Annotated in this window: 80 protein-coding genes and 1 pseudogene (1 of these 81 only partly in view); 23 read left to right on the forward strand and 58 right to left on the reverse strand. The window is 48.1% G+C overall.

Features of this window, described 5'->3' with window-relative positions:
* The 3 genes from BP71_RS14790 to BP71_RS14800 all read right to left on the reverse strand — a co-directional run.
* Nucleotides 1-358: the 5' portion of a class I SAM-dependent methyltransferase gene (locus BP71_RS14790; protein ID WP_496380430.1), read on the reverse strand. 287 nt of this gene lie to the left of the window's left edge; the window shows 358 of its 645 coding nt (coding positions 1-358); the start codon lies at nt 356-358; the stop codon falls past the left edge of the window.
* A 79-nt stretch (nt 359-437) separates the two neighbouring features.
* Nucleotides 438-1,031 (reverse strand): HAD-IB family hydrolase, encoded by a 594-nt coding sequence (locus BP71_RS14795; protein ID WP_496380432.1) that lies wholly within the window; start codon nt 1,029-1,031, stop codon nt 438-440.
* Entirely contained in the window at nt 1,009-2,148 is a 1,140-nt protein-coding gene (locus BP71_RS14800; protein ID WP_496380434.1) for a hypothetical protein, read from the reverse strand. The genes BP71_RS14795 and BP71_RS14800 overlap by 23 nt, the downstream gene beginning before the upstream one ends.
* 412 nt (nt 2,149-2,560) lie before the next feature.
* Between BP71_RS14800 and BP71_RS14805 the strand changes: the two genes are divergently transcribed.
* From BP71_RS14805 to BP71_RS14830, 6 genes are all read left to right on the forward strand, one after another.
* Complete coding sequence (locus BP71_RS14805; RefSeq protein ID WP_496380436.1) at nt 2,561-5,692, forward strand: SusC/RagA family TonB-linked outer membrane protein; 3,132 nt, start codon at nt 2,561-2,563, stop codon at nt 5,690-5,692.
* A gap of 27 nt (nt 5,693-5,719) precedes the next feature.
* Complete coding sequence (locus BP71_RS14810) at nt 5,720-7,231, forward strand: RagB/SusD family nutrient uptake outer membrane protein (RefSeq protein ID WP_496380438.1); 1,512 nt, start codon at nt 5,720-5,722, stop codon at nt 7,229-7,231.
* 623 nt (nt 7,232-7,854) lie between these two features.
* Nucleotides 7,855-11,085 (forward strand): SusC/RagA family TonB-linked outer membrane protein, encoded by a 3,231-nt coding sequence (locus BP71_RS14815; RefSeq protein ID WP_496380440.1) that lies wholly within the window; start codon nt 7,855-7,857, stop codon nt 11,083-11,085.
* A gap of 38 nt (nt 11,086-11,123) precedes the next feature.
* Nucleotides 11,124-12,695 carry a RagB/SusD family nutrient uptake outer membrane protein gene (locus BP71_RS14820; RefSeq protein WP_496380442.1) on the forward strand — a complete coding sequence of 524 codons (1,572 nt, stop codon included), beginning with the start codon at nt 11,124-11,126 and terminating at the stop codon, nt 12,693-12,695.
* A gap of 132 nt (nt 12,696-12,827) precedes the next feature.
* Nucleotides 12,828-14,864 (forward strand): T9SS type A sorting domain-containing protein, encoded by a 2,037-nt coding sequence (locus tag BP71_RS14825; protein WP_496380444.1) that lies wholly within the window; start codon nt 12,828-12,830, stop codon nt 14,862-14,864.
* Nucleotides 14,865-14,962: 98 nt separating this feature from the next.
* Complete coding sequence (locus tag BP71_RS14830; RefSeq protein WP_496380446.1) at nt 14,963-15,964, forward strand: ligand-binding sensor domain-containing protein; 1,002 nt, start codon at nt 14,963-14,965, stop codon at nt 15,962-15,964.
* A 53-nt stretch (nt 15,965-16,017) separates the two neighbouring features.
* Here BP71_RS14830 and BP71_RS14835 read toward each other — a convergent pair whose 3' ends face one another.
* The 9 genes from BP71_RS14835 to BP71_RS14875 form a co-directional block, all read right to left on the reverse strand.
* The gene (locus BP71_RS14835; RefSeq protein ID WP_496380448.1) at nt 16,018-16,797 is read right to left on the reverse strand and encodes a TIGR00266 family protein; all 780 of its coding nucleotides are present in this window, start codon (nt 16,795-16,797) and stop codon (nt 16,018-16,020) included.
* Between the two features lie 52 nt (nt 16,798-16,849).
* Nucleotides 16,850-17,107 carry a hypothetical protein gene (locus BP71_RS14840; RefSeq protein WP_496380450.1) on the reverse strand — a complete coding sequence of 86 codons (258 nt, stop codon included), beginning with the start codon at nt 17,105-17,107 and terminating at the stop codon, nt 16,850-16,852.
* 107 nt (nt 17,108-17,214) lie between these two features.
* A complete protein-coding gene (gltX, locus tag BP71_RS14845; RefSeq protein WP_496380451.1) occupies nt 17,215-18,765 on the reverse strand; it encodes a glutamate--tRNA ligase in 1,551 nt (516 codons plus the stop codon).
* A 143-nt stretch (nt 18,766-18,908) separates the two neighbouring features.
* The gene (locus tag BP71_RS14850; RefSeq protein ID WP_496380453.1) at nt 18,909-19,277 is read right to left on the reverse strand and encodes a Rid family detoxifying hydrolase; all 369 of its coding nucleotides are present in this window, start codon (nt 19,275-19,277) and stop codon (nt 18,909-18,911) included.
* Between the two features lie 54 nt (nt 19,278-19,331).
* Nucleotides 19,332-19,850 carry an acyl-CoA thioesterase gene (locus tag BP71_RS14855; RefSeq protein WP_496380455.1) on the reverse strand — a complete coding sequence of 173 codons (519 nt, stop codon included), beginning with the start codon at nt 19,848-19,850 and terminating at the stop codon, nt 19,332-19,334.
* Between the two features lie 18 nt (nt 19,851-19,868).
* On the reverse strand, nt 19,869-20,714 hold the full coding sequence (locus BP71_RS14860) for an outer membrane beta-barrel protein (RefSeq protein ID WP_496380457.1): 846 nt from the start codon (nt 20,712-20,714) through the stop codon (nt 19,869-19,871).
* Nucleotides 20,715-21,401: 687 nt separating this feature from the next.
* Complete coding sequence (locus BP71_RS14865) at nt 21,402-22,097, reverse strand: GIN domain-containing protein (protein WP_496380459.1); 696 nt, start codon at nt 22,095-22,097, stop codon at nt 21,402-21,404.
* Between the two features lie 64 nt (nt 22,098-22,161).
* Complete coding sequence (locus BP71_RS14870) at nt 22,162-24,705, reverse strand: PspC domain-containing protein (protein ID WP_496380461.1); 2,544 nt, start codon at nt 24,703-24,705, stop codon at nt 22,162-22,164.
* A 29-nt stretch (nt 24,706-24,734) separates the two neighbouring features.
* Complete coding sequence (locus BP71_RS14875; protein WP_295929087.1) at nt 24,735-25,109, reverse strand: PadR family transcriptional regulator; 375 nt, start codon at nt 25,107-25,109, stop codon at nt 24,735-24,737.
* 180 nt (nt 25,110-25,289) lie between these two features.
* Between BP71_RS14875 and BP71_RS14880 the strand changes: the two genes are divergently transcribed.
* The 4 genes from BP71_RS14880 to murA are packed head-to-tail and all read left to right on the forward strand — an operon-like array spanning nt 25,290 to nt 31,367.
* Nucleotides 25,290-25,850, forward strand: a complete 561-nt coding sequence (locus tag BP71_RS14880) for a dihydrofolate reductase (RefSeq protein WP_496380463.1) — start codon at nt 25,290-25,292, stop codon at nt 25,848-25,850.
* Between the two features lie 32 nt (nt 25,851-25,882).
* A complete protein-coding gene (gene porU2, locus BP71_RS14885) occupies nt 25,883-29,173 on the forward strand; it encodes a putative type IX secretion system sortase PorU2 (RefSeq protein WP_496380465.1) in 3,291 nt (1,096 codons plus the stop codon).
* Between the two features lie 31 nt (nt 29,174-29,204).
* On the forward strand, nt 29,205-30,014 hold the full coding sequence (locus BP71_RS14890; RefSeq protein WP_496380467.1) for a DUF4290 domain-containing protein: 810 nt from the start codon (nt 29,205-29,207) through the stop codon (nt 30,012-30,014).
* Between the two features lie 45 nt (nt 30,015-30,059).
* Nucleotides 30,060-31,367 (forward strand): UDP-N-acetylglucosamine 1-carboxyvinyltransferase, encoded by a 1,308-nt coding sequence (gene murA, locus BP71_RS14895; protein ID WP_496380469.1) that lies wholly within the window; start codon nt 30,060-30,062, stop codon nt 31,365-31,367.
* Between the two features lie 120 nt (nt 31,368-31,487).
* Here the strand turns inward: murA and BP71_RS14900 are convergent, their stop codons facing one another.
* On the reverse strand, nt 31,488-32,345 hold the full coding sequence (locus tag BP71_RS14900; protein ID WP_496380471.1) for a 3-keto-disaccharide hydrolase: 858 nt from the start codon (nt 32,343-32,345) through the stop codon (nt 31,488-31,490).
* A gap of 218 nt (nt 32,346-32,563) precedes the next feature.
* Here BP71_RS14900 and BP71_RS14905 point away from each other — a divergent pair, with 218 nt between their 5' ends.
* Nucleotides 32,564-33,892 (forward strand): cryptochrome/photolyase family protein, encoded by a 1,329-nt coding sequence (locus BP71_RS14905; protein WP_496380473.1) that lies wholly within the window; start codon nt 32,564-32,566, stop codon nt 33,890-33,892.
* On the opposite strand, the gene BP71_RS14910 is transcribed toward BP71_RS14905, so the two are convergent.
* The 13 genes from BP71_RS14910 to hisH form a co-directional block, all read right to left on the reverse strand.
* Complete coding sequence (locus BP71_RS14910; RefSeq protein ID WP_496380475.1) at nt 33,893-35,173, reverse strand: M16 family metallopeptidase; 1,281 nt, start codon at nt 35,171-35,173, stop codon at nt 33,893-33,895.
* Nucleotides 35,174-35,251: 78 nt separating this feature from the next.
* Nucleotides 35,252-36,409 carry a type IX secretion system outer membrane channel protein PorV gene (gene porV, locus BP71_RS14915; protein ID WP_496380477.1) on the reverse strand — a complete coding sequence of 386 codons (1,158 nt, stop codon included), beginning with the start codon at nt 36,407-36,409 and terminating at the stop codon, nt 35,252-35,254.
* Between the two features lie 104 nt (nt 36,410-36,513).
* The gene (porU, locus tag BP71_RS14920; RefSeq protein ID WP_496380479.1) at nt 36,514-39,837 is read right to left on the reverse strand and encodes a type IX secretion system sortase PorU; all 3,324 of its coding nucleotides are present in this window, start codon (nt 39,835-39,837) and stop codon (nt 36,514-36,516) included.
* 43 nt (nt 39,838-39,880) lie between these two features.
* Nucleotides 39,881-40,528, reverse strand: coding sequence for a hypothetical protein (locus tag BP71_RS14925; protein WP_496380481.1), 648 nt, complete (start codon nt 40,526-40,528; stop codon nt 39,881-39,883).
* 34 nt (nt 40,529-40,562) lie between these two features.
* A complete protein-coding gene (locus tag BP71_RS14930) occupies nt 40,563-40,748 on the reverse strand; it encodes a hypothetical protein (RefSeq protein WP_295929076.1) in 186 nt (61 codons plus the stop codon).
* A gap of 149 nt (nt 40,749-40,897) precedes the next feature.
* A complete protein-coding gene (locus BP71_RS14935) occupies nt 40,898-41,671 on the reverse strand; it encodes a phosphoglycerol geranylgeranyltransferase (protein WP_496380483.1) in 774 nt (257 codons plus the stop codon).
* Nucleotides 41,668-42,072, reverse strand: coding sequence for a hypothetical protein (locus tag BP71_RS14940; protein WP_496380485.1), 405 nt, complete (start codon nt 42,070-42,072; stop codon nt 41,668-41,670). Before BP71_RS14940 ends, BP71_RS14935 begins: the two co-directional genes overlap by 4 nt.
* Nucleotides 42,073-42,170: 98 nt before the next feature.
* Complete coding sequence (locus BP71_RS14945; protein ID WP_496380487.1) at nt 42,171-42,509, reverse strand: phage holin family protein; 339 nt, start codon at nt 42,507-42,509, stop codon at nt 42,171-42,173.
* Nucleotides 42,510-42,571: 62 nt separating this feature from the next.
* Nucleotides 42,572-42,907, reverse strand: a complete 336-nt coding sequence (locus BP71_RS14950) for a phage holin family protein (protein WP_496380489.1) — start codon at nt 42,905-42,907, stop codon at nt 42,572-42,574.
* Between the two features lie 13 nt (nt 42,908-42,920).
* Entirely contained in the window at nt 42,921-43,562 is a 642-nt protein-coding gene (gene hisIE, locus BP71_RS14955) for a bifunctional phosphoribosyl-AMP cyclohydrolase/phosphoribosyl-ATP diphosphatase HisIE (protein ID WP_496380491.1), read from the reverse strand.
* A 78-nt stretch (nt 43,563-43,640) separates the two neighbouring features.
* A complete protein-coding gene (gene hisF, locus BP71_RS14960; protein WP_496380493.1) occupies nt 43,641-44,414 on the reverse strand; it encodes an imidazole glycerol phosphate synthase subunit HisF in 774 nt (257 codons plus the stop codon).
* Nucleotides 44,415-44,417: 3 nt separating this feature from the next.
* The gene (hisA, locus tag BP71_RS14965; protein ID WP_496380495.1) at nt 44,418-45,140 is read right to left on the reverse strand and encodes a 1-(5-phosphoribosyl)-5-[(5-phosphoribosylamino)methylideneamino]imidazole-4-carboxamide isomerase; all 723 of its coding nucleotides are present in this window, start codon (nt 45,138-45,140) and stop codon (nt 44,418-44,420) included.
* 17 nt (nt 45,141-45,157) lie between these two features.
* Entirely contained in the window at nt 45,158-45,748 is a 591-nt protein-coding gene (gene hisH, locus BP71_RS14970) for an imidazole glycerol phosphate synthase subunit HisH (protein ID WP_496380497.1), read from the reverse strand.
* Between the two features lie 278 nt (nt 45,749-46,026).
* Here hisH and BP71_RS14975 point away from each other — a divergent pair, with 278 nt between their 5' ends.
* From BP71_RS14975 to BP71_RS14995, 5 genes are all read left to right on the forward strand, one after another.
* Complete coding sequence (locus tag BP71_RS14975; RefSeq protein ID WP_496380499.1) at nt 46,027-47,520, forward strand: M14 family zinc carboxypeptidase; 1,494 nt, start codon at nt 46,027-46,029, stop codon at nt 47,518-47,520.
* 205 nt (nt 47,521-47,725) lie between these two features.
* A complete protein-coding gene (locus tag BP71_RS14980; protein ID WP_496380501.1) occupies nt 47,726-48,349 on the forward strand; it encodes a HupE/UreJ family protein in 624 nt (207 codons plus the stop codon).
* A gap of 28 nt (nt 48,350-48,377) precedes the next feature.
* Nucleotides 48,378-50,753 (forward strand): M1 family metallopeptidase, encoded by a 2,376-nt coding sequence (locus BP71_RS14985; protein ID WP_496380503.1) that lies wholly within the window; start codon nt 48,378-48,380, stop codon nt 50,751-50,753.
* Nucleotides 50,754-51,079: 326 nt separating this feature from the next.
* Nucleotides 51,080-52,027 carry a D-2-hydroxyacid dehydrogenase gene (locus BP71_RS14990; protein WP_496380505.1) on the forward strand — a complete coding sequence of 316 codons (948 nt, stop codon included), beginning with the start codon at nt 51,080-51,082 and terminating at the stop codon, nt 52,025-52,027.
* Nucleotides 52,028-52,169: 142 nt separating this feature from the next.
* On the forward strand, nt 52,170-54,338 hold the full coding sequence (locus tag BP71_RS14995; protein ID WP_496380507.1) for an ArnT family glycosyltransferase: 2,169 nt from the start codon (nt 52,170-52,172) through the stop codon (nt 54,336-54,338).
* Nucleotides 54,339-54,350: 12 nt separating this feature from the next.
* Here the strand turns inward: BP71_RS14995 and BP71_RS15000 are convergent, their stop codons facing one another.
* The 24 genes from BP71_RS15000 to BP71_RS15115 all read right to left on the reverse strand — a co-directional run bounded on the left by BP71_RS15000 (nt 54,351) and on the right by BP71_RS15115 (nt 88,811).
* Entirely contained in the window at nt 54,351-54,734 is a 384-nt protein-coding gene (locus tag BP71_RS15000) for a hypothetical protein (RefSeq protein WP_496380509.1), read from the reverse strand.
* A gap of 91 nt (nt 54,735-54,825) precedes the next feature.
* Nucleotides 54,826-56,154: a beta-helix domain-containing protein gene (locus BP71_RS15005; protein ID WP_496380511.1), complete on the reverse strand. Its 1,329-nt coding sequence runs from the start codon at nt 56,152-56,154 to the stop codon at nt 54,826-54,828.
* A 40-nt stretch (nt 56,155-56,194) separates the two neighbouring features.
* On the reverse strand, nt 56,195-58,990 hold the full coding sequence (locus BP71_RS15010; RefSeq protein WP_496380513.1) for a TonB-dependent receptor: 2,796 nt from the start codon (nt 58,988-58,990) through the stop codon (nt 56,195-56,197).
* An 88-nt stretch (nt 58,991-59,078) separates the two neighbouring features.
* Nucleotides 59,079-59,843: a hypothetical protein gene (locus BP71_RS15015; protein ID WP_496380515.1), complete on the reverse strand. Its 765-nt coding sequence runs from the start codon at nt 59,841-59,843 to the stop codon at nt 59,079-59,081.
* Between the two features lie 178 nt (nt 59,844-60,021).
* Complete coding sequence (locus tag BP71_RS15020; RefSeq protein ID WP_496380517.1) at nt 60,022-61,161, reverse strand: type II secretion system F family protein; 1,140 nt, start codon at nt 61,159-61,161, stop codon at nt 60,022-60,024.
* Nucleotides 61,148-61,651, reverse strand: coding sequence for a prepilin-type N-terminal cleavage/methylation domain-containing protein (locus tag BP71_RS15025; protein WP_496380519.1), 504 nt, complete (start codon nt 61,649-61,651; stop codon nt 61,148-61,150). Before BP71_RS15025 ends, BP71_RS15020 begins: the two co-directional genes overlap by 14 nt.
* Nucleotides 61,644-62,000: a hypothetical protein gene (locus BP71_RS15030; protein WP_496380521.1), complete on the reverse strand. Its 357-nt coding sequence runs from the start codon at nt 61,998-62,000 to the stop codon at nt 61,644-61,646. Before BP71_RS15030 ends, BP71_RS15025 begins: the two co-directional genes overlap by 8 nt.
* Nucleotides 61,997-63,271, reverse strand: a complete 1,275-nt coding sequence (locus tag BP71_RS15035; RefSeq protein WP_496380523.1) for a bactofilin family protein — start codon at nt 63,269-63,271, stop codon at nt 61,997-61,999. Before BP71_RS15035 ends, BP71_RS15030 begins: the two co-directional genes overlap by 4 nt.
* Nucleotides 63,268-63,957 (reverse strand): toxin-antitoxin system YwqK family antitoxin, encoded by a 690-nt coding sequence (locus tag BP71_RS15040; protein ID WP_496380525.1) that lies wholly within the window; start codon nt 63,955-63,957, stop codon nt 63,268-63,270. Before BP71_RS15040 ends, BP71_RS15035 begins: the two co-directional genes overlap by 4 nt.
* Nucleotides 63,936-64,445 (reverse strand): hypothetical protein, encoded by a 510-nt coding sequence (locus tag BP71_RS15045; RefSeq protein ID WP_496380527.1) that lies wholly within the window; start codon nt 64,443-64,445, stop codon nt 63,936-63,938. Before BP71_RS15045 ends, BP71_RS15040 begins: the two co-directional genes overlap by 22 nt.
* Nucleotides 64,442-64,897 carry a hypothetical protein gene (locus tag BP71_RS15050; RefSeq protein WP_496380529.1) on the reverse strand — a complete coding sequence of 152 codons (456 nt, stop codon included), beginning with the start codon at nt 64,895-64,897 and terminating at the stop codon, nt 64,442-64,444. Before BP71_RS15050 ends, BP71_RS15045 begins: the two co-directional genes overlap by 4 nt.
* Entirely contained in the window at nt 64,894-65,409 is a 516-nt protein-coding gene (locus BP71_RS15055; protein ID WP_496380531.1) for a hypothetical protein, read from the reverse strand. The genes BP71_RS15050 and BP71_RS15055 overlap by 4 nt, the downstream gene beginning before the upstream one ends.
* A 1-nt stretch (nt 65,410) precedes the next feature.
* Nucleotides 65,411-66,649: a hypothetical protein gene (locus BP71_RS15060; RefSeq protein ID WP_496380533.1), complete on the reverse strand. Its 1,239-nt coding sequence runs from the start codon at nt 66,647-66,649 to the stop codon at nt 65,411-65,413.
* A 2-nt stretch (nt 66,650-66,651) separates the two neighbouring features.
* Nucleotides 66,652-68,619, reverse strand: coding sequence for a type II secretion system protein GspD (locus BP71_RS15065; RefSeq protein ID WP_496380535.1), 1,968 nt, complete (start codon nt 68,617-68,619; stop codon nt 66,652-66,654).
* A 6-nt stretch (nt 68,620-68,625) separates the two neighbouring features.
* Nucleotides 68,626-70,038: a GspE/PulE family protein gene (locus BP71_RS15070; protein WP_496380537.1), complete on the reverse strand. Its 1,413-nt coding sequence runs from the start codon at nt 70,036-70,038 to the stop codon at nt 68,626-68,628.
* Nucleotides 70,035-70,565: a hypothetical protein gene (locus tag BP71_RS15075; RefSeq protein ID WP_496380538.1), complete on the reverse strand. Its 531-nt coding sequence runs from the start codon at nt 70,563-70,565 to the stop codon at nt 70,035-70,037. Before BP71_RS15075 ends, BP71_RS15070 begins: the two co-directional genes overlap by 4 nt.
* A 2-nt stretch (nt 70,566-70,567) precedes the next feature.
* The gene (locus BP71_RS15080; protein WP_496380540.1) at nt 70,568-70,999 is read right to left on the reverse strand and encodes a type IV pilin protein; all 432 of its coding nucleotides are present in this window, start codon (nt 70,997-70,999) and stop codon (nt 70,568-70,570) included.
* A 156-nt stretch (nt 71,000-71,155) separates the two neighbouring features.
* Nucleotides 71,156-78,244: an RHS repeat domain-containing protein gene (locus tag BP71_RS15085; protein ID WP_496380542.1), complete on the reverse strand. Its 7,089-nt coding sequence runs from the start codon at nt 78,242-78,244 to the stop codon at nt 71,156-71,158.
* Nucleotides 78,241-79,011 carry a hypothetical protein gene (locus BP71_RS15090; protein WP_496380544.1) on the reverse strand — a complete coding sequence of 257 codons (771 nt, stop codon included), beginning with the start codon at nt 79,009-79,011 and terminating at the stop codon, nt 78,241-78,243. Before BP71_RS15090 ends, BP71_RS15085 begins: the two co-directional genes overlap by 4 nt.
* A gap of 79 nt (nt 79,012-79,090) precedes the next feature.
* Nucleotides 79,091-85,282, reverse strand: a complete 6,192-nt coding sequence (locus BP71_RS15095; RefSeq protein WP_496380546.1) for a hypothetical protein — start codon at nt 85,280-85,282, stop codon at nt 79,091-79,093.
* A gap of 149 nt (nt 85,283-85,431) precedes the next feature.
* On the reverse strand, nt 85,432-86,058 hold the full coding sequence (locus BP71_RS15100) for a hypothetical protein (protein WP_496380548.1): 627 nt from the start codon (nt 86,056-86,058) through the stop codon (nt 85,432-85,434).
* The gene (locus tag BP71_RS15105) at nt 86,048-86,668 is read right to left on the reverse strand and encodes an OmpH/Skp family outer membrane protein (RefSeq protein WP_496380550.1); all 621 of its coding nucleotides are present in this window, start codon (nt 86,666-86,668) and stop codon (nt 86,048-86,050) included. The genes BP71_RS15100 and BP71_RS15105 overlap by 11 nt, the downstream gene beginning before the upstream one ends.
* A gap of 146 nt (nt 86,669-86,814) precedes the next feature.
* On the reverse strand, nt 86,815-87,531 hold the full coding sequence (locus BP71_RS15110) for a LytR/AlgR family response regulator transcription factor (protein ID WP_496380552.1): 717 nt from the start codon (nt 87,529-87,531) through the stop codon (nt 86,815-86,817).
* A gap of 251 nt (nt 87,532-87,782) precedes the next feature.
* On the reverse strand, nt 87,783-88,811 hold the full coding sequence (locus BP71_RS15115) for a Kelch repeat-containing protein (protein ID WP_496380554.1): 1,029 nt from the start codon (nt 88,809-88,811) through the stop codon (nt 87,783-87,785).
* A 394-nt stretch (nt 88,812-89,205) separates the two neighbouring features.
* Here BP71_RS15115 and BP71_RS15120 point away from each other — a divergent pair, with 394 nt between their 5' ends.
* Nucleotides 89,206-91,557: an ABC transporter permease gene (locus BP71_RS15120; RefSeq protein WP_496380556.1), complete on the forward strand. Its 2,352-nt coding sequence runs from the start codon at nt 89,206-89,208 to the stop codon at nt 91,555-91,557.
* Between the two features lie 265 nt (nt 91,558-91,822).
* On the opposite strand, the gene BP71_RS15125 is transcribed toward BP71_RS15120, so the two are convergent.
* Nucleotides 91,823-92,014 carry a cold-shock protein gene (locus BP71_RS15125; protein WP_496380558.1) on the reverse strand — a complete coding sequence of 64 codons (192 nt, stop codon included), beginning with the start codon at nt 92,012-92,014 and terminating at the stop codon, nt 91,823-91,825.
* 454 nt (nt 92,015-92,468) lie between these two features.
* Here BP71_RS15125 and BP71_RS15130 point away from each other — a divergent pair, with 454 nt between their 5' ends.
* Nucleotides 92,469-92,921: a cold shock domain-containing protein gene (locus BP71_RS15130; RefSeq protein ID WP_496380560.1), complete on the forward strand. Its 453-nt coding sequence runs from the start codon at nt 92,469-92,471 to the stop codon at nt 92,919-92,921.
* Nucleotides 92,922-92,939: 18 nt separating this feature from the next.
* On the opposite strand, the gene BP71_RS15135 is transcribed toward BP71_RS15130, so the two are convergent.
* The gene (locus BP71_RS15135; protein WP_496380562.1) at nt 92,940-93,362 is read right to left on the reverse strand and encodes a response regulator; all 423 of its coding nucleotides are present in this window, start codon (nt 93,360-93,362) and stop codon (nt 92,940-92,942) included.
* A 151-nt stretch (nt 93,363-93,513) separates the two neighbouring features.
* Here BP71_RS15135 and BP71_RS15140 point away from each other — a divergent pair, with 151 nt between their 5' ends.
* On the forward strand, nt 93,514-94,083 hold the full coding sequence (locus BP71_RS15140) for a cysteine hydrolase family protein (RefSeq protein WP_496380564.1): 570 nt from the start codon (nt 93,514-93,516) through the stop codon (nt 94,081-94,083).
* A gap of 258 nt (nt 94,084-94,341) precedes the next feature.
* Nucleotides 94,342-94,776 (forward strand): hypothetical protein, encoded by a 435-nt coding sequence (locus tag BP71_RS15145; protein WP_496380566.1) that lies wholly within the window; start codon nt 94,342-94,344, stop codon nt 94,774-94,776.
* Between the two features lie 42 nt (nt 94,777-94,818).
* Here the strand turns inward: BP71_RS15145 and BP71_RS15150 are convergent, their stop codons facing one another.
* Together BP71_RS15150 and BP71_RS15155 are read right to left on the reverse strand one after the other, a co-directional pair.
* Nucleotides 94,819-96,135: a hypothetical protein gene (locus BP71_RS15150; RefSeq protein WP_496380568.1), complete on the reverse strand. Its 1,317-nt coding sequence runs from the start codon at nt 96,133-96,135 to the stop codon at nt 94,819-94,821.
* A 620-nt stretch (nt 96,136-96,755) separates the two neighbouring features.
* A pseudogene (locus tag BP71_RS15155) lies at nt 96,756-96,972 on the reverse strand (GMC oxidoreductase); the annotation flags it as partial.
* A gap of 766 nt (nt 96,973-97,738) precedes the next feature.
* On the opposite strand from BP71_RS15155, the gene BP71_RS15160 reads away from it, so the two are divergent.
* On the forward strand, nt 97,739-98,455 hold the full coding sequence (locus tag BP71_RS15160; RefSeq protein WP_496380570.1) for a hypothetical protein: 717 nt from the start codon (nt 97,739-97,741) through the stop codon (nt 98,453-98,455).
* A 43-nt stretch (nt 98,456-98,498) separates the two neighbouring features.
* On the forward strand, nt 98,499-98,798 hold the full coding sequence (locus BP71_RS15165; RefSeq protein ID WP_496380572.1) for a T9SS type A sorting domain-containing protein: 300 nt from the start codon (nt 98,499-98,501) through the stop codon (nt 98,796-98,798).
* A gap of 28 nt (nt 98,799-98,826) precedes the next feature.
* On the opposite strand, the gene BP71_RS15170 is transcribed toward BP71_RS15165, so the two are convergent.
* The 3 genes from BP71_RS15170 to BP71_RS15180 form a co-directional block, all read right to left on the reverse strand.
* Nucleotides 98,827-100,542, reverse strand: a complete 1,716-nt coding sequence (locus BP71_RS15170) for a GMC oxidoreductase (protein ID WP_496380574.1) — start codon at nt 100,540-100,542, stop codon at nt 98,827-98,829.
* Nucleotides 100,543-100,556: 14 nt separating this feature from the next.
* Nucleotides 100,557-101,165 carry a gluconate 2-dehydrogenase subunit 3 family protein gene (locus BP71_RS15175; RefSeq protein WP_496380576.1) on the reverse strand — a complete coding sequence of 203 codons (609 nt, stop codon included), beginning with the start codon at nt 101,163-101,165 and terminating at the stop codon, nt 100,557-100,559.
* Between the two features lie 113 nt (nt 101,166-101,278).
* Entirely contained in the window at nt 101,279-101,686 is a 408-nt protein-coding gene (locus BP71_RS15180; RefSeq protein WP_496380578.1) for an EthD family reductase, read from the reverse strand.
* A gap of 122 nt (nt 101,687-101,808) precedes the next feature.
* Here BP71_RS15180 and BP71_RS15185 point away from each other — a divergent pair, with 122 nt between their 5' ends.
* A complete protein-coding gene (locus BP71_RS15185; RefSeq protein WP_496380580.1) occupies nt 101,809-102,675 on the forward strand; it encodes a LysR family transcriptional regulator in 867 nt (288 codons plus the stop codon).
* A 160-nt stretch (nt 102,676-102,835) separates the two neighbouring features.
* Here the strand turns inward: BP71_RS15185 and BP71_RS15190 are convergent.
* The coding region (locus BP71_RS15190) for an ISAon1 family transposase N-terminal region protein (protein WP_496380600.1) at nt 102,836-102,994 on the reverse strand (159 nt) is incomplete at its 5' end.

A 102,994-nucleotide genomic window follows, 5' to 3' on the forward strand; every position in this document is an offset into this window, starting at 1 on the left:
CGATCATGGTTACCACATCATACTCCCCTATCTCCTCAGGAATATTGGTCCCGTCATATTTATTGATATCCACCGGCACTTTCGCCGTCGACAGCAAAAGCCGGGCGTTGTCTACCAGGACCTGGCTGATCTCGATGCCGCCCAGCCGTACCGGTTGCCGGAAATGATTAATGAGCGACAAAAGCGAGCCCGAGCCACAACCCAGATCAAAAACGCTCTTGCCCACCGGTATCGACTCTAAAATCTGATCAAATGGGCAGATAACAGGTCGGTAAACGGTTTTCAGGCGATTAAGTCCTTTCAGGTTCTTTCCCTCACCTGTCTTCAGAAAACCTATTAATTCATTTGAAGTTATCATTTGCCTTTTTTTAGGATTGCAGGCCGGTAAGGCCCGCCAATAGTATACACCAAGCTGATACACTCACTGGTATCGGAACCTAGCCAAAAATTTTCTTGTCGTGATGCGGCCTGTTCGATATCTTCATCATTTCCAGATCGCCGGCCGAGTCGCCATATGCGTAGATATCCTCATAATCAGACAAATTCAAATAAGATTTGATCCTTTCGACCTTCTCGCCTCCATAGCAATTACGTCCATTAAAAGTTCCGGTGATCAACCCGTTCTCAACACCGACGCAGGTAGCCAGGAGTTCAACCTGTTCCTGCCTGCACCAATGTGTGAGGATCAGATCAAAACCTGCCGAAACTACGATCACTCTATCTCCCTGTTGCTGATGCTTCCTGATGCATTCCAGTGCCTTGGGCTTGATGAACGAATTGATTTCCGAAAGATATGCATCCGACCATTGTTCGAACAGGCTCAATGGCACACCCCGGTAAAAGGCGCTGAAGAGCTTTTGCTTGGCCACTTCGTTGGAGATGAAGCCTAGCAAATATCCCGCCAGGTCCGGTGCCACCGACACCAAGTTGTATGCGATGCGGGGGAAACTGTGTGTATAGCGCAAAAAGTAGAGGAATGAATCCTTCGAACTTATCGTGCCGTCGAAATCAAATAGTGCGAGTCTTTTCATTCAGGTTTGAGGTTTCTACTCCCCAGAGTGTAACCGGAATAATCCCCAATGCAAAAGGCACCAGGAAATACCGCGATTCCAAAACAGGAAAGGACCAATAGTGAATACCAAACCAAACCGGGATGATCGTAATCCAGATTGTCCTCAAAATAATAGGGGAGGAACGGAGAAAAAACAGGCTTAAAAACGGCAGTATCAGCATAATGGCAAACTGTCCGCTCATGATCGAATAATTCGTAAAATTCTCGACCACACGGAACCACCCTGACTCTAATACATAGGGCTCGTAGCCATAATACCACCGTAGCCCAACAAATCCTGCGAGGCCAATGCCGCCCAGGATCGCCGAATGGATGAAATTCCAAATTTTGACCCTGTATCCGTCCCGAACAAAACCGACCGTTGCAAAGAGGGCCGGAATGAGCAGCGAAGTTTCCCTGTTCAGAATCCCGATCACCATTACCGGAAGCAGCCAGAGCGGAGAATAGTTCTTTACAATAACAATGGCGCTCAGGATAAAAAGCAGGAGATCAATATAAGTGTCAAACCCGAAAGCAGTGTCCCTGAATGCGTTATTTATCCCGTTGTCCAAAAATACAACGCCCATCAGGACCATCCAGCAATTCGCGATAAAGAGCTTATAGAACCGATATGCAAAGAACAGTATCGCCAGATTGATCGCAAATCTGAGGATCATGAAAACGATGAAATAGCGATGGTATTCTTTGAACACCTCCCATTCATCCTGGCCTGCATTATACTTTTTAAAGAAATATTGAGGACGTGACACTTCATACCCGTTGTGGCTGAATCTGTTTAAATCAGCCGTAATTGCGAACCTTTCGTTGCTCACCGGGCTGATATACTGAATGAGGCCGTCAACCGGCACCAGTTTATCAATCGTATGTGTGTAAAGCTGGTAGCTCCCTTCGACCAGCCACACTGAAAATACGCGGTACTTCCAAGGGTTCGGGAACCAGAAATCTCCTGCCAGCGCTGCCTTATGGGCCGCAAGCTGGTGCAATCCCAGCCCCGTGTCTATGGTTCGCACAACAGGCATTCCCGCCATTAGAAAAATCATGATAAACCACAGTAACTTCTTAAATGCCTTTCTCAAAATAATCTTATTAAAACAAAAACGATAATGTATTAGCCGGCTTTTACAACATTCATTTCCATTCAGGAGTCAGCCAGAGGTACATTTCCGGTTAAAGTCTTCTTGCGAAGCTTCAATGAACAGACAAGCCGGGCCAGGTCTTCCGCTGCATATAGTTCGATAGATCCGCTGCCTGCACTCTTTCATTCAGATCAAAAAACGCGCCAAATAAATAGATTAAAATCAGATTTCAAGCACGAATAAATTCGGGTATAAATTTGTCGTCTTTAACTTATTGCATTATACACAGACTTTCTTTAAAGATTTCAACAAACCTAACCCATATCCTGCCTATGCAACATCCCTGCAGCTAATCGCGCAGCCGCGCCAGCCAGTACTTCTTATTTTCATTACTACTCCAAAAACCTAACAAATGAAAAAGAACACTACCCCATTGCGCATAGCGCCGACCGGTGCTATGCCCCATTCCTTTTTGCCTCTCACCGCTCTTTTGCTCCTGTTTTTATCGATAACGTACGGCATAGCCGGTGCTTCCGGCCCCCTGGAAAAAACAGTCAAAGGCCGCATCAGCGATTCTGAGAACGGCTCGTCATTGCCCGGTGTCAACATCATCGTGAAAGGTACCAGCCAGGGAACGTCTTCGAACTCGGACGGAGATTATGAAATCAAAGTGAATGACAATAGCGCTGTGCTGGTATTCAGCTTCGTAGGGTATGAGAAACTGGAAGTGCCCGTCGGCGATCGCACGCAGGTCAATGTCACCATGAAAGTGGATAGCAAGAGCATGGATGAAGTAGTCGTGATCGGGTACGGAACGGTGCGAAAAAGCGATCTGACCGGCTCTGTGGGAGCTATTAAAGGCGAAAAGCTGCTCGACCGGCAGGCTACCAACGTGGCACAGTCGTTACAGGGCCGTATACCGGGCGTGGACGTGGCCGTCAACTCTTCGGCACCCGGTTACCAGCCCCGCATACGGATACGCGGGGTGGGTTCTATCAACTCCAGTCTGGAACCGTTGTACGTGATCGACGGGATCGTAGGGGTCAGTAACCCGAACTTACTCAATCCGAACGATATAGAATCGCTGGAAGTGTTGAAGGACGCGTCGGCAACCGCCATCTATGGAGCGCGGGGTGCCAATGGAGTTATTATCATTACTACCAAACGCGGAAAGTCCGGTGCGACGCAAATCTCTTACGATGTATGGGGTTCCTACATTACCCCGGCAAGCAGGCTCGGGACACTGACGTCCGAAGAGTTTATGAAAGTTTACAATACTGCATTCGACAATGCAGCCAAATTCGACGAACAGGGCTTCAAGGATGGCAAATATGTTCGTAACCTGCCTGCCAATTTCCCTAATCTTTTCGATGCCAACGGCAAACCGAAATACAACACCGATTGGGAGAAGGAAATATACAAACCAACCTGGGCTCAAAACCATGAACTGGCAGTTCGCGGGGGCAGCGAGAAAAGTGCTTACAGCATTTCAGTTGGGTATACCGACCAGGGCGGCTTAATGCGCCACTCTAATCTGACCCGCTATTCCGCCAAACTAACCCTGGACAATGACGCCACCAAATGGCTGAAAGTAGGCGGAAGCATCTTTATCAACAAGGCACTCATCAAGGAGGTTGATGGGGGTTCCGGCGGATTGAATGTCCCGAGGATGGTGTTCGAAGCTGTTCCCATTTTACCCATCAAATATCCCGATGGCAGCTGGGGGCGCAACAAGGATTGGCCGGGAATGGAAGGCGGCGAGAACCCCGTCCGCATCGCAGACCAGCGTACCCAAACCAACCCGCGCACCGAAATACTCGGGCAGCTTTACTCTAATATCAAGTTTACACCCGATCTGACCCTGCGCACCAATTACAGCTACGAGTTCCGGTTCGATAAAAACAACTTTTACTCGGGCAGGGATCTCAATGCATTGTCGGCAGACCAGAAAGGATCGGCCAGCATTTCGGCCAATAACGAATTCTACTGGCAGTTTGAGAATTACTTCAATTACAACAAAGCCATCGGTACCGATCATAATATAACGGCCCTTGCCGGATTGTCATGGCAAAAACGTTCGTGGGAAAATTTTGGCGTCACGGCACAAAACTTCATCGACGATTTCTGGGGCTGGCATAATCTCAATGTTGGAAATACATTGGTCAAGCCTAATTCCAGCGACCAGGAATGGTCATTGAATTCATATTTCGGCCGATTGAATTATAGCTTCCGCGACCGCTATCTCTTCACCTTTACCGGACGTTATGACGGTGCTTCAAAATTCGGGGTCAACAACAAATATGCTTTCTTTCCCTCCGCAGCTGTTGCCTGGAATGTGAGCCAGGAGGATTTCCTGAAAGCGAATACAGTGATCACAAACCTCAAACTCCGTGCAAGCTATGGCAAAACCGGGAACCAGGAGATTGGTCAGTATGCCTCCCAGCAATTCCTGAGCACCGGTGATGTGCTGCTGGGCGGGGCGAGACAAACCGGTATCTGGCGTGGCTCATTCGGGAATTCCGACCTTCGCTGGGAATTTACCAACCAGCTCGACATCGGAGTGGATATGGGCCTGTTCAACAACCGAATCGACCTGACCGTAGATTATTACCACAAAATCACCAAAGACCTGCTGCTGAATGCCCCTATCCCATGGTCGACAGGGTTAAGTTCTGTCACGCAAAACATTGGATCTGTCGAGAACCGCGGGATCGAAATCGGGCTGAATACCCGCAACATTGCCCGCGAAAACTTCAACTGGAGTACCAATTTTGCATTCTCCGCCAACAAGAACAAAGTGCTCAAACTCGGTAAAAACGGAGATGACATATTTCCTGGCCCCAATTTTCTCGGCAACACCAATATTCTGCGGATTGGCCAGCCGATCGGTACGTTATGGGGATATCGCAGGCTTGGTACCTGGGGAAGCGACGAGGCCGGCAAAGCTGCCGAATATGGCCGGCTGCCGGGCGATCTGAAATGGGAGGACATCAACAACGACGGAAAAATTGACGGGAAGGACGAAACGATCATCGGTCGGTCCTACCCTAAATGGAACCTGAACATCGCCAACACATTCCAGCTCGGCAAATTCGATTTATCCTTCGATATCCGCATCGTCATGGGTGTAAATACAGTGAACGCCACCAAGCATTCGGTAGAAGACCGCCAGGCGATCGCGAGCAGTTCCCGTACGGTGCTCGATGCCTGGACGCCGGAAAACCAGAACACCCACATCGCACAGATCCGCCATTATAATGCAGGTTATGACACGCACATGGACGACTGGTGGGTCGAAGACGGTTCGTTCATCCGTGGACAGAACATTGTGCTGGGCTATTCGCTGCCAACAAAATTCGGGAAGGTGAATTTTCAACGTCTGCGCATCTACGCCAGCGCACAAAACTTCTTCCTGATCGACGATTACTCGGGTTATGACCCCGAAGCCTTGACCGGATTTGGGGGCCAGTTGAACGCCAATATGGAGTTCTTTCAGTATCCGCGCCCCAGGACCTACAACCTTGGTTTGAACATTGTGTTTTAAGGTACTACCCACAAACTGACTACGACAATGAAAAAACATATTCTGTATACCTGTCTTACGCTGGGCCTGATTTCCTGCGATGACTTCCTGACCGAGAACCCGACCGGCCAGCTTACCACTTCTTCGACTGTTTCCAGCCCGGAAATCGCACGTGCTTTCGTAGACGGCGCTTATTCTCAGATCGGCACCTTCAACAACGGTGGCGGCGGATGGGGCGGCAACAATGCATCCCTTACGGAGTTTATGACTGGTAAATCCGATGGAAACTCTCAGACCGAAGCATTCAAGTTTTTTAATCTCGAATACGACGCGAGGGCTTTTTACATTGATAACTGGTGGGCCGGGATGTATTCTGGTATTGCCCGGGCTAATCTGGCTATTCAAAAGATCGGTGAAATCACTACGCTGCCTGCCGCCACCAAGACCAATATGATCGCAGAGGCCAAAACCATGCGCGCATTGTATTACTTTCAGCTGGTAAGAATGTTCGGAGACCTGCCCAAGATTACCACGCTGATCACCTCGCTCGACGAAGTGCAGACGCCACGGTCCGCCGCCAGGGAAATTTATGACGAGATCATCATTCCGGATCTGCTGGAAGCCGAAAAGTCGACATTGCCATGGCGGGATACCAACGGCCGGGTTTCGAAAGGGGCTATCAAATCATTGCTTGCGCATGTATACCTAACCTATGCGGGTTTCCCGGTTCAAGGCGGGGCCGCTGCTTACGCAGAATCGGCGAAGCGTTCGAAAGAACTCATTGACAGCGGTACATTTTCACTTTTCCCGGAATACACCGATATGATCGTTCCCGCCAATCGCAACCAGGTGGAGTTTATATTCCAGGTACAGCATGAAAAAGACATCCGTAACAACGGCCTTACACCCGTCACGCTGCCGGCATTCAGTGGCATAGCGGCCTATTCCGACGAATATGGCGGACTCATCCCGCGGAAGGAATTTGTGGAAAGCTATGAGAAAGGCGACAAACGCGCCAGAGAAAAACAATTCTTTTACACCTATTACAAAGGACATCCGAGCGACTATCCGGCCGGCGATCCGAGACGCGACAGCCTGAACCTGGGCGGATACTACATCTATAAATACTTTGACAAGCAGGCGATCGACAATGACTCAAAGGCCAATATCAACTATACGATCTACCGGTATGCGGATCTCCTGCTCATGTACGCCGAGGCTTCCAACCGTGCCGAGGGAAAACCGAATGAGCAGGCACTAAAGGCCTTGAATGATGTGCGTAAACGGGCACAATTACCAGCTGTCGCTACTACCAACGTTGATGAGTTCGAAAAGGCTGTGTGGGCGGAGCGATACTTCGAACTCTGCTATGAGGGCAAGATGTGGTTTGATATGCTCCGCACCAGAAAGGTCCGTAACGATATCACGAAACAATGGGACAATTTTGTGGGCCACAAGACGGTCTATGGCAAAACCTTCACCGAGAAGAACCTGCTCTTACCTATCCCGCAGCGGGAAACAGATAATAACAAATCGCTGGTTCAAAATGTAGGATTTTAACTAAATATCAGCACTATAATAACCTAAAATTATAGGATTTTGACAAAGAGCCGCCGGACGGGATATTGCCCTAACGGCGGCTCTTTGTGTATTGTCGACTTCGTAACTAGTTGATTATTTGACAGAAAAGTAATTTTCAGCACACAAATTATGCAAACGTTTGCACAAATATTTATGTTTTTTAACGCTCGTTATTCGAAAACTATTGTAAAATATCATAATATTGCAATGCGTTTTTTTAAAGACTTTTATTAATGCCCACTGACGCCACTCACTTTTGAAGCATTTTACCGGCAGATTACCGGCTTATGCCCGGGCTTAATCTCCTAATTCCATCCTCCGCCAGCGAAGACGCAGCGTTACCATTGCCTTCTTTGAAACAGTGTTGCCAGACCAAGTGATCAAGATTTGATTTCAAAAATCCAGGCGATGGAAAACTATGGCCTTAATGGAATGTAATTAATTGAATACCAAGTATAATTTTTTACCCATAAACGAACATTGTTAACTGTAAACCGAGAACTATGATTAAAAAAGAAAAGCAACCGCCTAACAATCTGCTGAAAACTACTACGATTCGCGATTTCCAACACTGCATGAGAAACGTTTAACAAGCCTACTAGATGAAAAATACCGATACCTATCAATGGTTGCTCCGAGTGAGGGGCATCCGAAATTCCCTATTGCTCCTGCCCGCGCTCGCAAGCCCAATGCTGGCGACCGCAAACCACGCCAACTCCGGAATTGCTTCCATTATCCGCGCCGATAAAACACTCAAAGGAAAGGTAACTGATCAGGAAACCGGTGACGGTCTCCCTGGCGTGAACGTCGTGCTCAAAGGAACCAGCACGGGTACCACCACAGACGGAGAAGGTAATTACACGCTCTCCATCCCCGACAACGCGACCCTCGTTTTCAGCTTTGTAGGCTATATAAGCCAGGAAGTTGTTGTAGGTAACCGCACGTCGCTCGACCTTGCACTTCAGTCCGACTCCAAGGCATTGAGTGAAGTAGTCGTGATCGGGTACGGTACCGCAAAGAAATCCGACCTTACCGGTTCCGTTGGTTCCGTCAAAGAAGAGCAATTGAAAGAACGCCCCGCCCCGTCCCTGAACCAGGCATTGCAGGGTAAGATCTCCGGGGTACAGGTGAACGTGAACTCGGGTCGCCCGGGTGGTCGCGCCAACGTACGTATACGCGGGTTCAGCTCCATCAACTCGTCCAACAACCCATTGTATGTGGTGGATGGCGTAATGTTGCCGCAAGCGAATCAGAACCAGCAGAGCCAGGCTATCGACTTTATCAACCCGAACGACATCGTGTCTGTGGAAGTACTGAAAGACGCTTCATCCACGGCGATCTACGGGGCCAGAGGTGCCAATGGGGTGATTATGATCACCACCAAAAGAGGCAAATCCGGCGAGGGCGTTGTTACCTATGGCCTTGATTTGAGCGTACCAACAGCTGGTCCCAAAAGAGCAAAAGTCCTGAACGCCAAGCAATACATGCAGGTGGAAGACCTTGCCTACAAGAATATGGAGAAATACGATCCGGATGGCTGGAAATCCGGAAAATATAAGTCGCATGATCCTCAGGTACGTCGCGCACAATTGCAAGCTGCTCACCCTGATATTTTTACAGTCCAGCCGGATGGTTCATTCAGCCCCAACTACGATACCGACTGGTTCAGAGAAGCAACACAGAACAGGGTTTCTCAAAACCATCAGCTGGGTTTCAGCGGTGGTAACAACAAAACCACTTATTCATTGTCGCTCAACTACCGCGACGACCAGGGTTTGATCAAAACATCGTATCTGAAGCGTTATGCTACCCGTTTCAGCATCGATGACCAGGTCAAAAAATGGTTACGTATCGGTGGAACCCTGAGCTATAACAACCAGGCTGAAAACCTTGTCGACATCAGCGATGCTGTTCCCCGCCAGATGGTGGAAGATTTTCCTTTTCTTCCTGTGAAGTATCCCGATGGAACCTATGCCAACAACCGAGATTATCCGGGTGCAGAGGGTTCGTTCAGTTCGGTACACAGGTTATACGGACGGAAGTTTCACCTCAATACACAAACAACGCTTGGTAGTCTTTACGGAAACGTAACCCTTGCCAAAGGCCTGGAATTCCGTTCTGTATTGGGTGTCAATATCATTACCCAGGAAGCGAACCAGTCACAAACCCGCACGCTAACCCCCAATGAACTGGGTACGGCGAGAAAGGAAAACAGAAAGGAGACCTTCTGGTCATGGGAAAACTTGCTGACCTATAACAAAACCTTCGGCGTTCACTCATTTAATGTACTTGCCGGTATTTCATGGCAGGAAACGAATGTCGCTACCACCGGTGTGGGTGCACAAAATTTCTCGACCGACTATTTCGGTTATGATAACCTTGGTGCGGGAGCGACCTTACCATCTACCAACCCTTACGTATCAGGTGCACAACGTTTCGCATTTAATTCGTACTTCGGTCGTGTGAACTACACGTTGCTGGACAAATACCTATTCACGGTAACCGGCCGGGCTGATGGTTCCTCCAAATTCGGGGAAAACCACAAATTCTCGTTCTTCCCGTCTGCCGCGCTTGCATGGAAAGTTTCGGATGAAGAGTTCCTGAAAGGCAACACATTGATTTCCAACCTTAAAGTACGTACCAGCTATGGTTTGACAGGTAACTCGGAAATCCCACCGTATTCATCATTACCGTTGCTAAGATCCAACTATGCTACGATCTACAACGATACCAGGATCAGCGGAACCGGTATCAACAGGTTGCCCAACAAGGATCTGAGGTGGGAAAAAACAGCGCAAACCGATGCCGGGGTCGAAATCAGTTTCTTTAAGGGAAGAATCTCCCTGGAAGCAGACTACTACTACCGGAAAACAACGGACATGCTCCTGGATGCACCCGTTCCCCGTACAAGTGGTTACGCTGTAATGAGAAAGAACATCGGTTCGATGGAAAACAAGGGATTTGAGTTTACCCTGAACACGGTAAACATCGAGACAGCCAAGTTTTCATGGAATACCAACTTCAATATCTCGTTCAACAGAAACAAAGTGTTGTCACTGGCCACGCCTGCTGACATTTTCGGGGTAGGCGGTCCTTCGATCACCAACCAGACCAGCATTATCCGTATCGGAGAGCCTGTTGGCGCTTTCTGGGGTCTTACACGCCTGGGTACATGGAGCGAGGCCGAAAGAGATCAGGCTGCCAAGTTCACCAGCTATCGTGGTAACCTCAAAATGCTGCCCGGCGATATCAAGTACAAAGACGTCAATGGAGACAACGCGATCACCGATGCCGACCGCAGCATTATCGGAAACGGTAGTCCAAAAGGCTGGGGATCCCTTTCCAACACCGTCCGCTACGGCAATTTTGACCTGACTTTCGACATGCAATTCTCGTACGGAAATGACTTGATGGACATGAACCTGCACGCCAGCGAGGACCGTCAGGCCCTTGCCAACAGTTACGCGACCGTTCTGGGCGCCTGGACACCGAGCAATCAAAATTCACAGATCGCAGAAATCCGGGATACCAAAGCAGGTTATGTAACGAACGTGGACACCCACTGGATTTTCGACGGATCATTCCTGCGCGGCCGGAACCTATTGCTCGGTTACAACTTCCCTGCTGAGATTGCGAGCAAAATCAAGATGAGCAGACTGAGACTCTATGTTTCTGCACAAAACTTCTTCTTGCTCAGCAAATATCCGCATGGAGATCCGGAGGCGACACCGATTCGCGGAGGAGATGCCGACAACGTATTCTCACAGGGTATGATCTGGCATGGCTATCCTAGACCAACCACTTATATGGCAGGTTTACAGATCGCATTCTAATGGCCAGAACCGTTGTATCATCCAAAATGACATTCAGCATGAAACTTTATAATATCAAAAATATCTCTAAAATATTGCTCCTAGGGGCAATTTTGCTGGGTCCGACGAGTTGCTCCGACTTCCTCGATGAGCAGGATCCGTCTAACCTTCAGCCGGACAATTTCTACACGCTTCCCGATCACGCGGAGGCGGCCATCGCTGCTACCTATTCGGAGTTACGCTTTTATGGTGAAGGTGCTGGGATCTTCTCTGCCAACTGGCAACTTCTCGAAGCTGTTACCGGAACCGCTACCACTGAAACCGGGCAAAATTCCGACCTGAACAACCTTTACTCGCTTATCCACGACGGCAACACTGCTCACACCAGCAACTGGTGGAATGGTCTGTACCGGATTATCGCCAATGCAAACCTTGCCCTGGAAAAAATTCCCGGGATCACATTTCCAGCTGCCAATGAGCCGCAGAAGGTGAAGCTGCTGGGCGAAGCACGGTTCTTAAGAGCATGGGCTTATTTCAACGTGGTGAGGCTGTGGGGAGATGCTCCGTTGATCACCAAGCCACAAACTTCTGAATCGGAAGACTTTTTCCCGTCCAGAGCACCTCAGGAAGAGATCTACAAGCTCATCGTGGAAGATCTGGTCGCTGCCGAAGCCGCAGGGTTTCCGGCATTCGCAACAAACGGACGTGCTACGCAAATGGCAGTCAAAGCGCTTTTGTCGAAGGTTTACCTGACAATGGCGGGCTTCCCGTTGAAGAAGGGTGCCTCCCATTACAAGCTGGCTGCCGACAAAGCCTTTGAAGTGATTACCTATTCCAAGGCGAATCCTTCAACCGTTAATTTGTTTGCTACCTACAAGGAGCTTCACCAGGAAAACCTGAAAAACAGGCTGGAACATCTATTCCAGATCCAGTACAATACGGCGGTCGCTGGTTTCCCATTGAATGACTACTTCCCCAACTTCAAAGCGGTGACCTATGCAGGACTGAGCGGAACGGGAAGTACGGTACCTACACGGTCGTTCTACGACTCATTTGAAAAAGGAGACCTTCGTACAAAGGATCAGGAGGGATGGTTTTATACCTCTTACTACACGAATGGTACAGGCGCTCCCTTTGAGCTCGGTGCTCCTTACGTGTTCAAATACTTCAACATAGCGGCATTAGGCGGCCCTGGTATCACACCTACCAGGCTTAACAACCTGAATGTAAACCTGATTCGTTACGCAGAAGTACTGCTGATCTACGCGGAAGCACAGAACGAAATAGAGGGCCCGACTGACGAAGCTTATAATGCTTACAAACGCATCCGTGACCGCGCTCAACTGGTTACTCCCGCAAAAGCTACCTTCACCGCAAACTCTTTCCGCGAAGCAGTTTGGAGAGAGCGCTGGTATGAGTTTGCCTATGAAGGTATTACCTGGTTCGACATGGTGCGTCTGCGTAAAGTGTTCAACGAGAAAACCAAAGGGTTTGATGAATTCGTGGGCCACCTCAACCTGAACGTAGGTTCCGGTGTACCTTTGCAGGCAAAGCACCTGCTGTTCCCATTGGGTACCCAGGAAATGAGAAACAACCCAAACCTGACGCCACAAAACCCAGGTTATAATTGATATTTTCTTATCTGTTTTGTGAAAGCCGGCCTTCATATGAGGGCCGGCTTTTTTCGTTCTTCATCCAGGCGATCATCCCCGCAAACCATTTTCCCTTATATTCATCCCCAAAACAACCCCAGGTAATAGCCCATGTTGGAATGGATTTATCGCGCTGCCTCCCGGCCTTTGTATCTCCGGATCAGTTTATTGCTGCTCATCAGTTACGGCTCTTGCCGGGCACAGCTCGTTATTACGTCCCCTGCTCGCAACCTGGTGATGCAGCGGAATGCATCCGGAACTGCCACGATCACGGTTAGCGCTTATGCCCACTACCCTTATTCCAGCGTTACGGCAACGCTGGCACCCATTGAAGGAAATACACAACCTGCACAGGATCACCTGTTCACGGCGGATCAAACCACACAGGGATTTCTTAATACCACATTCGCCGCCTCCACGGGCTGGTACAAGCTAAAACTTATCGGAACAGCGGCCGATGGTATTATTGACTCAGCCATTGTCGACCGGGTAGGCATAGGGGAAGTGTTTCTGATCACCGGAAATTCCAATGCTATGGGGCTACCTGGCCTTGGCTCTAAAAATGCGACTTCCAATGTTATTTCTTTTAATGCTACCAATAAAACCCTCAACCACGAGAATATTACCGTAGCTCCGGATGGTCCGATGCTGGCGCCGCAATTCACAGTACTGACTCATGAAAATCTCATTTTCCCGAACGGCGAGACGTCCTGGTATTGGGGGGAGCTGGGTGATATGCTGTTTAAAAAGTGGAAAACACCAGTCCTATTTTTCAACGCAGCATGGGCGGCGGCCAATGCGGAGAACTACCGTGACGCCGCCTCCGGCAAGGATGCGTATAACCTGTATGTCGGTAAATACTGGCCCAACCGGCAGCCTTACAGCAATATTGTCAACACCATGCGATACATGACCGCTTCAACCGGCATACGGGCCGTACTTTGGTCGCACGGCGAAAATGACGCCCAGCTGGGTTTTAAGGAAGAGGACTATTTCAATGGCATTAAGACCCTGATCCAGAATAGTCGTAGGGATGCAGGTTACCAGGTCGCCTGGTATTTGGCACGCAATTCGGCAAGCAACTCCAAGCCCGACCCCTATCTTCCGGTCCTTAATGCACAAAACCGGCTGATTACCACGTCGGGTTTAAATGTCTTCCAAGGCCCCTATCTCGACACGATTCAGATTCCACGACCTGTTTCGGGGCATTTTGAAAATGTTTCGGGCGGAATCCAGGGACTTACCCTAGCCGCTACCGCCTGGAACAGGAGCCTGGCCGATTCTGCGATCCGCAAAACGGTTCCTGTGCGACCAGCGTACACACTGCACCCAGGTGTTACGCCCTCCCGCATGCACGCAGGGGCGACTTTTATTTTGCCCTACCACACCACCGGTAAAGCCCCCGATACCCTCCGCATAGGTGCAGAGGTCATGGACGACCAGGGAAACTTTGCGGGGATAGCAGACATTACTGCCGTCACTCCACTCACGGTGCGATTGCCGTCGGGACTTGCCAATGGGATTTACAGCCTTCGTCTCACCGGCCTGAATCCCGTGCTGCCAGGTAGCTTATCCGGGCCTTTCTACATTGATCGCGCGCACAAAACCATCGAGTATGTCAATAACATTTCGGCAAGAATCGTCGGGCAGTCCCTGCATATTGCCTGGGTAACAGCGCCGGTACCGGGTTTGCAGCAAATGGTCTTGCAAAAGACTACCGACGGAATTAATTACAGCGATTTGCAAAGTTTCACACCTCCCGCAAACGGGCAATCCGGTGTGTTTGGCTTCACGGATTCCAATCCAGGAACAAATACGGCCTTTTATCGTGTGAGAATGGAGTATTCTGATGCCGAAGCCACCCATTCGACTATCGTTACGGTTTTCCGCAATGGTGCACCGGCATCCTGGACCATCTTCCCAAACCCCGTCACCCGACAGCAGTTTTTCGTGATGCCTTCGGAAAGCAAGGAAGTACAATACCGGCTTTTTGACGCTGCAGGCAGGGAACACCCCATTTTAACTTCGGAACGAGAGGCCGTGGGACTCACTTCGATACGGCCGTACTATCCTTTGCCAGCCGGGAAATACATATTGCAGATCGGCTCATCCGACCAAATCAGTACGCGGAACATCATCTTCAAATAACACATATCAGGCTGTACTTCAACCCGTTCCAACCTTCTGAAATATAAAGGTGTCCTTGAGGTCAGTTCTTCGTTCCCAAACCAACCGCCCCTTCCGCTATGAAAAAACTGCTGCTCTCTTTACTCCTTCTGACATTATTAGATTCCTGCAAAAAGGGGGAGAACGAAGTTCCTGTTCCGCTGGATATTTCAGGAGCTTCATTCCAAAATTATCATGTGATATCCATCGCCTTCGACGCTTCCGGCACGGCCTGGATGGGTACGCTCGACCTGGGACTGATCCGCTACAACGCGACAGGCATTGCCGTTTTCGACTCTACCAACTCCATTTTACACAAAGCCCCCATCTGGGATATTGAGGTCGACAAGAAAGGAAATGTCTGGATCGCAACCGATGACCTGATCAAATACGATGGTACAAAATTCACCCGTTTTGAATCCAAACAATTCAACCTGCCCGGCAAGGCGGTCCGTTCGATCGGGATCGATGGAGCCAACAACGTCTGGTTTGCCACGGGTGGTTTCGGTGAAGGCGGGCTGAACAAATATGACGGAAACCGTTTCAGCACGTTTACGCCAAAAAATTCCGCGTTACCCGGCAATCTCATTGCCGACATTGCGATAGATCAGCAAAACGTCATTTGGGCTGCGCTCAATGATGGCGTCAACACTACTTCGATTGTCCGCATTAGGGAAGGTAAATGGGACGTGTTCAGTGCAAAGGACCTTGGGTTCAGCCCCTACTACTTCAGGAATATCGTCACCAACAAACAAAATGAATTATTTGCTTCGATCGACTACGGACTTTCGAGTACTATGGTTACCGGGCGACCGCAAATATTCCGTTTTAATGGTCAGTCGGCCAGTATCATCAGTCTGCCGCAGGAAGATAAAGTGATCTATATGACCCGCAGGGTGTTCGTTGATCGTGAAAACCGCATCTGGGCGTCATTTTCGAGCGGTAAGGAATATGGCGTATTCCAAAACGGGCAATGGGAGCTGAAAGACCTGGATGAAAGCGAGGGCGTATTTACATTCGCACAAAGTCCGACGGGAGAAATATGGTTGGGTACAGGCAAAGGAGTCTATATTTTGAAATAAAAACGAAAGGCGGGCCGGTTAAGCTCGCCTTTCACATTTAAATAGGATCCTCACTAGTCCTCAAAAAGACTTCCCAAACCTCCTATCACGGATCCGCTTTCCTTGCGCGCGTTAGGCCCGGCAATGGAAAGCCGCTGGATGAGTTTGGAGATCGGCATCGACTGGATCCAGCAGCGCCCCGTTCCACGCAGTGTGGCCAGGAACATCCCTTCACCACCAAACACCATTGATTTCAAACCACCGGATCGCTGGATATCGAAGCTCAACGATTGCTCGAAAGCAACCACGCAACCGGTATCGATCCGCAGGGTCTCGTTGTTTAGCTGACGCTCGATCACAACACCCCCAGCGTGTACAAACGCCAAACCGTCGCCTTTAATTTTTTGGAGAATAAAGCCTTCTCCGCCAAACAGACCGGATCCGAAGCGCTGGTTAAAATGGATTTTCATGCTCGTTCCCATGGCTGCGCAGAGAAAGCCGTCTTTTTGGACGATCAGCTCATTACCATAGATTTTCGACAGATCGATCGGCATCACCGTCCCCGGGTACGGGGCTGAGAATGCGACCTTCTTTTTACCTACGCCGCGGTTGGTAAAATGGGTCATAAACAGCGACTCCCCTGTGAGCAGCCGTGTTCCGGCCTGGAAAATCTTACCCATGATGCTTTGGTTCGCCTCCGAACCATCGCCCATTTTGGTTTCAAACTGAATACCATCTTCCATAAATAACATGGCACCCGCTTCCGCGATCACCGTCTCGTTCGGATCCAGTTCAATTTCAACGACCTGGATATCGTCGCCAATGATTTTGTAGTCAATTTCGTGTGAGATCATCTTTTCGTAAAAGGTTTATTGGTTGGTCAAACTGAACTTTGCGGGTGGCATGCTATTCCTCTTCCTCCTCTTCTTCCTCCGATGTTTTCTTTTTGGATTTGCGTGTCTTTCTTCCCGGAATATCTTCCCGGTCACGAAGCTTTTTGTCATCCACATTTTTATTCAAAAATTCATTGATACGGTCCATGTCAAAACTGGTGGTGATTTCACCAAAAGAATTGATCTGAATATCAAAGCCATCGAGGTCTTTGTGAACACGCGGTTTTTCGGGTGCTGGTTTGGAGGTATCCGACTGTTTTTTCTTAGCCATGTGTTTGATAGCAATGGACCGTTGCGCGGTCCGTTTTCAACTTATTACGAAAATATACAATGATCTCACGGACACCAATGCAATTTGATCCTGCGGTTTTATCTGCATTATGCCAGCCTGATTTGCGCTGACAAGCGGCTTATCGCATTTTCCAGGCGTTTGATCACCTCGTCTTTTCCAAGGATCTCCATAATAATCATCAGATCCGGGCCAGCCCCGGCGCCGGTTACCGACAGGCGCAATGCCTGCATCACCTTGCCCATTTTGATGCCCAGCGAATCCATTGTTGCCGATAGCACTTCTTTAATGTCATGCGCTGTAAAATCCCCCTCGAATCCGCCCAGAGTGTCCTTGAATGCGGAGATCGCATTAACTGCCTCTTCGTTCCACTTTTTGATCACTACATCCTGGTCATATTCCTCAGGCGACTGAAATAAAAAGAGCGATTCGGAAACAATCTCTTTGACAAAATGGACCCGCTCTTTCAACAGATGAACGATCTGGCTCAATTGGTCCCCATTAACATGGATTCCTTTTTCGCTATACAATGGTTTCAGCTGGCTGATGATCTCAGCGTCATCCAGTTGTTTTAAGTATTGCTGGTTAAACCAGTTTGCTTTCTGAATATCGAATCTTGCGCCTGCCTTATGCACACGCTCGAAACTGAATGAACTGATCAGCTCATCCATACTGAAAATCTCCTGCTCTGTTCCGGCATTCCAGCCCAGCAATGCCAGGAAGTTGGCCGTTGCACCGGGCAGATACCCTTCCTCCCGGAAGCCCCTTGCCTTATCACCGGTAACGGGATCCGTCCATTCCAGCGGGAAGATCGGAAAACCGCCCAGATCCGCGTCCCGTTTGGACAGTTTGCCATTTCCGTCCGGTTTAAGTAAAAGCGGTAAATGCGCAAATTGCGGCATGGTACTCTCCCAGCCCAGATAACGATAAAGCAAAACGTGCAACGGAGCCGAAGGAAGCCATTCCTCACCGCGGATCACATGGGTAATGCCCATCAGGTGGTCATCCACAATGTTGGCAAGATGGTAAGTAGGCATACCATCCGATTTGAGAAGTACCTTATCGTCGATCTGCGAAGAATGCACCACTACCCACCCACGAATCAGATCATTGAAACGGATATCCTCCTTAGGCATGATCTTCATCCGGATCACATACGGCTCTCCGCTATCCAGGCGTTCCTTTGTTTCCTCAGCTGACAAAGTCAGGGAGTTGGTCATTTCCGTGCGCGTAATTGCATTGTACTGGACGGCGGCCACTTTCGCCGCTTCGAGACGCTTACGCATCTCATCGAGCTGTTCGGTGGTATCGAAAGCATAATAAGCTTTCCCTTCCTGAACCAGCCTTTCCGCATATTCGCGGTACATTTCTTTCCTTTCCGACTGACGGTACGGCGCATGAGGACCGCCCTGCTGCGGACCTTCGTCAATCCGGATTCCCAACCAATCCAGTGCTTCCAGGATATATGCTTCTGCTCCGGGAACATACCGGTTCTGATCGGTATCTTCAATGCGAAGCAGCATCTGGCCGCCTTGCTGGCGCGCAAACAGATAGTTATACAGGGCTGTGCGCACACCACCCGCATGTAGCGGACCAGTGGGACTGGGCGCGAATCGTACCCTGACAGGTCTATTATTCATTTATTTCAAAAAATTAAGTTCAATTATTTTTGCCGGTGATGGTTAGGTGTTGTCATTGATAGTCAGGTATTGTCATTAAATTATCTCCCCATTCAACACCTGACTTACTGACTATAACTGACCACACATGACCGCCAATGGCGTTACTCAACGGCAACCACCGATATTTCCACGTTCACATCTTTGGGAAGACGTGCTACCTGTACAGTCTCCCGCGCAGGAGGTTCCTTAGTAAAAAAGCTGCCATAAATTTCGTTTACAGCGGCAAAATCATTCATATCACGCAGGAAAATGCTCGCTTTCACGACGTTGTGGAAGCCAAGCCCTGCTGCACCGAGAATATGCCCGATATTCTGCATGACCATCCCCGTTTCTGCCTTGATATCGCCCGACTTCGCCAGTTCAGCGGCGATCTGACCTGAAACATAGACAGTACCATTTACTTTAACAGCCTGGCTGTAAGGACCAATGGGGGCCGGTGCTTTGTCTGAAAATATGATTTGTTTGGGCATAAGTAACAAAGAGTTGATCCTGCAAAATTACCAAATTATGCCTTCTGCACCGACTTATTCTACCTTAAAAAGCGCTTTCAGTTCAGTAGCTTCGGACGCATTCATACGTCCGGCCAGTACGAGCCGGAGCTGACGGCGGCGGAGGGCGCTCAGAAACAGCTCTTTCTCTTCGTCCGTCTCGGGCTCCAGCGTGGGAACTTCAATAGGCCTGCCATTCTGATCCACAGCCACGAAGGTATAAAATGCGCGGTTGGTACTTACCCGCTGACCGGCGGGAATATCCTCCGCCCACACTTCAAGGAATACTTCCATTGAAGAGTTGAATGCACGGGTCACTTTGGCATGCATGGTCACGATATTGCCCAGGCGGATCGGCTCTGTGAAAGACACGTTATCTACCGAAGCCGTCACGACAATACGATTGGAGTGTTTTTGTGCCGAGATCGCCGCGCAAATGTCCATCCAGTGCAGCAACCTTCCACCCATCAGGTTATTCAGTGTATTGGTATCGTTGGGAAGCACCATTTCGGTCATGGTTACTTCGGATTGATGGGGCTTTTTCGGTTTCAGCATGTTGGTATTCAAATAGATTTAAAATTTCGGGCAGCGGGTTTTCCTTCGTTCGATGTTCTGGGCACGGTTACCGATCGAATAGGTCGCCCGAAGCTGGAAAAACAGGTAGCTATCCTTGCTTTTGGCACTTCCACGGTTCCATCCGGGCTGACGAAGCGGTTCCCCGATTTCATAGGAACGGTCCGAAAGCAGGCGGGCGATGTCGCTGGGCAGCTGATCGGGATTCGGGTAAACTGTACTTACATCGTCCAGATAGTCGGAATTGACGAAGTTGTTGCAAAGTTCAAGACCGAGACTCAGCCTTTGTGTAGTTTTAACCGAGACACCGATCCCGGCGGTAAATACCAGCGGCATTCGTTTGTACTTGATTCCTTCTGTTGTGAGCGGCGCCAGGCTGTACCAGGTGCCCTCGAGTTTCGCTTTGGGGTTCAGATGCGTAAAACCTACGCCTCCAAAGAGGTAGGGATTGATCGGCGCCTGGCGGTTATATGCAAACAGATCAGCTTGTAAACCCAGGTTAACGTCTGGATTGAATGTTTTAAAGGAAAGGTTGTTCTGATAATTCTTAGAATACTTCTGGTCCCCGGAAACCTGGTAAAACCGGATTTCCCCCCGCGCACTCACATGTTCCGTCAACCGGTATAAAGCGCCCAGCGACACCGAAGGTCCCAGCCCGAGGTGCTTCATATTGATACCGTCGTTCAGATCACCCATATAGTAGGCTACACCTACACCCGCCGTTACGCTCAAAACACCGAACGGGTCGACATACCGGCCACCGAATTTGGACCTGCCCTGCGCCCAGGCCGCCTCGTGACAGAGTATACAGAGCAAAGCAACGGATAGTAAAAGTTTTCTGGTCATTATAGTGTCATTAATGCGTGTTGAGTCATGCAAGTTGTAAAAGAATCGGATTTATCCCAAATTGTTAAAGTTAATCCGGGTTACTTGCAACTTATCCCTCAACAAGCTTTCTTAACATACCACAATTGCGATCTACTTTACTTAAATCAGTTTCATGCGCAACTCTTCTTTGCCTGTTACATCTTCTTTTAACTTCCTGCTCCAAAAATAAAGAAGTCGACAAAGAAGCATCCTGCAAGTATTTGGGAAAGTCTTATGTATATGAAAATAGATATTTTGGGTTAAAAACAGTTGGAACCTATAAAACGGATATTCTCCAAAATGATGACCATTCGCCTACGACAATTCCAGGAATCCCGAAACGCTGGTTTCAACCGAATTCAAGGGAATCCCAACCCCTTATCTCACCGTACAAAATACCGACGGCATCAACAACCGGATAAATTTCAAAACAACTTCCTACGGTAGCGATAATTCGTTTACCACCGAAGAAAGTACAATCTTCACGTATAACACATTCAATCTGCCCGAAAAGTCTGTTTCAACATCGGTAACGGCGGGAGGCAAAAATGTAACAAAAACCACCTATAATTATGAAGGTTGTCATTAACTATACCCCGAACCAGAAAAAAGGGGCGCCGCAAATGCAGGCCCCTTTCCGTTCGTGGTGAATATTAATGATTGCCTTTAATCTCTTTTAACCGAGCTGGCACCGGATGTGCTTGAATGAACATCCTTGGCACCGCCCGAATAACGGATGCTGCTTGCACCGCTGGCTTCTGCATTGACCGTCGCGCTGGCTACTACTGCCGCACTGCTGGCGCCGGATGCATCGATATTGACTGTTTTGGCAGAGAATTCACGGCCTTTGAATGATGAAGCTCCCGAAACATCGCCGGTCAGAACGTCACCGTTACCGTCCAGTGTCAGTGATGATGCACCTGAAAGGTCCACCGTTACTTTGGGCGAAGAGCAGCTCATCGTTACCTGTGATGCGCCCGATACATCGATGCTCATGTTCTTTACACCGCTGAAACGCGCCACATTTGCCTTGCTGGCACCGGAAAAATCGACACCGTCCAATGCGGGCATCACGACAGTCACTTCTACCATCTTCCGGTTTTTGTTCCAGCCATTACCTTTATATCCCAGGTGGAAAGTGCCACCTCTTACCGATGATTCCAGGTCGTCCAGATCCTCGGCACGGCCGGTGGCCACGATGCTAAAACCATTACCCTGCTTCACATCGATCTTGAAGGCGCTGCCCATCGATAATTTCGTAAAGCCCGACGCGGAAAATTTCCGGGTTTCCTGAGCGATGGCGCTGAGCGAAAGGGTTGTCAGCAATATCGCTGCGAGAAGGAATAGTTGCTTTCTTTTCATGGTTACTAAGTTAGATTTTTTGGAAAGATGAGTGCCTTAGGCAGGAAGTTGCACGACTTCAAAATTATTCCTGCACATTGATCTTGCTCGCACCGCTGGCATGGCGATTCAGATTGGGCACACGGCTCAGATCGACCTTCGACGCACCCGATGCATCTACTTCTGCATTCTGGATATTCATTTCTGTTGCGGTAACCTTGCAAGCCCCATGAGCGTCTAGTTTGGCCGATTTGGCCGAACCTTTCAAAGTCGCCTTGGATGCGCCCGACACGTTTACAGTCAGTTGGTCAGTTTGCACATTGATCTCCGACTTGGAAGCTCCCGAAATATCCACATTCAGTCGCGCCAAGCCTGTAAACTCGGTAAGCAACGTTTTGTTGGCACCGGAAAGAGAAAGTCCTTCGATAGTAGGCATCGTGATCACCAATCCTACCCGCTCCCACTTGTCACCGTCGAACAAATTAAACTCACGGGTACGTTTCACACGTAACACTCCGTCTTCAACCACAACCTTAATATCATCGATGTTTTCCTGGTTGTCCGAATCCGCAGTTACATTGAACTCAGGCCCCTGCCGGATGATAATCGAATATGCGCCTCCGATGTCGATCTTTTTGAAATCGGAAACCGGGAATTGCTTGCTGTAATTACCTCTTTCACCCAGTTCAAGATCGCTGTTGTCATTGTATTCGAATGAATAGCCGGAATTATTCTGATTCTCTTCGCTTTCAGTCTTGAGATACTTGGCAGGGATATTCACACAAACCAGTCCGGAATCACGCTTCATCACCCAAACCAGGTTACTCCAGATCACATCCTGCCTCCCCAGATCATAGCGCTTGATATTCTGCTGGCTGCTTTCCCAATCGCTAAGCTGATAATAAAAATCCCGGGTCATCACGAAAGGCTTGTTGTAAGGGATATTCACAGCCAGATCGATCTGCTGGTCACGGAACTGTGTACGACCGGAATGTGCAGGCCCCTCAGTGAAAAGGAATACGGAATCTTTGACATCAATCGCATACTTGATATTCCGCGCATTGCGCTCTGCGTCTTCCCTGGAACGGCCGCGGGCGTACAACCTTTTGTCAAGCTTAATACTGTCGCCGCCTGTTGCGCCTTCCAGTTTGATATCGACATCGACATTCTCAGTTTCGTAATCTTCGCGGTAATCCAAGGTCAGCGTCCCCGCGGGAACCGCATAGTATGAAGACTCATTGACTTCGCCGCCTTTTGCAAAATTCCGTTGAAAAGCCACACCGCCAACTGTTGCGCCGATCACGCCTACGATCCACAATCCAAGTAAAGTCAGCCAGACACTCGCACCAACGATACGCTTATTGGAAACAAGGGTTAATCCCAATAAAAGGAATGTTACTAATGGAATGGCCGCGACCAGAATACCCGACAGCACCAGTATCCCGGGCAGCTCCTGGTAAATGAGGAATGGAACAGGCAGGTTATCGAATGGAACAGCGTTGGTCAAACCTAATGCTACCCCACCTGCAATAATAAGCCCGAGTAGCCCGAGAACCGAAGTACCGATCAGGAAAGCCCCGATCATCACCCGCACGATCGGCCCCAGCCCTTTCAGCAACTTACCCAACGCCCCGATCACCAATGCGATCGCACGAAATGGGAACAGCAAAATCTTGGTAGCCACATGCTCTTCTCCCCCTCTTTCTTCCAAATTGAGACTTTGCTTAATATTAGACTCTATATTGGAGAGGGTAATAGGCTCCCCCTGCATTTCCATTTTTTCGGTAAGCGTGTTGGCCACCGGCGCTATCACCCACAATACGATATATATCAGGAAACCGGTTCCAAACAACAGGATAGAAAGTACCCAAAGGAAACGGACCACTCCCAGATCAACCCCGAAGTATGAAGCGACACCGGCGGCAACCCCTCCCACCACTTTACGGTCCGGGTCACGGTAAAATTTCTTGATATGTGCATCTTCCTCCAACGTCGTAGATCCCGGAAACGCTACCCACATTGCGATGTAGACCAGCACCATAAATCCTGAAATCGGGCCAAAGATATCTTCGGCATTCCAATCGAGCATTCCGGAACCTGCCGGCAAACCGACCACCGCAAAGAGGAAGGCCAATCTCACCCAGATCGGGTCTACCGTGAAGTAGTGAGCCAAACCTGCCCCGACTCCACCCAGAAGTTTCCTCCGCAAGTCGCGATAAAGTTTTCGGGGTGCACCGGGTTTCGCAGGTTCCGTCTTGGGTACGCCGGGAGCCTGGTAGGAAGTATAGCTTTCCTGTTTTGGAACGCTCGTTTGTGCCGAGGCTGTCTCCAATGGATCTGCCAGGATATCCTCTGCCTGTTCAATGGCTTCAAAATCGGCTACCGTACCCATCGCCGCGATCAGTTCATCCACATCGGAAAGCGAAATAACCTGCTTGCTTTCTGCCTTTTGCTTGTTCAAAAACCGCTCCGCTATCCTCCCTTCAATATCCGAAAGAATCTCCTTGCTATCCGCGAATGAAGAAAAATACTTCTGGATAGACGAAAGATAACCTTTCAGTTTCTCGTAGCCATCCTCCTCGATGTGAAAGATGATGCCGCCTATATTAATGCTGATTGTCTTTTTCATGATTGAAATAATCGAATGTCTCTAAGTGATCAGTTAGGGTCAGGAAGATTGCCCGAAGCCGTTTTACTCAATTCCTCCGAGCGCTTAATCACGGTTTGCACCGAATCGGCCAGTTCAAACCAAGTAGCCTGCATCGCGTCTAGAAATATCTTCCCCTCCTCCGTCAAAACATAATATTTCCTTGGAGGCCCCGATGATGACTCCACCCATTTATAGTCCAGCCAGCCTGAATTCTTTAACCTGGTTAGAAGAGGGTATAATGTACCTTCCACCACCATGATGTGAGCGGAAGTTAATTCATCCAACATATCCGAAGCATATACTTCGCCCCTTGATATGATGTGCAGGATACAGAATTCTAAAATCCCCTTCCGCATCTGCACTTGGGCATTTTCAATATTCATGTGGTTTCATGTGTTAATTTTTAATGAATAAAGTTCATGGCTAACAGATAGAATTTATACTTCTAACAATACAAAGGTATACACAGGTACTTTGCGATGCAAGGTACCATGTTAAAAAAATAATGTGCTTCGGATGAATGGTAAAATTACAGGGCCGATCGGTTGAAAAACACTTTGGCAATGAATGCGTTATTACATTGCATGATTTTGCGTACCATTCCGACTATAATTACCTTGAACATACCGCAACTTTACATCATCGCCGCCATGAGCGAAAACCGGGTTATCGGGTATCATAACCAGCTGCCCTGGCATCTCCCCGACGAGTGGGAGCACTTCCGGAAAGTAACGGAAGGCAAGGCATTCATCATGGGAAGAAAGAGCTACGAAGCGCCTGACGCACTGCATTCCACCTATCGGAATGTCATTTTATCATCCCGGGAACTTTCGGATCCGGAACCCTTTACCTCCTATGCAAAAGATATTTCCGAAGCCCTTGCGTTACTTTCCGGTGAAAGTGAAGTATTTATATTGGGCGGCGCCAGCATATTTGAACAAATGCTGCCGCTGGCCCAAAGGCTTTATTTAACCATCGTACACGCACAGGTAGCAGGAGACGCATATTTCCCGGCATTCGATCAGGACGACTGGCAACTTCGAAGTTCCGAATTTCACGACACGGACGACGAGCACGCCTACTCTTTTTCCATGAACATGTATGCAAGAAAAGAACGGAAATAGGCCACACGGTCCTTGTGCCATAACTAAAAGTGATGACAAGGGTCCTGATATACACTTTCCTTATCTTTTGCTGCACGATACGTTTTCAGGCGTCCGCACAAACACCTTTCGGCAACGAATGGATCGATTACAACCGGCAGTATTTGCGCATTCCGGTCGTGGAAACAGGTTTTTACAAGATTACCGGGGAAGAACTGGCCAGGCTCGGAGCCCCCGTCGATTCGATATTGACCACCTCTATTCAAATCTTCAGACAAGGCAGGGAAATAACAATCGAAGCAACGGGACGGCGTTCCGGAGTTTTCGGACATGACGGGCATTTACTCTTTTACGGGGAGAGAAATGACGGGAATACCGACGCGGGACTTTATACCTCGCCAACAGCGATGCCCCATTCCTATCATGGCCTGTACACGGATACCACAGTCTATTTTCTGACATGGCGAACGGATGAAGTAACGGGCCTCAGGATGGCCGATGCACCACCTGGTCCGGCAACGACCTCTGTTGACTTCCATCGGGGAGAGTCGTTACAACTCTTCACGTCCCATTATCTGCCCGGCAAATTTTACCCTCCGGAAAGCAATTTCGAAAATGGATCGGTACTCACTGCGTACGATGAAGGTGAGGGATGGACTGGACCGGAAATAGCAGAAAATACGCCGCATGAAATCATTTTGGAGACCAAAGACCTGACCAGGGAGCGATCCGGGAACATAGAAGTCGAGCTGTTGATCGCTGGCTGGTCGCCGGGAATTCACGCATTTACATTATGGAGTGGAGAGAAGGGACATTTGAAAAGACAACTGGCCAGTATCCTGATAGAGGGGCGCCATACGCAGAAGGTGAGCGTTGCGCCGGAACTGAACGATCTTGACGAGTCGGATAGGTTGATTCTGACCCTGATGCCGGCTAACGCGGGTGGACATGTTTCGGTCTCTTACGCACGCATGCGTTATCCGCAGATGGGCACCTTTGAAAGCGGGCAAAAGCAGAAAACCTTTCACTTCGCGGGGGTGGGGGATATTCTTTATTCAAAAAAAATACCTCCCGATATTGTCTGCTATGACGTTTCCAACCCCCATCGGATAAGAAAACTCGCTCAAAACAGCGCAGGAGTAATTTTAGCAGGCGCCAGAAAGATCATCGGTATACGGGAGTCATTCAAAATACTTACACCCAGGTTCGTCCGGTTTTCCCGTATTGAGCCAACGGCAGACTACCTGATCATTACACATCCGCTGATGCGCGTGCCTGTGAACGGGCGCGACGCCGTTCAGGAATATGCGCAGTACCGTTCTTCCACATCAGGTGGCCATTTCAAAACGGCAGTCATTGATAGCCACGAACTTTCCGATCAGTTCAATGGCGGCCAACCCGGTCCGCAGGGAATCCGCAATGCGATCCGCTGGATGCATGAGAAAGGGAATCTGAAATTCGTACTGCTGGCCGGACAGTCCATCGACCCGCAAAAGGCCCGGAAAATGCCCGGGGCCTGGCAAACGGATATGGTACCCAATGCGGGCTGGCCAGGCTCCGACATAGCGCTGGCAACATTGAATTCCTCGCCTGACTTTTGCCCCGTGGTGCCCATAGGCCGGATTAATGCACCGACATCAAAACATTTACTAGACTATCTGGAAAAAGTAAAAGCAATGGAAGCAGAGTCGTCTTCCGCAGCCTGGCGAAAACAGGTATTGCATTTGAGCGGCGGCAGATCAAGGGATGAATTGAATGCTTTCCGGGGCTATGTGCAATCCTTTGCAAAAAAACTGGACGATTCCCCACTGGCTCTCAATGTCACAACGCTCTCAAAACTAACTGACAATGCCATCGAAAGGATTCCTATCGACAACCTGATCAATCAGGGAGTGGCGCTCGTTACTTTGTTTGGACATTCAGCCCCCGATGTCACCGACGTCGATATCGGCCTTGCCACGGATCCATTGCGAAATTACATGAACACCCCACGTTTTCCCGCGATTCTTGTCAACGGCTGTGCTTCGGGGAGCATTTTTTACACAGGTAAGACGCTGAGCAGCGACTGGATTTTCAGTCCGGGAAACGGCGCAGTGCTTTTCCTTGCACACACATTCAACGGTTCATCCACCGCTCTGAAACGCTATACAGATATCTTCTACGAAGTTCTCGCGGATCCATCATTCGCCAGTGAGCCCTTCGGAGCCATTCAGCGCGAAGCCATACGGAGGAATATGCACCGGAAACCCACCATTCTGGATAGCATTACTGTCCAGCAAATGACCTTACAGGGTGATCCTGCGATCCGGATCTTCCCTGCCAGGCTCCCCGACTACACTATTGACCGCGAATCCATTATAGTTTCCCCGATACCAGGTGAATCCGGTGTCAGAGACGACAGCGTCCGCATCGGACTTATTATTAAAAATAATGGCAGGTACAGGCACGAAGCATTGCAAATCAGGTTTACGAGGCATTTGGATGGTGTCGTGACCCGCTATCCCGATTCGATCAGACCAGCAGCTGCCATCGCAGACACTCTATTCTTCCATATAGAAGGCACCATTGAAGCCAAAGCACAGGAGCAATGGCTCTTCCATCTCGATCCGGAGCAAATGCTGACAGAGGAAAACGAAGAGAACAATATGCTGACCATTACACCTGCTGACATAGCGCACGTTAAGGCCATTGATCACGTCGCTCCGGTATTCACCATCACGATCGACGGACGCCAGCTCAGACGGGATGACGCGGTCTCCGAAAAACCTGTTCTCAACTTACAGGTTTTTGACGACACCCTCCCCATTCTGCCGAACGACACGACCATCATTGCACTATGGCTCCGAAAACAATGCGAGGGCTCTACCGACAAACGGATTGAACTGCGAAATTTGAAGGGGCAAAAAACAGGAGATCGGTCCTATCAATTTGAATTGACTTTGCCATTTTTTCTATCCACCGGACATTACACGCTAACCGTTCAATGCCGGGACCTGGCGGGTAATTTAGCTGCCCCCTACCAAATCGACTTCATGGTAAGCGATCGGTCCCGAATCGTCTCCGCCTCGGTGTCCCCGAATCCGTCCGGTGAATGGTTTCGCTTTTCGCTGAACCTGCAGGGACCCGTCCGGCAAAACTTCATTCTTTCGATTACAAGCCCGTCAGGAACAATGGTCTTCCAAAAACTGTTGACATGTCATACTGGTCTGAATGAATGGTTCTGGACGCCGGAACCATTACCCTCGGGGTCGTACTACTACAAGATCACACCCAATCAACGCCCCGGAATACCATTATCCGATATTCCCGAAGGCATGCAGGGGCATCTGCATTACGTTCATTAGGTTAACCCCAAATCACCGCGGGGTTGCCAAGGTGCCTGTTTTAGCATTATTCCTCATTTTGTTTCCACAAAAACTTATTATTTTTGTCCATTATATAAAAGATATCCCATTGAAAGAATACGGTAGTAACGTACAAAAGCTTGCCGACCACATTGTTAAGATGGAGGACAAGGCAAAACGCAACCTTTACGCACACATTCTGGTCGAGCTGATGCGGCAGATCCACCCTAATATGAGGGATAACCAGGATTACACCAATAAGCTGTGGGACGACCTTTACATTATTTCCGGTTTCGAATTGGACGTTGACAGTCCATTCCCTCCTCCCTCCAAAGAAGCACTCGGGAAAAAACCGCTTCGGGTAGGATATAATCAGCAAAACCTCACATTCCGTCACTACGGACGTAATATCGAACTGTTACTGGAAAAGGCTGTACAGACGGAAAACGAGGAAGACCGGATCGCGTTCGTGTCCTACATATTCCGCCTGATGCGCTCATTTTTCAATGCCTGGAACAAGGACAATCCTGAGGACAATGTCTTACTGGTCCAACTGGAACAATTGAGCAAGGGCCGTCTGAAAGAAGAAATCGATTACATCCGGAAAAACGGCCCCGTGGAAGCCGCTCCCAAAGACCGGAACAATAACCAGGAGCGCAACCGGATCAACCATACCAGCCACACAGGCGGAAGCTTCAAACCGCAATCCGGCCATAACTCCGACAGGCAGGGAGGAAATAATCAGGGAAATCAAAACCGTAACAGGCCCAACAAGTTCTCCGGCCGAAACAACGGAAACAATAACAATCGCAACAACAACCGCAAAAAACCTGGAATGTAACATCCAGGTTTCATTTTATACAGTCTCAACTGCCCAAAATCTTCTATGGCATCATTCAAAATAACCGGAGATAAGCGTCTCAAGGGTGAAATCGTACCGCAAGGCGCCAAAAACGAAGCATTACAGATCATCTGCGCTGTGTTGCTCACCAAAGAGCCGGTCACTATTCATAACATTCCCAATATCCGTGACGTAAACCAGCTGATCAACCTCCTGGGTGATCTGGGTGTACGCCGGACGCGTCTGAGCGAGACTTCTATCCGTTTCGAGGCCAGCGAAATCAACCTGGATTACCTGGAATCGGAGTCTTTTCGTCAGAAAGCTGCGGCTTTACGTGGCTCTGTGATGTTATTGGGGCCTATGCTGGCGCGTTTCCGCAAAGGAAGGATTCCACGTCCGGGAGGTGATAAAATAGGCAGAAGAAGGTTGGATACGCACTTTTTGGGTTTCGAAAAGCTCGGAGCCACATTCAGTTATGATGAAGAAGACGGCGGATTTTACAAGGTAGATGCCGCCAACCTGAAAGGCACCTACATGCTGCTGGACGAGGCATCCGTGACCGGAACCGCCAACGTGCTGATGGCTGCCGTAATGGCCGAAGGTACCACCACTATTTATAACGCAGCCTGCGAGCCCTATTTGCAGCAGCTTTGTAAAATGCTGAACCGCATGGGCGCTAAAATCTCGGGCATTGCTTCCAATTTATTGGTGGTAGAAGGTGTAAGTGAACTGAACGGTACCGAACACACGATGCTGCCTGACATGATCGAGATCGGAAGCTTTATTGGCCTTGCCGCCATGACCCAATCTGAAATTACGATCAAAGACTGCCGCATTCCGGAACTGGGCATTATTCCAGATGTTTTCCAAAGATTGGGAATCCAGATGGAATTCCGCGGAGACGATATTTTCATTCCGGCTCAGGAGCGCTATCGCATTGAAAATTACCTGGATGGCTCTACACTGTCCGTCGCCGACGCGCCATGGCCGGGCTTTACACCCGACTTGTTGAGTATCGTCCTGGTAACAGCCACCCAGGCTCAGGGAACCGTGCTGATTCACCAGAAAATGTTCGAAAGCCGCCTGTTTTTTGTAGATAAGCTGATTGAAATGGGCGCGCAGATCATTCTGTGCGATCCGCACCGTGCCACCGTAATCGGGCACAACCGCGAAACACAGTTACGCGGTATTCGCATGACCTCTCCCGATATTCGAGCAGGAGTTGCATTGCTGATCGCAGCCATGTCGGCAAAAGGTGTAAGTATCATCGACAACATTGAGCAAATCGACCGGGGCTACCAGAACATCGACACGCGTCTGAATGCGATCGGTGCGGAGATTGTGCGGTTGTAATATTGTGTTTGCAGACTGAAAGAGGATGTCACCCTGAGCGAAGTCGAAGACAGTCGGTACGGAAACATCGTGCACGACCCTTCGACTGCGCTCAGGGTGACGTTTGTCAGTTAATGCAACCTATTTCTTCTTCCCGTAATTACACTTGCTATTATCAGCCTTCACGTAATACGACTTGTAGTTCGCAGCTTTCGGGTCCATACAGCCTTTCAGATCCAGAATTTCCACTTTTCTGAATTCAACGGGGTGGCTTTCACTTTGCAATGAGATAGACCCATGGTCGAGCAGCTTGCCGGCGATCATCAATGACGGATCGTTGCCGCTCACATTGCCACCGCCCAACTGCGGTTTGTTATATTCCAACACCATTTCACCGTTTGCAAAATGCTGGATCAGGGAATCGCCCAGCACAAGTACTTCAGCCCTCACCCATTGATCACCATTATAAGTTTTGGATTTGGAATTAACACAGTGCTGAGTGATCAGCTTGCCATCCATGACCACATTTGTACCGGGTGTACACAGGTTGCAGGTAGTCCGTACTTTGTCATTTCCACCCAATAATTGCACCTCAATGGACGCCGGAAAGTCCTGATTTTTCCCCATCGTCGCCGCGGGTTGTCCATGTACCATCACGCCGCTGTTACGCCATGCCCAACCTTCTCCCTTGGGTGCCTGTTCTCCCACAAAACGATATTCCACGGCAATGCGGTAGTAAGAAAAATCGTCTTTGTAAAAGATATGCCCATATTTCTGCGCAAAGTCATCATACTGATCGTAGCGGACCACCATTTTACCATCTTCTACCCGGAACGTGTTTTTGTAGTTATCGTTCAGGTCATAGCCACGGATCTTAATGTCCCATCCATCCAGGTTCTTCCCGTTGAACAGCTGCTTCCATTCTTGTTTGTCGGCATTCTTTTGTCCAAAAGCCGCAAGGCAAACAAGGCTGAAAAGGATTGCGAGTGTAAATTTCATGAATTCAGATTAAGTTAAGATTGATTGGTGAGGACAATGCATAATAGCCAGGCCGCCCAGACGGTAAATATACTATTTCAATATCCATACTCGCTCCAGACAGGCGCATTAAAAACCGGTTCCGGCTGTTGATTTCAAATCATGACAAAATCTAAAAAAGGGCTTATTTCGTAATTAATTCACATTCACCCTTACCTTATCGTGACCACCCAAATCGCATGAGTCTGAAAACGAAGGAAAAAATTACGCTGTTCTGGTTCCGTCGGGACTTGAGGTTGCACGACAATGCGGGTCTTTACTACGCCCTGCGGTCAGGGTATCCGGTTGTACCGCTGTTTATTTTCGACCGTGCCATCCTCGACGACCTGGAAGAAAAAAAGGATTTAAGGCTCGGTTTTATAGATCTTGCAGTGCGGAAAATACGCGGGGAACTGAACCAGTATGATGCAGATATTCGGGTAGAATACGGATTTCCGGTAAAAATCTGGGAACAACTCGTCGAAGAATATGATATCGCGGAAGTTTACACCAACACCGACTACGAACCTTACGCAATTCACCGGGACAAGGAGGTTTATAAAATCCTAAAAAAGAGAGCCATTCCGTTCAAAACTTGCAAAGACCAGGTTATTTTCGAAAAACAGGAAATCCTGACATCCCAGGGTTCTCCTTATACCGTTTTCACGCCATACAGCCGCGCATGGAAAGAAAAATGCAGCGACTTCTACCTGTCGTCGTACCCCAACAAAAAGTATTTCAGCAAGTTCCAGCATTGGAAGGGACCAGGCCTTCCGACCTTAGAAGAAATGGGTTTCGCACACGTACACTATGATTTTCCATCGGATCATCTGACATCAGCATTACTCAAAAATTACGATAAGGAACGTGATTTCCCGGCAGCGGAAGCCACCAGCCGCATGGGAGTGCACCTCCGCTTTGGCACGGTAAGCATACGGGAGCTTGCGCGTCAGGCCAGGGAATATAGCGGAACCTTCCTGAACGAGCTGATCTGGAGGGATTTCTACCAGCAAATACTCTTCAACTTCCCGCACGTAGGCAAGGGTGAGGCATTTCGAAAGGCCTATGACCACATCAAATGGAAACATGATAAAGCAGACTTCGAAAAATGGTGTGAAGGAAAAACCGGCTATCCGCTTGTGGATGCCGGCATGCGACAGCTTAATGCGACCGGATTTATGCACAACCGTGTCCGAATGGTCACAGCAAGCTTCCTCTCCAAGCACCTGCTGATCGACTGGCGATGGGGAGAAGCTTATTTTGCGGAAAAACTATTGGATTATGACCTTGCAGCCAACAATGGCGGTTGGCAATGGGCGGTCGGATCAGGTACAGATGCCGCGCCTTATTTTCGCATATTCAACCCGGCATCACAAGCGGAAAAATTTGATCCGGAAGGAGAATATATAAAAAAATGGGTTCCGGAAATTGGCACCGCCAACTATCCAGAACCCATGGTCAACCATAAAATGGCCCGGGAGCGTTGCCTTAAAGCCTACAAGGATGCATTGGATAAAGCCAAGGGCTAATCATTTACCACCCGCAATCACTGTCAACATATCGTCCGATTTCAGATAAGTATTGGCCATTGCCATCACATCCTCAGCCGTAGTAGCATGAATGCGGTCGATATATTGATTGAAGAAATTGGCTGGCAGATCATCCAGCAAAAGAATTTTACGACGGTCTGCTACTTCAAATGCAGTGTTTAAGGAACCTGCGAATTCACCAGCCATAAAACTCTTGACAGTCTGCAGTTCCTCCGCACCGACAAGTTCGGTTTGCAGGCGGTATATTTCTTTGTTGATTTCGTCGATCGTTTGCTGAGTGAATTCTTTTTTCACATCCGTCCCGATCATGAGATATCCCGCATTCCGCAACGTCACCAAATGGGATGAAATCCCGTAAGTAAGCCCTTTTTCTTCCCGAATGTTCTTCATCAGCCGCGAACCGAAATACCCGCCCAGTATTTCATTAGTCACCAGCATTTTAAAATAATCGGCATGATGGCGGTTGAACAATATCCGACCCATTCGGATTGAAGATTGTACACTGTCGGGCCTTTCTACCAGCGTCTCAACACCCTGATAAACTTCCGAAGGGGTAAACGCGACCTTGGTGCTATCTGCGCTCACAGGGCTTTGCCCCAAGGCCTGATTGACATACGCTACATCTTCTTCCGTCACCTGTCCGGCCAGTACTATTGTGTACTTCCCATTCCTGATAAATCGGTTGTAGTGATCGAGTACTGCGGCCATTTCCAGACCGGCGATTCCGTCTTCGCTCTGACTCTGCCCATAAGGATGCCCAGTCCCGAAAAGCTTCGCCCTAAACTCCACTGTGGCCAGATATGCATTTTTTTCTTTATTGACTTTGAGGTTCTGAAGAGTAATATTCCTTAGTTCCTGAAACTCTTTCTCAGGAAAGGTCGAGCTACTGATCAACTTTTCGACCAACGGCAATACATCCGGCAGAACCCTGGATAAACAGTAAACGACAATCCCGACGCGGTCGGAAGTGTGAGTCATCTCGGTAAACGCACCCACATTATCAAACGCCTCACTGACCTCCTGGGACGTCATCCCGGTTATTCCTTCCGGCAACATCTTGATTGCGAAATAGGAGGCTGCAATGTGGCTCTCGTACCAGTTTCCCGCTTCAAAAATACACTCCAGTCGCACTACCGGTTGCTCACCGATGTTGATCACATGCAGGGCAACGCCATTGTCAAGCGTGTAAGTCCTGGGTTCCGGCAGGTTAATGGTTTGAATAACTTTGAAGTCAGGGGCAATCGTGCGGTCCAGTAACATGAGTGGCGGTGAGTATAAAAAAACGAATGACGTTGCAATAACGCCATTCGTTTCGACAAATTAAATCTCTGATATCGCTTAGTTTTCGCTGTCGCTTACGTCCAGTTTTTCTGCTTTGTTCAATGCCAGCGACAATGTGATACGCAATGTCTGTGCGAGCGGGCTCCCTTGTGTAGTTGGGAACATATAAGCAAAATCAACCGCATACTTATCAGCGAAACGAAGACCTGCACCAGCGGTAAAGAACCGGCGGTCTCCTTTGTTTTTATTTTCCCCGAAATAACCTGCTCTCAGGGCGAAGATATTGTTATACCAGTATTCCAAACCCGTTGCGATGGCGACTTCCTGAATTTCTTCTTTAAATCCGTCCGGAGCGTCCGAGAATGAACCGAACACACCGTTCAATAATGGCTTGGTATTGATATCCGTTTTACCGTCCGGAGTTGGCACCATTAGTTTGCTAACATCGAGGATAAAGTTAAAACGGTTTCTTCCATCGCCGGTGTAGGACAATCCTGTACCTATTTTCAGGTTGGTAGGAATGAAGTTCTCTGTATCGGAGCCGGAGCCGTAGTTAATTTTACCGCCCAGGTTGGATAGCACCGCACCCAACGACCACACCAGCTCGCTGCCTGTGTCTTCGTTTTTGAATTCTTTCTTATAGTAAGCGCTGATATCACCTGCCGCAACACGCGCGGGGCTTAATGACACACCGTTGATTACCGCACTACCTGCGAGGTTGGATGAGATGTACTTCAGAGTCAACCCCATGGAGAAGTTTTTACCAAGCTGGCGTGAGTACGTTCCGTTTACGGCGAACTCTCTTGAATTGAAATACCCTACATTATCGCCGGTCGCATTGCGTAAATCCAGTTCACCATTGTTAAAATAGTTGAAGGAAAGAGCCACTGCCTGTCTGTCACCCAATTTTTTATAGGCAGTCAGATATCCCAGCCACATGTCGTCCACCAGATAGCGCAACCACGGTGTATAGGAAGCAGAAACTCCAAAATCTTTTGTGTTGTAGGGAAGCTTTGCCGCATTCCAGTAACTCGAATTGGCATCCGGGCTCAACGCTACTCCCGCTTCTCCCATCGCAGCACTTCTAGCATCCGGGGCAAATGTTAAAAAGGAAAGTGGTGATGCTGGTATCCTTCTGGTAGAATCCAACTGGGCGAAAAGCGTACTGGATGTTAAAATGAATAGTGAGGATAATGTAACAAAAAAAAGTTTCATAGAAATTGGATTTGCGATAGGAAGTGCCTTATATCAGCTTCGTTAAAGGGTCAAAAATACAATGAAAGATAGTTATTACTAAAAAATTGATAAGTTTTATTATCCTAAGGAGATCGTATCAGTTTACCTGCTTTGCGGTCCTCGGAATTGTCTTTTAACGATCTGATCTGTAACAGATATACCAGCGATTCGTAAGCAGGAACCCTGTTTCTCCAGTTTAATGTCTCCAAAGTCTCCCGAATAACCGGTTCGCTGTTATAATACTGTTTTTTGAAAGTACCCAGACGTTGCCCATTAGCAAGCAATATATTAAAAATTAATTCGACGTCCTCATTTACTCTGTTGTGGCTGAGTTCTATACTCAGGTCCTGCTGAAATGGATTTGGGTAAATATTAAGCGTGTTGAGTCGGATTCCCTTTACCGGGCCCACTAGAAACCCGAACGCTATTTCAGAAAAGTTAGTATATGTATCCCACACTTTTACGCGGACTATATATTTACCGGGAGGAAGATTCTCTAATGGATATATAACCGTCCCGGCGGAATAGCTATCGAGCTCGGTCGTGTAAAAATCGTTCAAAACCACCGTAAGCGTGTCGTTCAGAGTCATCGTAATGTCGTGCCCAATCCCCGCCCGGGAAATACTGATCCCGTTTTCATCCCGTACGCGAATCACAAGCGTTGACGATGGCTCAACGGTGTCCCCATCCCTGAATGATGGCGTATTCAGATAGCCTGTCAGTTCCGGCGGTGTTGTATCCGTCCCCGGTGAAGCACTGCCGCCAACCATCACTGATAATTGCCCGGAAGCATCTGCGGTACTGTCTGACCTGACTGCATAAACGCTCACACGTCCTGCACCCATTCTGTAATCAATGTCCTTCGGGGTTAACAACGTTAAATCAAAACGTCCTGCGCTGACCGATACCTTGCCGTCAAACAACTTGCTTCTGAACTCAGAATAAGCCTCCGTGCTCCCTTCGTTGCCGAGCGTACTGAACTCGATTTGCTTATCGTAAATAACTACCCTGGCCGTTCCGTCAAAAAGAATATCCTTTTTCCCGTTCAGCGGATCAAAAATCTCTCCCGTCAATGTAACCTTTTTCAACGCCTTCAATGTATCCGGCTGCATGGTCCAGCGTATCCCTTTCTGACCAGGCGACAGCATCATGGACGGGTCCGCGAGCAATGTAAAATTGCGGTTGAGACTACCGCTCAATGCATTGTTTTTCGTTTTCCTGAACAAATCTCCCAAACGTTCGTCAGGCTCCGCATTGAGCAAAGCCTCGTAAAATGCCTTGTTTAATGCAAAATTGGTACTGGAATAAACAGGCCGTGTTGTGCTGATAGCCCCTATCGCAGCTCCCTTCGGGCTCAGCACCATCAGTTCGGCGCCCGACACAGTGCCCGGATCGTCATAACGACCAAAATCACAGGTCGCTGTCAGCAGCAAAGGCAAGTTATTCATTCCGCGTGCCGAGAGCATATCTGCCAGCGTAAGCACCTGCTCTTCAGCCCAGCCGGTCACACCTCCATGCCCCGTATAGTTCAGGATCAATGTACCGTTATCGATCGCGCTGCGGATCGCCCGATTGATATCCGGTGCTTTCTGCCCCTGCTCGGTCGTGGTTTGAACAACTTCATCAACAAATACTCTCTTTGGAAACATGCGTCCCTGGATGAGCTTGCCCAACTGGTCCGCATGACGCTGGTGAATATTCCCGTCTCCGTCGTCGGCCACAAATATTACCCCGTTTCTCCACGCCCCGAGCGTAGCACCTGATTCATACCGGATCAGTTTATCCACAACAATCCGGGCTTCCTCCCGGCTTTTTACAGGCAGTCGCCCTACTCCGATATCGACGGTGTGATCACCCGCAGTTGTCTCATTCCAAATTCCCTCATCCGCGTCCATGAAACCATAGTAATCGTCCGATGAATACGTATAAACAGGGTTCAGCGACTCCCGGCTTTCATACACCGGCACCCAGGCGGCCCTCTGCGATACAGATTGATTCGCACGCAGGTTTCTGTAATCATACGTGGCATCGCCGAAAAGCAGAAGGTATTTGAATTTTCCGGGAGATTTCAAAAAAAGTTGACGCACAAAATCCCGGATTGCGGTAGGATCCGGCTTGCCCGAAGCATATTCATTATAAATCTGTTCAGTGGTCACCACCAGCACATCCAGACCGTCATGCGTGTTCCTGAACGCCGCCAGACGGTTTGCTTCACCCTTCCACGCCGGAGGAGTAACGATTAAAAGATCAGGAGTCGACACATTTCCAACTCCCTGATTAGCGACCGGCTGCCAGGCTGCCGGCGCAGGTGTCTCTTCCGGCTTAAAGCTAATGTATCTCCTCAGGTTCTTTCCATCTCCCCCCGACCACTGAAATGCTCCGTTGACGTCCTTTCTTAAAATCGACGACGGAGCAAGGGAATTTGTAATATTCCAAAGATTGAACCCCTCTGATGCCGCCATAAACTGATAAGTCACCGTGTCCGAAACCCCGGGCAGGAAGTGGTACACCTGCTGTCCGTCGTACACACGCAGCTGGCGTTTCGTCTGTAACGCCAGGTAGTTCAGGTAAGCCTCTGCCGAGCTTTGACCATTTTTATTATAGTTAACTCCTATTTGGAATATTCCGGAAGAAGGAACCGCATTTTTTATGACATAACTGGCCTCAGACTTTAAAGCCTTCACATCGTAGGTCCCGGGACTAACGGTTCCAACAGACGTTTCGCCCGCCGCACTCCCGTTAATGTGCCACGAAAAACGGGTTGGTACTTGCGCCGCCCCGATTGCCGATACCCGGATTTTGAAATCTGATGCGGGAACAACGCCGGGAATATTCACCTCCATACTGAATCCCGATGTATTTCCAAGATACTCCCCCCACCAGTCGCGGCCTGATTTCAGAACGTTATATGATTCGTTTTCGTGGTACCAATAATCATCGAACTGGCTCAGTATCTTCGCATTGGCGTTAAAAATATCACCTACCGGTTTGATTCTCAGTCCATTTTCGCTACCAAACGTGAGAAAATAGTAAGTAGTATCGGAATAGTAGTTGATCTGATGCTGTAACTCAGCCCTGGCGGGATCATACTGGATGATGTGAGGGCCTTCTGCATAAAAATATACGGCACCCTCCTTGTCGAATTTTCCATCGTCCTGGCCGGTCACCCAAATGGCGTTTTCAGTAAGTGCATTTTTATATCCCGACCCGTTCGATTGTGGCAGCATAGCTCCGCCATTTCCATAAATCCTGATTCCGGCAGGCTGAATAGCGGAAACATCGATTCCCATCCGGCCAAGCATTTCTATATTTATCCGGTATACACCCGATTCTGTAACCGCCAGTTTAAACCATTGTCCACCTGCAAGCACCGATTTTTGCGCACGGACCTGGAATGATATCAACAAACCCAGGCAGCATAACACTGCGCAGCCTAAGATTTTGCGTACATCAACATGCTTCAACCAATGCATGAGCTGGAATAGTATAAAGACGCTTCGAGGCATTATCCGTGCATAGTACACGACTTCTTCTAAGAGATCCTCGTGTAAATATCCTGTCCTGGAATAGGAAGCTGGAACCTTCATCGAGTTGAACAAGACATACTTTGCCGGAGCTTAAATCCTGATCATCGTACTTCCGGAGCGCATTGAACAACTTCTGGTCGCCTCCTGTAGATGCAGCAGGGTTTTCAGAATAACGAAGCAAAGGGACGAGAATGTCTTCGGGGAATACCCTTTCATTCATGACAGGCAGTAGCAACTGCCGGAACTCATACTTCCATTCAGGCCCGTGCGGCGCCACCCGCTTGCGGCCCCTTCCTTTGTAGTTGTAATGCACAATGCAATGCGCCACTTCGTGTAAATAAGTAATGAGAAAACCGTAGGGATTCAGATTGGCATTGACTGTGATACGGGGAGTAAGTCCGGGCTTCACCGTAAAATCCCCAAGCCTGGTGCGGCGCGGACGGGAAAGGAAAAAGTCAAACCGGTGGGCACGAAACAAATCCTCGCAATAGTCACTGGCCGCCGCGGGAACATACGACCTCAAAGACACATTTTTCATACCCGAATAAAAAAAGAAAAGCCCTACTTTCATAGGGCTTTTCAGAATTTTCGACTTGTACGTCTGATTACTTCTTAGTAGTGTCAGCAGCAGCTGTATCAGCAGCAGCTGTATCAGCAGCAACAACAGCAGTATCAACAGGAGTTTCTACAGTTACAGCAGTAGTGTCAGCAGATTCGTCAGCTGGTTTGCTAGTACAAGCAGCGAAAGCTACCATCCCGGCAACAAACGCAAATGCAAAGAATTTTTTCATTTCTTGGGTGTAATTAAGGTTCGATGCAAAGGTAATAGGATCGAATTGAATATTCCTAAATTTTGAGTTTGTATTTTTCCAAGAACTTAAAATTTCCTTAGAAAATTCTCAAATCACTTTATTTTATCCTATTAATTCTATCATTACCCCTAAACACTTTCTAATTTCCCATTATAGGCCTTTACACATGCGGCAATTTCGGGTAATAGCTCCTGATTTGCCTCGATCCCATTTCCAACAACGATCACATCCGCACCGGCATTTAATGCATTATCTGCCTTTTCGTAGGAATCGATTCCCCCTCCGACGATGATCGGTGTATCGACTGCCTCTCGTACCGCAGCGATCGTTTCTCCGGTAACAGGAAATTGTGCTCCGCTACCTGCGTCCAGGAATATGTTTTTGAGTCCAAGATATTCCCCTGCCAATGCAGTACAGGCAACAATGCCCGGCTTATCGCGAGGCAACGGCGTTGTGTTGCTGATGTAGGAAACGGTGGTCAGTTTACCACTTTCGATGAGCAGATAGCCCGTTGGAAGTACTTCAATTCCGCTTCTTTTCAGAAGAGGCGCGGCAATGACATGTTGTCCAATCAGTAATTCGGGATTACGCCCGGATATCAGCGACAGCAACAGGATTGCGTCCGCCGTTGGTTCGATATGCAGGCTGCTCCCCGGAAAAAGAATGGCGGGAATGTCGGTATACTCATGAATTGCAGCAATAAGCTTATCGATCGCATAATTGGTGATCAGGCTCCCTCCTACAAAAAAGAAATCAACGCCATGCTCCGCCGCATATCCAAGGAATTTCGGAAAAGTGGAAAGGTTAATTTTATCCGGATCCAGAAGAACAGCAAACGATTTCCTTTTTTCTTCTTTTCGTTGGGAAAGGAGGTCTGCGACTTGATGTTTCGCTGCTTTCATTCGGTTTTTCGTTCGTCTTCAATAAAATGTTTCAGCTTCTGGCGCGCCCATCCCACAGCCAATGTCCAGGCTAAACTTTGAACGGCTTGTCCCACTGCAGACTGGGTTTTGATTTCAGAGACCTTTATTTTTTCAGGCTCAACAGGTTCGATATAAATTTCCTTTTTCTTTTTCTCCTTGGGCAACAAAGCATTCATGACTACAAAAGTCGTTGCCAAAACACCCCCTATCACCAGCGCCTGCTTGCCATATTCCGTGGCTTCCTGCTTAAGGCCGTTCCACTGAACTTCCAGTTTATCTCGGTAAAGATCTGCGTCATGCAACAAATCTTCTTTGTCCTTGTCCGTATCCGATGAAAACGGTTTGGTGATTTTTACCGAAGAATCTGTTGAAGAACTCATTTCATAGCTGTTTAAATACTGACCTGAGAAATTTTCAAAAGGAATCCAAAAATAGCAATTCGAAGAAATTTATCCCCAAATAAAGCTGCCAAAAAGCATTATTCCCCTTTTTCCTTCACAAAACGAATGATAATCCTGCGTATCAATTTCACCCAGGTTTCCCTCCAGATAATCGTTATAGCGAGTTTCAAGATGAACACACCGAGCAATATAACAAAGCCCAGATAGTCGCTTTGCAGCCATTTATTCAGGAATGTACCCAGTAATATGACGAGTAGGATCAGGATCGTCAGTCCCAGACACAGCAAAATGGCCGCATAAAAAGCCATTACCACCGCCCGCTCGATCTTCTCGCGGGTTTCGATCTTGAACAGGTCGATCCGGGTTTCGAAATACTTAAAAAGGGTATCCTTGATTTCCTCCAGTTGACTTAGCATAGGCTGTAAATTTCAAATCATGTGAAATGTTTACAAATCTGATCACCAGACTTTTCTTCACATCAATCCAAAAACATACCAAGGATCGCCGAAACAATAGAAACCACCAGACCAAATAACAATGCGGAAATAAAACCACTTATCGCAAAGCCGTCTACAAGGAAAGTGGCCAGGTAAATAATAAATACGTTGACCACAAAATAGAATAACCCCAGCGTCAGGATGGTGATCGGGAGTGCGAGTATCTGTAGAACGGGTTTCAGAAAGGTGTTTAGAACACCCAGCACAATAGCGACAATAATGGCCGTGGTGGTGCTGGCAACGAAAACCCCCGGAACGACATTGGCCGCAACAAGTATCGCCAAAGTACTGATTACAAGGCGTAGGAGTAATTTCATACTGATCTGGTTTTTATTGGTGACGGCTACGAAGTACGTCAATTACCTCATCTAAGTCAATGTTTTTTTGTTCCAGTAAAACCAGCAGATGAAACAGCAGATCCGAGACTTCGCTTTTAAAAAGATCGTCGTCGTTGTCTTTCGACTCAATCACTACTTCGACCGCTTCCTCCCCAACTTTCTGTGCAATTTTGTTGATTCCCTTTTTGAAAAGACTGCTTGTATACGAAGCTTCCGTAGGGTTCAGTTTCCTTTCGCGGATTACTTCTTTCTGAAGATAATTGAGAAAGGATGCTTCTCCCTGCCGTGTTTCAGCAATCTCCGGCTGGCTATTTTTTTCCCCAAAGCAAGTGTCCGCCCCAGTATGGCAAACCGGCCCGGCCGGGGTTGCCTTGATCAGCAATGTATCCCCGTCGCAATCGGCTGCAATTTCATTCACAAACAGAAAATTCCCGGATGTTTCGCCTTTCGTCCAGAGGCGCTGCTTGCTCCTGCTGAAAAATGTCACGGTACCTTCCTTGCGTGTTTTCAGCAGGGCCTCCGCATTCATATATCCCAGCATCAGCACTTTACCGGTTTTTACATCCTGGATCACGGCCGGTATAAGTCCGTCAGCCGATTTATCAAAATCAATGGTTGAAAAGGTTTCGCTCATCTTAAATTGGTCAATTAATCATGTCGCAGTTACATCAACTACCGATGAAACCGCAATATATTCTTTTGAAACGCACCTTTACCGGGTCATACGGATAGGCAGGTCTTTATTTTTTAAATAATCCTTCAAATCCGGGATATCGATCTCCCTGAAATGAAAAATACTGGCTGCCAGGCCGGCATCCGCCTTCCCTTTCGTGAACACATCATAAAAGTGTTCCATGCTCCCGGCACCACCCGATGCAATTACCGGAATATGGGCATTGCCCGATATCGTGGCGGTTAGTTCCAGCGCAAAACCATTCTTCGTACCGTCTGTATCCATGGAGGTCAGTAGTATTTCTCCCGCTCCCCGGTCTTCAACCTCTTTGGCCCAGGGGATAGACCGTATTTCAGTCGCCTTCCTTCCTCCATGCGTATGCACGATATGCTCGTGTCCGTTTTCCGTTGCGATATAACGCGTATCGATCGCGACCACAATGCACTGACTTCCAAATTCCAGCGAAAGTTCGTTGATCAGGTCCGGATTGCGTACCGCTGCCGAATTGATAGAAACCTTATCGGCGCCCGCATGCAATAGTGCGGATACATCCGCGATGGATGAAATACCACCACCGACGGTAAAAGGGATATTGATCGTCTGTGCTACTCTGCGCACGAGGTCAATAAATGTCGAACGACCGTCGACGGTAGCGGTAATGTCCAGATAAACCAGCTCATCGGCTCCCTGAGCGGCATACAATGCGCCCAGCTCTACGGCATCGCCCGCGTCGCGCAAATTCACAAAATTGACCCCTTTGACCGTCCGGCCGTCTTTTACATCCAGACAGGGAATGATTCGTTTTGTAAGCATATTTTAAACTGAAAAACGCTGTAAATCGGCGAGGCTGATCCGGTTTTCGTAAATGGCTTTACCAATGATCACGCCGTAGATGTTCATTTCCGCCAGTTTTTCCACATCCTCGATCCCGGCAATGCCACCGCTGGCGATGATATTCAGGTTGGGGCATTTTTCCTGAAGGTTCTTATATAAATCAAAAGAAGGGCCTTGCAGCAACCCGTCTTTCGCCACATCGGTGCTGATCGCGTACCTCGCGCCCTTGGCTACATATTCTTCCACAAAATCATATACCCAGATGGCCGTTCCTTCCTCCCAGCCGCTCACGGCGATCTTCTCATTTTTTGCATCCGCGCCCAAAATGATCTTCTCGCCGCCGTAGGTTTTAAGCCAATGCTCAAACAAATCGGGCCGTTTCACGGCGATGCTGCCACCGGTAATCTGCTTCGCACCGCTTTCAAATACGATTTTCAGATCATCGTCCGACTGTACGCCTCCACCGAAATCGACATGCAGCGATGTCTTGCCCACAATCCTTTCCAGCACTTTCCAGTTGACAACCTTTTTGGCTTTGGCACCATCGAGATCCACCAGGTGAAGCCTTTTCAGCCCGGCATCTTCGAATTGCTGCGCAACTTCCAGCGGGTTTTCATTATAAATCTTTTTCTGACCATAATCGCCCTGGGTAAGGCGAACGCATTTGCCTTCAATCAGGTCGATAGCGGGTATAATCTGGATCATGGACTTGGGGCAGGCGGTTATTGAAGTTTAAGAAAATTTTCGAGGATCTGCTGGCCGGCGTTTCCGCTGATCTCGCAGTGAAATTGTGCTGCGTAGAAGTTATCCTTGCGTAGCATGGCGCTGAATGGCGATGCATAATCGCAGCTGGCAATCGTATAATCGCACAGCGGGGCCGCATAGCTATGCACAAAATAGACATATGCATTATCAGGCAGTCCTTCCGTCAGGGATGACTTGTAGCCGGATATATTGTTCCAGCCCATATGCGGCACTTTCAATCCCGGGGGAGCCTGAAAACGTTTGACATCGACATCAAAAATCCCCATGCATTCGGTATTGTTTTCTTCCGAAAACCGGCACATCAGTTGCATGCCCACACAGGTTCCGAAAACAGGTTGTTTTAATGACGGAATCACCCTATCCAGTCCGACGCTCCGCAGATAGTTCATCGTGGTGCTGGCCTCTCCTACACCCGGGAATATCACTTTATCGGCCGACCGGATCTCCGCTTCGTCGTCGGTATAAAGGTAAGTTGCGCCAATACGGTCGAGCGCATACATGACCGATTGCACATTGCCCGCGTTGTACTTGATAATGACGGTTTTCATTCTATTCTGAGCTTGAAATCGACAACAAAAAAGCCCGATCTTATCAATCGGGCTTCTGGGATACTATGTATTCAACCTTATTACAACACTACTTGCAAAAACACATCACCCTAGACGTCCGAGAGCCAAGAGGCCGTGATGCAAATGATATGTTTCAGCTGTTAACATGGCACAAATGTAATCAAAATTTAAAATAATAGGATACCTGGGACGTAAATATTACATTAAAATTTGCTTAGAAAAATCTTTACCTTGCGGCTGACAAATGGCCTTGTACCATGCAAAAACATTTCATTCCACAACTCGTTTTCCTGCTAATTACCTTGATTACCGTTGATTCCCTGGCACAGACTGAAGACCTCGCACGCCGCCTTTTCAATGCACACGAAAACTACCGTGAAAAGACGCTTACGCAGCGCCGCTTCAAGCAAAAAGACATCCTTCCGCTGATTTCCAACCGACAGGGTAATGCCTTGTACCAGATCGAAAAAGTGGGCGAGTCGTTCGAAGGGCGGCCTATACAGATGATCAAAATCGGGAACGGCAAGAAGAAAGTGCTGTTATGGACCCAAATGCACGGCGACGAGCCCACAGCGACCATGGCCAGTTTCGATATCTTCAATTTCATCGAAGGACGGAACGATGGCTTCGACAGTTTCCGCAAAAACCTGCTGGACAACACGACGTTATATTTCGTACCCATGCTGAACCCCGACGGTGCCGAACGCTACCAGCGCAGGACTGTGCAGGGTATCGATATGAATCGTGACGCCGCGGCCCGCCAAACCCCGGAAGCGGTAATCCTGAAAGGCCTGGTGGACCGTCTCAAACCCGATTTTGGATTCAACCTGCACGACCAGCTCCCACGTTATTCCGCCGGGCGCAGTGCCAAGGTGGCAACCATATCCTTTCTGGCTACCTCCTATAATTATGAGCTGTCGATCAACCCGGTCAGAGAGCGATCAATGCAATTAATCGTCGGGATGAATAAGATCCTTCAAAAATATATTCCCGGTCAGGTAGCGCGATATGCCGATGACCATGAGCCACGCGGGTTTGGAGATAATGTTCAGAAATGGGGCACCACACTGGTGCTGATCGAATCGGGAGGCTATTTGGGCGACCCGGAGAAACAATACATCCGGCAACTCAATTTCATGGCAATCCTTTCTGCATTGGACAAGATCGCCGATAATTCACTGACGAAAGAAAACCGGGAAGAATATTACAGCATTCCCGAAAATGGCCGCTGGATCTACGACCTGGTCGTCCGTAATGCGACGGTGAAGCAATCGGGCAAATCCTTTACCGCCGACCTGGGTATCAACCGGAACGAAATCAATTATGCCAATGCGAGTAAATTCTTCTATTACAGCAAAGTTGAAGATTTCGGAGATTTGCACCCGCAATTCGGAAGCGAGGAGATCGATGCCGCCGGACTGACCATCGAGAAAGGAAAGATATACCCCACCACCTACCGGAATGTGAGTGAAATCAGCAAACTGAATGCATATAATCTGCTCAAAGAGGGTTATACGTACGTCAGGCTCGCACCCGACTCCAACACGCGTGCCCTGGGACTGTATTTCACCACCGCCCCCTTGCATATTCTCCGGAGCGGGCAACCTGCTCCTACCGGCACTCCCGGACTAGGCAATACCGCCACTTTCATTCTCAAAAAAGGAAGTAAAGTGAAATATGCGGTGATCAATGGTTTTGTATACGATATGGATGACTTCGAAGCGGCAAAGGGGCAGGGTATTGTGGAATAGACTCACAATCTGACCTTTGAATTTTCAAAAGCCCGGGACGCAAATCCGGGCTTTCCTGTTTCGTAGCTCGTCATTATAGTTTTCTTGCACCTGTCGTATTTTAATTACACTGTTGGTTTCCTGCCCCTAAATAAATATCTTCGGTTTACCTATTTTTGTCTTGACAATTAATTTTGTCGGTCTCACGTTTCCTAACCCTAGTTTAATGTCCGAGTTTCAGGCCTACCTTCAATTAGGTTTCAACCACATTACTGATTCCAACGGCTATGATCACATCCTGTTTATCATGGCGCTTTGCTCCGTCTATACATTGGTGGATTGGAAAAAAGTCATCGTTCTGGTGACCGCATTCACGGCCGGGCACTCCATTACGCTCGCTCTTGCTACATTGGGTTATGTCAGTGTCAAACCTGACTGGATCGAGCTGCTGATACCCGTCACGATCATGGTCACCGCCTTTCTTAATTTCTTTCATAAATTCCCAAAAGGCTCATATACTTCCAAGGAAGAAGGTCCCGCGTTCAGGTATCCGCTTGCATTATGCTTCGGACTGATCCATGGATTAGGCTTTTCGAATTACCTGAGAGCGTTGCTTGGTAAGGAAGCAGAGATTTTCAATCCACTACTCGGGTTCAATGTCGGGCTGGAATTAGGACAACTCATCATTGTGTTTATTATCTTAGTCATTGCATTTGTAGTGACAGAACTCCTGCGTGTCCAGAAGATTACCTGGATCCATATTTTATCGGGGATCATATTCGGAATGGCCTTTTCCCTGATCCTCCAAAACGAACTTTTCCGGACATTGACCGGTATGCCGGTAAACTAAAGAGAACCTAATTAATGATTAACCAATTATGAAAAAAAAGCTGCTCCCGTTACTCATGCTGCTGTTATCCATCTGTTCGATGGCCCAGCAGCTGCCCACTTCACCCAATTATCAGGCCAACGATCGTTTTGAACAACTCGGCACCGTGCTTCCCACTCCAAACAGCTACCGGGCAGCATCCGGAGCACCGGGACGGGAGTATTGGCAGCAACGCGCCGATTACGATATCAAAGTCGAATTGGATGACGACAACCGCCGGATTATCGGTTCCGAAACCATTACGTTCTTCAATAACTCCCCGGACGATCTCAAATACATCTGGCTGCAACTGGATCAGAATCTGTTCAAAAAAGATGGTATCGGGGCCATGTCCAGGACAGGGACTGTCAATGAAAAAGGGATGACCACCGCCCAGCTTCAGGCATTGAACAATGGCCGGGGGTCACTGGATCCCAAGACCGAGTATGGCTACATGATCTCCGCAGTAAAGGACAAAAGCGGCAAGGCACTGCCTTACACCATCAACGGAACGATGATGCGAGTTGATCTGCCGATGGTGATGAAATCCGGTACAAGCTTCGTTTTCGGAGTGGACTGGAGCTATTACATCACCGAGTATTATGGCCGCAGCGGCTACGAATTCTTTCCCAAAGATGGCAATGCCAACTACTTCATCGCGCATTGGTTCCCGCGCATGGCCCCATACGACGACGTCAATGGCTGGAATCATAAGCAATTCCTCGGGCAGGGCGAGTTTGCATTGATATTCGGTAACTATAAAGTAGCGATCACCGCCCCCGCCGACCACGTGGTCGCTGCCAGCGGCGAATGCCAAAACTATGCGCAGGTACTGACCGCAACACAAAAACAACGCCTTAAACAAGCCGAAACATCCAAAACGCCGGTCCTGATCGTGACCCAGGCAGAAGCGGAAAAAGCTGAAAAACGTGAAAACAAAAACCCAGGCAAAAAAACCTGGATCTATAAGGCCGACAACGTACGCGACTTCGCATTTGCGAGCAGCCGGAAGTTTATCTGGGATGCCATGCAGAGCGATGTCTACAAAAGTGGGCGCAAAATCTGGTGCATGTCGATTTATCCCAAGGAAGGCAATCCGCTTTGGGAACAATACTCAACCAGGGCTGTGGCACATACCTTAAAATCCTACGGTGCCCGTACTTTTGAATATCCTTACCCGGTTGCGATCTCCTGCCATTCGGTAGCCGGCGGCGGGATGGAATATCCTATGATCAGCTTCAACGGAGGCCGGCCGGAAGAAGACGGCACTTACACTGAAGCCGTGAAATATGGCATGATCGGCGTGATCATTCACGAGGTAGGCCACAACTTCTTCCCGATGATCGTAAACTCCGACGAGCGCCAGTGGGCATGGATGGACGAGGGGCTGAATACATTCTGCCAATACCTGGCGGAAAAGGAATGGGATTACAACTTCCCTACCCGCCGGGGCGAGCCTAACCAGATCACGGAATATATGTCGTCCGACAAATCCGTTCTGAGCCCCATCATGGCTTCGGCAGAAAATGTGATCGGCCTCGGCCCCAATGCCTATGGCAAGCCTGCCACTGCATTGAATATTCTCCGCGAAACTGTCATGGGACGCGAGCTGTTTGACCATGCATTCAAAGAGTACGCTACTCGCTGGCGTTTCAAAAGCCCTACGCCCGCCGATTTCTTCCGTACCATGGAAGATGCTTCCGGTGTGGACCTCGACTGGTTCTGGAAAGGCTGGTTCTATGGCGTAGAGCCGGTCGATCAGGATCTGGTAACCGTGGACTGGTTCAGCATAGACACTCAAAATCCTGCTATCGAAAAAGAGCTTGCGCGCAAGGAAGATGCACGCAAGAAACTGACAATGAGCAAAATTCAGGACGCCAAAACGAAAGGTGAAACCGTGGTAGCCGAAGATTCTACCATGGCCGACTTTTACAACCGCTACGACCCGTTCAAGGTAACGGAAGCCGATAAGCAGAAATATGAACAATATTTGTCGACACTGACGGAAAGTGAGCGCCAGCTCATTCAGGAAAATGCTAATTTTTATACTTTATCCATTAAAAACAAAGGAGGCGTTCCTATGCCTGTGATCGTTAAAATGGGTTTTGAAGACGGTACCGATTCCGTGGCTGTGTTCCCGGCGGAGATCTGGCGCTTCAACGACGCACAGATCAACAAGGTGATTTCAACCAAAAAGAAAGTCGTTCAATGGACACTGGATCCTTACCAGCAGATCGCGGATATCGATACCGAGAACAATTCGTTCCCGCGTATCGCCCAACCTACCCGGTTCCAGATCTACAAGCAGCAATTGAAAAAAGGGCCCAACCCCATGCAAATGCAGGGCGCAGGCGCGGGCAAGGTGAGTACCGAACCCAAGAACTAATCGCCAAACTGATTAAAAAGCCCTCCCGATTCGGTAATTTCGGGAGGGCTTTTTAATGCAAATTCAAAATTTGATCTATGTAATTTCAGAATTGGCATCAAACGGTCATGAAATCTACTTACTCGCTCAAAACGGCAACTCGTTCGATATCTTTGAAATCAATTCTACCCGGACGATCATGTTGGAACATTTCAAAGAACTGAATTGCTTTGCCGAAATTTCAAAAAACAAACAGGCTAAAAAACATTAATCTACGGAGGTAGTAACAATCAGCCGCATAGCCAGTACTCTGTTTTAGGATGGAGAAATATCTAAAAAATCACCTTATGAACATCGTAATTCTCGACGGCTATACCCTTAATCCCGGCGATCAGAACTGGGAACCCATTCAGAAACTTGGAAAAGTTACCATCTATGACCGCTCCGGAACGGATGAGATTGTCGGCAGGGCCGCAGATGCGGAAATCCTGCTGGTCAACAAAGTGGTACTCTCGGCAGAAACACTCGCGCAGCTTCCAAAAGTAAAGTATATCGGGGTAATGGCGACCGGCTTCAACAACATAGACATCGAGGCTGCCCAAAAGCAGGGTATTACCGTTACCAATGTAAAAGCTTACGGCCCGGCGTCCGTAGCCCAGCAAACTTTCGCATTGCTGCTATCGATCGTCAACCGGGCAGAAACACATAGTCAAAGTGTTTTTGCAGGTGAATGGGTCTCGTCGCCGGACTTCTGTTACTGGAAAACCCCGCTGACCGAACTATCAGGGAAAACAATGGGGCTGATCGGCCTGGGTGACATCGGTTCGCAGGTGGCACGCATAGCGCTCGCATTCGGCATGCGGGTGATCGCCTACCGCAAGCATCCCGTGCCAACCGAAGGAATCGAAATGGTGTCGCTTGACGACATTTTTACACAAAGCGACGTCATCAGCCTGCATTGCCCGCTCACCGGGGAAACGCGTGAAATCATCAACAGGGATAGTCTGTCGAGAATGAAAACCAATGCGATCATCCTCAATACCGGCCGTGGCCCGCTGATCCATGAAGCCGACCTGGCCGACGCTTTACGTACAGGAGTGATTGCAGGCGCAGGCCTGGATGTGCTCTCGGTTGAGCCTCCGCGGCCCGACAATCCGTTGCTTTCCGCTCCTCACTGCGTCATCACCCCCCACGTCGCCTGGGCTACATTCGAGGCACGGCAAAGGCTGCTGCGAATGGTTGCCGACAATCTGGAAAGGTTTCAGAATGGTTCTCCGCAGAACGTGGTTGCATGAATTCCGGTACTAGCTGAAAAAATATACTTTCATGCACGTAAACTAACTACATCTGGTCTCAGCGCGAATTATAGCATACATTTGCATTACCAGGCCGCCAATTAAAGGCCCGTTTTTTTGACCTCAATACCATTTTCATAGTATGGGTATTTGTTTACTCCTGATTTCGTTTGCGTGCATTTTTACGATTTTCTTCCTTCGCTCTACCGAGGCAGGCATTTACACCAATATCCGCAAATCATTTATATTATCGCTCGTCACCAACGCGGCGGTCATTTTCCTGTACAACGAGCTGTTTTCATTCTTCGACGCCATTAGCACGACATCCGCCTGGGCATTCTGGACGGTCGAGGCGGCCGGCGTTTCTGCACTTGTTTACTATCTGAATCATACGAAGAAGATCAAGCTGAACGGGCTAAGCGAATTAAAGGACGCCTTGCGCCTGAAGGGATTCGGAAGCACGCAAAAGGTCGTGATCACCGGCATTACATTGCTGTACATGGTACCCTTGTTGTTCCTGGCTGCTTATGTGGCACCGAACAATTACGACACCCACATGTACCACCTGAACCGCATCCTCATCTGGATATACAACGGAAATCTCGATCATTTTCCGACTATGCATTTGCAGCAGCTATACCTCAATGTATTTGCGGAATATATGGTGCTGGATACTATGCTGCTTTCCGGCTCCGATCAGTTTGCGGGGCTGGTTCAGTTCGGCGCATTCCTGGGTTCGATCTGCGGGATTAGCCTGATCGCCAAAAAGTTTGGCCTCGGCAAAGACGGACAGCTACTGGCGGCTATCTGCTTTCTTACCATACCCATCACCATTTTCGAAAGCACCAGCACCCAGGTCGATCTCTGCGGCTGCTTTTTCTTCATCACATTCGTCTATTTCGGGTTCGAACTGCTGGAACGGAAATCCACGCTGGCGCTTGTCGTGTTGCTACAATCCCTTGCATTCGGAGGATTTTCAAAATACACCATACTCATCTTCGCACTGCCGTTCGCGGTCTATTTCGGTGTACGTATTCTGCTGCAATACCGGCTCGGCTATGCAGCCAAAGTACTGGCGCTCGCGATTGTGTTGCTTACCGCGACATTCGGACCGTTCTTCTACCGTAATCATGCCCTCTTCGGCCATGTAATGCGACCATTGCGTGATACCCCGTTTGCTTCGGAAGAGCTGCCTGCCAACAAACATTCGCCGCTTTACACTTTGTCCGGCATCGTTAAAAATGCGGGGCTGAATATCGGCCTTCCCGACACCCGTTTCAACCGTTTCCTCGATACGGAGATCAGATCTTTACACGAAGCCATTGGCGTCAATATCGACGATCCTGATCTGAGCGTCGACCCGTTTTCGGTCAAATACTCGGTGCAGGAGGATATGATCCCCAACACGATCCATTTCTGGCTGATTGTCATGGCGGGAATTCTGCTGCTTTTTGCGCCGCTGAATGCAGATATCAAATGGTTTTGGACATGTTCCGCGCTGGGGTTCCTGCTGTTCTGTACATTGATGAAGTTTCAGCTGTGGAGTACCCGGACACAAATGCCGCTTTTTGCCCTGGGCGCAGTCCTGATCTCCTGCATTTATTGTTTGAAACTACGCTGGCGAACCATTTACCTGAGTGTCGTGCTCCTGCTGACTTCATTGCCATTTGTATACGGAAACCCGAGCAAAGAGCTCATTTCCATCAACTATCTCACCCGCAAGGCGCTTGGCCACATCCCGATCGCCATTTGCGAGAGCAGCGACGCGGTCGGGAAAGTATATGAAGAATATTTAAGCCAATATTATGAATGGCCTGGCAAAGATCATTGCCACCCATTGAAAGGATTCCCGGGTTACAGCGAAAGGCGAAAGGTTTTCTCCCTTCTCGAAAAAGCAGGATACTACGATCAGGACCGTACCTCGAATGTCTTCTCGATGGGGCGCGACAGGGCCTATTTCCTGAGCCATCCTGACGATTACCTCAGTTTCAAGGAACTCTTGCCACACATTCAGGGGGATAACCATAACGTCGGCATTCTTTTCCGTAAAAACATCGGGTATTACCATTTCTGGAGCGCGATCGGCAACAAGGTTAACCGGCCCGGAAAAATGGATTATATCCGCTATATGAAAGAACTGGCACCGTTGGAAAACTCAAAAAGGGAATTCTGCTATGACTATGTTCTGTCAGATGATCCGAGCCTGATCGATTCCTTTATTCCCAGGGGTAATATCGCGAAGATCTATTCCAGTGAATTGCTGCATTTGGTAGAACTGAAAAAACCGGGGTGCGAAAAAGTGTTGTTCTGAAAATCAGGCCTGCTATCGCTTTTTTCTAAAATAATAATAGTAAGCCCCCGCTCCGCTTTTATCGCGAGACATCAGAGAGTCGTAATGCTCCCAGCCATTACTTTCCATGAAACCGAGTAATGCGGCGGTGGACGCAAAAACCTTCTCCTTCTTTGCTTCGGCGTCGAAGATCGTCCGGGCCTTGTCATCGTTATCAAAGCTGTCGGCTCTGAAATTCGTCTTCTGACCATAATCAACGAATACATTAACCGACTTGCTGGAAAATCGCTCAGTGATCAGGACCTCGACAATCCTGATTCCTTCATCTTTGTTAATATCAACATCACCGACCCACACCTGGGCGGAACTATCATGAACAACACACCAAAATAGGATTGACGCAAGTATGAATTTCATAGGAACAATTGTTAGAAGTTACAAATCGAAAAAAAAGCCGGAAGCATCGCCTCCGGCTTTTATGAAATTCTGACACCAATTATATAAGATCTTAATATTCTGTATTCTGAGGATCAAAGTTGGTCCAGCCGGTTGTCCAGTCCGTTGTACCAAATGCTCCGATGTAAGTATTTGCTTCAAAACCGGCTGGCAAAGTCACACCGCCTGTCAGCAATGGAGAACCTGTCTGAGGAAGTACTTTCAGGCCTGCTCCCAATGTGTTGTAAGCCGCATCGAGTTTCAAAGTTGCCACGTCGGTTCCGAACATATTTTTGCGGGCTGCATCTTTCAGCAATGTCGAGTCACCCGAAACTATTGGTTTAGCCATTCCAGTAACCACCAGGCCTCTGTAATCGGATTTGCCGCTAACAAAATTCGCTTGCGAAGCGGCTTGTTCCAGCTCCAAACCTCCTTTATAGTTACCAACAACGACGGAGTTGAAGATACTAACAGCTGAATTACGACGAATTCTATATGCCGAACGATACTTAGCATTAACAGTTCCAGGAGCGAGGAAGATACTCACGTTGCTGAATTTAGCAGCTGTCTGAGGAGAATCGTTAGAACCGGAAGCGTCGTTATCAGACTCAAAACCATTTGAATCGGAGCATGAGCACTGGTCAGCTATTGCGGGATCTCTCAAAGCCATTGCGTATTGTACGTTTCCGCTGAAACCCCAGTCGGTATCGAAATCGTCATCCAAAGTGCGGTAAGAGATAAGGTGCTTAGGGCTAACAGTTCCACCGAACCATTCGTAAGCATCGTCACCGCTGTAAGAAACCTGTACATAGTCGATTGTAGTTCCTGAACCAACGCCACCAAACGTAACGCCGTTGATCTCCTTATCGGTTTCAAATCCGATACCTGCAAATTCAACTCTTACATATTTCAACACGCCTGAATTGTCTGCTGCATCTGTCCCACCGAATGTCGAAACGTTCTCACCTTCAATTGTCGGCTTAGGTTTGTTAACAGGGGCTTTTCCGAGCAAAATGATACCACCCCAGTCTCCGTAGTTACGCGCACCTTTTGGCGCGGAAGAAGTAAACACGATTGGTTTAGTAGCAGTACCTTCTGCGATCAGTTTCGAACCGGGTTTGATGATCAGAGATCCTTTCGTCAATTTATCGCCTTTAATGATTGTTCCTGGTTCGACGGTCAATACCGCGCCGTTGTCAACATACACAAAGCCTTCGAGGATATATTTGTTTGCAGCTTTCCAGGTTGTCGAAGCCGAAATTGTTCCTTTAACGGTAATTGTTTCACCCACTGGATCCGTTGGTCCCGGATCTTCTCCATCATCATCAGTTTTACATGACACAACTACGAACGATGCGGAAAGTACCAGCATTGCTAATAACCAAGTTGCTAACTTTTTCATTTAACAGGTTGTTTAATTGATTTGTTTTTAATTTTTATGATCAAAGTGTGCAGCGCAGGCCGATCATTGAATAGGTTCCTCTGCGGTATTTTTGATACAGACCATCCGTTTTGGTGTCGATCTTGTTGTCGCGGTTGGTATCCTGGTACAAGCGGAATGGCTGGTTCAGCAAATCCTGGATGCTTGCACGGATTTCGAGGCGCTTGCCGATTGTTTTAATAATATTCAGATCAATCACATTACGCGGCATTTCGAAGATATTCGCGCTGATCTTATTGTCACCGATGATAAAAATCCGCTTTCCGATCACGTTGTACAATGCATTTATCTGGAAACCACGCTCGTCGTCGTTGTAGAACAGACCTGCGTTCACGAGGTAAGGCGATTGTCCTTGCAGGTAACGGTCGGAGCTACCGGTTGTCACGCTCGTCTTTACATCGCTGGTGATGAGCGATGCGTTCAATGTTACGAGCATCTTGCTCAGGAAAGTCGCATTCTCAGGGTTCGACAGCGCCTTGCGAACTTCCAACTCTACCCCTCTTGCATAAGCCTTCTCCGCATTGGCCACGGTAAATGCTACGGTACTACCATTATAGAAGATCGCTGCTTCGATCGGGTCTTTGAATGTCTTGTTGAACAACGACAGGGTAATCAACTCGCTTTTGCTTGGGTAAAACTCGTATCTGAGATCGTAGTTCTGGATCGTCGCATTCACCAATGCCGGGTTCCCTTTACGCGACACGTCGAAGTTGAAGTCGTAATAGGTACTTGGCGAAAGCTCGCGGAACTCAGGACGGTTTACCGTGGTGCTGTAAGCGGCACGGATCGCATGCTGATCATTGAATTTGTAAGTCAGGTTGACAGAAGGTAGCGGAGTGAAAACCGGACGGTCCACATTTACCTCGATACCACCCCCACGTTCGAAACCTTGCAATTGCTGGCGGTTGTATTCGCCCCTGAAACCTACGGTTGCATTCAAATGTTCCGTAATAGGCCAGTAGAACGATGCATAACCTGCTGCGAGAAGGTTTTGAGCCGAATATTTATCATCGAAGTTGGTTCCTTCCGAATAGTATACTTTATCAGATGCCAGATTCGATTTTTGGAAGAACTCCCCAGGAGTTTGTGTCAGGATTTCGTCACCGACACGGTTCGGATTTACGATACCAAACCAGCGCGCCGAATACTTGCGGTCTTTGTACTCCACATAAGTACCCACATTCAATTTCATCTGCTGCTCCGCATTGTCCTTCTTCGCGCCGATCAGTTGTTCGAAAGAGACGGTTCCTGTTCCTACGATCTCGCCCAGACGTGAGTAGAAGCGTGCTGCCTGTTGCAAAGTCGGGCTTTCAAATTGTTGCAGGTTGATCTGGAAAGGTTGATTGGTTCCGGTTTGGCGTGTCGATGTAAATCTTCTGAAATCCGGTTCGTTGCGGTAAGTATAACCGGCACCGCCGATCCAGCGGAGTTTCGATTTTTCAGTCAGCTCGTGCGTACCGCTCAACTGACCCGAGTAAATGCTCCTGGCTTCGTAACGGAATGCACCGTTGCTGTAATCCAGGTTGTTTTCAAGGTTTCCACCACCACGAACAACCGTCTCCTTGTTACCCATCTGGTTGAACAAGTTCCGGAATTCGATCTTATTTTTTGGGTTAAGGATAAATGCCCAGTTAGACATCACCCCCAAGCGTGCGTTTTCCTGCAAAAACTGATCACTGAAAGTCTCTATCCGCTCGCCCGGGAAGTTGAAGCGGTTCTGGGTAACCTTATTATTTATACGTGAGAAAGAATAGTTCACGTAAGATGTATTGGTAACCTCAACGCCTTTGACAAAGAAGCGGCGGCTGAAATTGATACCTGCTCTCCAATCCGGTGAGACATTGATCGACTTCGGCGCATAGTAGTCCGGCAAATCCTGGAATTTCTGGATAATAGTAGGCGATTTGGCATTCAGGATTACGCCTCTTCTGTTCGGGAAGTTGTCGGGTAATGTACGCGTTCCGTTTTCGATCCCAAGGAATTCCAATGCGCCGCCTTTATGACTCGTCGCCGAATTGAACGTCGTTCCGGCACGGTAACCTGCGGAGAAGTTTACCGAAAAGCTGTTTCCGTCGGGAATCGTTTTGGTGTAGATCTTGATCGCTCCACCGCTGACATCCCCCGGCAGGTCCGCCGAAGCGGATTTGAAAACCAGCATCCGGTCGATAGCAGAAGATGGGATCAAATCAAAGGAAAAGGATTTAGTATCGACTTCAGTAGAAGGAGTGATGATATCATTAAGAAGTACCGTATTGTAGCGCTCGTTCAACCCGCGGACAACTATAAAGCGGTCGTCAAAGATGGAGATACCAGGGACCCTGCGAATGACGGCGGATGCGTCCCTGTCCTGTGTACGCTGGATTTGCTGCGCCGAAATACCTACCGCGATCTGCTGCACCTGCTTGATTTCGGTGATGACAGAAACTTCGGTGTTCGTCTGCCGCTGCCCTTTCACGACCACCTCCTGCAATGTTTTGTTATCCTCGACGAGCGCAGTCGTAATCACCGTTGACTTGTCCGCTTCTACGCGAACATTGTCTATTTCTTTTGTCGCGTAAGAAACGTAGCTTATCTGAACCTTATAAGATCCGGCGGGTACTTTCTGAATTTCAAAGTTGCCCTCGACGTCGGTCACAGAGCCCAACGGGGATGTAGTACCTATGATCTGAACGGTTGCTCCGATGATCGCTTCGTTGTTCTTGCCGTCTTTAACATTGCCCTTAATGGAGCCGAATTGGGCAAAACAGGCCGAAGTCGTTAAAATAAGGAGGGAAATTGCTGTAACCAAATGTCTCATAATCAGTGTCTAATATTTTGACACGAAACTACTAGCACAACATTATTCCCATATGTCTTTAATATTAAGTTATTGTTAACTCACATTTTTACATGATTGCGTACTTAAGAGTATTGATCTCCTTGTAGACGGGATCATGAGAACCGAAGAGGAACCGAGAGCGGTTGCAGATTGCATTACATAGCTCCTTGATCCGCTCGAAAACGAAAAGTCGCTCATCGTTTACCACATAGACCTTCTGGATCAGACTCGACACTTCCTTACCCAACGCCTCCGCCCGGTTGATCATTTTTTTACAATCGTCGATAGCATAGGGAATACCGATGGGTATCTGCTGTCCCGCTTCGATCTTCTGCACCATGGATTTGAAATGATCCAGAATAATCGAATATGATAATATAAATACGTCCAACTCCTTGTCGAAACCAGGTCTGACCACATCATACGGAGGTGCCAAGGGGTTTTGCGCAAAAATGGCGGCATAATGCATTTTGATTTCCCTTGCATGAACCGCGTCCTGCAACCTGTCCTTGATCACGGCCATTTTCATTACGTAGGCAACATGTCTAATGCTATCGTCCTCTCCCTTGAACATGGCCTTTCGGACCAGCGAGGTCGCCACATATTTCTCCACCGTATATATATAGGTATCGTTTAAAAGCGCGAAGTGCCGAAGTTGCTCCTGAAGCTCCTTTACCAACTCCACTTCCTGACCATTGGCACGACTGGCCGGTCCCTGTGCCAACTCCGAAACCATCCTTGCCTTTGCTACTCTCCTTGCAAGCGATCTTTCAAAAGGCGTCTGACTGACCAACTTGCTATATGAACTACTTTCAGTTTCGATTTTTTTCATTTCTGCCACGTCATTCGGATTGCTATGCCGCCGGCCCCGCTCAGAAAGCATCACCACGGCGTTTTCCCGCCGACGAACCTGCCCAAAAGTAGTATTATTGCAATATTAAAATCACAACGGATTTATTATGAATATGTTAATTATCGTAAAAGGCTGATCCCGAATCGGCATCCCCGCTTCAAAAGGTCGTACTCAGTTGGAAAAGTGGCAGATACATGGCGATAAGAATGAACCCGACGATCGCTCCCAGCAGTACGATCATGAAAGGTTCCAGCAAACCCCCGATCAGGGCTGTCTGATGCTCTACTTCCTCGGTGTATTGTGTTGAAATCTTCTCAAAAAATGCGTCCAGCTGATTTACTTCTTCTCCTACCTTGATAAGGGACAACATTCTGTTCGGAAAAATTGAAAAGTGCGAAAGCGACCGGTGAAGAAACTCCCCTCGCATCATATCCTTCTCTACCTGGACAAGGGCGGCTTCGATAGGGTAAAAGCCGATCATCTGTCTGACCAGCGTGGTGGCCCGCAACAACGGCACTCTAGAGGCGATCAGCAAGGTCATAGACTGGGAAAAGCGGGCCAGATAAATTTTACGTATGATTTCCCCGACCAATGGGAGTGCGATTACAAATGCTGCACCCTTTTCCCTGAACCAATCCTTTTTTCTGTTCTTCCATAATCCTGCCCCCGCTGCCGCCGCCATCAGAAAGCACATCAACGCATAGGTTGAGAAAAAGTGTGAAATGTCGAGGATCAGCTGAGTTACCCATGGGAGTTTGCCTCCAAAACGCTTAAAGACGTCGGCAAACATGGGTACTATGAAGTTCAGCATAAAGAACACGGCAGCGAAGGAGGTCGCCAGTACCAGGCCCGGGTATGTGAGGGCCTGAACAATCTGACGCTTCTGCCTGGTCTTCTTTTGATGATACACCGCCAGTTCTTTCAGGATTGCCGGCAACTTGCCCGTCTCCTCCCCGATCTGGATGCTGCAATACTCATAGGTACTGAACAGCTTTGTCTCCCCCAGAGCATCCGACAAAGCCTTTCCTTGCAATACGGAACGCCTCACACCCTCAAAAATGGCCATTTCGCCGGCTTTGCGCTGGTCTTCGACAATCAGATCCAGCGCACTCTTCAAATCCAGTCCTGCCGCCAGAAGAATACTCATTTCCAGATAGAATGCTTCCTTTCTCTTGTCATTCAACCGCGAACCAAATAAGGAAATTTCCTTATTAAGGATATCCGACCATTTACGAGCTGGCTCCGGGACGGCTGCTTTGTTCCGGGCAGCTATTTTACGCAAGTCAATCGAGGCCATGAATTGGGTCGTTTGGACGATGATCATGCAACCAGCTGTCGGCACCATATAGTTTTTGAAAGGAAAGCGAGAACTCATCTTCGTCAATCAAAAATCTCATTATAAGCTCGTCGATCATTTCTCCATTTTCTGCAACATCCTGCCCGGTTTGCCGCACTTCAATCTGGCTGAGCGGTATGTTGAAAGAATCGCGTTGTGCACTGTCCGAGCGGACGATCATACCATCCAGAAAATCATAAGATACTGTATGTGAATCATATATACAGGAGCAACCCTGCTGTGTTTTGAGGATATGCCGGCAATCCGAAAAATCCTTTGTCAATAACCTATCGATTTCCAGATGAACAGAAAATGCTTCCTGTCTTTCCTTAAACCTGAGAAATTGACGCTGTATCAGATTAAAACAGGCAAAGCAAATGGATATAGCCACGGAGCTGACCACCATTACAACCATCATTTCCATCAACGTAAATGCCTTCAATTTATTCATGCTCCTGTATATTGATTAACTGTCGCCGGACAGCCACTAAATGTCCTTCCTGACCATATACTTCAATCTTTAAAAAAACAAGCTGCTGGTTACCTTCGTAAAAACCGACAGACTTCACTACCGTGTAAATACCTCTGATAAGCTGCTCAGAATAGTAGGTCCCTGCTTTTTGAGTCTCAGCTGCCACCTCGCTGATAACCGCCATTCCCCCAAACTTTTCGCCTGAGAAACCAGCCCTGCCAGCATTGGCGACGATGGCTGCGCTCACGGAAAACACAACCGCTATCAGCACCATCGCCACTACCACCTCTATCAACGAGGAGCCGCTGACCCGTAAAATCCGTTTCAATACCATTTGACAATCTTTCGGTTGAATATGGGCGATGAGAACAACGCCGGACCCACATACTGGGCCGGTAGTTTGCCGGGGTCAATTACGGCGTTCACCAGATAGTTTTCATAAACAGACGAAGGTGTTTTCAATATAAATTTCCGGCAAATCACCTCTCCATGCACCTTACCATGCAATTCGAGAAAACCATCCGCATAAATCTGCCCGGTAACCAAAACATGATCCGCTGTTCGAATAACGGTTTGCTGCAAGTCCTGAACTTCCTGAAAGGCCATCAGTATTCCTTCAATATGACTATTTTCGCCAATAACAATGGAGGGTTGATTTACATGAAAGTCCCTTTTTAGCAACCCAATAGCAGAAGGATAGTAAAGGGAACAACCTTTCCCGATCCGAATCGAATCGGTGGCAAAAAATTGCGCATTCCCTCTAAACCCCTCCTGGATCACAATAGCGGGTGCAATCAGGATCACATCGCGGAGTTCTGCTCCCGCAGCGATACGTATCAGCGAGTCAGAAAGGATAACTAATTGACCATCATACACATTCCGCAGGTCTAGCGCCCCGTGCCGATACAGCAATGCCGGTACCTCAGTAAAAGACCGCCTCAGCGTATCCCGCTCTATGGATTCAACCGTCGCGATATCCCAACCGTCCCCTCCCGGGCTTGTATCGAAGAGTTTCTCCAAATGGGAGATCACTGCTTTATTCACGGGTGGGAGATCAAACGACGAAGAACTAATTTTACCATGTACGGGGTCGGCTCCCGGATAGTGAAATCCCTCCACCTGTACACTTTGCACACCTGCTTTGGGAAGTTTGCAGGGCCCTAAAATCGAAGTTTCGCCGCTCACGGACAAGGGTATGCCATTGTCTGCCAGGTAAATGGCATGCGCTGCAACGTTCCCCCGCCCCATCAGGAATGCTTTGGTCCGCCTGGCCGGACCAGCATAGGCAGCTACCGTTCCAACCTCATACAGTCCCCAGGGCTGCCGGGTTACGGACACTGAATCTACTCCCTCTCCAAACAAGTCCCATGTTCTTTCAAACCGAACGATACTGTCAGGTGAGGCCAAAAGCCATTGTACACCGGATTGCAGATTCAGTTCGATCCGCTTCATTAGCAGCGCCTGGTTCACCACACAGCGGTGGTAATAACCAATAAATACAATGGCACTACTCAGAACGCCGCAAATCATGGCAAGCACCACTACAAGCAGCAGCACATTCGCATTGAATTTGTGAGTGAAGTGAAGCAACATTTTCATAGCTGTTCAGGCAATTTATTGACAGCACGATTCCTACGCTTTTTTGAAATGATTTTACTTTTAAATTGCCCGCCCAACCTACTAAGCAGCTTGAAAACCCCTCGATTCCTACTGAGCGGCCTGCCGTTTCTGAAATGGCGGATCTCCAAACTGTCCAAACCATATTGCGTTTTGAGCAACCCATGCAACTTATTCTTACGATACCGTCCCGATCGGATGATCTCTCCTTCTTTGTTGTATTCGTTAAAACGACCGTGCAGCTTACCGTTCTTCCACCTGACCCGTTGTTTCACTTCTCCATGGCTGTACCAGCTTTTCCAAACACCATTTTTTTTGCCTTTCCAGAACTCCCCCTGCTCCAAGAGATTTTTATCAGGGTACTGAAACTGCGCGTACTTCCCATGCAGCAACTTGCCCCCGAACCCGCCACGTGTAACGTGGATATGGTTGGAGCTATACCAATGATACAGAACTGATTCCGAAATTCTGGTTTTCTTTCCTCGTGGTATCACCTCCGCATGCGTAACGGTCGTGTCAGTATGAATGGTGACCCGAAGTCCCATTCTGCCTGCATCGACGCTTTCCTGAGCCGACACACACGATTGCATCAGGAGTTGCCAAATCAATAATTGGAGCAGTATCGCGGGAAAAAGTCGAAAGGGCACTAGCGGGAGCGTCTCAACCATTTTGTTTTATGTTCAAATGTCACCTTCAAAGAATCCCCTCTTTGTTCCACCATCCGGACTCCACCGGCAGTTTGCCCTTCCGATAGAAGGTACTCTTGGCCATTTAATCTCAAAACTGCGACTTTCCTTCCCTTTTCCTTATTTAGGATAAGTCCCAGATAGACCGCCACGGAATCCAGCGGCTTCGGAATCACCCGATCTTTCTGTTCGGCAATCGCACGCAGCGGCCGGTCCGCAACGAATGATGCCGGGACAACAGGCGTGTTTTCCGCTACTTCGGGCCGGCCCGTAAAAGGATCATCATATACGGGCAGCAATGAAAACGTATCAGATACGGATCCCTTAACGGAAAGTTTCTCAGCAGCCTTTACCGGACCGATGGACAACGGCTGATCATTATTCATCGAACGGATCACACGAAACAGGATCATGCCCCAAACAGCGCCGACTACGGTCAGCAATGCGAATGTCAGTTTACTGCCTTTCATAGATCAGGCAATTCACAGCCCCTCACTACTTTGCCGTGACCTGTTCCCGCCCGCCCCCCGGCAGACGCGGAATCTACAAAAAGCGTGTATGTCTGGAAGTCGGTATGGCTGACATCGTCAACGGCGCGTATCCGCCACTGATACTGCCCCTGGCCAAGGTTTACAGTCATCTTGTTTGACTTGATCAACGTATCCGTAATCAATTCCTCCATGCGCTTAAAGCTGGGCTTTACGATCTGCATCCGGTATGCACTGGCTCCCGGAACCGGGTCCCACCAAAACAAGGGCTGGTCTGGCCCCACCCGGGCACTATCGAGTGGGGCCAGAACGGCTACCCCGGATTGCTGAACCGACGGGTCCAGAAATTCCGAGCATGCCCACATCATGAAGGTTACAGCCAGGCCGATCAGGGTGTTCTTCCGCCGTGCTCTCAATGTGATTGCTGTCTTCATTGCTTGCGAATGTTTTGCCAGAATACGGTCAATTCTATTGCACTTTTTTCCCCCGCCGGCCCGCTCGCGGATGCCAACGCTATAGAGGATGCTTTCCCCGTACCTTGCTTTTTTTCAAGTTCAAAAAGCAATTCGAGCAACTTGCGATAACCTCCCCCAACCACGAACTTTGCAGTCGCAACGTCCAGTCCACCGAACTGCGTGATCTCCGGACTGGGAAATGAATGAAGCCTGACACCTTTTTGCTGGCATAGGTTGCTGACATTTTCCATAAGCTGCTCGGTCTGCCGATCGCCACCACCACTATTGAACCCAACCCCTAATGTGACCAGCCGTGCTTCAAGAGATTTTACATCGTTCTCGCCGGCCGCCATTGTTTCCATTTCAATTACCGACTGCCTGATAGCAAGCGTCCTCCGGATAGCAAGCAGGTATGATAGTAAAGCCATCAGCACGCAGGTCGCGGCCAGGTAAACGTTCTTCTTTCGATACCTTACAGAAAATAGGTTCATACTACTGAATTTCAAATGTGACCAGAAATTGGCCGCTGCTCGTTTTTTCATCAAAAGAGTACTTATGAACTTCCACGTTATGTACCCATCCCAGCGACCGAAGTTGCCTTACCCATAGATTTAGGTCCGTGGGTTTCCCGCAATACCCGCCTATCCTTCCTTTCCCGAGCTCAAAAACCAGCCTTTTTTCAAATTTTGTCCGTTTTTCGTCCGGCGGATTTATGACCAATTGATCAATCTGGATCGACTGTGGCACCGTTGCCCCGATCCTGTCTACATAAAACGAGGTAGGCTTAAACCGAAGCCAGCCCGTTTGGGTCAGAAACGCCTCCTGAACGGCAATCCGTTTACGGAGTGTATCTGCTTCCGCGGATTCCTTCTCATGTCCGGCGTATTGATATTCCAGTCGCCGATATTCATTGGCGTAATGATGATAGCACAATGCATTTGACAGAAGTAAGAGGAGAAAAAAGCAAAGTGCAGTATAACCCGAGTAAATGAAGCGCTTCTTCTGCAGGTACTCGTCCAGCTGGGCCTCAGCGGCACTGACCGGCAATGCGCTCTGACCGGTCCTTCCCGATACCAACATATGAAGCGCTGCGCCATACGATGGAAGCACTTCCTCCGCTACATCCGCTCCTCCTAAAGCAACCTGCCCAAATACCGGTTCGCTTCTGTTTTTTCCAAAGCTGTAATCCGTCAATTCGCCTCCGGAGAAGCTTATTTGATGATGTGCCAGGTGCAAAAAACCTTTCCCGCTTAAAACTTCATCACTCAGCAATACTTTGAGTGCATCAAATGCGACGGGGACCAATATTACATTCACCACCTGATAACCTGATTTCGAAATGATTGCCACCAATGAATCGATCGAGTCGCGCCGGGCAACAGCCGCTAAAACACTACTGCCGGAAGGAACATATTGTATGTAGAAATCACTTTCATTCGCATTAGGTAGGATTTTCTGAAGTAATTGTCCGCTATTTCCCTCTGGTAATTCGAGCTTTTTGCAAAGCACTCCACGTCCACTCGCGACCAAACTCACCGGTGTCGTTACCGGCAAATGCTCCGGAAGCCTGGCCAGTCCGTCAACATTTGTGAAGCCGGCAACTGTACTTACCGCTTCCCCTTTCCGCAGGAGTATTACACCTTGAACAACCATTCGCTCGTCCGGCAGCATCATGACCTCTACTCCCGCCATTTCCTCCCTGTACAGCTGTTGGTATAGTCTTCGGATCATGGCTAGTAAATGATCGTGGGTTTAATAAAAACTACTGAAACAACCTTATTTGTAGATCTCGTCCTGCTGCTAAACAGCCACTTCAGGACCGGGATCCGGGACAGAAAAGGCACTCCGCTGCCATTCTCGCTTTTCTCGGTTCGTTCTAACCCGCCCAACACGATCATCTCTTCGTTGCGGACTCTTAGCATGGATTTGAACTGGCTGGTTGACGTGGGCGGTGGTGCGTTCGGCGGCGGATCACCAATGAAATCCGAAATGTTGACGTCAACGTACAACGTGACCTGATCGTCTCCGGAAACCACAGGCCTCAGGCTGATGACCAGATTAGCCTGCACAGCATTGAACTGTTCCGTAATGACCGTTTGCGGGTTCAGAGAGCCCAATACATTCTGCGTTTTCTGACTATAGTAGCGCGTACTGCCTATACTGAGTTTTGCATCATGCCCATTGAGCGTGGATAACTTCGGAATCGAACGGATTTCTACATTATTGTTTTGTTCCAATGCACTCAGGCTCACATAAAAATTGGGTGCTACTTTCCCGATGTTCAGTAAGTTGTTGGCACCGATACTGACCAGGAAGTCGTTGATTGACTTGCTTCCGAAAGTAAAATCTAATCCCGGGAATAACACTCCACCCGCTTTCGCAGAGTCGGCGATGCCTGCTTTGATGCCGGTGCTGACCGACTTCCCCTTCCTGACGTCCATCATCGTTACCTCGATCATCACCACGGGAACAACGCGGTCGAGCTGAATCAGGAAAGCTTCGATCTCGTTGATCTGCGGCAATGAGCCCGTCAGCAATATGCTGTTCAGTTCCTGGAATTCTTTTATCTCAACCCCTTTTTTGATATCAGCGGGAATAACAGCCATCATTGTATCCAGCGATCTGAACTGGAATTGGAAGACCTTACTGATACGCAAACCTTCCAACTGCCGGTCACCGATCAGGTAAATCTCCTTTTCTGTCCTGAAAGTGTAAGTGGTTCCCCTGAGCAACAATGTAAGCATCTCATCCAGGGCTATATGACGAACCTGGCTTGTAATCATTCCCTTTACTTCTGAAAAAAGAAAGTAATTCATCCCTGTTTCCGCTGAAATGGCTTGAATTACCTCGGCGATAGGTGCATTGTCGGCGTCCAGGCTAACGAGCATTCTGCCCAGCGAATCCTTGCTCTCTACCTGAATATTACCCGAATTTTCCTGGGTGGTGACCTGGGAAGCCGGATTGTTTCCCGCTACCCTCCTCGTGTTCCGGCCAGCTTTCGGATATCCGTCCAAAAGCGCATTAACGCTGTCGGCAGCCTTTTGGATCAGATAGACATGATCCGATGTCTTTTTCACGCTCAACTCATTGGCAAAAGTCATCTTCTCCAGCGCACTTTCGACAGGTAACCCTTCCAGATATACGCTGACGATCCGATCCGACAATCCGGGTGCAAGCACCACATTCTTTCCGGTAATCCGTGTCAATTTTCTCGCAACGGCCTGTAACGAATCCTGGTGAAGATCCATTGATATCAAACCACTGCCGGCATCCATACGCACACTGACATCCTTTGCCTCGTAGTGTGTCGTCACCAACGGAGGAACGTACTTATAAAACGACATGATCGACCCTACAAAGCGAATATCCAGCTCGTACTCCCGCACCAGGAATAGTAGAATGTTTGCAACCCGTTCATTCGTAAAATTGTTGTAAACTTTTGCACTAATCTGGGGATCAATGCTGATATTAAGCCGGTTGGCTGTCGCCAATCCTCGCAAAAACTCCTGCAACGAGGCGCCTGAAACTGCAAACTCTACGGTCTCATTCAATCCCGGTACTGTCCGCGAAAGCTCGTTCAGACGTTCTTCTATTACTGCAAACCGGTCTGATGGTCGCTCCGTGGACAGAACCTGCTTCGTAAAGCCCCGATGGAATACGAAAAGGCTCAATATGATGAGGGAAAAAATCCGCTTTCTCAATATCTGTTACAGGTTGAATAACAATGGATAAATTTCCTCCAGCGATGTCTCGCCCTGTGCGAAGAGATCAAATGCATTTTCCGCGAGGGTACGGACACCTCGTTCATTCAAATACGCCTTGACATCGTAAAGCCCTTTCTTGATACATTCGGACAGCTCCATATCAAGCGGAATCACTTCATACACTGCCTGCCGCCCCCTATATCCTGTAAAAAAACATAGGTCACATCCCCTGGCCACATAGTGAAAATACACATCACGAAATGGCCTGAACTGCCGTGGGTACAAACCCAGATTAAACTCCTCTCTGGCCTTGCAGTGCGGACAGAGCTTTCGTAGAAGCCGTTGCGCAACCGATGTGTTCAATGTACTGGCGACGAGAAACGCAGGTACACCCATATCGGTCAGCCTCGCTATGGCACCCCAGGCCGAGTTGGTATGGATCGTAGATAGAACCAAATGCCCGGTAAGCGCGGCCCGAATGGCCATATTAGCCGTATCCGGGTCACGAATTTCCCCCACCATGATCACATCGGGATCCTGACGCAGGAACGTTCTCAGCGCACTGCCAAAATGGAGCCCTATACTTTCTTTCAGCTGTACCTGATTCACTCCCTCCAGCGTGTATTCGATAGGGTCTTCAATCGTAAGAACGTTGCGGGTCTTTTGATTGAGCAATTTCAATGTAGCGTACAGGGTCGTTGTCTTACCGGACCCTGTGGGTCCACTGATCAGCATGATTCCATTCGGCCGTTTTACACCTTCCAGATAGTTCGCCAGGTCGAATACGGAAAAGCCGAGGTTGTTCAGGTCCAAATGACCGGTGTCGTTACTCAGGAGACGAAGCACTACTTTTTCCCCATGCAGGGTGGGTAATATGGACACTCGGATATCGAGCTTGCCTGAGGCAGTTCCACTCAAAAAAATGCGCCCGTCCTGCGGCAAACGCTTTTCGGCAATGTCAAGATTGGCCATGATCTTGATCTTATTGATCAGCGAAGGATAGTCGGCCTTCCCTATTACAAATCGCTCGACCATCAGTCCGTCAATGCGGAGACGTATACGACAACGCTCTTCATAAGTTTCGATATGAATATCACTGCTTCCCAAACCTTTGGCTTCTCTGATCATCGCAATCAAAAAATCGTCGGCCTGGTTTATAGACAGAAACTCCTCCGTCTTTCCCGTTTGCTCACGTCGGTAATGGCTGTTGAGTTCCCGCCCGATAGTCTCCGAAGGTATCAGATCCAGAATGACTTTTTGCCCCAGCAACATTTCCAGCTCCGTCGTCAGGACTGTTTGATCAACCGTTTCTTCGGCATAAAATTCGATGGAATCAGCTGACCGGCTTTTAGGCACAATGCGGTAATGCCAAGCCTGATGAGGCGTTAAGATCTGAAAAATAGGCCCTTCCATCATTCCGACAGCGTTACCAGGTACCCAGCTAACCAACTATCGTCCGTTAAATCGACCACCGAATGAACGACTGAGAATATAAGCAAGACCGCCAGGGCCGTCGCCTGAATACCTGCGAGGGGAACTCCGCGATGTATGCTGGCGGAAATCAGACCGCACAACACTGCCAAAGTGAGACTGCCGACATAGAAAATACAATAATTGACAGGAGCAAACAGTAACCCCGTTGCAAGAAAAAAGAAAATGTCGCCCCAGCCGATCAAATGCCTGCTGACATTGACCAGCTTAGCGTCCTTAACAGAAAAATAGATTGTGAGGAATGCCATCTGAGCCGCCACAAAGAAAAGATTGAAGCCCGCATAAGAGAGCCATTGCTGCCAATTAACGTGTTGCAGACTATACCCCGCCGAAGCAAATGCGAGCAATGGATATAAAAACCAGGAAACGGCCCGAAAGGTGTAGTCCTCTACGCTGATCCACGTCAGTAACAAGATCAGGATCAACTCAATGGTAATCCGTACAGTGTCCATTGCTAATCAGGAGTAATTTCTTTGAGGTTTTTTTCCTGATCAATTTCCCAGACATTAAAAATACCATCGGCATCAAAATCGACCACTGCGGTCGCCCTCGCCAGGTAGACTGAAGGACTCGCATCCACTACTTCTACCCGATAATTGGCTTGCCCGCTCTCTCCGTCCGTGACCAGTTTTTCCTGAATAAAACCGAGGCCCTGCAGGTCCTGGCTATATTTTGAATGTTCATAGAAGTAGTTCTTTTCAAGTGTGTGCAGATGCTCCAGCTGCACCTTCGCTTCGGTGCTTTTAGCCTTGGTAATCAATGGCATCAGGTTAGGAAGTGCTAAAAGCACAAGTATCCCAATGATGACCAGCACCACCAGGACCTCGGTAAGCGTGAATGCCGGCAGGCGCCGGGGAGGTTTTTGGAAATTAGATAACCAGTGCATGATAAATTCAAGTTAGAAGAAGGTGAATCCAAAGTTAAAGTCTCTGCAATGAGTATCAGGAAACAATAAACCAAAGGCTGGAATGAGCCAATAAAAGGAAAACTTTTAAGGACAAGATGAGCCGAACACCTTCCCTTCGGTGTCCGGCCCCGGGACTTAATCTTTGTATTTAGGGTTGGGATCATTTAAGACCGAACCAGCAGAATGATCCATTACCCCTCCCACGCCTTCGTGCAGCGACATAGACTGCATCTGATTGGACGATCGGCCTGGCCGAGTTATCCTGGTAGTCCCCTTTCTGACAACCGGTTTTGGGCCTGTTCTTTTGGGAGTTCCCAACATATTGTCACCGATGCTAATGCTTACCGGAACATCCTGAGCCTGAACGGGTAACGAGGATGGTGATATTTTGTCCGACTTCGTCAAACCCTGGTAACCGCTTTCCAACAATGTCGAACCAATAGACGCCCCTACTTCCGTACCAATGCTGACGGATCCTTCAAGGCCAACGTCCGCGGCACCTTTTAGCGCAGTACCACCCGTAATCACACCGGATACAATATCAAATACAAATGATTCCCCTGGTTTGACATCTGCAATGGTTTGTGTTTGTTCGATAGAGACGTCTACAGACGCTTTCAGTAAAATATCTGCGGCTTCTTTGGCGATGTCCTTTCCCACGCTTCCGCCAGGTAAGCTTCCCATTACAGCTGACACTCCGACATCAAACCAGTCGACCTTGTCGATATCTCCTTTCGCCGCTTGCCCAGCCAATGCAACTCCACCACTTACCAACCCTTTCGCCACATCTCCCTGGCCCATTGTCGCCACTGTCAGGGCCAGAGTCCCCATGCCTTTGGCTGTTCCTGCTGCAACCTCTTGCTGCATATCCTTGTAATCCTGAACATCCTTTTTGCTTGCACCTCCCACTTCCATCATCCGTATTTCAGCCAGCCTTACCATCCCCTCCTTGTGTTCAAACCCACCATCTTTATCAATGTAGAGAACCGGGTTATTGGCGGCATACAAATACGGGCTTCGCTCCGGGAACGATCTGATATGCGGATCCAGACTCAGGAATCTTCCCACCCTCGGATCATAAAACCGCGAACCATAGTCATAGCTACTACCTCCTCCTTTGAGCTCGTCATCCTTTTCTTTTCCATTGTAACCGTAGCGATAGCTTGTAGGCGAATAGCTCCGGCCGGGTTGCTCCGCTCCGAAGGGATCATAGTTACTGTACGAAATGATGTGGGTTTTATAGTCCGAGCCGCTTTCCTGCGCCGTTTTAGGCCGCTTCACATCAGAAATAACAGCACGCACATTTCCTAAGTGATCCTGTAACTCGTAGTGTTTCTGATCGATCCTCCTGCTCACGGTCAGCGTATCGCCCGTTACCGGCAGATTATTTGAATTAGGGACGATGATAAGTTCCGGCTTGTACATCCCCAACCGCTTGTTACCCATGAGAGGAACCTCCGTTAGTTTGAACTCCGTTACCGCCCCTTTTTTCTTCTTTTCATACATGCTTTGAAGGGTCCCTCCGGCATCATAAACATAGAAGTAACTGTTCGTTTCGACTCCATTGGCCAATACCGTTTTCCTTACCCTGTTACCGTTACCGTCATAAACAAAACGAATGCTCTGCCCGTTGTTCTTCAGGACTTCCCTGACTTCCCTGTTCAATCCCCAGGCTATTTTTAGGATGCCCTCCTGCCGATCGGCGACAAGATTTCCATTCTCGTCATAAGCATAGTTATTAGCCTCTGCCTGACTGTCCAGGTCGGTCCCGTAAGCACCGGCTGGCGCTGCATCCACAATCTGCCGGAGGCGATTTGTCCCAGGTAAATAATGATAGGTGAGCTCGTCCATGGACAGTGAATGCGCCTGGTATCCCTTGCGGGTAAGCTGTGCGAAATTACCGTTTGCATCGTAACGCGCTTTAAAAGCGTAATCAGGTTTTTTAACAAAAGAATTGATATCCAGACTTGCAAACTCCGCAGCTTTCAACCTGCCCAACTCGTCGTAACGGTAATGCTGGCTCACTGGCTTTTCAAACTGTAATCCACGGTTAAGCGCCTCTATGTTGCTGCTCACACTTGCAATATTGCCGTCGTACAACGGATGACTGAGGGTATAGTAAGGGTTGCCCGGCATCCCACGCAAGGGTGAGCCGGCCCGCTGAAAGTCTCCCTTGTGATATGCAAGCAGAGTTCCAAAAATATCCTGCGGGATTTTACTTCCGGCAATGCCATCCTTCGAAGGATCGTTAGCGGGAGCCAGGCTAGGGTGGTTAATGGCTTTCAGCCACCCCTGCAAAGTATAAGCAAAATCCACTCCCTGAACTTTATCCTCACCCAGCACCAGTCTTTCCAATGGTCCGTGCGCAGCATAGTTGTAGCTCGCGTCCCGATCCCATATCAGGTTGTCCTTCGATGTAAACAATGCTGTGATCCGGTTGTCGCCGTCGTAACTGTACTTGTGGTAAAATGCATCGGTCCTTCCCGGATTGTAGGTCACCTTTAGTACCAAGTTAGTCAGGATATCATACTCATAGCCCATATAGTTGACACCTAACTCGCTCATTTGCTGAGCGGTCCATTCCACATTGCCATGCGGATCATAGCTATAATAATTATGCACCTGGTCACCCGGCGTATTCAGCGATCCGTCTTCGTCTGTAAAACGGTGAGAAATTCTGTTGAGCAGATACCGCTGCCTGTGGCCCTGAAAAGCAATGGTAGCCGTTGGAACGCCGTATTCTGAGAATACACGCTGCGCACCCTGAGACGGAAACGCCACGGACTCCAGCTGCCCCAAAACTCCGCTCATCGAGCCATTGTAAGATTGGTTACTTTCTCCGCTCTCTATAATCCGATCCAGCGCGTCGTACTTCACGTAAGAGTATCTGCCTGATTTTTTCTGATTTGAATCCTGTGAAAAACGCGGCAATCCTTTTCTGTTATAATAAATGGTATTTTCTCCTCCGTCCGCATTGTTGGTATGGACCATTTGTCCCAATGCATTGTACTCGTATTCCGTGATCAGCGTATGATCCGGATGTACTTTCCGTTGCTTTACATCGGGATCGGCGTTCGGATTCAAAAGATGCACTCCTTTTGGGGGAACCGTTTTCACCAAATGCCCCGCACGGTCATAGTAATACAGCGTGTAATGGTAATAGCCCAGCTTATATCCGATGGAATAACTATCTACATTGGCATCCAGACAGGTGCTGGCGTATTTCTGTTTGAACGCAGCAACCGCTTTATCGATAATGGTCGCGCCCTGGTTCATCACATATTCCTGCATATAGTCGATTGACTGCTCTTCGCACGAAACAGGTTTGATCACATCGGGATTCTTGAATGCCGGGAACGGTTTCCATTTCAGGCATACTGCCGGACACTGCTGATCGGCACAGATCCAGTTACAGATTTTGACTTTGCCGGTGACAGGTGCGCCGGATACGCCCGTCGCGTGGGTGACATAAAACAGGTCGCAGCCCACTGCCTCGAATACTCCATTGTCCCCGTATTTTACGGTGATCTGCGTCGCACCGTCGCGGCATTTGTCGCGGCCGGTCGGAGTAACCGTCGGGTCAAAGGCCGCGATAGCCACGTAGGTATTAAAAGCCGCACTCCCGCCAGGTTTCAAGCCCTTCCTTAGACCATTGATCAGGTTGTTGAGATGACCTGCCAACGAGTTGGTGGCACTCACGGAACCACCTACGTAAACCCAATTTTTATCCGGACAACTACCTCCGACCGGTGTGGGTTTCAGCTCATACGAGAAGGTCATTACGATACCCATCTGCTTGACTTCCGCCGGTGTCCCTACCTGTGTAATGAGATTCGGATTGTTGGGCGCCGTTGAAATGGTCAGCTGGCATCCCTTCTGGCATTCTGCCACGAGCTTTTCAACCGCGCATTGCACATCCGCTGCAGTAACAACCACCTGGCTTGCATTCGTCGCCTTTTCCAAGGGCGCATAGACATAATGGTCATCTGCCAGATACTCATTGATCAACACCTGCCTGAATGATTCGGCCCTGTTCTCGCAAACCGTCTTGCAGGAATCCATGACGCTTTGCGCCATTGTCAGAATCTTCTCCTTATCCGACATTTTGGACAAATCGGGCAAATCCGGCGGCAACGGCACTTCGGGTGCATTATAGCAATTATACAGCACGACCCAGGCACTATCCCCGGCCGGGAAGTTGGGGTACACGGGTGGATTTACCAGTTTTTTACTCGCAGCAAAAGCATTGGCTGCCTGAACGCAATTCGCAGTAACCGCATTCCCGTTGATAAAAGCATACCCATGGGAATAGTATCCTGGCTGACCATATCCAGGAAACGCCTGCCCCTGGAATTGCCTCCCGGCAAGGTCCACGAAATTCTTTACAAAGTCGTACTTTTTACCATTTTTCTTATAGTTTTGATAATTAACCTTCCATCCTTCTACCGTCGCGAACCAGGCATCCCATAGCTGTTCGCAAGTGTATTTCTTTCCTTTTGTGATAAACTTGCCGTCCAGCATATCCAGTACCATCTGGTTAAATTTCTGCTTGGTGTAGTTTGGGTAGGGAGAAAACATCTCAAATTTGATATTGGGAATAGCGCCCCATATCACATCATTTTCCCAGCGGTCGACTAGCATCTGCGCGAAGTCGGCATTGGGTGGGCACTTCTTTTCAGGACATTGTTCAAAAGGGACCAGGATAGGGTCACAGCTGGTAGGGACAATGAAATTTTCACCTTTTGCATCCAGTTTATAATGGGCGGCCAGATATGTATTCAGCCCTTTGAGATTATTCTGCGCTATATAACCCATCACAGGAGAAGGGTCAAATATCGTTTTCAGCTCCTCTTCGAGTTGCGTTCTGTACTTGGCGGCAGCTTCTTCCAGATAGCTTTGTCCGGTGGCGGGGTTTACATTATTGATCGTTATCTTTTTCTCAGCCACATATGATCCTGCCGGCAATACACCGTAGTTGATCATGAATGGAATACTCTGCCCCTGTCCACACGACCCCGGTGGGATGATCAGTGAATCCTTTTTAGGGAAGTTGCCCAGCCCGTCTGCGCTTTTCAGATAAAAATATACCTTGTACTCGCAGCTCACACAGTAGGAACCGCAGTCCGCGGCAATGGTTTTCGGCGTGATCTGATAAGTCGCCTGCACCGCTGTTGGTTCGGTTAGCGGGAATGATTTGGAACTCACGAGCCCATCCGGAACAGGCACTGACTTCGTAAATTTTTCCTGTATGTCGACTGGCTGAAAATCAAGGCTATCCACGAGGTCTTCACCGCTATTGTTGTATGATAAACAAGTCGCCAGCAGCTGCCCCTCATTGTTCACATATTCTACGGTTTTGGTCTTGTTCCCGTTCGAACTGATTTTCTTCATGACCGAGTTGCCCGAAGGTGCCTCATCTCCAAAAATAGCTGTAAGTTCGTCATCGGCAACGCTTCCGTAGAAGAACTGGTTTGTTCGTGAAGAATCCGTCCGGATCCGATGGACGGGCCCCGGCAGTGAATACTCCGTCACTTTGTCTTTCCCATCCCGGCTAAGGAGCGTGCGGGTATAGGGGTAACCTATTGCGGCCGGAACCGTCTGGTCGGGATTGCTATCGGAATAATATTGCGCCAGCGGTCCCTGCGTAATTGGGTTCGGGTTATTAAAATTCAAATCCGTATCGAAGTCCTTGGCGCTGTACAATTCCCCCTGCGTATTTTTGGCAAATCCCGGAATATATTGCAGAAAGGCCTGTGTAACCGGAGCCGTCATGGTCGTGAGGCTCGGCCGGCCGCTAAAATCGTGTACAGTTGCATTAACGAGCACATTGTCCTGGCTGGGTAAATAGGTTTGACGCTGCTCAACCTGACCCAATCCATTCGCAAACATGATATTTTCCCTCGTTTGAATGCCTTTACCCTCAGCATACCCCAGAAAACTGCGCGAATAAATCCAGTTCAGGTTATCGTTGAACTGGTTATAAAAAAAACAGAACGGACCGGGTGAACCGCTACTGATACTAACCGCCTGATTATGAAGAAACGACATGGACCACTGCCCCCAGTTCTTATGATTCGCAATTCCTCCGGGATAGTAATCGCCAATGGGCCGTACCCGCCAGCCATAGTAGCCGGAACCTTCCACGACCGTCAGTGTAAGGCTTTTCGCTGCCGACTGTGTTTCCATGGTCAGTGCTTTCGACCAGTCTATCACAGCATCGATGTCTTTGGCGTTAACTATTTTCTTTCCGTTTTCATTGTAAAGACGTACGAGCTGAAATTCGTAGTTTGGATAACTGGCACATCCGGGCGTCTGCCAGCTGAATGCGACCTTATTGGTTCCCTGCTGCCCGATATTGACAGGCATGAGTGTTACAATAGGTGCTGCCTGCACATCCGTTTTGTAACGCTGTTCCACGCTGGCACGTAACCGGATCCTGCTCGTTAATGCAGGGAATGCCGATGCGCCGTATGAAAGTACCTTTACCTCATATCTATATACGTCCGCATAAGACTTGCTGAAGTCCAAGCTGAATACCTGCTCCGGTGCCTGAGGCGATATCGTTAGTTTTTTTACGTAACTCGTCGCAGCAACCGGAATATTTCCATTGACTGAACCATAGGCCGTAATCCCTACGGTTACTGATACGCCGAAAGCATTTTTACCTATCTCATAGTCGTCTCCGGCATCCAACCTGATCATCACCCTTGCCTGCTCAATCTCCTGCTTTACGCAATTGGCAAAATTACCCGGACAGTGATCGAACAAAATGCTTTTTTTAATATTGGTGTTCCCCATTTCACTGTGATTGAGAACCACTTCATTCACGGGGTCGGTCAACTGGACGTTCAACTTGTTTGATACAAATGAAAATGAAGGCATTCCGGTTATACTGTGCTCCGCCGCGCTTCCTCCACATTCCCATAATACCTTTACCGGACTCCCGTAGGGCAATGTAATCGTTTCAACCAAGGCTTGCCCCGAAACAATGCGGCCTCCTTTTACCGTCCATTGCACATTATTCAAGTTAGCCGGGGGAGCCGGGTTGGATATTGCGGTATATTCGGCAACACTCCCACGCACCACGCTGGTTGGGCCTGATACCGTTGTAGTTGCAGCAAGCAAGGATGCCCCGGTCGATATCGAATAAAAAAAGCAAATCCATAGGAGCAAGGGATGCCAGTTCAGCCGACGGGTCATCCAAAAAAAATTCGTCTGATTCATTGTCTTTTCTTGCGGTTATCAATGAGTTTAAAATCCTTAAAACGAGGTAGCAACGTTTGCTCACGGGTCAGTACCGACTCCAGTGCTGGTTTGCTCATTTTCCTCCCGGAATAGCTGTAATCAATATTCTTGAATACACATTCCAATGTCTTCAAACGATGTCGGGGCTCATACGCAATGGTGAAGCCCTTCATCTTCCCAGCCTTTTCATCCATTACAAAATCGATCGACCTGATTTTGAAATGCTTTACCCCATCTTTAGTCAAATCTATCCTGACATGCTGGTCTTTATTACCGTCAGCAGATATGCGTAATGCACAGTCCGTCGCCTGGGCATATTCGAAAAGGCTGTCCTGAAGAATACCGATCTGCCGCAGCCGGTCCGTCTGCCATTTGCGCCGGTCCGCGGGCGGTTGCTGGATGAAAATCATTTTGCGTCCTGGCAAGACAGAAACTAATGCTTTTTCGTCCTGGTACAATTCGAGGTCCTTACTCTCAAGGTACGTTCCGTGCTTGCTTACATACACTTTCACTTCGCTCTGATAGGTCCTGGCCGTCGCCGCCCCTGTCGTCGCGTGGATCGAGTAATGCACAAACCGGGTGTCGTTGCCGAGCGCCATGGTCAGTTTGACTTGCTGGTCAAAAAGTGCTTTCAGTTGTTTGAAACACGGCTTGTTAGCTAATTGCTTAATTTTAATATTCGGTGTTGCCTTAGACAAACCGGATACCAGGCAGCAACAAAAAAGTAATTTGGTAATGCTTTTCATAGTGGATGTATGGATGTTTCACGAAGAGCGCCATAGTCCAAAGGCAGACAATATGGCGCCCCTCCGGGCATACCTGAAGTTAGTTACGGTTCTGAGGAATGACGTGATACTGCGTTTCGGAGATCGTCTTTTTGCCTTTCTCTGTTTCAACGAACTTGCGCATTAGTTTTCCCTCAGGAGTATACTGGTAGTACAATCCAAAATGCTGATCATCGAAACTGGCCAGCAGACGCAACGTCGAAGGATCATAAACGTATGTCGTCATAGCACTGCTCCTGGGCTGCAACCGCACATCATCAATCAGAACACCTGCCGCCCCGGCACCCGATTTATATAGAATTGCAGGCGTAAAATTGCCGATAGCTGTGATTTCAGCCTCATACAACGACCATTCCCCGGTTTGTGCCACTTTTCGGCAATCAAAGGTTGCATTCCCCGTAGTAACTTTGAGAGCCGGGTGCTCCACTCCTGGAGTAATATCGTCCGGCAATACCTTGTTCTCCTTCACCCACACCTTCAATATCGACGGTTCCTGTGCCGCAATGATTGGATTAAGGGTCAAACTCTGATTGTTCAAAAGTGTCAGGGCGAACTTACCGGAATGTGCAAATGTGGTGGTGCGTTGATTATTACCCAATGGCAGCCCGTCTTCCAGTTGCTTTCCGGCATACAACCGTTCGAAACTCTCAAACTGGACTTGTCCGTAGCTTGCGTTATGTGCGAGCAGTGTCGGGAGTACATGATCATAGCCGAATTTCGCTACACTATGTTTCTCCGCGATATCAATTTCCTCCTGTGTTTCCCCATTGGGAGTATAAGCGGCAATCCTGCTTTGAGGCAACCACTTAGCGGGGTTATTGCCTGCCGGATCCTTGAAATTAAACAGCTGAAATTCTTTGAATATCCCAGCGTCTTTATAGATCCTGGCAGCACTTTTTCCCTGACTTCCCGGTATCAGCTCCGACTGATAACGGTGCGAGGAGGCCGGTCTCCACTTTCCTCTTTCACCACGCTCGTATTTGTCGGGCTTGGGCGGAGCGGGATAACCGTAGAGATCCCCGTCAAAATCCCATTGATCCGAATACAAGGTAGCGCTCGCAGCAATGACACCTCCCAGATTAACCGGCTTGCCCAAGAACTCAGGCCAGAGCTGGATACATTCCTGGACCAAAAGCGGCTGACAAATCTGGTTCGATCTGAAATAGACCAATTGCCCTTTGTCGTTTACATCAAAATAGGCTCCCTTGCCTGGTCCATCGTACGGCAATATGATCCGGCATCCATCCAGTGCCGACGGAGTATCCTTCACCTTCAACTGAATAGTACCCGGCAAAGGCCCCATCGACTCAATGCATGTCGTTGCCGGGATTGGACTATGATCCGGCTTCTTCACAAATGGGTACGCACTACCTACATTTAGGAGCTGGGCACCCTTGGTTTCAAATTTACCGGTCAATGCAGTTGCAAACTGCTTACGCTTGGCCAGTTCAGCAGCATCAGGATTCCCCAGATTTGGTACCTGCGGCTGCCCGTAGGTGACCACCTCGCCTGCAATAGTGCTTAGCTGATTGGTTTTCCCGCTTCTCAGTATCTCCACCGTTGGATTGTTGAGATTATCAGCACCTGATGCATAATAGGTTGTCGGGTACAACGGAATCCCGTTATAGTCGGCTTCACCCGAATGGTATATCCCTTTATCGGCGCCTTGCTGTACAAGCACGAGATCACCGGCAGCTATCGGCAACACGTTGGAGCAAACAGCCGCACCATTGGACGGACTACTCAGCTTCAGGTAATGGGTTCCGCTGATCTTCACTTTTTCTATCTTGACAGTAGAAGTGCTGGTCATCACCGCCCTTTCGTTCAATGCTTTCTGACCCATCGCGGAATATTCCGATGAAGCAGGTATCGAAGTGTTACGGTACATACCCGACTGCATTGCCTGAAGTTGCCCCAACTGCAATTTGTCAAAACCATCATAGGTCTGGGTTACAACAGGCCTTCCGGTTGCTTCATCAAATGCGACAAAGTCTGTCTGACTGTACAAGCCATCGGTGAAGGTCAGCACACTTTTCCGGATCGCGGGATAACGGGTAACTTTAGTATTGGCATGGGTTTCAAGAATACTCTCACTATATGTGTAAGAAGGGAATGCAGTTACAAACGGCACCACAAACAGGATATAAATACCGACATCGAGATCAATCTCCAGATTGCCGTCCTCATAAATATCCCGAACTGACCGCATTTCAGATGTAACGTCCATCTCCTTTCCTGCGTCACCCATTGCCACTGGCTGATTCACCCCGCGATAGAACGGAATCTTCTCCCCAGGTTCAAAATAGGTGAAAGATTGCTGAGCACTCAGAATCGTTTTATCGACGTTGTGCAGGTCGGTGTAGTCGCCGGAGTAGGTAGAAACGCACTTCACCTGGCCATGCATATTGTTGACAATGAAGTTAAAGCCCTGTGAAAGCCATACATTGCTCACATTCACATTAAAGAGTCCTGTCGGCAGAATCAGCCAGTCGTCTTCTTTATCCATGGGTGAGAAGCCCGCCCCATTTGCATCCAGGTTGGGATAATACTTATCATAAGGATAGTCGCGGGCCGTAAAATAGTCGGTCACAACAAAACCTTTATTGGTTTTCCCCGAGTGGATATTTTTTTGGATCACTTTAGAATATCCGATCGACGCCGTCGGCAATATCGATTCGCCGATGGGCCCCTCAGCCACTTTTTTATCGCGTCCGGCGATGATTTTATTAGCAAAGGATTGTTTGAAACGCGGCAGGAAACCTACCAGCGCATTTTCCTCCCGAATAGTGGCCGACTCATTAACTGCCACTCCACTACTGATCACTTTCCCCTTTTCATCGGTAGTCTGGTAAATATATTCCGAACCATATAAAACCTTGTCGCTGGTTTCCAGGCCCGCGTCATACATCAGCAGTCGCTTCACTCTAACGCCTCCGCCTTTTTTATCCCTGGTCAAAGGAATCCGGAGGTAGGAATCGACAGGGCTTATGCGGGTGCAGGTGGCATCGATATTGGGAACCAGATCCTCCGTCAGTGATCCTGCAAATCCCAAAAAGCCCATGATCACCTCAGCAGCGGAACCGCTGTCCTCAAAACCGCCCTGTGCATTACAATCACCGAGCGGATTAAGCTTACCGGCCCGGTTCGCTTTCAAAAATTCACGGCAAATCTGCTTGGGTACCGGCGTCCCACTGTCATCCTTCAATTTCAGGTATACCTTTCCACTCTCAATTCCCACTTCCGAAACCTTTGCATAACCATCGACGAACTCCCCATTGCATTTGCCCCCAGCCACTGTAGCCGTTTGACCGATTTCCAATAGCGTGTAGAAAAACTTAAAATGAATCCGGTCATCCGTCTTCAGATACTGATGCTCGATCAGATCTACCAGTTCCTCCTTTTCCTCCCCGGAGGTAATGCCGAGGTCGGCCAGGTTCAGATAGTACTTATTGTTCTGACTTTGGTCATCGCCGGGTAACAGACTGACCATTCCCGTTGCCAACCGGTCCTGAACATAATGATAATCTTTTTGCTCATACTGAACATGGATCTGTCCGCCCGATGGCAGGCCTATTTGCTTCAATTGCCATGCCGCAGGATCAAATACCGCATTGTTGGGCTGCTGATTTACCCAAGGTCTTAATTGCGCATACCGGTTTTCTCCATTAGCCTGATAATTTCCCCAGGCATCAATGTTAAATGGGCTGTAATCCGGATTCTGAGCCGTTGCGGAAATCTGATTGTATCCTCCCGGCAGGTTTTGATAGGGAGTTGGATAGGGAGTGACAGGATACTGATAAGTAAAGGTGTAGGGACTGATCTGGGCGTTCGTAATAGAACCGTATTCTGTCCACATCTTTTTCAGGGTCAACTTACCTGCTCCCGCATCTGCATTAGGCAGGCCTTTGCACAGGGAATAATCATATTGAAAATGGACCGTTTTGATTTTCTCTTTCGCATTCCCGTTTTCATCCTTTGCGTAGAGCTCGATCCGTTCGAGCTTTTGAAGCCTTTTTAAATTGCCATTCTTGTCACCCTTTGTCGCCGACACGTGATCCGACGCCGCCATTGCGTCTTTCCTCGCCTCACCTGACCCCTTAATAACAAGACCATTGGGCAGTGACAAACTGGTATTCCCAAGGACGAAGTAGGCAATGTGTGTCTTGGTTTCAATCGACTTCATGTAATAAATTTCCTTCTCTCCCGTCATCACCGAGCCGAGGTCATCTTTTCTATCTGAGAGCTCATTCCGGTGGTACAGCAATCCCTTGTATGGCGTACGCCAGGTAAACCATTGGCTTGCCGGTGATCCTGATTTGTCTGTAACCTCGCCGTTCGGTGCATTCCCTGGTCCGAATTGTCTCACATAATTAAACTTGGTATAGCCTCCGAAATCATCTCTCGATGGGCCGTCCATAGTCCGGTCAACATAGTCGGGTGTCGTGATCTCGGTCAGTAAATGAGAGGTGGTGTAAGGAGCTGCACTTTCCTCTCCGAGGATCACCTCAGGCTCATTCGACCCGGCTATGTCGCGGGTCGCCCAATAATTACCATGTACCTGTGTATTTCCTCCTTCCAGGCTATACTGCAGGTTCAGTTCGTTACGGGCATACACGGGAAGCCCGTAGACATAGCGGTTTCCATCTTCATTGGTCACGGCCAGTTCTCCAATGCCTTTGCCCAGTCCTGCTTCGCCCCGGTTCACAAAACCATTGGTCCCCGCATCCTGCGTGTATCGTTTATAAAACTTATTGTTAAGAGACTGGTTCATCTCTTCGTTTGTGTGGTAAGCAATGTAGGACGACCGTCCCGCACGCTTTCCTTCATTGGCGCTTTTGAATAATTCTCCCCCGGAAAGATCCAACGAAGCAGTTTCCGCGCCCGGCACTCCAGGGGTTTGTTTCACATCCGCAGAAAAAAAACCATCATGTTTTCCGAACAGTACATTACCCCCGAGGTCGTTATTGAACCGTGCAAAGACAAATTCGTCCTGACCTTCCGGCGCAAAACTATATTGTCCTGTATTGCCCGGTTGCTGCCAGGTGTCCGTTTCGAGAGAATGCCAACCCACACCAATGTCCAATCCTGCACCGACGTCCATTCCGGCTTCGATTTCCACTCCGAGTTGAATAATTTCCTCCTCATTTTTCTCATGATTGGGACGAAAATGTCCTGCATTGCGATTGTAAAACCGGAATCCTCCCCCGACACCTTCTCCGGATACAGTGAAATTATCTGCATTGTTGAAGGGAATACCCAGGAACAAGTCTCTCTTTTGATAGGGTGTTGACTTTTCAATATAATAATCCATCATGTCCTTGCCCTGGGCGTGAGCGGAGTACATATAGCCGAATGAATTCAGGTTCCTGTCCAGGCTTTGTTGCCAGGTGTAACTCCCCCAAACTCCGAAGTTCGGCCCCACCTGTACCGGTGCCGGAGTAGGCATCACACTGACGCCAAGCCGGTACGAAGCACCCTCGTAATGAACGCTATTCGTAGCCCTCACAGCATCGGAATAGGAAAAAAGCCCGTAACTGCTTCCCAGAAGAGTGATCCCCGACTGGGAAATCAGCTTATCCGCATACTTACGCCCCGTGGCTGAACTCTTGGTTGTAGGACTGTCTTCCGACTTTTTCTGCCCTTCCGCCACCTTGCTATTGATGTAGGCAGCAGGGTTCACACTAACCGAAAAACTCCCCTCGCCATCGGAAACATTATAGCCAAGACTGATAGCACCCGCAGCGAGATTTACTCCGGCTCCTACTGTATAGCCCAGCCCTTTGTAGTTATTATAACGCAGTTCGGCATTGACGGACAATGGAATGTCAAAGCTGAAAGCTTCCAGATTCCCTATCGAACCTCCGAGCCCCACTGTCCAGTTCTTGGGCATTTTATTGCGGTAGGTTACCTTTTTACTGTAAAAATCGTCGGGTAGCCCCCGCTTCTGACGATTGATAGCTCCGGGATTGAGATTCCATCCGTAACCTACCCAGGAAGCCTCCTCCTCCGGAGACGCACCACTGTTGTAAGCCAGCGATAACGCATATCCACCCCCACTCGCTCCGGGTACTTCCAGGACAGGTAGATTGTAGGTAAAATCTCCTGTGAACGGATTGATCATGTTGCTGGTGCTTACCGGTTCAAAACTGGCAAATTCCGGCTGACCCGGCCCACTGGTGAGCGCCCAACCCGAAGGGGGAAATACAGATTCCAACAAGATAAGACCCGACATGGCTAAGGCTATCTTCCTGCGACAATAATGTTTAAATAGAGTTGTCATTACATAGTGATTAAATTCGGGAGGATTTAAAACGGTAGGGTGCCTCGCGTTGCGGGAGGCAATTTCAGGTCTTGCAGCTAAGTATTAACCACACAGCTAATTCATCTGCCGTCCCCTATTATTTTCCCCGTAAACGGGAAGTAACTCGTACCGGTACCGAACAAGTCGTCCCGGAAAACGAACGCAAGCGCGTCGGATTTACTGATTGCCGTACCAGTATTTTCAAACACGAGATAGATGTTCCGGTGGCTTGTCAGCCCTCCCGTGTTTTCCATGGAGGCCAGCACGGGTTTAATGTCGGTACTCCCTATACGCAAGCTTATCATTTCATCCATATGAAAGTTCAGGCGGGTCAGGCGCTCTGTAAATTCGGGTGGAGAAACAATTCCCTGTGTAACGATATCCCGGGAAGCGTGCTCAGCATTGTCAGGAGCCAGCGTCATCACGAAAGTCAATGTACTTTGATTCATCCTCATCAGACTGTCTCGCTCACCCGCTTTCAGTTGTCGGCCCATTTTCGCTTCCGCGAGATTCGTCAAATGGCGCGGCGAAAGAAATCTGACTGTTATTTCAATCCCGTTGATATGCCTGGTATACGACAACCCGTCACGTGAATGAAAATTTACCGCAGAATCATCTGAATTCATCCTGCGCAGTTGGCAGCCCGCCATCACGGCCACTCCTATCACCGCGAGCAAAAACACGATTTGGCGCACGCTACTCAGCATTCCGCATCGCTTTTTGAGATCCAGAAACCCGACTTGCTACACCGGAAGGGCTATATGCTTTATTGAGCTCCCTCAATACCTCCTCCGTAATGTCCAGTTGCTCCTCTCCGTACAGCAGACTTCCCGATAATGTAGTACCCAGGACAATGTCAAAGCCGTTACGCTTTCCGTATTCCTGGACAAAGCTATTGATCTGGTTGAGCACGCCTTGTGTCATCTTCTCATCTTCCATTATCGCATTTTCGCGTACAGAGGATGTATATTGGAACAGGTTCTCCCGCATTCGTTTCAATGTGATCTCTTTCTGGTGTCGGTCTGTTGGAGATAAGCCATCCATCTCGAACTGGAAGCGATGCATGGATTTTTTGAAATCCTGTTCAAGCGTATCAACGTTTGCCTGCCATTGCTGCGATTTGTTCTGATATTGATTCCGGGCCTCTCTCATACCGAGATAGCCGTCCACCAATTCGCTGGAACGTACATAGCCAATTTTTTGCTGACTTGAATAAAAGATCGAAATAACGATTGCGCTGATGACCATCACCGTTACAGTGAAAGCCAATGCCCATCGCAGATGGATGGTTACGGATGTATCCGGGCGGGTTTTCATGAGCGTGTGTAAAATCGGGTTCTTTAAAAGAGTTCCTAATTATTCCCTAAAATTAAATGCGGTAAAATGAATTTCCACGGGTAATGTATATCCGGCGGTTCTGAGGCAATAACTCACACGCTGGCATACATCCTGAACAAAATGTTCTATATCCTTTCCAGGCAGAGCAAAAAATCCTGCTTTTTACTCCGGGATACCGGGATGGCCTTTTCATCAATCATAATCACTTCTCCCCCATCTCCTCGATAGTACTTTTTTACATATCGAAGATTGATGAGATAGCTATGGTGAACCCGGCAGAATCCTTTTTTTTCCAGCACTTCTTCAACCTCCTTGAGTGTCTTGGAGATCATAATCATCTGGGAATTCATGAGAAAAAAACGTGTATATCCTCCGTCTGATTCGCAATAACAAATATGTCCGCAATCAATCACTTCAAAACCCTCCATGGTTGGCAAGGCTACACGGTCATCCCGTTTCAAACGAAGGACAGTAACATTTTCTGTACCCCACGACCGCTCCGCTTTTGCAACAGCCTGCATCAGCTCAATTCTATCGACCGGCTTGACGATATAATCCAGGGCGTCACGCCGAAAGGCTTTGATTGCATATTCACAATGTCCGGACGAGAAAATGACTTTCATTTTTCTGTCTCCACAGGCGTCAAGAAATTCGAAACCACTCATATCCGGCATTTCTATGTCCAGGAAAATGAGCTCTGGATCATACGTTCTGATCGCGCGAAGCCCTTCCCGAGCGTTCGCGCACGATGCCAGAATCTGAATTTGAGGGCAATATTTTTGCAGGAGTAAGGCGAGAAAATCCCTGCAATACTTTTCGTCATCTATGAGGATCGCGGTCATGAGATTGCTTGCTAGTGTGTGTGATCAATCGCAATTGAAGCGTAGTTCCAAATCTACATGGGGTATCTCACGAAGTCACTTTAAATGAATGAACGGGTAAATTCAGTTATCATTCGGATAAAAGCGCTTCTAATCAACTCTGCTTGTAGTCAATAGCAATCCCGGGCGCCTCCGCTGGAAGAACCCGGGACCGTCTCATGATCGCCAGCACTTACATTGTGTCAATGCGATACATTATGGAAATTCCATTTTCAATTCTTTTGCAACGCCCAAACATCCCCTTTCCAAACCGGATTGCCGCCGGTGTGCTTACCGCTGTACAGCCAGATCCGATCTTTGAAAACCACGCTATAACCGCCACTCCGAACGGTCCAGGGGGCATGTTCCGCCTGTCGTGTCCAGTTGATACCATTCGTTGAAAACCACATATCGTTCTGCGCGGCCAGGTTATGGTTGGGATTCGTGTCGCGCCCTGCGATGACCCACAGCTTATCATCAAATACTAGCGCCCCTTTGTCATACCGTTTTTTCCAGGCGGCTTCTGAGCTTAACGCTGTCCAGTTTTTCCCGTCCGTCGAGCGCCACACGTCAGCCAACCCCTGACCGCCAAGCAGGTACAACGTGTCGTGTAGTACCATCACCTGCGGCGAGTCCCGGGATGACCAGCCGGCCCGGGCCACCTCTTTGACCCAATGAAAGCCGTCTGTGGAAGACCAAACGTCGTTTTTCATTTCGAGCGACTCAAAGTCACTGGACACCTTTGTAACTCCACCAAAGAGCCAAAGCTTGTTTTTGAAAGCTACCACTGCATGACCTTTACGAGGTTCCCAAGCGGCATTGGGAGCCTGTCGCCATTCTGTACCGTTTGCAGAGTACCATACCTCATTCACAAGTTGCCTGTCCTGATAACGCATTCCGCCGTAAATCCACAACTTGTTGTCAAAATAAACGCTCGTCATGGTGATCCGCTCTCCCCAATCGAACTTTGGATGTTGAGTCCAGGCAATTCCGTCCGGAGAAGACCAGGAAGCCTTCTGCCCGGTCATCCAGAGCTTTCCCTCAAAGGCTACCAAGGGTACAATACCCATGGGGAACGTACCGGGTTTCCATTCGTTCTGATGTGATCCGTTGCCAAATGGCAGTATTTGCTTCCATTCGTACATATTCGGGTTGGCCATCAGTACGGACTTTCTGGCAGACGGAATTTCTCCATAGTGTGACACATAAGCGAACACCGATGCCGCAAAGGCGATAATGAGTAAGTTATTTGAAATTTTCATAGCCGGAAGTTTAACATTGAACTGTCTTTCAGCTATCTGATCATTTTACCAACGCGATGAACACCCTAGCGGGAAGACTCTGTAAATGACGGAAAATGTGGGTTGCCGGAAAAATTAAATCGACCAATTGCATGAAAAGTAGATCAAATCACTTTCGGAATACCATCGCATAGCGAGGATTCATTTTTCGGAAGCCAAATGGATCTGCTCAGTTATCGGCAAGGGATGGCGTTAGCTCAAAATCTGATACCGTCACCTGGAAGTTGAACACGGTAAAGAATGGGCGTGTCCAGGATATTTTAATTACCTAACATATTAGTTATACAACTTATTAATTAGTTAAATTTGGAAAATATTGATCCCTTAATGTTCCAAACTATTTCTTGTGTTGGTTATGCTACTGAACTACCTCAAAACGGCCCGGCGGGTTTTAAGAAAACAGCGCCTGTACAGTATCCTCAATATCTCCGGCCTGGCTGTGGGATTAGCCACCACCATGCTGCTGCTGCTATGGATCAACAATGAACTTGGCTATGACCGGTTTCATACCCGTCATGAAAGGATCGTGAAAGTAATGCTCAATATTTCGTCGGAATCACAGGAAACCCAAACTTACGGCTGGGTGGCTGCCCCTGTGGCTGATGCTATGAAACAGGAGATACCCGGTGTTTTGCAGACCAGTTGTTCCTGGGATCAAAAAGCTGCATTTCGTTATCAAGAGATAACAAGCGAGGAAAGCGGCATGGTAGCTGATCCTTCTTTTTTACAAATTTTTGATTTTCCGCTGCTGAAAGGGGATCGAATTACAGCACTTAATCAACCTAACTCCCTGATCATTGCAAGAAAATTGGCCGAAAAATATTTTGGTGCAGCCGATCCGATCGGGAAAATCATTCGGCTCGATCAAGCCACCGACTGCAAAATAGTAGGTGTTCTTGCCGACATTCCCGACAATTCATCCCTTAAGTTCGACTATCTCCGTCCCCTGCCCAGGCCGTCCGGCAGCGAATCCTGGCTGGAAGTTAAAGCCAATGTATTTGCGGTTGTTGAACCTAACCTGGATAATGAAAAGCTCGGCGCCCAACTGCAGGCACTAACCAAACGCCATATGCCAGACTGGTTAACAGGCTGGGCTTATTTCCCTCACAAGCTGGATGACTGGTATTTGCGCAGCAACTTCAAAAACGGTCAGAACTCAGGGGGCGGCCGGATTATGTATGTTCAATTATTCGCAATTGTTGCGGCATTTGTGTTACTGATTGCTGCTGTTAACTTCATTAATCTTTCCACAGCGAGGGCCACCGAACGAGCCAGGGAAGTGGGTGTGCGAAAGGCAGTCGGGGCCGGAAAATGGGCATTGGTCGGTCAGTTTCTGGGCGAATCATTGCTACTGACCGGATTGGCCGGCTTGATAGCGTTGGTCTTACTGGTCGTATTCCTGCCTGTTTTTAATGAATTGCTTCAAAAACAGATTACAATTGAGTGGACGAATCCCCATTATTGGGCAATTTATGTCGCCATGCTCCTGGTGGCCGGCTTACTTGCAGGCCTTTATCCCGCCTTTGTTTTGTCGGCTTTTAAGCCCGTCCGGGTACTGAATGGCTTAAAGGATAACTCGGCAGGTGGGGCAGCCTGGCTGCGTAAAATTCTGGTTATTACCCAATTTACTGCGGCGAGCACGCTGTTGGTCGGGACAGGCATTGTATACCAGCAGATTGAATTTATCCGGAACCGGGATCCGGGCTATCAACAGCACAATCTGATCCGCTTCGAAGCTAAGGGACTAACCGAACCCGCGGCTTATCAACATGCCAAGACCGTTCTGAGCAGTGTTCCGGGGATTGAAGCCGTCTCCGGTGCGAGTTCCAGCATTCAGGGTACCTTCGGCCGGAATTATGTGGAATGGCCGGGCCCGGGAAGGCCGGAAAGAGTCATGTTTACTGTCATCAGCGGCGATCATGATTTATTGACCGCATTGAAAATTCCGCTGCTGCACGGGAGAAATTTTTCAACACAGTTTGGCAGGGATAGTTCCGGTGTAATCCTCAATGAAGCAGCTGCCCGCCGGATGAAGTTGAAGGAGCCGCTAGGCAAGCAGATTCGCGTCAACAATAAGGAATATCAGATAATTGGTGTTGCAAAAGATTTTCACGTTGCCTCTGTGCACCAGCCCATCGAGCCCACTGTCGTGCTATTCAATACACCTCAAATTAAGTTTTTCTTCGCGCGATTGAACACTCAGGATCGGGCTAATACCTTAAAAAAATTAAATAGTGCTTACCAAAGCCTCCGGCCGGGCATTCCTTTCAATTTTCAGTTTCTCGACCAGGAACACGACCGGATTTACCACAGTGAGTTGCAGATAGGGGCGCTGGCCAACTGGTTTTCGGTGATCGCGATCCTGATATCCTGCCTGGGCTTGTTTGGCCTGTCTTCATTTTCGGTGGAAAGAAGGACCAAAGAGATTGCTATCCGAAAAGTACTGGGCGCGTCACTAAGCAGCGTTTTTTCACTCATCACCAAAGATTTCGTGGGCCTGGTTTTTATTGCGCTGATGGCAGCCGCTTTTCCGTCCTGGTACATAATGAATAAGTGGCTGAACACTTTCGCCTATCGTGTGCAAATCGGAGCAGGGATATTTGTGCTGGTGGGCACTTTAAGTATTGGCCTTGCCTTGCTTACGGTGAGCTGGCAAAGCATCCGGGCGGCATTAATGAACCCTGTCGACAACCTGCGGACCGAATAGCTGCTGCAATTTCACCTAAATCATTGATTAACATGAATTGCTTACAAACCGTATTTACCCTGATACTAGTCTCTTCCGCTTCACTGCTGGCACAAACAGGAATGCCGCCAATCTTCGAAATATTTAAATCAGGCACCGTCTGGCTTTTACCCCTACCGATGCTTCTCGTAAAATCCTGCCTTTCCCGAACCTTGTAACCAGCATGGCCTTAAAACAAAAAATCCTCCTTGTTCAGGAGGATTTTTTGCCGCTTGTGTATGATTGATCAGATAATGGTTACATTAACTGCATTCAGTCCTTTTTTGCCGTTTTCAACTTCGTAAGACACACTGTCGTTTTCACGGATATCATCATTGAGCCCCGACACGTGTACAAATATATCGTCTCCACCATTTTCGGGAGCAATGAAACCAAATCCTTTGGTACCATTAAAAAACTTAACCGTTCCTTTATTCATAACATTATTTTAAATATTCTGCAAATATTAAAATAAAATTCTGAATCTAAAAATTTACGAGAAAATATTTAGAATATTATTTTATTTTCCCGTACTTTACTTACTTTCATCAGGTCGTGTCCTGGTGACGGTTTGATACCGCAAACGCTTCCCTCATACCCAGCATTTTATTTGAAAAATAGCGAATTTCGCAGCAAAGCCAATCTACCGGTCCAGAATCTGCTCGATATCAATCTAAGTACGGGCGTGTTCCGATTGAGGAAAATTTGTCTGCAAAAGCTTAGACCATCACAGTTAGAACGTCTGAACTCGCTTGTTACACGGTTTAGCCGGTTTTTTTGCACGACCTATATTTCAAATCCCATGGACAATTCCGTCTCATGGATTGGTTGTTATGATGGAAGTCTAGTCCCAGCGGAAAGATCTTATTATCTATTTCATTTTTAAATATTACATGGCAGAAAATCAAGCAAAAAAGGAACAAAAAAAGAAAAAGACACAAGCCAAACAGGACAAAGCGGCGCGCGCCCAGCAACGCCGTCAGAACAATGACAAAGGCAAAAACCTGGAAGATTTGTTTGTCTATGTAGACGAATACGGAAATTTGTCATCCTCTCCACCCGATCTTTCCAAAAAACCAAAGATCAATGCGGCAGACATTGTCTTCCGGTCAGTGCCTAAACCAGGAGCAGCTGATGAAACAGAAACGGCCAGAAAAGGTCAGGTTACCTATTACAGCGACGCCAAAGGGTTCGGGTTCATAACAGATTCAGAAACAGGCGATCGGATATTTACACACGTCAGTGAACTGTTACAGCCCGTCAAGGAGGGAGACACCGTCAGTTTTTTCAGCCAAAAGAACGAAAAAGGCTTTTTCGCCACGAGGGTTAGCATTATTGGCTCCTGATATGAAATACGGTAAGGATTAGAAGTTATTAGGAGCTGCGCACTTTGTCCAATAGTCCATCATCACCTTGATCGTGTCCCTGATTTCGTCAAATGCACCGGGCTTTACAAAAAAGCCTTGCGCCGAAGTGCTGTATGCATCAATGACGGCTTGCTGATTGATCGCCGTGGTAAAGTATACATATGGAATGCATCTGAGACTGAGTTCGGCGTCGGTCTGAACTTTTTTTCTAAGTTCCAGCCCATTCAATTTAGGCAGGTTTATATCTGAAATAATGATGAATGGGCGGTCTGGGGTGGTATAAAGGTAATCAAGAGCCGATAATCCGTCAGGGAAATACATCCTCTTGTTCGGATACCCCAGATCATTAAAAACCTCTTCCAATACAAACTGATCATCTTCGTCATCCTCAATAATGATTATTGTGCCGCTTTTATCCATGGAATTGTAAGATCGGTGACTCAGAATACTAAATAAAGAATTATGCCATCCAATCCCAAACCGTTTCCTACAATACAATCTCAAGGAAGACCGGGCTCGAGCATGAGCGCGTAACATCGCGTACAAACCTGAAATCGACTATCGTTGTTTTATGAAAACGCAAAAATGCCTGCTGATAATTGATATGCAAAAAGGCTCATTTACCCCGGAAACACCCCGGTATGAAACGGATTCGGTTGTGGAAAAGATCAATGCACTGGCCGCCATGTTCCGGAGAAATTCCTGGCCGGTTGTGTTTGTACAGCACAATGGAAGTGCAATGGGCGAGTTCATTCCAAACACCTGCGACTGGGAATTATTGGACGATCTCGTCGTTGGCGAAGATGACATAATGGTTGAGAAATTCGCAAATGATGTGTTTTACAACACCGGTTTCGACGCAAAGCTGAAAGGGCTGAACGTGAATGAACTCGTGGTGACCGGTTGTGCAACGGACTTCTGCGTGGAATCCACGATTCAGTCCGCCCTTGTCAAAGATTATGATATTCTGGTAGTCGAGGATGGGCACACGACAGGAAACCGCCCGTTTATGGACGCTGAAAAAGTCATCAACCATCATAACTGGGTTTGGAAAAACATGACTCCAACGCATGGAAAAATCGAAGTAAGGCCCTACGAAAGTGTTATGGAATTGGATAAGTCTGGAAGACAAGTGTCATAAGCTTTGCAAGAAGAGTGTTCAACTTGAGGTCACACGCTTTCTATGTTTGTCAAAAGCATTAACATATATTTAAGACCGCATTGCAGTCGGCAAGTGCTTCCCACAACACTGTATCCATTGAAAACTTCACACCAGCAAAACAAACCTCGGCCAGTCAGGTTTTTGTAGATAGACACACTGATTTAAAAATGAAATCGAGTATGTTTGTCACTCTTTGAATGCACTACTTTAACTATCGCGACTGATGAATGAGTTATTATGAAAAGAATGAGGTCATTTCTAACCATTTTAGCTATTGTAATACTAGCAGCCTGTTCGGATAATGTTGATCCCGTGGTGGATACCTTGTATTTCAGTTCCGGCCAACCAGACATATTAAGGAGCCAGGCCCTCTCGAAACTTTACGAGCATTATTCCAATTCGGATAAAAATAAAGAATATTATGAGGTGGTTTCAAGAAAAAGCGGTGATTACATTTTGAACTACTATCCCGCAGGTAAATTGTTAACAACATGTCTTGATCCTGGAAGCGGATGGGCTGGCCAATATAAAAATGTGGACGAATCCGTTTTGCGCAAACTTGCCGATTTAAAAATAAAACTGGACGATTTACAGCTATATGTAGCAAAGGATAGTACAGTAGATGACAACAGGCCTTTTATCGAAGTAAAAACCAACGGAGATCCTTTGTAATAGTTGCATAATAAATACCGCCTTTACCTATCACATCGTAGGCTATCCTGTGGTCAGATTAAGCCTTTCCACCGGATTTGAGCTAAGTCTAAATAGAGCAAGATATAGGCACGCCGGGTACATGTGATGCATTAACCGATCCAACGAAGCACCCAGGTGCCAATTCAGGTCGTTTGGTGTGGTAAGATAGATGACAAAATAGCCTAAAAGTATCAGAGCAACTACGATAAACGGCAAACTCCTTACAAACGAAGTTCTTTGTATTAACAGCCCTGCAAACAAAACAAGCAAGATCCAGTAGTAAATGACAGATGTTAAGAAAACATGTTTTGCAATCAGCATATAACGTGTCGGATTTACAATCATTGCCAATATGTCCGAGCCTCTGTCTGAATTAATCAGGTCGTTTTCAGGAGCAAATGCCACTTTGAAATGCATCAAAATCAACACTGGCACCAAGCTTCCAGCAAAATAACGAAGAGCTATTTCCGGCTTCCGATAGTGAAAGCAAATGAATGTACACGAAAAAACAAGGAAAAATAAAAGCCCTTCGTTTTTTATCCAGGTGGTACTCCCTGCCATGAAGCCAAGCAAAAAAACAACTGTCGAGCCACTTCCATTTTTGAATTCTCTGTAAAGAACAAAAGTTACAAGAATGAAAAATGCAACCAGCGTATCCGCATATTGCGAACCAGCAATATTGATAAACTTGGTATCCAATGTCAGGACAAACAACGCAAATATCGCCGAAAAAAGACGGTCGAATCTATTCAATGCCAGAAACAGTGTCGCCGGGACTGCAATAAAGACTAAGTTTGCAATAATCATCGGCACTATCGGAGTTATGAAACCAAGGCCTCTCCATATGAATGCTATGAGGGAAGGTAGCATCAGGGGATAATCAGGATGAGTCGCAGCTAACTTGCTGGTAAACATATTAGTCCAATATTCCGGATAGAAAAGAAATTTGGCGTGAAGAGTCCAAATCGCCCAAGCATCCCAATCTCCCCACCTATGCAGATGCTTGTTGAAACGAAGAGTAAGGATCAAAATACCAATAACCAAAATCAACATGGTGACTGCACTCTGACACTTCGGCAACGAAACCGGTTTGGCATTTCTACGTAATAAAGAAAGAACAGGAAATAAGGCTGGGATTACAATGAAGCCGATCAACAGAAAATCATAGCTAACCGCAAATACCAAACTCAAATAATATAAATAACCTGCCAGGGACACTGTTAAAGCAAAAGCAATTGGGTAATTCAAACAACTGACCGCTGGATATTTTCTATTTAAATAAAAACTAAGCCCGAAGAACAAAGTCAAAATGGCGGCTATCAAAGCAAAATTTAACATATTATTGTTTAATGCGAACCAAGCTATAATTCAAATATTTGTTTCCTCCATTGAAGATACATTCATATCGATCAGCGGGTAAGGCCGGAAGTCGAGGATCTTGAATCAGGAGCATCGTATCTTGTTCTCCCAGCGCAACAACTACTGGCGCTAAGACAAGCGCTGATTTGAAATACAGCACACCTTGCGTGCCAACCGAGGTGTTTGCCCTGAATCCGATTGTCGAATTAGCTGGAAGTCGCGTTTTGGCATCCGAAAGCATAATACCCAGACTATCTACCTCGGTGTACGACTTAGGCAAGCTCAACTTCCTGTATTTTCTTAACACACTGAAACAGAGAATCAATAGCAATACTACAACTGCGACATTTAGCAATTTCATTACAATATTTTTTGTCTATCCGCACAACGCAGCTGTAATTATAGCAGCAAATGGTAACTAATAATAATAATACTTTCAAAAAAACATTCAAGTTCTTGAATAGTATGTCAAGCCCTACCATCAGCAATAACCGGATGGCAGAAGTTGGCAACGGATATTGGAATAGCCAGGGACAAAAGTCCTCATCTCCTCAATGATATTCCCGGCCCACTATCCTCGCACTTTAACTTCTTCCATCTCACAAATTCTGCCGCTTCAACTCCCCCGCCGCATAGTCAGCGGCCCGTGCCGTCACGGCCATGTAGGTAATGGACAGGTTCACGCAGGAGGAAGATACCATTAGCGGCTCCATCCGTCACAAACACATTCTTACAGTCGTGCGCCTGATTGAATTTATTCAGTACCGAATTTTTCGGGTCCTTGCCCATACGCGCCGTGCCCATGTCGTGGATGCCAGGCCGGGGCACGTGTCCTGGCAATTTAAAAATAAAACTGCACGATTTGCAGCTGTATGCAGCAAAGGATAGTACAGTAGATGACAACAGGCCTTTTATCGAAGTAAAAACCAACGGAGATCCTTTGTAATAGTTTTATAATAAACATCGCTTTTCCCTATCACATCGTAGGCTATCCTGTGTGTCCTATTAAGTCATTTTGCTGGATTTAAGCTAAGTCTAAATAGAGCAAGGATAGGAACGCCGGGTATAGGTGATACATTAACCGATCCAACGAAGCACCCAGGTGCCAATTCAGGTCGTTTTCAGGCGCAAATACCACTTTGAAATGCATCAAAATCAACACTGGCACCAAGCTTCCTGCAAAATAACGGAGAGTTATTTCCGGCTTCCGATAGTGAATGAAAATGAATGTACACGGAAAAATAAGGAAAGATAAAAGCCCTTCGATTTTTTATCCGGGTGGTACTCCCTGCCATAAAGCCAAGCAAAAAAAACCTGTCTAGCCACTTCCATTTTTGAATTCTCTGTAAAGAACAAAAGTTACAAGAATGAAAAATACAACCAGCGTAACGCATTATTGCGGCACCTGTAAAGGAAGACATATTCAAAATCTTAGCCTCATTTCGCGCGACCGGTTCTTTTAAGAAACATTTGGCAAATGCCCCACCACTATTCACCTGAATAATAATAACTCGCGGTGATACTGTATTGATTATTATTATCTTGGGCAGAATTTTAATGTGGTATAAACTTCAAAACCAATATGAAGAATATCTATCTATTACCATTTGCAATCCTTTTCGCATGTAAAGTCTTTGCGCAGTGCCCCAATACGGACATAACTCTTGCTACACAGGCACAGGTGGACAACTTCAAAGTGACTTATCCCAACTGCAAAGAGCCAAGCCAGTTTATTTCGGTCACAGGGACCGGGATCATTGACCTGAATGGGTTGAGTAATTTAACCAAAATCAACCTGCTGAATATTACTAACACGAGTATTATTAACCTCTCAGGTCTCTCCAACCTCACCGAAGCTAATTATGTCTATATCTTTTCAAACTTCTTACTTGCCGACATCAATGGACTTAGTTCATTAACAAAAGTCAACAAACAGCTCTTACTCTACGATTCGTTTCGGGTAAGTAGTCTGGCGCCTTTAACCGGACTAACTACTCTGGAAGAATTGGGCATTGGTGGGCTAGGGATTTCGAATCTTAATGGTTTGGAAAATATCACGACTCTGTCATCCATAGGGCTAACTAATTGTGAGTTTTTAACCAGCTTGGACGCTCTGAATAACGTTAAATTCGTGTACAGCCCAGTATCTTCCTTAGCTCTTTTCGGAAATCCGCTGCTGACCGATTGCGTTGAAGCGGTAATATGCAGGGCATCGTATTTGCCCGCGGACGAAGTGCCTGTTTGGGTCGACAATAACGGCTCAGGGAAAAAGTTCGCAGGTAACGCTGTATTCCTATGATGACAAAACACCTTATGTTGGCAACAGCGTTTACAGATTGAAAATGCTTGATCAAGACGGCTCATTTACATATTCCAAAATCAAAAATGTGGAAATGGGCGACATTGCTGCTAAACCGCAAATTTATCCGAATCCGGCATCTGAATTAATTACTATCGATGCTCGTGATCTCATGAGCGCCAAGCTTGTAGAGTTGATAGATGGATCTGGTAAGACAATTTATTCACAGGAAGCCAATTTTGGAAACAAGTTGAATATTAAACATTTGCCTGCCGGTCTGCATTTCATTCGCATCACAAAATCGAACGGGGAAATAGTAAGCAGGAAGTTTGTAAAGAGATAAAGACCGCCGAGAACTGCAATTTCTCACCTTAAAGATTCTGCCGCTTCAACTCCCCCACCGCGTAATCCGCAGCTCTCGCCGTCATAGCCATATAGGTAATGGACGGGTTCACGCAGGAGGAAGAAACCATAGCGGCTCCGTCCGTCACAAACACGTTTTTGCAGTCGTGCACCTGATTGAATTTGTTCAGTACTGAATTTTTCGGGTCTTTTCCCATGCGCGCCGTGCCCATGTCATGGATGCCCAGGCCCGGATGTGTGTCCTGGCGGTTGAATCCGTTAACGTCTTTAAAACCTGCGGCTTCCAGCATTTCCACGGCCGAGGCCATCATGTCTTTTCGCATGGCCAGTTCATTTTCACCGAAGGCGGCATCGAAAACGATCATGGGAATGCCCCATTTGTCTTTCTTTTCCTTGTCCACAAGCATGCGGTTGGAGGGATCGGGCAGGATTTCGCCGAAGCCGCCGAAACCCATTGTCCAGGTGCCGGGGCGCGTCATATCTTCTTTAAAACTAGCGCCGAAGCCATTCATCGTGATGCCCCGCTTCCAATCCGATTTACTCGCACCTCCCTGATAGCCGTATCCGCGCAGAAAGTCCTTTTTGTCGGTTCCCCAGTTTCTGAAACGCGGTATGTACAATGCATTCGGCCGTTGACCGAAAATGTAGTCGTTTTCAAAACCTTGGACTGTCGCATTCGCACCCACGCCGAGATGATGGTCCATAATATTCCTGCCGACCTGGTCACTGTCATTGCCCAACCCGTTAGGAAAACGGTCGGATTTCGAGTTCAGTAAAAGCGCTGCCGAATTCATCGAACCGGCATTGAGGAATACGATTTTTGCAAAAAACTCCTCCACGGCCATCGTATGCTGGTTAATCACCCGAACTCCTTTGGCCTTCTTCGTTTTTTCGTCGTAAATGATCTCACTGGCGATGGTATCGTGCAGGACGGTCAGCTTGTTGGTTTTCCTTGCTGCCGGGATGGAGCCTGATAACGAGCTGTAATAACCGCCGTAGGGACATCCCCGGGCGCATTTGCTGCGGTACTGGCACGATGCCCGCCCGAGATCCGTATGCCAGGGTTGTGGTTTGGTCAAATTGGCAATACGTCCGATCGTCACGGGCCGGTTCATCTTTTTCATCATCGTCTCCCTGAAATAAAGCTCGGGAGCGCTCATAGGCATCGCAGGCAGATAATGACCATCGGGTAAAACCTCCCAGCCCTCTGCCTGACCACTGATACCGACAAATTTTTCGACATGCGTGTACCAAGGTTCAAGGTCTTCATACCGGATCGGCCAGTCTATCGCGATACCTTCTTTGGCATTCGCTTCGAAATCCTTTTTATTCATCCGGTACGACTGCCGCCCCCAATGCATGGACTTCCCGCCAGTATGATACGCCCTGATCCAGTCGAAAGGACGTTTTTCTATATAAGGATTCTCTTTATCATCGGTAAAAAACGGGCCGGTCTCTTCATTGGCCAATGTCCCGAAGCGGCTGTTTGCCCAATATTCCTCCGCCGAATGGATCGAAACCTTTCCCCGGTGCTCAAATTCCCAGGGGCCTTTCATGGCGGTGTCGTAATCTTCGATATGTTTCACTTCCCGCCCGCGCTCGATCATGAGCACCTGCAAGCCTCTTTCAGTAAGTTCCTTTGCCGCCATGCCGCCCGTCATGCCCGAGCCGACCACGATCGCATCGAAAGTATGTGCTTTATCTGCTTTTAAATTCAAGTTCATGGTGAAAATGGCGACTAGTATGCGAAAGATTTCTGGCTGGGCTTCATTTTGATCATTTCCAGCTTTCCAGGAATGGGCACGTATTCAAAAGAGGATTTGATCCCTTCCTCGGACGTAAAGTATCCAAGCATGGTGAGCTCCTTCATCAGGCGCCAATAAGGCAACCCTTTTACCTGCGCCGCCATTTGTTCCCGGTCCTCGTTGTCACCCATTTTGGTCTGTTGCACCTGATATGCCTTCATCTCTTCGGCGGAATCAATTTCGACCTGTGCCAACAATGCGGTTCTTTGCTCCGCATTCATGTTCAGAAACTGCTTCTTTTCCAGCTTATTCAGCCCTTCCGTAAAACTCTTGTGCTCCGGGGTTTTGTAACAATCCTGCAACATCATCACGATAAACGCCGGAACACCCACATCCTTCGCCCCGGGCGTCGTCGTCTTCGGAATGATCATTTCCGCGACCTCCGCGACAATCAGTTTTTGGTTTTCGGTGAGGACAAACTCAGCAGGGAGAATTTCCGAAGGCACACGGTCTTCCCACCGACTCATGGCCAGAAAAGTCGGAGCAGAAAACGCCCCTCCGAGCATGGCCGCAACCTGTGTAATAGCAGTTCTTCTGTTCATGGATGCATTCCGGCTGATATGACGAGATGATTGAGCATGAACTAAAAGCCTCGTCCTGCTCAGGTTTACCCAAAGTCAGCGGTTACGAGGAATTGTAAAACTTCCCGACGGATTTACTTTACCACCTCACTTACCAAAATAACAGGAGTTATATTGGTATAATTTGGAAAATCCGCGCGAATGGCGTCCCTATTCGGTGCGATGGCTGCCTGATATTCGCTCAGGTTTTTTACATAGAATGTGCCGATCGCCATGAAAGGCAGTGGCTGGTTTGGAATGCCGCTGGCAAGCCCTTTCTCGATGGTGTATTTAACGAGGTTCGATCCTAAAAACTTCGCTACCATTGGCATGTGTGTACTTTCATAATACTCCATATTAAAGGTTTTACCTTCGGCATACGGGTACATGACAGACACTTTTGTCAGGCCTTTTTCGGCAACAGACGAGCTTTGTTTTTCCTGGCCAAACACGGCAAAACAAGTCATCAGTAGAACAAGTGACAGAATTAGATTTACTTTCATAAGGATTTCAATTAAAGGATAAAATGTTCATTTTGAGTTATTTGAGCAAATATTAAAATATTGCCTATATTCGCAAAACGTTATTTTTCGATGAAATCGATCGAAAAAACCGATTTAGAAATATGGAATTACGTCAGCTCAGATATTTTCTGAAGGCCAAAGAGTTGTTAAATTTTACGGAAGCCGCGACGGCATTGAACATCAGCCAAAGCACGCTATCACAGCAAATCAAGCAATTGGAAGATGAATTGAGTGTTCCGCTGTTCAATCGTATTGGAAAAAGAATTACGCTGACCGAAGCGGGTGACCTGTTTAGCGAATATGCATTGCAGAGTATAAACAGGGCAAATGAAGGGCTATTACTTTTAAAAGATCTAAAAAATTTAAATACCGGGAAAATTACGATTGGTGTAATCTATTCCATGCGAATTCTATTTGCTAAAATATTAATACAGTTTGCAAGTCAGTATCCGAATATCAAAATTCAAATTGTATTCGGCACCACTAAGGATCTTCTTGAAAGGCTCAATCTGCATCATTTCGACTTTATTCTGACATTTCACGAAGAAATGAAAGAGTCGCATTTGAAATATCAGACGCTTTTGAAAGCGAATATGGTGCTGGTAACGGCCAAAAATTCTACGCTGGCTCAAAAGGTTAATATATCGCTTCAAGAGGTGGCCGGGCTGCCATTGGCTTTGCCTTTTAGCGGGAACAATTCCATACAGTTTTTTGAAGAGTCGTTCGGCCAGAAAAATCTGGTCCCGAATATTTGTATGGAAATAAATGACATACCTACGCTATTTGAAATTGTAAAAACAGGCCATTGGCACACCATACTCAGCGAAACCAGCGTCAACGACCCCGATGTAGTGGGAATCCCCATCGATGGAAAAAACATGCGGCGGACCATTATGATTATTTCCCTCAGAGAGGCCTATGAAAAGAAAGCCGTGACGAAATTTTATGAGATGCTCGCCGGGATTTAGATAGGTGCCGGTGTTTGCTGGGTACAAAAGCCATTCGGCCGCATGCTCGCGTTGATCCCAGTCTTTGTAGTCGCTTATATGGTCTTTATACTGCTGTTGAAGCTGCTTGCCGTCGAGATGAAAGTATTTGCCTAACTGAGAACAACTAACAGGATTATTATCAATACATTGTTTTTAAAAAATCAGCGAACTCTTTGGTCATCCGAGACTGGGCGTCCCCGTCCCCTTGTTGCACAATATTCCAATCTCTGCTGATAATCTCACCCGTATCCTTGACTTCCCAGCGCCGACGCTTAATGCAAAGCGTAACCTTCTGATT

The organism is Dyadobacter ginsengisoli DSM 21015, assembly GCF_059568735.1.

Excerpts from the sequence above, each read along its gene's own strand:
- BP71_RS14795 (WP_496380432.1), bottom strand. The coding sequence starts at position 1,031 with ATGAAAAGACTCGCACTATTTGATTTCGACGGCACGATAAGTTCGAAG.
- BP71_RS14805 (WP_496380436.1), top strand. The coding sequence starts at position 2,561 with ATGAAAAAGAACACTACCCCATTGCGCATAGCGCCGACCGGTGCTATG.
- BP71_RS14810 (WP_496380438.1), top strand. The coding sequence starts at position 5,720 with ATGAAAAAACATATTCTGTATACCTGTCTTACGCTGGGCCTGATTTCC.
- BP71_RS14815 (WP_496380440.1), top strand. The coding sequence starts at position 7,855 with ATGAAAAATACCGATACCTATCAATGGTTGCTCCGAGTGAGGGGCATC.
- BP71_RS14820 (WP_496380442.1), top strand. The coding sequence starts at position 11,124 with ATGAAACTTTATAATATCAAAAATATCTCTAAAATATTGCTCCTAGGG.
- BP71_RS14825 (WP_496380444.1), top strand. The coding sequence starts at position 12,828 with ATGTTGGAATGGATTTATCGCGCTGCCTCCCGGCCTTTGTATCTCCGG.
- BP71_RS14830 (WP_496380446.1), top strand. The coding sequence starts at position 14,963 with ATGAAAAAACTGCTGCTCTCTTTACTCCTTCTGACATTATTAGATTCC.
- BP71_RS14835 (WP_496380448.1), bottom strand. The coding sequence starts at position 16,797 with ATGATCTCACACGAAATTGACTACAAAATCATTGGCGACGATATCCAG.
- BP71_RS14840 (WP_496380450.1), bottom strand. The coding sequence starts at position 17,107 with ATGGCTAAGAAAAAACAGTCGGATACCTCCAAACCAGCACCCGAAAAA.
- gltX (WP_496380451.1), bottom strand. The coding sequence starts at position 18,765 with ATGAATAATAGACCTGTCAGGGTACGATTCGCGCCCAGTCCCACTGGT.
- BP71_RS14850 (WP_496380453.1), bottom strand. The coding sequence starts at position 19,277 with ATGCCCAAACAAATCATATTTTCAGACAAAGCACCGGCCCCCATTGGT.
- BP71_RS14855 (WP_496380455.1), bottom strand. The coding sequence starts at position 19,850 with ATGCTGAAACCGAAAAAGCCCCATCAATCCGAAGTAACCATGACCGAA.
- BP71_RS14860 (WP_496380457.1), bottom strand. The coding sequence starts at position 20,714 with ATGACCAGAAAACTTTTACTATCCGTTGCTTTGCTCTGTATACTCTGT.
- BP71_RS14865 (WP_496380459.1), bottom strand. The coding sequence starts at position 22,097 with ATGAAAAGAAAGCAACTATTCCTTCTCGCAGCGATATTGCTGACAACC.
- BP71_RS14870 (WP_496380461.1), bottom strand. The coding sequence starts at position 24,705 with ATGAAAAAGACAATCAGCATTAATATAGGCGGCATCATCTTTCACATC.
- BP71_RS14875 (WP_295929087.1), bottom strand. The coding sequence starts at position 25,109 with ATGAATATTGAAAATGCCCAAGTGCAGATGCGGAAGGGGATTTTAGAA.
- BP71_RS14880 (WP_496380463.1), top strand. The coding sequence starts at position 25,290 with ATGAATGCGTTATTACATTGCATGATTTTGCGTACCATTCCGACTATA.
- porU2 (WP_496380465.1), top strand. The coding sequence starts at position 25,883 with ATGACAAGGGTCCTGATATACACTTTCCTTATCTTTTGCTGCACGATA.
- murA (WP_496380469.1), top strand. The coding sequence starts at position 30,060 with ATGGCATCATTCAAAATAACCGGAGATAAGCGTCTCAAGGGTGAAATC.
- BP71_RS14900 (WP_496380471.1), bottom strand. The coding sequence starts at position 32,345 with ATGAAATTTACACTCGCAATCCTTTTCAGCCTTGTTTGCCTTGCGGCT.
- BP71_RS14905 (WP_496380473.1), top strand. The coding sequence starts at position 32,564 with ATGAGTCTGAAAACGAAGGAAAAAATTACGCTGTTCTGGTTCCGTCGG.
- BP71_RS14910 (WP_496380475.1), bottom strand. The coding sequence starts at position 35,173 with ATGTTACTGGACCGCACGATTGCCCCTGACTTCAAAGTTATTCAAACC.
- porV (WP_496380477.1), bottom strand. The coding sequence starts at position 36,409 with ATGAAACTTTTTTTTGTTACATTATCCTCACTATTCATTTTAACATCC.
- BP71_RS14925 (WP_496380481.1), bottom strand. The coding sequence starts at position 40,528 with ATGAAAGTAGGGCTTTTCTTTTTTTATTCGGGTATGAAAAATGTGTCT.
- BP71_RS14930 (WP_295929076.1), bottom strand. The coding sequence starts at position 40,748 with ATGAAAAAATTCTTTGCATTTGCGTTTGTTGCCGGGATGGTAGCTTTC.
- BP71_RS14935 (WP_496380483.1), bottom strand. The coding sequence starts at position 41,671 with ATGAAAGCAGCGAAACATCAAGTCGCAGACCTCCTTTCCCAACGAAAA.
- BP71_RS14940 (WP_496380485.1), bottom strand. The coding sequence starts at position 42,072 with ATGAGTTCTTCAACAGATTCTTCGGTAAAAATCACCAAACCGTTTTCA.
- BP71_RS14945 (WP_496380487.1), bottom strand. The coding sequence starts at position 42,509 with ATGCTAAGTCAACTGGAGGAAATCAAGGATACCCTTTTTAAGTATTTC.
- BP71_RS14950 (WP_496380489.1), bottom strand. The coding sequence starts at position 42,907 with ATGAAATTACTCCTACGCCTTGTAATCAGTACTTTGGCGATACTTGTT.
- hisIE (WP_496380491.1), bottom strand. The coding sequence starts at position 43,562 with ATGAGCGAAACCTTTTCAACCATTGATTTTGATAAATCGGCTGACGGA.
- hisF (WP_496380493.1), bottom strand. The coding sequence starts at position 44,414 with ATGCTTACAAAACGAATCATTCCCTGTCTGGATGTAAAAGACGGCCGG.
- hisA (WP_496380495.1), bottom strand. The coding sequence starts at position 45,140 with ATGATCCAGATTATACCCGCTATCGACCTGATTGAAGGCAAATGCGTT.
- hisH (WP_496380497.1), bottom strand. The coding sequence starts at position 45,748 with ATGAAAACCGTCATTATCAAGTACAACGCGGGCAATGTGCAATCGGTC.
- BP71_RS14975 (WP_496380499.1), top strand. The coding sequence starts at position 46,027 with ATGCAAAAACATTTCATTCCACAACTCGTTTTCCTGCTAATTACCTTG.
- BP71_RS14980 (WP_496380501.1), top strand. The coding sequence starts at position 47,726 with ATGTCCGAGTTTCAGGCCTACCTTCAATTAGGTTTCAACCACATTACT.
- BP71_RS14985 (WP_496380503.1), top strand. The coding sequence starts at position 48,378 with ATGAAAAAAAAGCTGCTCCCGTTACTCATGCTGCTGTTATCCATCTGT.
- BP71_RS14990 (WP_496380505.1), top strand. The coding sequence starts at position 51,080 with ATGAACATCGTAATTCTCGACGGCTATACCCTTAATCCCGGCGATCAG.
- BP71_RS14995 (WP_496380507.1), top strand. The coding sequence starts at position 52,170 with ATGGGTATTTGTTTACTCCTGATTTCGTTTGCGTGCATTTTTACGATT.
- BP71_RS15000 (WP_496380509.1), bottom strand. The coding sequence starts at position 54,734 with ATGAAATTCATACTTGCGTCAATCCTATTTTGGTGTGTTGTTCATGAT.
- BP71_RS15005 (WP_496380511.1), bottom strand. The coding sequence starts at position 56,154 with ATGAAAAAGTTAGCAACTTGGTTATTAGCAATGCTGGTACTTTCCGCA.
- BP71_RS15010 (WP_496380513.1), bottom strand. The coding sequence starts at position 58,990 with ATGAGACATTTGGTTACAGCAATTTCCCTCCTTATTTTAACGACTTCG.
- BP71_RS15015 (WP_496380515.1), bottom strand. The coding sequence starts at position 59,843 with ATGAAAAAAATCGAAACTGAAAGTAGTTCATATAGCAAGTTGGTCAGT.
- BP71_RS15020 (WP_496380517.1), bottom strand. The coding sequence starts at position 61,161 with ATGGCCTCGATTGACTTGCGTAAAATAGCTGCCCGGAACAAAGCAGCC.
- BP71_RS15025 (WP_496380519.1), bottom strand. The coding sequence starts at position 61,651 with ATGAATAAATTGAAGGCATTTACGTTGATGGAAATGATGGTTGTAATG.
- BP71_RS15035 (WP_496380523.1), bottom strand. The coding sequence starts at position 63,271 with ATGAAAATGTTGCTTCACTTCACTCACAAATTCAATGCGAATGTGCTG.
- BP71_RS15040 (WP_496380525.1), bottom strand. The coding sequence starts at position 63,957 with ATGGTTGAGACGCTCCCGCTAGTGCCCTTTCGACTTTTTCCCGCGATA.
- BP71_RS15045 (WP_496380527.1), bottom strand. The coding sequence starts at position 64,445 with ATGAAAGGCAGTAAACTGACATTCGCATTGCTGACCGTAGTCGGCGCT.
- BP71_RS15050 (WP_496380529.1), bottom strand. The coding sequence starts at position 64,897 with ATGAAGACAGCAATCACATTGAGAGCACGGCGGAAGAACACCCTGATC.
- BP71_RS15055 (WP_496380531.1), bottom strand. The coding sequence starts at position 65,409 with ATGAACCTATTTTCTGTAAGGTATCGAAAGAAGAACGTTTACCTGGCC.
- BP71_RS15060 (WP_496380533.1), bottom strand. The coding sequence starts at position 66,649 with ATGATCCGAAGACTATACCAACAGCTGTACAGGGAGGAAATGGCGGGA.
- BP71_RS15070 (WP_496380537.1), bottom strand. The coding sequence starts at position 70,038 with ATGATGGAAGGGCCTATTTTTCAGATCTTAACGCCTCATCAGGCTTGG.
- BP71_RS15075 (WP_496380538.1), bottom strand. The coding sequence starts at position 70,565 with ATGGACACTGTACGGATTACCATTGAGTTGATCCTGATCTTGTTACTG.
- BP71_RS15080 (WP_496380540.1), bottom strand. The coding sequence starts at position 70,999 with ATGCACTGGTTATCTAATTTCCAAAAACCTCCCCGGCGCCTGCCGGCA.
- BP71_RS15085 (WP_496380542.1), bottom strand. The coding sequence starts at position 78,244 with ATGAATCAGACGAATTTTTTTTGGATGACCCGTCGGCTGAACTGGCAT.
- BP71_RS15090 (WP_496380544.1), bottom strand. The coding sequence starts at position 79,011 with ATGAAAAGCATTACCAAATTACTTTTTTGTTGCTGCCTGGTATCCGGT.
- BP71_RS15095 (WP_496380546.1), bottom strand. The coding sequence starts at position 85,282 with ATGTCGGGTCTTATCTTGTTGGAATCTGTATTTCCCCCTTCGGGTTGG.
- BP71_RS15100 (WP_496380548.1), bottom strand. The coding sequence starts at position 86,058 with ATGCTGAGTAGCGTGCGCCAAATCGTGTTTTTGCTCGCGGTGATAGGA.
- BP71_RS15105 (WP_496380550.1), bottom strand. The coding sequence starts at position 86,668 with ATGAAAACCCGCCCGGATACATCCGTAACCATCCATCTGCGATGGGCA.
- BP71_RS15110 (WP_496380552.1), bottom strand. The coding sequence starts at position 87,531 with ATGACCGCGATCCTCATAGATGACGAAAAGTATTGCAGGGATTTTCTC.
- BP71_RS15115 (WP_496380554.1), bottom strand. The coding sequence starts at position 88,811 with ATGAAAATTTCAAATAACTTACTCATTATCGCCTTTGCGGCATCGGTG.
- BP71_RS15120 (WP_496380556.1), top strand. The coding sequence starts at position 89,206 with ATGCTACTGAACTACCTCAAAACGGCCCGGCGGGTTTTAAGAAAACAG.
- BP71_RS15125 (WP_496380558.1), bottom strand. The coding sequence starts at position 92,014 with ATGAATAAAGGAACGGTTAAGTTTTTTAATGGTACCAAAGGATTTGGT.
- BP71_RS15130 (WP_496380560.1), top strand. The coding sequence starts at position 92,469 with ATGGCAGAAAATCAAGCAAAAAAGGAACAAAAAAAGAAAAAGACACAA.
- BP71_RS15135 (WP_496380562.1), bottom strand. The coding sequence starts at position 93,362 with ATGGATAAAAGCGGCACAATAATCATTATTGAGGATGACGAAGATGAT.
- BP71_RS15140 (WP_496380564.1), top strand. The coding sequence starts at position 93,514 with ATGAAAACGCAAAAATGCCTGCTGATAATTGATATGCAAAAAGGCTCA.
- BP71_RS15145 (WP_496380566.1), top strand. The coding sequence starts at position 94,342 with ATGAAAAGAATGAGGTCATTTCTAACCATTTTAGCTATTGTAATACTA.
- BP71_RS15150 (WP_496380568.1), bottom strand. The coding sequence starts at position 96,135 with ATGTTAAATTTTGCTTTGATAGCCGCCATTTTGACTTTGTTCTTCGGG.
- BP71_RS15160 (WP_496380570.1), top strand. The coding sequence starts at position 97,739 with ATGAAGAATATCTATCTATTACCATTTGCAATCCTTTTCGCATGTAAA.
- BP71_RS15165 (WP_496380572.1), top strand. The coding sequence starts at position 98,499 with ATGCTTGATCAAGACGGCTCATTTACATATTCCAAAATCAAAAATGTG.
- BP71_RS15170 (WP_496380574.1), bottom strand. The coding sequence starts at position 100,542 with ATGAACTTGAATTTAAAAGCAGATAAAGCACATACTTTCGATGCGATC.
- BP71_RS15175 (WP_496380576.1), bottom strand. The coding sequence starts at position 101,165 with ATGAACAGAAGAACTGCTATTACACAGGTTGCGGCCATGCTCGGAGGG.
- BP71_RS15180 (WP_496380578.1), bottom strand. The coding sequence starts at position 101,686 with ATGAAAGTAAATCTAATTCTGTCACTTGTTCTACTGATGACTTGTTTT.
- BP71_RS15185 (WP_496380580.1), top strand. The coding sequence starts at position 101,809 with ATGGAATTACGTCAGCTCAGATATTTTCTGAAGGCCAAAGAGTTGTTA.